This is a genomic window from Agromyces atrinae (assembly GCF_013407835.1).
Lineage (GTDB): Bacteria > Actinomycetota > Actinomycetes > Actinomycetales > Microbacteriaceae > Agromyces > Agromyces atrinae.
The window spans coordinates 1-115,343 of record NZ_JACCBI010000001.1 but is presented as its reverse complement, the minus strand read 5'-3'; the positions used below and the strand labels follow the sequence as shown (position 1 = coordinate 115,343).

Below are 115,343 nucleotides of genomic sequence, written 5' to 3'. Positions count from 1 at the left end.
CGACGAGCACGGCCGCTCCGAGCACGGGCCATGAGGCGCCGCTCGGCGAGAAGATGAAGAGCACGAGCCCGAGGAACATACCGAACCAGGCGCCCGTGAGCGCTCCGCCGCCCGCCGCGCGACCGTACGACATCGCCCCGGTCACACGCTCGACGCTCTTCAGGTCGCTCCCGACGATCGACACCTGCTTGACGGGGAAGTCGGCCTTCGCGAGCCGGTCGACCGCAGCCTGCGCCTCGGGGTAGGTGGAGTACTCGGCGACGGTGTCGCCCTGGGGCACGCCGTCGCTCGCGGCACCCGCCCTCGAACGGAACGGCTGGGGATTACTCACCTGACCATTCTCCCACGAAGGCGGAGATCGGCCGGTCGAGGGCTAGATTTGAGAGGTGAGTGCCACCAGAGTCTTCGTCGCCCGCCTCGCGGGGTGCACGGTCTTCGACCCCGCGGGCGACCGCGTCGGTCGAGTGCGAGATGTGCTCGTGGTCTATAGACGCTCCGATCCCCCGCACGTCGTCGGTCTGATCGTCGAGATCCCCGGAAAACGCCGGGTGTTCGTGTCGATCAACCGCGTGACGTCGATCTCGGCCGGCCAGATCATCACGACGGGCCTCATCAACGTGCGACGCTTCGAGCAGCGCGGCGGCGAGGTGCGCGTCATCGCCGAGATGCTCGGCCGCAAGGTCGCGTTCGCCGACGGCTCGGGCGACGCCACCGTCGAGGACGTCGCGATCGAGGAGTCCGCCCAGGGCGAGTGGGAGGTCTCCCAGCTCTTCGTGCGGAAGCCGAAGTCGGGAGCCTCGCCGTTCGCGAAGGGCACGACGGCGTTCGTCACCTGGAAAGAGGTGCGCGAGAAGACCGTCTCGGGCGAGGCCCAGTCGGCCGAGCGTCTCATCGCGACGTATTCGGAGCTGAAGCCCGCCGACCTCGCGACGACCCTCCTCGACCTGCCCGCGCAGCGCCGCCAGGAGGTCGCCGAGGAGCTTCCCGACGACCGTCTCGCCGACGTGCTCGAAGAGATGCCCGAGTCCGACCAGGTCGAGATCCTCTCGGGTCTCGCCGACGACCGCGCGGCCGACGTGCTCGACCACATGCAGCCCGACGACGCCGCCGACCTCATCGCGCAGATGCCCGAGGAGCGCGGTGAACACCTCCTCGACCTCATGGAGCCCGAAGAGGCGGAGGACGTCCGCTTCCTGCTCGCCTACGCGCCCGACACGGCGGGTGGTCTCATGACGCCCGAGCCCATCATCGTCTCCGCCGACGCGACGGTCGCCGAGGGCCTCGCGCTCATCCGCCGACACGACCTGCCGCCCGCACTCGGCGCGGCCGTCATGGTCACGCTTCCGCCGTACGAACCGCCGACGGGGCGCTTCCTCGGTGTCGTGCACTTCCAGCGGATGCTCCGCTACCCGCCGCACGAGCGGCTCGGAACCCTGCTCGACCAGGGCCTCGAGCCCGTTCGCGCCGAGACCTCGGCGGCCGAGGTGAGCCGCATCCTTGCGAGCTACGACCTCGTCTCCGTTCCCGTCGTCGACGACCACCACCGCCTCGTCGGCGTCGTCACGATCGACGACGTGCTCGACTACCTGCTGCCCGACGACTGGCGTAGTCATCCGGAGGACGACAACGAGGTGGCCCAGCGCGCAGCCGCGCGCGCCCAGCTCGAGACCCGCAGCATCCCGATCCAGACCGGGCGGAGGGCGACGGATGCCTCGCGCTAAGAACGACGCACGCCTCGACGTGCCCAAGGGCCTCGGGTCGAGCTCGGTCCGCAATCGCACGTCGAGCGACCGCTTCGGCCGATTCACCGAGTCGATCGCGCGCGGCATGGGCACGCCGTGGTTCCTGCTCGGTCTCTCGCTCTTCGTCATCCTCTGGATCGGCTGGAACACGTTCGCACCCGCCGGCTGGCAGTTCGACTCGATCGAACTGGGCTTCATCGCGCTCACCCTCGTGCTCTCGTTGCAGGCCTCGTACGCGGCGCCCATGATCCTCCTCGCGCAGAACCGTCAGGACGACCGCGACCGCGTTCAGATCGAGCAGGACCGGCAGCGCGCCGAGCGCAACCTCGCCGACACCGAGTACCTCGCGCGCGAGGTCGTCGCGCTCCGCCTCGCGATGAAGGATGCGGCGACCAAGGACTTCATCCGTTCCGAACTGCGTTCGCTGCTCGAGGAGCTCGACCGGCGCGACGCCGTCGAGAACGAGGAGACGCGCGCACCGTGACGGACCTCGAGGACAGGGTCCGACGCGCTCTCGCGGGCGTCATCGATCCCGAGATCCGGAAGCCCATCACCGAGCTCGACATGGTCGCCCACGTCGTCGAGACCGCGACGGGCGTCGAGGTCGGGGTGAAGCTCACGATCGTCGGCTGCCCCGCCGCCGACCGTATCGAGCGAGATGCGCGCGTCGCCGCGGAGAGCGTCGTCGGCGACGGCAACGCGGTCGTCGCGATCTCGGTCATGACGCCCGCCGAACGCGACGCCCTGACCGAACGTCTCCGCGGCGGTCGCGGCCCGCGCGGCATCCCCTTCGGCGCCGACTCGCTCACGCGCGTCTACGCCATCACGAGCGGCAAGGGCGGCGTCGGCAAGTCGACACTCACCGCGAACCTCGCGGTCGCCCTCGCCGCCCGCGGTCTCGCCGTCGGCCTCGTCGACGCCGACGTGCATGGCTTCTCGATCCCCGGTCTGCTCGGTCTCGTCGACGCCGACGGGCACGCCGCGAAGCCGACGCGCGTCGGCGAGATGATCCTGCCCCCGGTCGCGCACGGCGTGAAGGTCATCTCGATCGGCATGTTCCTCGACGACCCGCGCGCGGCCGTCGCGTGGCGCGGTCCGATGCTGCACCGCACTCTGCAGCAGTTCCTCGGCGATGTCTTCTTCGGCGACCTCGACGTGCTCGTGCTCGACCTCCCGCCGGGAACGGGCGACGTGGCGATCTCGGTCGGTCAGCTGCTGCCGACGGCCGAGGTCATCGTCGTCACCACCCCGCAGCCGGCCGCCGCCGACGTCGCCGAGCGCTCGGGCGTCGTCGCCCGTCAGACCGGTCAGCGCGTCATCGGCGTGATCGAGAACATGGCGGGTCTCGCGCAGCCCGATGGCAGCGTGCTCGACCTCTTCGGCTCGGGCGGCGGCGCCGAGGTCGCGCGGCGTCTGTCGGAGTCGGGCGACGACGTGCCCCTCCTCGCCCAGGTGCCCCTCTCGATCGCGTTGCGCGCGGGCGGCGATGCGGGCGCTCCGATCGTGGAGTCGACCCCCGACGATCCCGCCGCTCGGGCGATCGATGCGGTGGCGGCCCACCTGGCCTCCCGTCCGCGCGGACTCGCGGGCAAACCTCTCGGGATGTCGGTGCGATGAACCGCGCCGGGGTCGCGCTCGCCGCCGTGGCGGCGTTGCTCGCCCTCGCGGGTTGCTCGGCCCCGACCGAGTCCGCTCCGTCCTCCTCGGGCGAGGGTCTCGAGGCGCGCATCTTCCAGTACCGCCTCGACTATCTGCCCCGCGTGCTCGAGGTCGGCCTCGAGAACACGGGTGAGAACCCGCTCGACATCCGTTCGGTGCGGTTCGACTCGGAGCTCTTCGAGGCGCCAGCGTTCACCGAGCGAGGCACTCTTCTGAAGCCGGGCGCCGTCGTCGACCTGCGCGTCGATCTACCGGCCCCGCGATGCAGCGGTACAGCGGGCGCCGAGAGCGTCATCGTGACGCTCACTGACGGCACCGAGATCTCGCTCGTGCCGACCGACGACCAGGACACGCTCGCGCGCATCAACGACGAGGACTGCCTCGCCGAGGCGGTCGGCGCCGTCGCGACCCTGACGCTTCCGAGTTCGGTGCGGCGATCGGATGACGGTGCGGGCGCATCGGGATGGCTCGACATCGCCATCGCACCCGAAGCCGCGGGCGAGACCCCTCTCGTGATCGATCGTGTGCTCGGGACGACGCTGCTGTCTGCGGTCACGGGCGACGGCGCGTCGTGGCCCGTCGACCGCGTCATCCGCCCGGGCGACGAGCCGAGCGTGCTCTCCCTCGCGGTGCGGCCCACGCGGTGCGATCCGCACGCCGTGGCCGAGGACAAGATCGGTACGATCCTGCCTGTCGAGGTCCGGACCGGCGAGCGTGCCGGGCCGCTCGACCTCGCCGCCGACGACGCGCTCAAGTCCGATGTGTACGCGTTCGTCGCCGAGGTGTGCGGGTTCTGACGGAGCGACCCAGACAGCCGGGCTCAGCGGGGTTCAGCAGCACTCAGCGGGGTTCGACGACGCGCGCGATGAGCTCGACGAGCAGTCGCTCGACGACCGGCGCCGGGAGTTCCTCGACGAGGGCGAGCACGGGGGCCAGCCGGTCGGGCACCGCCGCCGCGTCGCCGAGCAGCCCGACCTGTGTCAGGGTCGCCGCCGCGAGGTCGGATTCGGCCGAGGGGCCGGTCTCGACCGATGCGGCGCCGAGCTCTCCGACCGACGCGAGCACGTCCGCCCCCGAGACGGCGGGGACGCCGCGCACGGCGTCGGCGGCAGCCACGAGCGCGGCCTGAATGTCGGAGAGCACCGCTTCCGTCACGGGCGTGATCGTGAGGTGCGTCGTGTGCGGCAGACGGGGGCCGTCGCTCTGCACGAGACCCGGCTGCAGTTGCAGGAGGAACCCGCGCGCGCGGACCTCATCGGCCCAGAGGTGAGGATCGACCCGGCTCTCGGCCGGCACGCCCTCATCGGCGCACACGGCGAAGAGGGGCCCGACGGGATCGCCCACGAGCCGGAGTCCGTCGATGTGCTCGACGGTCGACTGCAGCGCCGCCGTCGCCCGCTGGGTCTGAGCGGTGAGGCGTTCGAATCCCGGAACACCGAGTGCCGCGATGATGGCCCACGCCGCGGCGAGCGGTCCCGCCGGTTTCGAGCCGAGGAGCGTGGCGTTGACGACGGGGTAGCCGGGCCACCGACTCGTCGCGAAGTACTGCAATCGCTGCCGGTCGCGGCCGCGCTGCAGCAGCACCGAGACGCCCTTGGGCGCATAGCCGTACTTGTGCAGGTCGGCCGAGAGGCTCGTGACCCCGGGCACCCGGAAGTCCCAGAGCGGCTGCTCGCCCGGCCAGAACGCGAGCGCGAAGCCGCCGATGCACGCGTCGACGTGCACGTCGACACCCGCGGCGAGCGCGGCGGCCGCGACTGTCTCGACGTCGTCGAGGGTGGCGAACGGGTAGGACGGGGCGCTCACGACGACGAGGGCGACGTCGGGCCCGAGCCGGTCGACGAGGCCGATCGCACGGCCCTCGGCATCGACGGGGACGAGGTCGAGATCGAGGTCGAGGTAGTGCGCCGCCTTGTGGAACGCCGCGTGCACGGTCGACGGCGCGACGATGCGCGCCCGCCCGGTGCCGCCGCGTGCCCGCCAGGCCGCACGTGCGGTCGCGACGGCGAGGAGGCAGCTCTCGGTGCCTCCCGAGGTCACCGATCCGACGACATCCTCGCCGCCGTGCAGTGCACGTCGCGCGAATCCCACGACTTCGCCCTCGAGGACGGCGACCGAGGGGAACGTCGTGGGGTCGAGTGCGTTGAGCGGCTGCACGATCCGGGCAGCGGATGCCGCGAGCTCGTCGATCTGGGCGAGGCCGGAGTCGTACACGTACGAGAGCACGTGTCCGCCGTGAGTGGGCGCGTCGCCCTCGCGCAGCGCCGCGAGCCGCTCGAGCACGGTCTCGGGAGAGGTGTCGAACACGGAGGACGTCCTTTCGTCGGGGTGCGTGCTCATGCGTCATCCGCCCCGCCCACGCCGACGGGGGCGGCGTCCGCTCCCTCGATGTCGGCGCGACGCAACCGGTAGCGGTTCATGACGGCGATGCTCGTGACGACGAGGAGCGCGGGGATGAGGCTGAAGGCCAGTGCGATGCCCGTCACGGCCTCGCTCGACTGCACACTCACCTCTCCGGCCACGGACGCGGTGTAACCGGTGACGGCGAGCACGATGGTCAGGAGCGTCGCGCCGAGCGCCATGCCCGTCGTCTCCCCCGCCGTCCACACCCCGCCGAAGATGCCCGCCTGGCCGTCGCCGTTCTCGGCGGCGTCGACGGCGATGACGTCGGGCAGCATCGCCATCGGCAGCGACTGCATGCCCGCGTAGGCCACGCCCGCGAGAGCGACGGGTGCGTACACCCAGCCGCCCGGGCTCCACAGCAGACCGACGAGGAGGAGGCACGCGACGGCGAACAGGGCGCTCGCGATGACGAACGCCCGCTCCTTGCCGATCCGGCGGGCGATCACTCCCCAGACGGGTGCTCCGAGGATCGCGGGTCCGATGAGTGCGACGAACAGGAACGTCAGTGCGGCGTCATCCTTCAGCACCCACACGGCGACGTAGTTCGCGCCCGCGAGCATGAGACCGGTCGCGAGCCCCTGCAGCAGGAATGCGCCGAGCAGCGCCCGGAACGACTGACTGCGACGCAGCGCGGCGATTCCCGCTCGATAGGCGTCGCGCACCCTCGGCGTGTCGGCGTCGGGAGGGACGACGACGCCCCGCGGTGCCGTCGTCGACGCGACGAGCAGGCCCGCCGCGATGACGACGCCCGCGACGAGACCCATCGTGAGGTAGCCGCCGTACTCGTCGCCGCCGAGGTCGCGGAGCATCGGCCCGCCCGCGCCGAACGCGAGGATCGCGACGCTCAGCACGACGACGCGCCAGGTGAGGAGCCTCGTGCGGTCGTCGTAGCCGCGACCGATCTCGGCGGGAAGCGCGATGTACGGAACCTGGAACAGGCTGAAGGCCGTCGCCGTCGCGAGGAAGGCGACGAACACCCACAGAGCGGATGCCGCGGGCGGGAGCCCGGCCGGGACGGCGAAGGTCGCGACGAAGAAGACCGGGAGCGCGAGCGCCCCGATCACCATGAGTCCGCGCCGCGACCCGCGAGCGGCGAGTGCGCGGTCGCTCGCGCGACCGATGACCGGATCGATGAGGACGTCCCACACCTTCGCCGCGGTGATCACGGCGCCCGCCGCGAGGGCCCCGACGCCGAGTGTGTCGGTCAGGTAGAAGACGAGCACGAGGCCGGGGAGCGTCGCGAAGCCGCCCGTGCCGATCGAGCCGGTCGCGTAGCGCGCCACGGTGCCGCGGCTGAGGGAACGCATCGTCGCGGTCATGAGCCGAAGTGTATCGAGCGCGAGCCGCCTCACACGAGAATCTCGAAGAGAAGTGGGTCAACTGACCTAGACTGGCGCGATGGTCTCCCGAAGCGCGACCGGCACGGTCGACAGCCCCACCGTCTCCGCACGGCCCGCCATCTCCACCCGGCCCGACGACGCCGACGCGGCGCGGTTCGCGGCCCTCGATGCGAGCATCGTCGCGCGCGGCGGCGACACGCGCAGGGTCATCACGCCCCTCACGGGCGCGACGCTGCACGAGCTGCCGCAGAGCACCGATGCCGATGTCGCCGAGGCCTTCTCTCGCGCACGTCTCGCGCAGATCGGGTGGGCCCGATCGGGCTTCGCCCACCGCCGCGCGGTGCTGCTGCGCGCTCACGACCTCCTCCTCGATCGGCGGGAGGAACTGCTCGACATCCTGCAGTTCGAGACCGGTAAGACGCGCGGCCAGGCGTTCGAGGAGATCTATCAGGCTGCAGCGGTCACGCGCTACAACGCCCTCGCCGCGGCGTCTGCGCTGTCCGGTCACCGTCGTCGCGGAGGCGTGCCGACCGTCGTCACGACCCGCGTGCGCTACCGACCGAAGGGTGTCATCGGCGTCATCACGCCCTGGAACTATCCGCTCTCCCTCGCCGCGATGGACGTCGTCGCCGCGCTCGCCGCGGGCTGCGCCGTCGTGCAGAAGGCCGACGACCAGGGGGCGTTGAGCGTGCTCGCGCTGCGTGAAGCCTTCATCGAGGCCGGCGTTCCCGCCGACCTCTGGGCCGTCGTCGCCGGCGACGGCGCCGAGATCGGCGGCGCAGTGACCGACCGCGCCGACTACATCTGCTTCACGGGCTCGACCGCGACCGGCCGCACCGTGGCCGTGAAGGCCGCCTCCCGGCTCGTCGGCGTCTCGCTCGAGCTCGGCGGCAAGAACCCGCTCCTCGTCCTCGACGACGTCGACACCGAGAAGGCGGCGACGGATGCCGCGTACGCGTGTTTCTCGTCGCTCGGACAGCTCTGCGTCTCGATCGAGCGCATCTACGTCGACCAGGCGGTCGCGGGCGAGTTCGCCGCAGCCCTCGTGGAACGCCTCGAGGGCTCGACGCTCGGCCCCGACCTCGACTACTCCAACGACTTCGGCTCGCTCGCGGGCCCCGCGCAGCTCGCTCGCGTGCAGGCGCACCTCGACGACGCCGTCGCGAAGGGTGCCACGGTCCTCGTCGGCGGTCGCCACCGCCCCGACCTCGGACCGTTCTTCTTCGAGCCGACGGTTCTCACGGGTGTCACCCCCGACATGCTCTGCTACGCCGAGGAGACCTTCGGCGCGATCGTCTCCCTCACCGTCGTCGGCAACGAGACCGAGGCGATCATGGCCGCGAACGACAGCGAGTTCGGGCTGAACGCCGCCGTGCTCACGGGGTCGACGAGTCGCGGACTCCGCGTCGCCGACTCCCTCGAGGCGGGAAGCGTCAACATCAACGAGGGATACCGCGGCACGTTCTCAAGCGTCGACGCCCCGATGGGCGGCGTCAAGCAATCGGGCCTCGGCCGCCGGAACGGAATCGAAGGCCTCCGGCGCTTCGTCGACCCCGTCACCGTGTCGGCGACGACCGGACTCATCGGTCTGCCGCGCACGGCAAGCGAGTTCCCCCCGCTCGTTCCCGTCATGATCACGCTGCTGCGGAGCCTCAAGGCGATCCGCCGCCGCTGAATCGCGGGGCTCGCCCGATCAGGTCGCTTCGGAGTCGAAGGGCGCGCGCTCGTCGGCACTGAGACGGGCGATCGGGCCGACGGCGGCCCGACCGACCACCGGCTTCACGGGGGCGTCCACGAACGGATCGTCGGCGAGCGCTTCACGGATGATGCGACGCGGGTCGTACTGACGCGGATCGAGCTTCTGCCAGTCGACGTCGTCGAACTCGGGGCCCATCTCTTCGCGCATGCGGTCCTTGGCGCCGTTCGCCATGTCGCGGAGCGAGCGCACGAGCCGGCCGAGCTGAGCGGCGTAGTGCGGCAGACGGTCGGGTCCGAGCAAGAAGACAGCGATGACCCCGATGATGAGAAGCTTCTCGAAGGTCAGACCGAACACTCCTTCAGGATAGTCTGCGGCGAGGCGACGCTCCCCCGCGCCCAGCGAGCTCTAGGCTGAGGCGGAAGCCAACCGGGAGCCGCATCGTGTCAGAACATGACCTCAACTGGAAGTTCGTCGACGAGTCCGTCGTCGAGTCCGAACCCATCATCCGTGCACGGACCCAGTCGATCGAACTCGGTATCGAACCGGTCTCCCCGGCGACGGGTGCGCAGCTCGGCGTCCTGGCGCGCGCGAGCCGCGCGTCATCCATCATCGAGGTCGGCACGGGCGTCGGCGTCTCCGGTCTCTGGCTCCTCTCCGGGTCGCGCGACGCGCAGCTGACGTCGATCGACACCGAGTCCGAGTACCAGCAGCAGGCCCGGTCGAACTTCCACGACGCAGGCATCGCCTCGGCCCGTGTGCGTCTCATCGCCGGCCGCGCCGGCGATGTGCTGCCGCGCATGAACGAGTCGTCGTACGACATCGTCTTCATCGACGCCGATCCGCAGTCGGCCATCGAGTACGTCGAGCACGGTCTGCGTCTCGCGAAGCCCGACGGCATCGTGCTCGTCGCCCACGCCCTCTGGCGCGGACGGGTCGCCGACCCCGCGCGCCGCGAGCCCGTCGCGGCCGACTTCCGCTCGCTCTTCTCCGAGCTCGCCGCGTCGCACGCGGTCGTCACCGCGATCTCGCCCGTCGGCGACGGCCTGCTTCAGATCGTCAAGCGCGGCATCTGACCCGGCCGCACGGCGCCGGGTACGACGAAGGGGCCGCGGCGAACCGCGACCCCTCATCGAACGACAGATCTATGCAGGATTGACGACGCCGCCGAGGACGTCGTAGAGCTCCTTGGCCTCAGCGTCGTTCACCGAGACGACCAGCCGACCTCCACCTTCGAGCGGAACCCGCACGATGATGAGTCGACCTTCTTTCACAGCCTCCATTGGCCCGTCTCCGGTCCGTGGTTTCATGGCCGCCATTGAGCTCCCCTTTCGTGGCTTACACCCCTATTATCCTGCACGTCGGCGCCAGTGGGCTAATCCGACGGTCGCAATCGGTCGCGGAACGACGATCACGGCGGCGTCCAGTCGGCTCCGTCGATGCGCCAGCACAGCAGCAGCCATCCCCATTGCAGCACGATGCAGCCGGCGACCGCCGCCACCCGGTAGAGCAGCGCACGCGGCACGGCGAGGGCACCGAGCATCGGCGACATCGGCAGCAGGAGGCGGAAGACGCTCGACTGCGGGAAGAAGACGGCGAGGAGGTAGAGCGCGTAACTCAGCAACCAGAGCCTCAGGTCGATGCCGAGCCGTCGCACGGCGGGCGACAGCAGCGCGAGGCCGAAGAGCACGATGAGCGCGATCACGACGATCGTGCCGAGCGGTTGGCCGAGCCACCAGTCCGCCGACTGGAACCAGGCGGTGAACGGGATGAGCTCGACGCGGCCGATGTAGGGAGCTCGCCAGGCGAGCTCCGTATCGGTGTAGGCCGTGAGCGATCCGGTCGCGATCGCGGCGATCCCGAGCCACGCGACTCCCGCGAGTCCGGCGAAGAGCGTGACGGATGCCGCGGCGATGCGCTCCCGGACGGGGAACGGATCACGTTCACTCGTGAACCACCGGTAGATGACGTGGAGGCCGAGGGCGAGGGCGAGCGGCAGGGCTCCCGGCCGCGTGAACGACATGACCGCGATGACGGGGAAGAGCCAGCCGTAGCGCCGGTCGACGAGAAGCAGGAGCGCGAGGAGCAGGAAGAACAGGAACAGCGACTCGGCGTATCCGACCTGGAAGATCGGCGCGACGGGGGCGACGGAGAACAGCACCGTCGCGAACAGCGCCCGGTCGGCGTCGAGCACGCGCGACATGAGTCGGTAGAAGACGAGGGCCGCACCGAGGCCGGCGATGACCGAGACGACGACCGACGCGACATCCCACGGCAACCACGTGACGAGCATGACCGCGCGCACGAGGAAGGGGTAGACGGGCATGAACGCCCAGGCGTTCTCGGCGACGTGCCCCGTGTCATCCAGCGGGAGTTCGGACGGGTAGCCCGAGAAGGCGATGAAGCCGTACCAGCGGGCATCCCAGATGTTCGCGAACTCGGCGTAGCTCGGGCTCGCCGCCGTCCACGCGTTGGTCGGCTGTTCGGCCGCGAGCACGAGCAGGAAGACCGTCGTGACGGCACGGGCGAGCACGTAGACCACGAGTACACGGAGCCACCACGGCACGAGGCGGATGCGCGCGACGGCGCGCGCGGGTAACGGAGCGCGGTACCACGGCAGGCGGGAGGCCCGCCCGGGGGTCGTCACCGTCATGGACGTCAGGCCGCGCCGGTGAGCCAGGCGCGGAGGGACGCCTCGCAGTGCGTGATCTGGCGCACGTCGACGCGCTCGTCGTCGGCGTGGGCCTTGAGCGGGTCGCCCGGTCCGAAGTTCACGGCGGGGATGCCGAGGGCGCTGAAGCGGGCGACGTCCGTCCAGCCGTACTTCGGTCGCGGTTCGGCGCCGACCGCGGCGACGAACTGCTGCGCGAGCGGGTCGTCGAGGCCGGGGCGTGCGCCCTCGGCGCGGTCGACGACCGTGCACTCGTACTCGGGGAAGAGCTCGTTCAGGTGGTCGAGAGCATCGGCGACCGACTTGGACGGGGCGAAGCGGTAGTTCACGTGCACCATGGCCTCGTCGGGGATGACGTTGCCGGCGATCCCTCCCGAGATGCCGACGGCGGAGAGACTCTCGCGGTAGTCGAGTCCCTCGACCTCGACGGTCTGCGGCTCGTACGCGGCGAGGCGCTCGAGGATCGGCGCGACCTTGTGGATCGCGTTGTCGCCGACCCACGCCCGTGCGGAGTGCGCGCGAGTGCCGTAGGCGCGGAGCTCGACGCGCACGTTGCCGTTGCAGCCGCCCTCGACCTGACCGTTCGAGGGCTCGCCGAGGATCGCGAAGTCGCCCGCGAAGAGGTCGGGGCGATTCGCGGCGAGGCGGCCGAGGCCGTTGAGGTCGGCGGAGACCTCCTCGTGGTCGTACCACATCCAGGTGATGTCGACGACGGGGTCGGTGAGTTCGGCGGCGAGCTTCAGCTGGACGGCGAGGCCGCCCTTCATATCGACGGTTCCGCGGCCCCACAGGTAACGGACGCCGTCCTCGGTCTCGTACCGCGTCGGGAGGTTCGCGTTGATCGGGACGGTATCGATGTGACCGGCGATCACGACACGGCGCTCACGACCGAGATTCGTGCGGGCGACGACCGTGTCGCCGTCGCGGATGATCTCGAGGTGGTCGAGCCCGTCGAGGGCGGCGACGATCGCATCGGCGAGAGCGGCCTCGTCGCCGGAGACCGAGGGGAAGTCGCACACCGCGGCGGTCAACGCCACGGAGTCGAGGGAGAGATCGAGGGCGGGCGCGGTCGGCTCGGTCATCCGCCCAGTCTACGGATGACGCGGAGGCCGGCCACGTCGCCCGCTCCCGATACTCTGGACGCATGCCTTCGACCTCTCTCAGCCGCCCCGCGTGGGGCTCCGGACTGGCCACCGTCTCCGCCGGCGGAACCGTGCTCGACACGTGGTTCCCCTCCCCCGCACTCGGCAGCGCTCCCGCTGAGCCGTGGCTCGCGGCATCCTCCCTCGATGACGGAGCCGGCCCCGACGAGCGCCGTGCCGTCACGGTCGAGGTCGTCACCGTCGAGATCGATCTCGACGCCGCCCCCGCCGGCACGAGCGACGCGTACCTCCGCCTGCACCTGCTCTCGCACCTGCTCGTCGAGCCCAACTCGATCAACCTCGACGGCATCTTCGGGCACCTCCCGAACGTCGTGTGGACGAACGCGGGCGCCGTGCACCCCGACGACTTCGCGCGACTGCGCCCCGCGCTCCAGCGCTCGGGCATCCACGCGACGGGAATCGACAAGTTCCCGCGCCTCCTCGACTTCGTCGTGCCCGCCGAGCGCGTCCGTATCGCGGATGCCTCGCGCGTGCGACTCGGAGCGCACCTCGCGCCGGGCACGACCGTCATGCACGAGGGCTTCGTGAACTTCAACGCCGGCACTCTCGGCACCTCGATGGTCGAGGGACGTATCTCGCAGGGCGTCGTCGTCGGCGACGGCAGCGACATCGGCGGTGGCGCGTCGATCATGGGCACCCTCTCCGGCGGTGGAACCGAGAAGGTCGTCATCGGCGAGCGTGCGCTCCTCGGCGCGAACGCGGGCGTCGGCATCTCGATCGGCGACGACTCGGTCGTCGAAGCCGGCCTCTACGTCACAGCGGGCACCAAGGTCGTGCTCGTCGGCGACGGAGAATCGCGCGCCGTCAAGGCACGCGAGCTGTCGGGCGTGCCGAACCTGCTGTTCCGTCGCAACTCGATCTCGGGCGCCGTCGAGGCGCTCTCGCGCACGGGATCGGGCATCACGCTCAACGCCGACCTGCACGCCTGAGCGGTCACGTCGGCGTCGCGGGTTACAGTAGGCGCGACCCGCATCGGGCCCGCGCACCCGGCGGGCCTCACGACGATCACGAAGGAGTGAGATGGGCACCGACTCTCCGCGCACCCGGCGGCACAGCGCACTCAAGTTCCTCGTGGGGCTCCTCGTCACGGTGCTCGTCCTCGCGCTCGTCGCCGTCGGCATCGGCTGGTGGACGGTGCAGCGCTCGTTCCCCGAGACCTCGGGCCGCATCGAGGTTCCGGGTCTCGGTCGGGCCGTGACGGTCTACCGTGACGACGCCGGAATCCCGCAGCTCGTCGCCGAGACATCCGACGACCTCTTCTTCGCCCAGGGCTACGTGCACGCGCAGGATCGCTTCTGGGAGATGGACTTCCGCCGTTACGTGACGGCGGGGCGCCTGTCGGAGCTCTTCGGCGAGTCGCAGGTCGGCACTGACACCTTCATCCGCACCCTCGGCTGGCGTGCCGTCGCCGAGCTCGAGTGGGAGAAGATGAGCGACGAATCGCGCGAGTACTACGAGGCGTACGCAGCCGGGGTGAACGCGTACCTCGACTCGCGCTCGGGAGCCGACCTCTCTCTCGAATACGCCGTCTTGGGCCTCCAGAACGCGGGCTACGAGCCCGAACCCTGGACTCCGGTCGATTCGATCGCGTGGCTCAAGGCCATGGCGTGGGACCTCCGCTCGAACCTCGAGGACGAGATCGACCGCGCGCTCCTCGCGACCGAGCTGCCCGCGGAGGAGGTCGCCCAGCTCCACCCCGGCTACGACTTCGACGCTCAGCCGACGATCGTCGGCGGCTCGCTCATCCCGCCGGGCGGCGCGGCGGCCCAGACGGGCGAGACGGGCGAGACGGATGCCGACGCGCGGGGTTCTCTCGACGCGACGACGGATGACGGCGACGATGCACTCGCATCATCCGCTCCCGCGGCCCCCGCTGCCGCGTCATCCGCTCTCGAGTCGCTGCGCGCGAGCCTCGACGCCCTTCCCGAACTCCTCGGGCCGGCGGGCGGCGAGATCGGCTCGAACTCGTGGGTCGTGGGCGGCGAACTCACCGACACGGGCCTGCCCCTCCTCGCGAACGATCCGCACCTCGGCCCGGCGATGCCCTCGATCTGGTACCAGATGGGGCTCCGCTGCCAGACCGTGAGCGCCGAGTGCCCGTGGGAGGTCGCGGGATATTCCTTCTCGGGTATGCCGGGGATCGTCATCGGACACAACGCGACGGTGTCGTGGGGGTTCACGAACCTCGGGCCCGACGTCGCTGACCTCTACATCGAGAAGGTCGCCGGCACGGAGTACGAGCTCGACGGAGTGACGCGCCCCCTCGACATCCGCGAGGAGACGATCGCCGTCGCGGGCGGCGACCCCGTGCAGATCGAGATCCGCGCGACCGAGCGCGGCCCCCTCGTCACGGGACTCACCGACACGTTCGGCGAGGTCGCGTCCGGCTACCCCGCGGCGGCGGGACTGCCCGAGGGCGAGTACGAACTGTCGCTGCAGTGGACGGCGCTGAGTCCGGGTCGTACCCCCGAGGCGATCTTCGCGATGAACCGCTCCGCGAACTGGGATCAGTTCCGCGCGGCGGCCGAACTCTTCGAGGTACCGTCACAGAACCTCGTCTATGCCGACACGGCGGGCAACATCGGCTACCAGGCGCCCGGCACGGTGCCGGTGCGGAAGAGCGGGGACGGAACCGTTCCGCTGCCCGGCTGGACGAGCGCGAACGGCTGGTCGGGCACGGTGCCCTTCGATGCCATGCCGAGGCTGTTCAACCCGCCCGCCGGCTACATCGTGACGGCGAACAACGCCGTCGAGCAGGACCGCCGTCCGTTCCTGACCGCCGACTGGGACCTCGGCTACCGCGCTCAGCAGATCGACCTGCGCCTTCGTGAGCACATCGATGCGGGCGAGCCGATCACGAGCGAGATGATGTCGGCGATCCAGTCCGACACGTTCGATGCCAATGCCGCGCGCTTCAGCACCGTGTTCGCCGAGCTCGACGTCGACGGCGATGCGGCGAAGGGTCTCGCCCTCCTCGACGGTTGGGACCACCGGGCCGATGCCGACAGCGCGGAGGCGGCCTACTTCGCCATGTTCTGGCGCGCACTCCTCGACGGCATGTTCGCCGACCTCCCCGACGGCACCGCGCCCGTCGGCGGCGATCGCTGGTTCCGCGTCGTCGACGAGCTTCTCGACCAGCCCGATTCTCCGTACTGGACGAACGAGAAGCTCGGCGTCGCGGGCCGAGACGCGATGCTCGCGTCGGCGCTCGATGCTGCGTGGTCGGAGGGAGTCGACCTCATGGGCGGCGACTCCGACTCCTGGCGCTGGGGCCGGCTGCACACCCTCACCATCACGAACGGCTCCTTCGGCGAATCGGGCATCGCCCCCGTCGAGTGGCTCTTCAACCGCGGCCCGTGGGAGCTCGGCGGCGGCTCGGCGATCGTCAACGCGATCGGCTGGGACGCGAGCCAGGGCTACACCGTCGACTGGGTGCCGTCGATGCGCATGGTCGTCGACCTCGCCGACTTCGACGACTCGACGTGGATCAACCTGACCGGCGCCTCGGGGCACGCCTTCCACCCGAACTACACCGACCAGACCGATCGGTGGGCCGCCGGCGAGACGCGCGCCTGGCCCTACACGCTCGACGCGGTGCAGGAGGCCGCGGTCAACACGCTGCAGCTCCGGCCCGCGTCGTAGCGGCGGGGCGCCCGCGTCAGACGTGCGGGACGAACTCCTGCCATGCCCGGCGGCGCTCGGCGCGCGGATCGAGTTCGACGCGGTCCACGGCGTCGAAGACGAGTGTCGCGCGGGTGTCTTCGTCGTAGGCGGGCCAGCCCTCGTCGGGTGCGCCCCGTGCGGCGAACCCGATCCAGTGCGCGCGCATGCGGCGCCCCAGCTGTTCGAGCATCCGCCGACCGCCAAGGGCCGTCATCGCGAGGCCGCGGCGCGAACCGAGCAGACCGAAGAGCGGGAAGAGTTCGAGACCGTGGGTCGCATCGAGGCCGAGCATCGTGACGATCCGCGGCGCGGCATCGAAGCGGTACATGAAGACCGGCGCGTAGCGCGAGTGCCGTTCGGCGAGCTTGATGCTCGGGTACCAGAACGTGAAGTCGCCCGCGAAGTCCGCGGCAGGACGCCGCTCGGGCAGACCGGGGTACTGCGCCTTGATCGCACGCCGTGAGCGTTTGCGGGTCGCCGCGAAGACCGCGCGAATCCGTCGCTTGGTCGTCGGGAGGATGTCGATGCGCCCCTCGAAGAGCGCTCCCTCCCGGTCGTTCGTGCCGATGAGGAGCGGCACGCGCGCCGCCCGGCCGTCACGGTAGGCGTCGAGCGGCCGCTCGGGGAGCACCTCTCCATCAATGACCGGGGCGAGACAAGTCGCCCCCGGATAGGCATCCGGTGCGCGCAGCGTGAGGGCGAGCGTCGCTCGCGCGAGGAGCATCGCGTCGGAGTCGTGCAACAGATCGGCCGCCTCCCCCGTCGACTCGCTCTCGACATCCGCATCGGCGATCTCGCCGAGGAGGCCGACGAACTCGTGCGCCCACGCCGCCGTGACGTCGGGCGGATACACGGCGTTCGGCGGCGCGCTCTGCGCGATGGCCCCCGCGACGAGCCCCTGCGCCGACGGCATCGTGAGGAGCGCCGTGACGGCGGCGGCGCCCGCGGACTCGCCGATGAGAGTGACGCGGTCAGTGTCTCCGCCGAACGCGGCGATGTTCGCCCGCACCCAGCGGAGCGCCGCGACGAGGTCCTGCAGGCCGAGGTTCGCCTCGATGGGGCGTTCGGGCGTCGAGTAGGCGCGGAGGTCGAGCCAGCCGAGAGCGCCGAGCCGATAGCCGACACTCACGACCACGACGTCGCCGCTCGCGGCGAGCGCGCGGCCGACTCCCCCGTACTCGCGCGTCGACCCGACGCTGAACCCGCCGCCGTGCACCCACACGAGGACGGGCAGAGGGGATGACGTCGAGCGCGTTTCCGGCACCGTCACGTCGAGACGGAGGCAGTCCTCGCTCCGCGGCACGCGGCGGGGTGCGCCGTGGAACTGCCCGCGGTGCAGTTGCGGCGCGACGGGCCCGAACCGTCGGGCGTCGCGTACACCCGCCCAGGGCTCGGGCGGCCGAGGGGCCCGGAAGCGGTACGCGCCGGTCGGCGCCGCCGCGTAGGGGATGCCGCGCCAGTACCGGATGCCGCGCGAACGCCCACCGCGAACCCGCCCCGACTCGACGGAGACGACGAGTTCACCGGCATCCATGCCCGCACGCTACCCCGCCCTCCTGACCAGTTCGTGACCGGTTGGTGTCGGTATGGCGAGGCCAGAACGACACGTGGGGCGCACAAACGGTGGATTCTCGGCACCGTAGGCTGGAACCCATGCCCACAACGAGTACACGTAGCGCAGTCAATCGGTGGGTCTTCTGGCCGGCGGCATCGATCATCGTCGCCTTCGTCGCCTTCACCCTCATCGCCCCCGGTACGGCCGAGGCCGTGTTCGGTGCGATCCAGTCGAGCATCGTCAACGCCTTCAACTGGTACTACGTGCTCATCGCGGCGTTCTTCGTCATCTTCAGCCTGTGGCTCGGTTTCAGCCGCTTCGGCGACATCAAACTCGGACGCGACGACGACGAGCCCGAGTTCTCCCTCATGTCGTGGTTCTCGCTGCTGTTCGCCGCCGGCATGGGCATCGGCCTCGTGTTCTACGGCGTGAGCGAGCCGCTCTCGCACTTCGTCGACCCACGACCCGGCGTCGTGGGAACCGAGGCGCAGCTCGCCCAGCAGGCGCTCAGCCAGACATACCTGCACTGGGGTGTGCACGCGTGGTCGATCTACGTCGTCGTCGGTGTCGCGCTCGCCTACGCCATCCACCGCCGTCGCCGGCCGATCTCGATCCGCTGGACCCTCGAGCCCTTGCTTGGGTCGCGCGTGCGCGGCGGGTGGGGCAACGTCATCGACATCGTCGCTCTCGTCGGAACGCTCTTCGGTGTCGCGACATCGCTCGGGCTCGGCGTGCTGCAGATCAGCTCGGGCCTCTCGACGGCCGGCATCGCCGACCCCGACATCACGACCCAGATCGTGATCATCGTCGTCATCACGGGTTTCGTGCTCTTCTCGGTGCTCTCGGGCATCGGTCGCGGCATGAAGTGGCTCTCGAACATCAACCTCGTGCTCGCCGGCCTGCTCGTGATCTATCTGCTCTCGGTCGGCCCGACGCTCTTCCTCCTCCGCGAGTTCGTGCAGTCGCTCGGCAACTACATCCAGAACTTCATCGGGCTCTCGTTCACCGTGAACGCGTTCACGGGGGCCGAGGGCGAAGCGTGGCAGGCCTCGTGGACCTCGTTCTACTGGGGCTGGTGGATCTCGTGGGCGCCGTTCGTCGGCATCTTCATCGCCCGCATCTCGAAGGGTCGCACCGTGCGGCAGTTCGTCGCGGGCGTCATCCTCGTGCCGACCCTCATCGGCATCCTCTGGTTCGCGGTGCTCGGCGGCTCGGCGCTCGCGATGCAGCTCTCGGGCGACGTCGACCTGACGGGCCCCGACGGCACCGTCGATCTGCAGGCCGCGCTCTTCGAGATGCTCGCGAACGTGCCCGGCGGAACGTTAGTCTCGATCGGCGTCATCGTGCTCATCGGCATCTTCTTCATCACGTCGGCCGACTCCGGTGCGCTCGTGATGTCGATGATCGCGACGGGGGGCGACCCCGAGCCGAAGCGCTGGGCGCGCATCTTCTTCACCGTCATCACGTCGGCCCTCGCGATCGCGCTGCTCCTCGCGGGAGGGCTCGATGCGCTGCAGACCGCGGCCATCATCATCGCCCTGCCGTTCTCGATCGTCATGCTCCTCATGTGCTGGTCGACCGTCATCGCGTTCACGCGCGAACGGCGTGCCTACGATCGAGCGCGCCGCGACCAGTTCATCGACCGCATCGGTGAGATCTACGGGCTCGAGGTCGAGGAACCGATCGAGCGGGGCGCCCTCCGGCCGCCCGCGTGGTGGAAGCCGCGCGGGAGTGCCGCGAACCGGAGCGCGTCGCGTGGGTTCGGCCGACCGACCGCCGCCCGTGGGGATGACTCTCCCGACGCTGCCTCACCCGAAAGCGCTCCCGACACCGACGAATAGGCTGAGCGCGTGACCGTCGACCTTCGAGACCCCATTCGCCTGGCACTTGCACGAGTCGTCGAGGAGGGCAGGAAGCTCGAGGGCGGCGACGTCGCGTCGTACATCCCTGAACTCGCGCGCGCCGATCCTGATGCGCTCGGCGTCGCGATCGCGAGTGTGCGGGGCACGATCCACGAGACGGGCGATTCGGACACCGAGTTCACGATCCAGTCGGTGTCGAAGCCGTTCGTGCTCGCCCTCGCGCTCGAACAGGCCGGCCTCACCGAGGTCACGCGGCACGTCGGACTCGAACCGAGCGGCGAGCCGTTCAACGCCATCAGCCTCGATGAGGCGACGGGTCGGCCGTTCAACCCCATGATCAACGCAGGCGCGATCGTGACGAGTTCACTCATCGACGGGGATTCCGCGGCCGAGAAGTTCGCGGTGATCCGGCGTGGACTCGAGGCCTTCGCGGGCAGACAGCTCGACGTCGACGACGCGGTGTTCGAGTCCGAACTCGAATCGGGCGATCGGAACCGCGCTCTCGCCTACCTCGCCCGCTCGGCGGGCACGCTCGCCTCGTCGGTGGATGTCGCGACGGAGGCGTACTTCCGCCAGTGCGCGCTGCTCGTGAGCGCGCGTGACATCGCCGTGATGGCGGCGACACTCGCCGCCGGCGGCCGCAATCCGGTGACGGGTGAGCGCGTCGTGAGCGAGGCGGTCGCGCGCTGGACGACCGCGGTGATGTCGAGTTGTGGCATGTACGACGCCTCGGGCGCGTGGATGGTGCGCGTGGGACTCCCGGCGAAGAGCGGTGTCGGCGGCGGAGTAGCCGCCCTCCTGCCGGATCAGTTCGGCATCGGAACCTTCAGCCCGCCGCTCGACGCCCAGGGCAACAGCGCTCGAGGTGTCGCGATGCTCGAGGCGCTCTCGAACGAGTACGGACTGCACCTCCTGATGCACCGCGGCGAGCCGCTCTCCCCCATCTCGACGCTCGACACCGACCGTGATCCGATCGTGGCCCGCCTGCGCGGAGAACTCGTCTTCTCGGGAGCTGAAGAGGTACTCACCCGGCTCGACACGCTCGCGCGGGACGGCGTGGCGATCGAGATGGATCTGGAAGGAGTCACGCGACTCGGGCCCGCTGCGCGCCTGCTCTTCCGTGATGCGCTGAAGGAGGCGTCGGCATCAGGGCACGACCTCACGGTCAACGACCCTGACGGGCTGCTCGACGAGGCGAACTGACCGACCGAGGTCTAGACGCCTCCTCCGCCGCCTCCGCCGCCGCCTCCACCGGAGCTCACGCCGCCGGCCGAGCCACCGCTCGAACTCGAGTAGGTCGACGAGACGCTCGTCGTGATCGATCCGATGCTCGCGGCGAAGATCGCTCCGTTGAACGGATGCGTTCCCGTGTACCAGAGCGGCTGCACGCCCGACTCGGCGTAGGCGCGCCCGAGCTCCTCGGTCCACTCCTTCTCGCGCCCGAAGAGCACGGCCCACGGGAGCAGACGCTCCGTGAGACGGAGGACGGCCTCACGGTCATCCGTCGGGATGGGCGTGCGATCGGCGCCCTTCGGCGACTGCAGGTAAGCGAGGCGGTCGGCCTCGGCGAGACGGATGTACTCATCGAGGCCCTTCAGATAGTCGCGGAGTTCGACGCCTGGGGCTTCAAGCGGCACACGTGCGATCGCGATGACCGCGACGATGAGCGAGACGATTCCGACGATGAGCGTGACGACGGGCCATGCGCCGCCGTAGGCCTGCGCGAGAGACATGATGCTGAAGACGAAGGCGATTCCGGCGGCCACCACGGCGCCACCGATCACCGCGGCCACGGGCCCACCGGGATAGGGGCGACGGTAGCCGCGTTCGGTCGCCGCCGCCGTGACCTTCTTCTGCACTTCGGCCAGGCGCGTGGCGACCTTCGAGTCGGCCTTCGCGAGGGATCGTCGCTCACCCGGTGTCAGGGTCGACCCGAACAGCGCGTGCAGGAACTCGCGATCGTCGGGGGTCGCCGTGTCGGAACCCGCAGGGCGACGGCGCCGCTCGGTCGCGCCTCCCGGCTGATCCACGTCGACGTACTCGAGTTCGAAGCGCGGCTTCTTCGTGACAGCGGTCTCGCCGACCTCGACGATCCGCACGCGCCCGTCGACGGCGAGGGCGAGCACTTCGGCGGCGACTGTGTGCGTCGAGCGCCCCGAGACGACGCTCGAGAGCAGGATGCCGGTGTCCTTCGGCGGAACGTACTCGGGCACGATGACTCCTCGGCCGGGAGCATCGCCCAGTCGGCGTCGTCGCAGAATGAACGCACCGATCGCGGTGAGCACGGCGAGCACGGCTCCGCCGAGCCCGAGTGCGGGCCACGGAGCTGCGCCGAAGCTCCCGTCGCGGGGAGTGAACGTACCGGCCTCGAAGCCGATCGCGAACGAGAGGTTCTCGCCGGCGGTCAGGTCTGACTGGCTCACCTCGAAGCCCGTGTCGGTCTGCTCGATGTCGACGGGCTTCGACTCGCCCTCGAGACCGAATGCTGCGGCGGCTCGACCGGTGAGGGCGTCGCTCAGACCGTCGGCGAGCACGATCGTCGCCGAGACCTCACCGAAGGGTTGCTCCCACGCGGTTCCGTTGGTGTCCCAGTAGAACTCGTCGGCGTCGGTGTTCTCGAAGTACCGCGTCACGTTGCGCTGACTGTACGTGATGACGTATGTCTGCTCGCCGTGCACGTAGTCGTCGGCCGCGATCGTCAGGATCTCGATGCCGTCGTCGCTCTCGGTCTCGAACGCACGCGCCACGCCGTTCTCATCGGTCACGGATTCGACGACGAGATCGGTCGGGTGACCGTCGTACGTGTCGACGAGCTCGCGACGGATGCCGCGATTCTGATCGGTCTCGGGGAACTCGGCCACGAGCGTCTCGACGACGTCGAGGGTCGAGTGGCCGTCGTCGTCGCGCCCCAGCTCGTACTCGCCGTGGAAACTCACGAAGGAGAAGTCGTTGACGTCGGCCGACGCCGGAACCGTGGGAACGAATACCCCCAGAAGAACGATCGCACCAGCGGCCACAACGGACTTCAGCATTCGTCGACTCACGCTCACCAGCCTATGCGTGCAGAACGGCGGACGCGGATCTCGTCGACTCGGCGCTCGATGATCGTCTCGTTCGGGAAGCAGCGGGCGAGGTCGAGCAGCTCGCTGGCGAGAGCCGAGACATCGAATTGGCACGTGCAGCCTGTCTCTCGACGATCGAGGACCGCGTTCTGCAGGCACTGTACGAAGTGCGAACGGGTGAGTTCGAGTTCGCGCACGACAGCCGTCGTCGTGATCTCGTCGCTCGTCATGCCGACGAAGGTGATGCCGCACGGGCATGCGCCGTCAGGCTGCCGTCGACTCTCGCCGCACGGATCGATCATGAACACGAGTTCGCCCTCGATCGCCGTCATCACGTCGCTCTGACGGTCGCCCTGTGTCTCGCGGGTCGCGACCAACACCTTCATTGCCATCTCCATATCTCGGCACGAGGTGTGGGTGATGGGTCGAGGGTAGACGGCACCGCCGACAGGCCTCGGATCTCGCCACTGTTTCTCGTGCCGCAGTAGCCTGCACTGATGGACCAGGTGATCTTGATGTGTGGTCCGGCCGGGTCCGGAAAATCCACCTACGCGCGCATGCTCGAGCCTGCGGGCTATGTCGTGCTCTCCTTCGACGCCGAGGCCTGGGAGCTCGGGCATCGAGTCCACCCGCTACCCGCCGACGTCATGCAGACCGTCCACGACCGATTGCAGAACAGATTGACCGAGCTCGTCACCCGCGGGGACCGGGTCGTCGTGGACACCTCGTTCTGGTCGCGTATCTCGCGTGAACGCTACCGAGACATACTCGCTCCCCTCGGCGTAACACCGACCGTCTACTATCTCGACACCCCTCGCGATGTCCTCCTCGGACGACTCCGCGCGCGCAGCAACGCTGGACCCGACGATGTCCATGTTCCGGCGGAACAGGCCCTCGCGTACCTCGATGGCTTCCAGAAGCCCAGCCCTGACGAAGGCCCCTTGCGAATCATCCGGCACGAGCCAGACACGCTGCGACTGCCTGGATAGCCGACAGACTCCCCGATGTCGTTGTGGGGTGACGAAGGCCTCTTCCGCGCTCGTGACGTGCACATGCGCCCTGTGCCGACGGGAAGACCAACTGGGCGCTGGGCGCGGGCGCGCACGAGTCCTGTGGCATGTCGGTGCACGCGGTGGCGCGCCCCGCGTTACTCGTGTTGTCGGCGGAGTTGTGCGGTGCGTCGGGTGGGTGACTGGGTGGCGGGTCGCCAGACGGGGTCGCCGAGCCAGGGCGGGGGTTTGACGTGGGGTGCTCCGCCGATCATGCGGATCTCCCATCCGGAGGTGTCGATGGTGCGGTGGTGGAACCAACACAGGAGCACCCCGTTGTCGACGTGGGTGGGGCCGCCGGCCCACCAGGGGGTGACGTGGTGGGCTTCGGTTGCGGCGGCGGGGATGGGGCAGCCGGGGATGATGCATCCGCCGTCGCGTGCGGCGAGGGCGCGGCGTTGCGCACGGGTGAAGGTGCGTTGCTCGGTGCCGAGCCGGTGAATGCCGCCGGCCGGGGTGAGTTCCAGGGTGTGGGCGCCGTTGGCGCAGGCGTGTTGCCGGATCGCAGACATCGGGATCGGCACGTCCACACCGTCGATGTGTCCGACCCCGGTACCGGTGAGGAAGTCGTCGGTGAGGGTTGTGACGAGGATCGTCGCGGACGCCCCGCCCAGCGTGGGGAGTTCGTCGGCACGCCCGGCGATGTCGAACACGGTGGCGAGGGCGTCGTGTTGGCGTTGCGCCCGGGTACGCGGGTCACGGATACCGTCGGTATCGACGCTGACACCGAACCGTGCATCCATGTCTGCACCCGCACCCGCACTCGCCGAATCACCCGCACTCGCACCGGCACCGCCGCCCGCGTGAACACCACCGTCTGAGTTCGCGTCCGCGTCCGCCGAGCCACGTCCGGGCAGGGCTTCGGGGAGGTTTCCGGCTTGGCGGGGGTTGCAGAGCGCGTCGAACACGCGTTGTACCTGTCCGGCGACTTCGGGGGCGAGGAGCCCGGTGATCGGCACCCACCCGCCCCGCGCGGGCAGCAGGCGGACGTGGCGGGCTTCGAAGTCCCGCTCGGACGGTTCGGCCCCGTCAGGGTTCAACACCTCGACCCACGTCGCGGCCTGCAGTTTCGTCTCCGCATGCATCACCGGGGGCAACGCCGCCACATCCGGGGCGGGCGCCGTTCCGGTCGCCGCGCAGACGAGTTCGTGCTCGGCCGCCCGCAACCCGCCGAGCATGTCCGTCGGCGTGCCCCGACCCGCGACCGTCAACGCGGTCGTGATCGTCTGCGCCGCATCCCACCCCAACCGGCCCGACACCAGTCCCTCACGAACCGCGTCGAACGCGGCCGGCAACGGCGCCCCCGTGAACCCGGTGCAGCGGTGCACCCGGGCTCCGAGCCGCAACCGGGCCCGCGCCGTCACCGACGACACCCGCGTCACCCGCTCGACCAACTCCGCCGCACTCCCACACCCCCGGCGATGCGCGAGCGATTCCGTGCCCAGTTCAGGGCGTGCCCGGTCACCGACCTCGGCCGCCACCAACACCCGCAACGCATCGACCGCGCGCCCGAGAGTCTCGGCACGACCGAGCAACCCGAGCAGGGCGTCATCCGACACCATCGCCGCAGACGAATCGACCCCACGCAGCAGCCCGGTCACCGCATCGGCGATCGAGTCCGTCAGATCGAGTACATCATCCACAACACCCAACATAGAAGTGACCACCGACACTCACCCCGACACCACCGACGCGGACGAAAGCGACGTGGAAACGCCACGCGGTCGACCCCCTGGGGAGGAGAAGAAGCGTAGACAGCGGAGAAGGCCCCAGCCGCCCAGAGACCTCACACCATCTCGCGCGCTGGCCCCAGATCCGCGAGTCGGCCCTCCGGCACAGCGATCCAGCCTTCGCGTGACGCCCGGTCTTCGTGCTCGCGCGGAATCGGCGGCGTCAACCCTCGTTCATGCGCCCGCGCGGCGAGCGCCGCGATGAACGCGTCGAATGCGTCATCCGACGAGAGGAGCCGTTCGCGGTGCCCTGCGAGATCGAGCCACGGCGCGTCGACCTCGATCGATGCGAGGAGTGCGTCACGCACCCCGGCATCCTTCTTGTATCCGCGACGCTCGAATCCCCACACGCGCAGGGTCGCGCCCGGGTAGACCTCGACGACTCCCCCTCGGCCCGAGCGATCGACCGCTCCCCCGCGTTGCTCACCCAGCAGATCGAGGAGAACCACGCAGTGCATGGCCGTCAACCCGAGTCGGTCGGCCGCCACGCTCAACGGCAGCTTGCCGGTGCGCGCATGGATGTCACGATCGGTCTCGCGGTAGGCGAGGCGTCGGCGCCACGCAATGCCCTCATCGTGAGACTGGTCGACACGCTCACCTCGGGCATGCCGCCCGACGAATTCCACGAAGTCGTCGGGCCAGCCGAGCGCGCAGTCGATCCCGACCATCGCGCAGTCTGCGACCGCGGTGACGATCTCGCCGTCGCCCACGCCGACGTCGACGGATGACAGTCGCGCACCCCACTCGCCCCACTCGATGATCGCGAGAGCGGTGCCGGGCGCGGATGCGGCGAGGTCGATGCCCGCCGTTTTGACCGCTCGCACCGTCATCCCCTCATCGTGATCGCCCACACCCGCGAGCCTAAATGACCCGTGACGTCGGCAGGGCAGCAGAGTAGCGTCGACTCACCGCGCTCGAAGGGAGTCGATCATGACGCACGAATCCGAGGTCGTCGAAGCGATCACCGACAGCTACATCGAGGCCGTCGCAGCTCAGGATGTTGAGGCCCTGCTCGCCCTCTACGCGCCCGACGTTCGCGTCTTCGACCTGTGGACCGAGTGGTCGTTCGAGGGCGTCGATGCGTGGACACGGCAGATCACCGCCTGGTTCGACTCGATCGACGGCGGCGCCGTGCACGTCTCGTTCGAGGACCTGACGATTCGGGGAACCAGGGGTTCGGGCGTCGTCGTGGCCGACGGCTACGTCGCTTACGCGTCGACCGATGCCGACGGCACCCCACGGTCGATGCTGAACCGCCTGACGTGGGTCATCGAGAAGAGAGATGATGCGTGGCTCATCACGCACGAGCACACCTCAGCCCCTGTCGACGAATCGCACGTCGTCATCCTGTCCCGCTGACCCACCCGGCGGAGATTCCGACTACGACGTTGCCCAGACGCCGAGCTCGTTGCCGCTCGGGTCGAGGAAGTGGAATCGTCGTCCGCCGGGGAACTCGTACGGTCCGTTGACGACCTCGCCACCGGCATCCGTCACCGCGCGGACGGTCGCGTCGAGGTCGTCGCTGTAGAGCAAGACGAGCGGCCCGCCGCGCACCACGGAGTCGGCGAGCGCGAGCCCGCCGGCCTCGTCTCCGCCCGACTCTGCAGCCGTGCGAATGCCGGCATACGCGTCGCCGTACGCGGTGAACTGCCACCCGAACGCCGCGCCGTAGAAAGCCTGCGCGGCGGCCATGTCGGTGACGGAGATCTCGATGTAGTCGATGGTGAGGGGAATCGAAGGGGAAGCCATGCGCTCAGTGTGGCCGAGACGTGCGACATCCCGGCTCGAATCACGACAGCAGGCGAACGAGACCCGCTTCGTCGACGATCGGGATTCCGTAGTCGCGCGCCTTTCGAGCCTTTCCCGACAACGAGTCAGGGTCGGCGGCGACGACGAGGGTGACGGCCTTCGTGATCGCCGGGCGTGGGACGAATCCGCGGATCACCAGCTCGGCGTGCCAGTCGTCGCGAGGGCGCGACAACTCACCGGTGATCACGACGACGTCGCCGGGCGTCAGCGCGAACGCCGACGGCGCGGAGTCCGCGACGGTGACCGACGGCCGAGACACCAAGGCCGTCGTGACGACCTCAGCAGGCAGAGAGAGCAACTGCGCGACCGACGCGAGGTCCGCGATCTCGTTCGTGTCGAGCACTCCGTCCGACCACGCGACGGAGACGAGCAGGTCGAAGTACTCACGATGCAGTCTCTGACACGTCGAGCGGGACACCCCGAGAACGTCGGCTCGGCGCACCAGCTCGTTCGACTCGTGCACGGACAAGTGCCGGTCGAGCAGACACTGATCGAGGAGGGCCAGATACTCGCGGTGTTCGGTCGGACCGGAGAGATCCGGCATGCGCTCGACGATGCGGGTGAGAAAGTCCTCGGGAGCGGTCGCGTCCGACCCCCGCGCCCGCCACCGTGTCCCCACATCCGAAGAAGACGTAGCGGACAGCCATCGACCGCTCGCGGCGCGGTCGAGATAGGGATGCCAGAATCCGGCGTCGGTCGCCGCGATGTACTCCCCCAGCAGCCGGGCGGTGGCCTGCGCATCGACGAGTGCACGGTGGGCTCCATCGAGCTCGATGTCGAAGGCCGCGCAGCAATCCGCGAGCGACCGTCCCGATCCCGGGATGATGTCGGCCGCGAGCCGCATGGTGCACAGGCAAGGGAGCTCCTCCTCCACATCGAAGCCTGCGCGCGAGAACTCCGCGTAAAGGAACCGACTGTCGAATGCGGCGTTGTGGGCCACGAGCACACGACCCGACAGCAGATCGATCAGATCGCTCGCGATGTCGCTGAAGTCGGGCGCATCGAGGACGTCCCTCGCGCGAATGCCGTGGATGTGCTGCGCCCCGAGGTCGCGGTGGGGATTGAGCAGCGTCTCCCACGAGCCCGTCACCGCCCCGCCCGCGTCGACGTGGACGACCGCGATCTCGACGATGCGATCGTGCCTCTCCGCGACGAAACCGGTCGTCTCGACATCGATCACTGCATAGCCCGGACCTGCCATGTTGCTCCCCCGCTCATCTCTGAACCCCGCCGCCGAGAGTACGGGGAGGCCGCCGAATCGCGCCCGCCCGCATTCAGGGGACAGCCGCTCTGTCAACCCCATCGACACCGCACCGAGACTCTGTTCGACTGGAGAACCCGATCAGAAGGAGCTCCCATGCCCAGCATCACGATTTCCGATGGCGACCGCCCTGACGTCGAACTGCACTACACCGACGCGGGAACGGGCCGCCCCGTCGTCCTCATCCACGGCTGGCCGCTCAGCGGACGCGCCTGGGAAGGTCAGGTCCCCGACCTCGTCGACGCCGGATACCGCGTGATCACGTACGACCGTCGCGGATTCGGCGAATCGTCGCAGCCGTGGGAGGGCTATGACTATGACACGTTCGCAGCCGACCTCGATGCGCTCCTGACCGAGCTCGACGTCACCGACGCGACGCTCGTCGGTTTCTCGATGGGCGGCGGCGAGGTCGCGCGCTACGCCGGCACGTACGGCACCGCGCGTCTCGCCCAGGTCGTCTTCGCGAGCGCCGTTCCGCCCTATCTCTGGAAGAGCGACGACAACCCCGACGGTGCCGTCGACGACGACCTCGCCAACTGGTTCCACGACGGCCTCACGGGTGACCGGCCGAAGTTCCTCGCCGACTTCCTGCGCGGCTTCTTCACGCCCGAGGGCGGCGACGCGCCGCTCGTGAGCGACGCGCAGATCGACTACCACGCCTACCTCGCCGCGGGAGCGTCGCCGAAGGGCACACTCGACTGCACGGTCGCCTTCGCGACGACCGACTTCCGCGACGACCTCGCGAAGATCGATGTGCCGACCCTCGTCATCCACGGCGACGCCGACTCGATCGTGCCGCTCGAAGCGAGCGGCGCCCGCACGGCGCAGGCGATCGCGGGCAGCCGTCTCGTCGTGATCGAGGGCGCGCCGCACGGCGTCACCGTCTCGCACAAGGACGAGTGGAACAGTCACCTGCTCGCCTTCCTCGCGAGCTGACGCGGGCTCGGCGAGAGCCGATCAGTCCCGATCGACCTCGGCGGCGTACGCGGCCCGAGCTGCGGAGTCGCCGCCGAGGCCGATGCTGTCCGAGTCGAGGATGTCGTCGAGCCAGTCCTGCACCCGGATCGGTAGAGCAGTGAACACGGCGGCGCCGAGCTTGAGGCTCGCGGGCACGTAAGAGATGAGCGTGCCGCGCGTGATCGCCTTCAGGACGCGGGCGGCGACCTGCTCGGCGGTCACCGGCGAGAATCCGCGCTGAGCCGTGATGCCCGCTCCCATCGGCGTCGCCGCGAGGTACGGCAGGATGACGGACACGCCGACACCCGTGTGGCGGAGCTCACGGCGGAGGGCCGTCGAGAACGCGATCACCGCGGCCTTCGCTCCCGAGTAGACGGCGAGCCCGGCCATCGGCTTGGTGCCCGTCGCGCTCGCGATGTTCACGAGGCATCCGTGCCCCCGCTCGATCATTCCGGGAAGCACCGAGCGCGTGGCATCCACCACTCCGCGGAAGTCGACGTCGATGACGATGTCGGTGCGCTCACGCGGCGAGTCGAGGAAGCGCCCCGTCGGCATGACTCCCGCGTTGTTGACCCACACCTCGATCGGGCCGACCTCGCGCTCGACGTCGGCGACGAGCGCATCGAGCGAGTCGGCGTCGCTCACGTCGACGGCGAAGGCGGGAACATCGGTGCCGATCGACGCGGCGGCCGCGCGGCTCGCCTCGAGGTCGAGGTCGCAGACGACGGCGCGATAGCCGACGCGGCGGAGTTCGCGGACGATCGCGAGCCCGATGCCGCGAGCCGAGCCGGTGACGACGGCGACCCCTCCGCGACCGGATGACACGGCGGAGCTCATGACACCGCTCCGCCGCGTCGCACCCGATTGCCGAAGATAACGGCGGCATCGGCGATGGAGAAGTTGGCGAGTGGTCGGAGGCCCGCGAGACCTCCGAGCGGACCGTCAGGGGCGAACGTCCAGCGCGTCCGCGCGCCGCCGATCCGACCGAGGATGACGTTCGTCGCGATCACGGAGCGCCCGTCGAGACGTTGAGCGGTCGTGAGGGGGACGTTCAGTGCACGGGAACCGACGCGCCGCGGCTCTGCGTCGAGGGAGGCAACGGGCGAACCGTCGACGCTGAGCGATGTCGAGACGATGCCGTTCGGTCGCTCGCGGCGCGTGAAGTCGCCCAGGCCTTTCGGGATCGACCAGAGCGCCCGGCCGCCCGCTCGCGACTCGGGACTGTCGACCCAGATGCTCGGGATGCTCACATGAAGCCGCGCACCGCGTCTCACGACGGCCGCGACGAGCAGCTCCTCGTACGACAGCACGCCGCTCGTGCCGTAGTGCACGAAGGTCACGCCGACGAGCGCTCGCCCGCCGACCGTGACGAGTTCGTGCCGTGCCGGGATCGCGTCGCGGGTGCCGGCCGGCAGGCGGTCGGGCGGCACGAGGAACGCGCTGCCCGCGAAGTCACCGCCCAGATACCAGGGCTCGGGCGGATACTCCGGCCCGTCTTCCGAAGCCAGCCAGCCGTCACGTGCCTGCGTCATGCTCTCTCCTTCGCCCGAGTCGATTCTTGCAGCCGACGGATGTCCGCGATCGGGTTGACTCTCCGCGACCGCGGTGGAATGCTCTAATGCTCCGTATCGATCTCCACCTTCCGACGGACGCGCATGTCGGAGGATGCTCGTAGTCTGACGAGGTCGATCCCGTCCCCCGAGCGGCACCGCCGCCCCGCCCGCTGCGCGGGCGACCGTTCCGCCTCAGCCCTCCCCGCAACTCCTCTCGAAAGACCGCTCGTGCTCGGAAAACTCCTCGTCCGTTATCTGAAGCGATATCGCTGGCTCCTCGTCGGCGTCCTCGTCTTCCAGTTCCTCTCCGCGATGGCGTCGCTCTACCTTCCCCGCCTCAACGCGAACATCATCGACCAGGGCGTCGCCCGCGGCGACACCGAGTTCATCTGGTCGACGGGCAGCCTCATGCTCGCGATCTCGCTCGGTCAGATCACGTGCTCGATCATCGCGACGTTCTTCGCTGCGCGCGCCGCGATGCAGGCCGGCCGCGACATCCGCCTCGACGTCTACGAGAAGGTCAGCGCCTTCTCCGAGCGCGAGGTCTCGCAGTTCGGCCCCGGCTCGCTCATCACGCGCAACACGAACGACGTGCAGCAGGTGCAGATGCTCGCGATGATGGGCGCGACGATGCTCGTCACGGCGCCGCTCCTCGCGATCGGCGGTGTCATCATGGCGCTCCAGCAGGATGTCGGTCTGAGTTGGCTCATCGGTGTCTCGGTGCCGTCGCTCCTCGTCGTCGCCGGACTCATCATCAGCCGCATGGTGCCCCTCTTTCGCAGCTTCCAGAAGAAGCTCGACGCGGTCAACCGCATCATGCGCGAACAGCTCACGGGCATCCGCGTCGTCCGCGCGTTCGTGCGCGAGCCCATCGAGGCCGAGCGCTTCAGCGTCGCGAACCACGACATCATGGTCGTCGGCCGCAAGGTCGGTTCGCTGTTCGTCCTCCTCTTCCCGCTCGCGATGCTCGTGCTGAACGTCACGGTCGTGGGCGTCATCTGGTTCGGCGGAATCCAGGTGGACGCCGGCCAGGTCGAGATCGGAACGCTCTTCGCATTCATGCAGTACGTGGGCCAGATCCTCATGGGTGTGCTCATGGCGAGCTTCATGACGATCATGATCCCGCGCGCCGCCGTCTCGGCCGAGCGCATCGGCGAGGTGCTCGCGAGCGAGTCGACGCTTACCCGGGCCGCCGACGCGACGACCGAGTTCCCCGCTCCCGGTACCGTCGCGTTCCGCGACGCGACCTTCACCTACCCGGGTGCCGAGCACCCCGTGCTCGAAGGCATCACGTTCGACGCGGCTCGCGGTCAGACCGTCGCCATCGTCGGATCGACCGGCGCGGGCAAGACGACACTCGTCTCGCTCATCCCCCGCCTCTTCGACGTCACCGCCGGTTCCGTCGCGGTCGGCGGCGTCGATGTGCGCCAGGCCGACCTCGACCGACTGTGGACGACGATCGGCCTCGTGCCCCAGCGCCCCTTCCTCTTCACCGGTACCGTCGCGTCGAACCTGCGCTTCGGCCGCGAGGACGCGACCGACGCCGACCTGTGGCACGCTCTCGAGGTCGCCCAGGGCCGTGACTTCGTCGAGGCGATGGAGGGCGGGCTCGACGCGCGCATCTCCCAGGGCGGTACGAACGTCTCGGGCGGTCAGCGCCAGCGCCTCGCGATCGCCCGCGCGATCGTGCACCGTCCCGACGTCCTCGTCTTCGACGACTCGTTCTCGGCGCTCGACCTCACGACCGACGCCCGCCTCCGCCAGGCGCTCTGGCGCGAGCTCCCCGAGGTCACGAAGATCGTCGTCGCACAGCGCGTCTCCACGATCACCGACGCCGACCAGATCGTCGTGCTCGACGACGGCCGCATGGTCGGGCTCGGAACGCACGAGCAACTGCTCGAGACGAGCGAGACCTATAAACAGATCGTCGACTCGCAGTTGGGAGTGGAAGCATGACCACGAGTACCCCCACCCCTCTCAGCGAAGAAGAACAGCTCGAACTCAAGCTCGCCGAGCAGGCGCGCCTGAGTTCCGGCGACTGGGACAGCGTCGCTCCGGGCAAAGCCCAGAACTTCGGCAAGAGCTTCGGCCGCCTCATCGGACTGCTGAGGCCGCACGCCCTCGCGTTCACCTTCGTGTCGATCCTCGGCGCTCTCGGTGTCGTGCTCGCCGTCATCGCCCCGCGCGTTCTCGGTGAGGCGACGAACATCATCTTCGAGGGCGTCGTCTCGATGCAGCTCGCCTCGCAGTTCCCCGCCGATGCGACGCAGGAACAGGTCGTCGAGGCTCTGCGCGCCGGCGGCCAGACCGACATCGCCAACATGGTCTCGGCGATGCAGAACTTCGCGCTCGGCAGCGGAGTCGACTTCGTGCGCCTCAGCCAGGTCGTCATCTTCGTGCTCGCGCTGTACATCGCCGCGTCGATCCTCAGCTGGCTGCAGGGCTACGTCATCAACGTCATCATGGTGAAGACGATGTACCGCCTGCGCGAATCGGTCGAGGCGAAGATCAACCGCATGCCGCTCGCGTACTTCGACAAGGTGCAGCGCGGAGAGCTCATCTCGCGTGTCACGAACGACATCGACAACATCACGCAGACGATGCAGCAATCGCTCTCGACGGTCGTGACGAGCGTGCTGACCGTCGTCGGCGTGCTCATCATGATGTTCTCGATCTCGTGGCAGCTCGCTCTCGTCGCCCTCGTCTCGCTCCCGCTCATGGCCGTCATCTTCGGCATCATCGGGCCGAAGTCGCAGAAGGCGTTCGGAATCCAGTGGCGCAAGGTCGGCCGCCTCAACGCGCGCGTCGAGGAGTCGTTCTCGGGTCACGCCCTCGTCAAGGTCTTCGGCCGCGAGAAGGACTCGCTCGAGAAGTTCCAGGCCGAGAACGAAGAGCTGTACCAGGCGAGCTTCAAGGCGCAGTTCCTGTCGGGCATCATCATGCCGGGCATGATGTTCATCGGAAACCTGACCTACGTCGGCATCGCCGTGCTCGGCGGGCTCATGGTCGCGGGCGGCCAGCTCCGCCTCGGTGACGTGCAGGCGTTCATCCAGTACTCGCAGCAGTTCACGCAGCCGCTTTCCGAGCTCGGTGGCATGGCCGCGGTCGTGCAGTCGGGCACGGCGTCGGCCGAGCGCGTGTTCGAGCTGCTCGACGCCGACGAGCAGGAGCCCGACGCCGACGACGCGCCGGCGCTCGTCGACGGTGACGGCGTCATCGAGTTCCAGAACGTGCAGTTCGCCTACACGCCGGAGCGACCGCTCATCCGTGACCTCTCGTTCCGCGTCGAGCCCGGTCAGACGGTCGCGATCGTCGGTCCGACGGGCGCGGGCAAGACGACGCTCGTGAACCTCATCATGCGGTTCTACGAGCTCGACGGCGGTCGCATCCTGCTCGACGGACAGAACATCGCCGAACTCACCCGAGACGACGTGCGCTCGCGCACGGGAATGGTGCTCCAGGACCCGTGGCTGTTCGCGGGGTCGATCCGCGAGAACATCCGGTACGGGCGTCAGTCGGCGACCGACGACGAGGTCATCGAGGCAGCGAAGGCGACCTACGTCGACCGATTCGTGCATTCGCTGCCCGAGGGCTACGACACCGTCCTCGACGAAGACGCCTCGAACGTCTCCGCGGGCGAGAAGCAGCTCATCACGATCGCACGGGCGTTCGTCGCGAAGCCCTCGGTGCTCATCCTCGACGAGGCGACCTCGTCGGTCGACACCCGCACCGAGTTGCTCCTGCAGAACGCCATGGCAGCCCTCCGCAACGGACGCACGTCGTTCGTCATCGCCCACCGTCTCTCGACGATCCGCGACGCCGACCTCATCCTCGTGATGGAGCACGGCGACATCGTCGAGCAGGGCACGCACGAAGAACTCATCGCCCGCGAAGGCGCCTACTGGCGTCTGTACAACTCGCAGTTCGAGCAAGCGGCGACCGACGTCGACGACGAGTTCGGATCGAGTGCGGGCGAGACGATCACGGGCGACGCCGAGGCCGACGACTCCGTCGGTGCGAGCGATGCTTCGGGGGCCACCACGACGGCCTGAGCCCCAGTCCGACCGCAGCGGGTGGGCAGGCGCTTTCGGCGCCCGCCCACCCGCTGCGTCACTCCGCGAACAGCCCGCGAAGGTCGTCGGCGCTGAGCGCCGAGTCGAATCCTGCTCCCCCGTCGAGCACATCGGCGACGAGGTCGGCCTTCTTCTGCTTGAGCGCCATGACCTTCTCCTCGATCGTGTCGGCCGCGACGAGTCGGTACACCATGACGTTCTTCTGCTGCCCGATGCGATGTGTGCGGTCGATCGCCTGCTGCTCGCTCGCCGGGTTCCACCACGGGTCGAGGAGGAAGACGTAGTCGGCCTCGGTGAGGGTGAGCCCGAAGCCACCGGCCTTGAGGCTGATGAGGAAGACGGGAGCGTCGCCGCCGCGGAACTCGTCGATCACGGCCGCGCGGTTCGTCGTCGCTCCGTCGAGGTACACGTAGGGAACCCCGGCCGCGTCGAGCCTCTCGGCGACGCGCTGGAGGAACGACGTGAACTGACTGAAGACGAGCGAGCGATGACCCTCGGCGATGACCTCGTCGAGATGCTCGCCGAGCGTGTCGAGCTTCGCCGAGGCGATACCGGCGTACTGCGGGTCGATGAGCGAGGCGTCGAGCGACAAGAGCCGCAGCAACGTGAGCGAGCGGAACACTGCGATACGGTGCCGATCGACGTCGGCGAGGAGACCGAGGAGCTTCTGTCGTTCCCGCTGGAGGAACGTGTCGTAGAGCCTCCGGTGCTTCGGCGCGAGCTCGACGGTCAGCACCTGCTCCTGCTTCGGCGGCAGCTCGGGAGCGACGAGTTCCTTCGTGCGGCGGAGCAGGAAGGGCCGCAGACGCCGGCGCAGCACGGTCAGCCGGTCGGCTCCGAGCCCGTGCTCGATCGGTCGCCGGTACGTCTCGTCGAATCCGCGACGCGACGCGAAGAGCCCGGGGGCGACGATCGCGAGAAGCGCCCAGAGTTCGCCGAGGTTGTTCTCGATCGGCGTGCCCGTCACGGCGAAGCGCGCGTCGGCGTGGATGGTCTGCATCGCGCGGTGCACGTGCGACGCCGGGTTCTTCACGAACTGGGCCTCGTCGAGCACGAGCGCCGACCAGTGCACGTCGGCGAAGCGCGGCGCATCGATGCGGGCGACCGCGTAGGTCGTGATGACGATGTCGGCGTCTCGGGCGACGTCGGCGGGGGCGCGGCCCGATTTCGCGCTCGTCGCCCCGAGAGTCACCACACGGAGCCCCGGCGCGAACCGCGCGGCCTCGCTCGCCCACGTCGGCACCACCGAGGTCGGCGCGACGACGAGGAACGGCCCGCTCCCCGCCTGGACGGCGTGAGTCGCGAGCGCCAGGATCTGCGCCGTCTTGCCGAGACCCATGTCGTCGGCGAGGATTCCGCCGAGGCGGTGACGCCAGAGGAACGCGAGCCACCGGAAACCGTCGAGTTGATACGGCCGGAGCGTTCCCGCGAACGATGCCGGCGGGTCGATCGGCTCGATCTCGGCACCCTCCCGGAGGCCGTCGACGATCTCCCGCCACGCGACGGCCGCCTCGCTCTCGTCGGCGAGGTCTTCGAACTCGGCGTAGAGGCTCGCCTGGTAGCGACTGATCCGGAGCCCGGTCTCCCACTCGTCGAGCGATCCGGCCTCCTCGATGAGGTCGCGCAGCGGTTCGAAGACGGGCTGGGCGAGCGAGAGGTACGTCTTGTCGACGAGCAGCAGCTTCTTCGCCCCGCGCGCGAGCGCCGTGAAGAGCGGCCGGAACGGGATGGTGCGTCCCTCGACCGTGACCGTCACGCCGAGGTCGAACCAGTCGTTCTGCTCGCTTTCGACAGCGGTGACGCGCAGCACGGGCGTCTCGACGAGTTCGCGGTACTCGGGTCGCGTACCGACGACCTCGAGCTCGACGCGATCGATTGCCTCGAGAGCGGGGAGCACCTGAGCCGCGATGTCGGCCGCGTCGACTCCGCGCACGGCGACGGATGACGCGAGCTCGCGGTTCGCGAGCAGCAGCGTGCCGACCGGGTGATCGTCGATGACGTCGAGCACGGCATCCCGCACCTCGCGTCGACCCGCGGCATCGTCGCCCGGAGCGAAGTGGTCGTCGTCGGCATCCAGTTCGCTCGTCGCGCCCCCGGTGTGCCGCCACGACCAGTCGATGACGAGCCGGTCGCCCGATTCGAAGCTCGCGTGCAGCACGAGCACCGCGGGCGTGAGGAGTGGCGCCTCGAACGTGGCATCCGCGCTCGTGATCGTCGCTCGCCGCGCGAGCGCCGGGTAATAGGTCGAGCGGAAGTCGTCGAGCTCGGCCCGGGGCACGCTCACGGTCTCGGTGGTGCCGAGCGATCGGCGGGCCTCGGGGGTGAGCGCGCGAGTGAGGGGCGCGATGAGGATCCGGTCGCTCGTCGCGAGGTAGACGCCGTGGGACCCGATCGCGCGCACGGCGTCGGCGGGGTAGACCGAACCGTCGACGACGATCGCCGAGCTCAGCCGCAGCGCCTCGTCGTCGAGCGAGGCGTCGACGACGACATCCGCCGCTCCCCCGACCTCGATGCGCGTCCCCCGCGGGCCGACGACGGCGATACCGCGCTCGCGCGCGTCGTCGAGGAGCGGCCAGAGCAGGGGGCTCTCGAAGTCGTCGAGCGCGATGCCGTCGCCCGTCGGCGAGACGTAGCTGCGGGTTCCGCGCAGCGCGTGGAACTCGGCGAACCAGCGTGCCTGGCGCGGGTCGAAGCCGCCGCTCTCACCTTGGAAGCCGATGTTCTGCCAGGTCAGGTTCGCGGCGATCCAGTCGCCGCGAGCGCCGGTCGTCACGGGCCGAGCGAGCAGCCGCGAGCCCGAGGCGCGAACCGGTCGACGCGCGGCCGGCGCCCGATGCTCGAGACGCAGGGCGAGGGGCCGCGCATCGCGCCGCGCGGCGGGTGCGGCCGGCGCGAGGAGCGTCAGTCCCGACCGCCAGTCGGAGGCCGGGGGCGTGCTCACGGCCGGGGGCCGCGTTTCGCTCACGACACTCGCCGCGTGCGCGGCATTGGCCGAGAGGAGTGCAGCGACGGCATGCTTGCAGGCCGACCCCACGTAGCACTCGCACGTGCTCGACACGATCGAGGGTCGCGAGGTCTCGGCCCCCTCGAGGTCGACGACGACCGGATACGACGAGCCGTCCGAACCGCGCACCACGGCACGCAACCGACCGGCTCCGCGATCCCACGTCAGCTGACCCACGCGGTCGTCGCGGGCGTAGGCGCGACCCCGCGCGAAAGCGGCGGCGCCCACCCACCGCGAGATGTCGAGCGCGTCCACGAGAGGAAAGGGCGCGGTCACGTCTCCATCGTCGCACGCCGGGCGGACACGCCCGCCGGGCCGCACGAGCCCGGGTGGGTGCGGGCGGATGACACGACAGCGCGTGTCATCCGCCCGCCCCTCGTCGGTCTCAGATCACGCCGACGTCTCAGATCACGCCGAGCGCGAGCATCGCGTCGGCGACGCGCGTGAAGCCCGCGATGTTCGCACCGATGACGTAGTCGCCGGGCGCACCGTACTCGTCGGCCGTCTCGGCGCAGCGCGCGTGGATGCCGTCCATGATGTCGGAGAGGCGCTCCTCGGTGTGCTCGAAGCTCCACGAGTCGCGCGAGGCGTTCTGCTGCATCTCGAGCGCGCTCGTCGCCACGCCACCGGCGTTCGCCGCCTTGCCGGGGCCGAAGAGCACTCCGGCCTCGCGGAAGACGCGGACGGCCGCAGGGGTCGTCGGCATGTTCGCACCTTCGGCGACGGCACGCACGCCCGACGCGACGAGGAGGCGGGCGTCATCCTCGCCGAGCTCGTTCTGGGTCGCGCACGGCAGGGCGACGTCGATCGACGCTCCGTCGGCGACCTGCCAGACGTTCGCGCCTTCGCGGTACTCGACGTCCATGCCCTTCTCGCTCGCGTAGGCGCTGATGCGCTCGCGGCGCACCTCCTTCACATCGCGCAGGAGGTCGATGTCGATGCCGTTCGGGTCGTAGATCGCGCCGCCCGAATCGGAGGCTCCGACGACCGTGCCGCCGAGGGCGTGCACCTTCTCCATCGCGTAGAGCGCGACGTTGCCCGAGCCCGAGACGAGCACGCGGGCGCCGTCGAGCGAGCGGCCCGACTGCTCGAGCATGCGCTGGGTGAAGAAGACGAGTCCGTAGCCGGTCGCCTCGGTGCGCACGAGCGAGCCGCCCCACGTGATGCCCTTGCCGGTCAGCACGCCCGACTCGTAGCGGTTGACGATGCGCTTGTACTGGCCGAAGAGGTAGCCGATCTCGCGGCGTCCGACACCGATGTCGCCCGCGGGCACGTCGGTGTACTCGCCGAGGTGACGGTAGGCCTCGGTCATGAACGACTGGCAGAAGCGCATGATCTCGGCGTCGCTCTTGCCCTTGGGGTCGAAGTCGCTGCCGCCCTTGCCGCCGCCGATCGGCATGCCGGTGAGCGCGTTCTTGAAGATCTGCTCGAAACCGAGGAACTTCACGGTGCCGAGCAGGACGCTCGGGTGGAAGCGCAGGCCGCCCTTGTAGGGGCCGAGTGCCGAGTTGAACTGCACGCGGAAGCCGCGGTTGATCTGCACGCGGCCGGCGTCGTCGACCCACGGCACGCGGAAGATGATCTGGCGCTCGGGCTCGCAGATGCGCTCGAGCACCGATTCGCTCACGTAGTGCGGGTTCTTGGCGAGCACGCGGTCGAGCGAATCGAAGACCTCGTGGACGGCCTGGTGGAACTCGCCCTCGCCGGGATTGCGAGCGAGGACCTCGGCGTAGACGCGGTCGATGACGGTGGTGTCGTGGGCCACACGGACTCCTTCAGAAGGACAGGCGGGGGCTTCGTCGACACCGCAGAACATTGCGAGAGTGTCACGGGATTGTTTCCGGGATGTTTCGTAGCCGCCCCTCCTCGAGTCATCCTCCGTTCTCGATCACGCCCCTGGCCGTACGCAGGCGAGTCCACCGGTGGGTCACGGCGGCGAAGGGACCGAGCGCGAGCACGAGCACGACGGCTACACCCGCGAGCGCCACGGTCGGCCCGGCCCCGTCGGCGAGCGCGAAGACGAGCACCGGGCCCGCGGCCGCGCCGAGGTCTCCGGCCGTGCGGGTGACGCCGACGACTCCGCCGGCCCGTCGCCCGGGGAACGCCTCGGCCGTGACCACACCCGGCACGACGTTCGCGACGCTCGTCATGAGGCCGTAGGCCACCACGAGGAGCGCGAACGGCCACGCCGAGTCGGCGATGCCGAGCGCGACGAGGCAGAACGCCGAGGCGAGGGTCGACGGCAGGATGACGGTGAGCCGCGCACCCCGGTCGATGGCGCGCCCGACGAACGGCAGCGCGAGCATGCTGAGCATCGTCCCTCCGGCGAGCGCGAGCCCGAGGCCCACGGGGTCGAGCCCGCCCTGCTCGTACGCGAGCACGGGGACGAGCCCCTGCTCGGCGGCGAAGCGTGCGAAGAACAGCGCGAACGAGACGGCGATGAGCGAGATGAGCACTCCGCGCCGGGGCGAGTCGTCAGCCACGACGGGCGCGGGGTCATCGCCACCCGGGACCGGCCGCACGACGGCATCCCAGTACCCGCGCGCGGGCCGTACGAGCTCCCAGGCCGCAGCGAGCACGACGGGCACCGCCGCTGCGATGAAAGCGGCTGCCGAGCCCGCGATGCTCACGACGACGCCGCCGAGGAGCGCCCCGACCGCGGCGGCGCTCATCTGCACGACATTGGCGACGGCGACGACCCGGCCACGGCGGGCGGCGGGCGCCCCGGCCAGCACGACCGCGAACGCGATCGTGACGGCGGCGCCGCCGAGGACGCCCGCGGCGAGGCGCAGCGCGAAGATGACGCCGAGATCGTCGACGAGGCCGGTGACCGCGGTGATCGCCGCGAGGAGGCCGAGGCAGACGTGCAGCATGAGGCGCGGATTCCATCGACGCATGAGGAGCCCCGCAGGGATGTTGCCGATCACGCGCCCGATGGCGAAGGCCGCGATGAGCGGACCGAGGAGGATGACGGGGGCGTGCAGTGCGCTCATGTGCAGGGGCAGCACGGGCACCACGACGCCCCACGTCATCTGCGCCGTGCCGATGAGGGTGCAGAGCAGGATCGTCTGCTCCCAACCGGCCGGCGCCGAACGCCTCACGCGCTGAGGTTCTCGCGCAGCGTCCGACCCGGTCGAGCCGGGGCGAGCGCGCCACGGCCACGCAGCTCGGGCACGAGCAACTCGGCGATGTCGTCGAGACCCGACGGCGTCGCGAGGGGCGTCGAGAACATGTACCCGCCCCGCGAGCCCGTCGCGGCGAAGTTCTCTTCGAGGGCGTCGGCGATCTCGGCGGGCGAGCCGATGACCGTGTGGTCGAGCCCGGTCGCGCTCCGCCAGCCATGTTCGAAGAACTCGGTGCGCGTCATCTCGTGATCGAGCCCGAACTCGTCGACGAGGGTGCCGACGAGGCCGCCGGGCGTCGCGTGCAGAGCGGTGATCTGTTCGACGAGCTCGCCGATGGCGAACCGCTCGGGAACCCGGGAGAAGTCGAACCCGGCGTTGTGCGAGAGGTAGGCGCCGACCGCTTCCTCACTCCAGAACTCGAGCACCTCGTCCCGCCGGGCCTCGGCCTCGGCTCGGGTGCGTCCGACGATCACCTGGGTCGCCCAGAGGATTCCGACGGAGTTCGGATCGCGCCCCTCCGCGACGAGGGCGGCGTCGAGCGCGGCGCGATGACGCTGCTGCCCCGCGACCGATCCTCCGAAGCCGAACACGACGTCGGCGAACTTCGCCGACGCGGCGACGCCGCGGGGCGAGTTGCCCGCCTGCACGAGCACGGGTCGCCCTTGCGGGCTCGGCATGCTCGACAGCGGACCCTTGACGTCGAAGAAGCGTCCGCGGTGCTCGATCGCCTCGATGAGAGCGGGGTCGGCGAATCGACCGGTCTCGCGGTCCATGATGATCGCTTCGGGCGGCACCGAATCCCAGAGCTTCTGGCAGACGTCGACGAACTCCTCCATGCGCTCGTACCGCAGCCCGTGCTCGAGCAACTCGTCGTAGCCGTAGTTGGCGGCGTCCGCGCTCCGCGAGGAGGCGACGACGTTGAAGGCGATGCGCCCTCCGGTGACGTGGTCGAGCGAGTTGAGCAGTCGCGCGACGTAGAAGGGGTGCATGAACGTCGACGAGTACGTGAGGCCGAAGCCGATGTCGCTCGTCACGGCGGCCATCGCCGCGATGAAGGGGCTCATGTCCTGTCTCGGCCACTGCACGCCCCACTCGACCGCGGGGGCGATCGACCCGCGCCACGTGTCGGGGATGCCGCTGCCGTCGCCGAAGAAGAGCATCTCGACGCCCGCGCGTTCGGCCGAGATCGCGATCTCCTGGAACATGCGCACGTCGGGGAAGGTGCGGCCGACCCACGAGCCCGCCCGCGCCCAGCGGCCCTCGGTGTGGGTGAACGAGAGGTCGAAGGCGATGTGCATCCCGCTCACGAGGTCTCCTCCCCGCCCCAGAGAGCGACGAGTTCGTCGGCATCACCGATGACCGCCACGTTCAGGGCGAGCAGCCCGAGCGCGTTCTCGTGCAGGTGCGGAGCGTATGCGGCCGTCGCATCGCGCGGCACGAACACGGGCCAGTCGAGCTGCACGGCATCGGTCGCCGTCGCGAGGATGCAGCACTCGGTCGTGAGACCGATGACCGAGACCCAGCGGATGCCGTCGGCGCGGAGCCGCTCGGCGAGCCCGGTGCCGAGGAACCCGCTGTAACCCGTCTTCCGGAAGCGCGGTTCGTCGTCTCGGGGTTCGAGCACGTACCACTCGGCCCCCTCCGTGCCGACGACGCACGGCTCTCCGTCGTCGATCGGGTGGTCGGGGTCACCCGTCCGGAGCCACTGGCTCGCGCGCCACGGCGTCTCGGTCGCGAGCTCGATCCAGTAGACCGGGACTCCGTCGGCGCGCGCGTCGGCGACGAGTTCGGCCGATCGCGACACCGCTGCCGCGACATCCGCCGCCGCCTGCTCGCTCAGACTGAAGTCGGCGAGCATCTCGGGGTCTCCGAACGATCGCTGCACGTCGACGACGAGCAGAGCACCACCTCCCCCGCCGAGCGCGGCGAGCTGACGATCGCGAAGGCTCACGAGGCACCGCCGTCGTGCGCGCGGAGGGCGGGGAGCACCGACTCGCCGAAGACCGGGAGGTCCTCGATGTAGTCGGGGAAGATGAGCATGAGGCCGTCGAGTTCCGCGGTCTCGAGCACCGAGAGGATGCGTTCGGTGATCGTCTCGGCAGACCCCGTGACGTAGGGCGTCTGGAACGCCTCCTCCCCCTTCGCGCCCTGCGCCCACGAGAGGGCGCGCTCGGCGTCCCATCCCCACGAGCGGCGCATGTTGCCGAGCGCCACCCGGTCGACGCCCTCGCCGTAGTGCGTCGCGCGGGCCTCGGCAGCGGCATCCGTCTCACCCTGCACGATCGTGAGCATCGAATACGTGCGAACGGTGCGGCCGCGCGCCGCGGCCTGCTCGTGGACGTCGCGCGAGAGGTCGCGCATCTCCTCGATGCTCTCCGAGCCGAGGAACGCGCCGTCGGCGAACTCGGCCTGGAAGGCGCGCCCCCGATCGGAGCGACCCGCACTGATGATGGTGGGGCGGGTCTCGGGGTGCGGCCGCGATTCGCAGTCGGTGAGGGTGAAGAACTCGCCGTGAGCGGTGACGGAGTCCTCGCTCCAGAGACGGAGGACGGCGCGCGTCCACTCCTCCGTCATCCGGTAGCGGGCGTCGGGCGTGAGACTCGGGTCCCACACCCCCATCTGCTCGAACTCGTCGGCGTACGAGCCGTTGACGATGTTCATGCCGGCCCGGCCCCCGCTGACCTGCTGCAGGGTCGTGAAGACCTTCGCCGCGAAGGCGGGGTTCTGCATGTTCGCGTGCACCGTCGCCCAGATCTTGACGTTCTCGGTCGCTTCGGCGAGCCCCGCCATCATCGTGATCGACTCGAGGGTCTCACCCCAGTGATCGGTCGCGCCGCCGAATCCCTTCCACTTCGCCATCGCCATGATGAAGTCGAGCCCGATGCCGTCGGCGAGGCGCGCGACCTGCTTGTTGTAGTCGTAGCTCGCGGGCGGGTACGGCGCCGTCGAGGAGATCATCCAGCCGCCGGCAGCGTTGGGGAGGAAGACCCCGTATTCCTTGGTGCTCATGGGTGTCACGTCTTTCATGGGAGTGCGGGTGAGGAGGGATCGGTGGGTCAGGGTGCAGGCCAGACGAGCGTTCCGTCGGCGTAGACGGCCGTGACGAATGCCGGCTCGAAGTAGGCCAGCGCGTCATCGGCCGAGACGGGCGTCTCGAGCAGGGAGTACTCGTCGAGCATCGCGGCGATGGCCTCGACGTTGGCCGTGTCGATCGCTCCGAGGTCTCCGGTCTGGCTCTCGCGCACGATGCCCGCCTCGGTCTCCCAGATCTTCAGGTTGTGCTCGGCGTCGTAGCCCTCGCCCGAGAGCGCCGAGGCGTACCCGACGCACTCCTCGCCGTTCTCCTCGCAGTACTCGAACGCGTGGAACGAGGCCCGCAGGAAGTCCTCGACGACGGTGGGGTGTTCGCTCGCGAAGCCCGGGTTGACGGCGAGCGCGCCGAGCGACGACGGCACGTCCTCGTCGTACGGGCGCCACACCGTGACGTCCTCGCCCATCGCCTCGAGCAGGTTCGGCTCGTTCGAGATGAAGCCCGTGAGCGACGTGACCTGGCCGCGCGTGAGGACCGACGGGTCGTAGCCGACGACGACCTGCTGGATGCTTCCGACATCGACGCCCGCGTTGTCGAGCATCGCGCCGACCGTGGGCGGGAGCTCGCCCTTCTGGCCGAGAATGGTGCCCTCGAGCTGCGTGAGGTCGGTGATCTCCGGACCCGTGATGAGCACTTCGAGGCCGACGTTCGAGTAGGACGAGATGCCGAGGATGTCGATGCCGGAGTCCTGCGCCTGGATGATGTTCTGCTGGCTGACGGCGGTGAACTGCACCTGCTCGCTCGCGAGCAGCTGGGTGTTCTGTCCCGTGTCGCCCGTTCCGGGCTGGATGTCGAGGTCGATGCAGAGAGCGTCGAAGTAGCCGAGCTCCTTCGCCGCGATGACCTCGAGGATCGATGCCGAGGCCTGGTACTGGTAGCCCGTGAGGTAGGTCACGGTGCCGGCGGCCTCGTTCTCGGCGCAGCGTTCGGCCGAGATGGCCGATCCCGCCGTCGATCCGGGGGCCGCGCTGTCGGCCTCGTCGGTCGAGCACGCGGCGAGCGTCGCGGTGAGAGCGGCGACGCCGACGAGCGCGAGGGCGGTGCGAAGGCGAGCGGTGGGGGTTCGGGGTGCCATGGAGGACTCCTGTCAGGGGTGGGATGACGCGAGGGGTGGGATGACGCAGGGTGGGATGACGCGAGGGGTGGGTGAAGGGAACCGGGGCTCAGACGGCAGAGCGGTGCCGTGACGAGGTGCGGATGACGACCTCGAGGCGGAGGGAACGGGTCAGGCGGAGGCCGGGACAGTCGCTCGGTATCAGTCGTCGCTCGCCGAGTGCGAGTCGTGCCAGTGCAGCACGCGGCGCTCGACGGCCGTGACGATGGCGAGGAGCGTCGCGCCCATCACGGCGAGGATGAAGATCGACGCGTAGATGACCGAGAGCTTGTTGTTCGAGCTTGCGAGGCTGATGGCCGTGCCCAGACCCTCTGCCGCGCCCGGGGCGAACATCTCGGCGACGACGGCTCCGACGATCGAGAGCGGCAGCACGATCTTGAGTGCCGCGAAGAGGTAGGGCAGCGCGTTCGGTACCCGCACGTGCCACAGCATCTCGGCGCGGGAGGCCGCGACGGTCGTGTAGAACTGCACGACCGACGTCGGCACCGATCGGAGTCCGACCGACACGTTGATGAGGATCGGGAAGAAGCAGATGATCGCCGTGACGATGAGCTTCGGCTCGGGCCCGAAACCGAACGCGACGACGAGGGCCGGCGCGATCGCGACGAGAGGGGTGACGTTCAGCACGACGGCGATCGGCATGATGGCCCGACGGAGGACCGCGACCTCGCTGATCGCGATCGCGAGGATCGACGACGCGATGAAGGCGAAGACGAGACCGAGGAGGGCCTCCTGCAGGGTCACCCAGGCGTTCGTGAGGTAGTAGCCGGGGTTGCCGACGAGGGTCTCGCCGATCGCGCTGAGCGGCGGCAGCAGGTAGGGCATCGTGACCGAACCGATCTGCCAGAGCACGGCGAGCAGCACGATCATGATGGTCAGCGGGAGCCAGCGGCTCGGGCGGAGGAACTTCGGCATCGTGCGCTGACGGTGCGGCACGGTATCCGTCGTCTCGCGGGTCACGGCAGGAGCGGGGCTGTCGGCAAGGGCGGTCATGGCGGTGCTCCTCAGGCTGCTGTCGGGAGTTCGGGCGAGCGCCATGCGGCCTGCAGGCGGTCACGGATGAGGTCTTCGTAGTGGTGGAAGTCGCCCGTCTTGATCATCTCCGCGCTGCGCGGGCGAGGCAGGTCGATGTCGATGACGTCGACGATCCGCCCCGGCTTCGGCGCCATGACGACGACCGTGTCGGAGAGCCGCACGGCCTCGGTGACCGAGTGGGTGACGAAGACGACGGTCGTCTTGATCTCGTCCCACAGGTCGAGGAGCTGTTCCTGCAGGGCCTCCCGGGTGAACTCGTCGAGGGCCGAGAACGGCTCGTCCATGAGGAGCACTTCGGGCTGCAGGCCGAGCGCCCGGACAATCGCCGTGCGCTGTTGCATTCCTCCGGAGAGCTCCGACGGGAGCTTGTGCAGGGCCTCACCGAGTCCGACGTCGTGGAGGAGCTTCGTGAGGTCGGTGGCCGGCCGGTTCGAGACGGCCGCAGCCGCCGTGGGGCGCCGCTTCTCCGCTCCCCGGTTGATCTTGTGCGGGAGGCTGACGTTCTGCAGCACGTTGAGCCACGGCAGGAGCGCGGGCGACTGCGGCACGAAGCCGACCAGTTTCGCCGCGCACGCGGCCTGCGGCGAGACCCCGAAGATCTCGACGTCGCCGTCGTCGGGCTCTTCGAGGCTCGCGATGAGTCGGAGGAGCGTCGACTTGCCGCAACCGGACGGCCCGATGATGCTCACGAAGGTGCCCGGGCGGATGTCGAGGTCGACGCCGTCGAGCGCGGTCAGGGTGGTGGCGCCCGACCCGTAGATCTTGCGGGCGGCGGCGATGCGGATGGCGGGAGAGGAGTCCATCGATCAGACCAGCTTTCTGAATACGCGGTTGTGGTACACGAGGGGTTCGCGATCGGAGTACACGACGTCGTCGACCGCGATGAGGAGCATGAGGTGGTCGCCGACGGTGTACCGCTCGTCGACCCGGCCGATGATTGAGGCCATCGCGCCGTCGACCACGGGCACGGGGGCGTCGGAGTCGGCGAGGGCGAGATCCGCGAACTTGTCGATGCCGCGCGTGGCGAAGGCACGGGCCAGGTGGCCCTGATCGTCGGCGAGGACGTTCACGGCGACGTGCTCCGTGCGCTCGAAGACCCCGTAGCACTCGGCCGTGTCGGCGAGGAAGACGGTGACGAGGGGCGGGCTCGACGAGACGGCCGCGAAGCTGTTCGCTGTGAACCCGTGGTTCTGGCCGTTGTGGGTCGTTGTGACGAGCGTCACTGATGTGGCCATATGCCCGAGTGCCCGACGCAGCGGGTTCGGGGCGACGAGAGAAGACATGGTTCCTCCTAAGACTCGATCCGGTGATGACTGGAGAGTGGAGAGCGTGCGGAGCGAATCACTGACGTGCTGCGGCCCCGCGGAGGTCCATCTACCGACAACGATACGAAGGCCGTATTTCAGGATTCGGCCGACGATGTTTCGGAGCCGTAAATTGTGCCCGGCTGCGGCAGGACGACCGCGACGCGTCCGCCGTGCTCGTCGTCGTCGAAGCGGAAGACCTCGATTCCGAGGTCGCGAGCGGCGAGGCTCGCCCACCCGGTCGCGGTGAAGGCGGGGGCGACGCTATCGGTGACGCACAGGATGGCCCGCGAGTCCGGGAGGACGCTCGTCGTGAGCCAGGCGAGCTTGAACATGTTCGCGGCGACCCGATTGCGGACGGGCGATTTGAGGGCCCCGACGTTGGCGACGAGCTGGACGAGGATGCCGCCGGCGGGGTCGGCCCCCTCCACCTCGAGACGTGTCACGCCGTCGACGGTCAGGGTGAGCGGGGTGAGCTCGGCACCGAGGCTCGCGCCGAGTGCGATGAGCATCCGCGATTCGAGGGACGTCTCGGCCGGTGCGCGATGCGCGGCGCTCGCCCGCTCGACGGTGCGATCGGCGCGCGGCTCGTGGGTCATGGGGCGAGGTTAGGCACTGCGTGTTACTGCTCGGTTTCCGAGGGATGTCGGCGGCCGCCGTTACCGTTGAGGCATGCGCATCCTGCACACCTCCGACTGGCACATCGGTCGCACCTTCCACGGTCACTCGACGCTGCCGGCCCTCCGCGAGGTGCTCGAGGCGTTGACCGCGACGGTCGCCGAGAAGCGCATCGACGTCGTCGCGATCGCGGGCGACGTCTTCGACTCGGCCACGCCGTCGGGCGAGAGCTTCGACGTGCTCACCGCGACGCTCGGCGGACTCCGCGACGCGGGCGCCCGCGTCGTCATGACGAGCGGCAACCACGACTCGGCGAGCCGACTCGGCTTCCAGGCGGCGTTCGCCGCCGCTGCAGGAATCCACGTGCTGACGCGCGTCGAGCAGCACGATGTGCCCGTCGAGATCGACGGCGTCGACTTCTACGGCATCCCGTACCTCGAGCCGAGCCTCATCCGTCACCGCTACCCCGGCGAGACCCTCCGCACCCAGGCCGACGCCGTGTCGTTCGCAATGCGCGGCATCCGCGATGCGCTCCGCGGGCCGAGCGTCGTGCTGTCGCACTGCTTCGCGGCGGGTGTCGAGGCGAGCGACGTCGAGCGCGAGATCCGGGCGGGCGGCCTCGACGTCGTGCCGATGTCGGCCTTCGACGGTCCCGACTACGTCGCCCTCGGCCACATCCACGGGCGCTCGACGCTGTCGCCGCGCGTGCGGTACTCGGGCGCGCCGCTGCACTACTCGTTCGCCGAAGCGGCCAAGCCCCGCGGCGGCTGGCTCGTCGACGTCGATGCGGGCGCCGAGGCGACCGAGTGGATCGATCTGCCCGTGCCGCGCGCACTCTCGGTCATCACGGGCACGCTCGACGAACTCCTCACCGACGATCGCTTCGACGCGCAGCGCGACGACTGGGTCTCGGCGATCCTCACCGACACGAGCCGTCCGATCGATGCCATGCGGAAGCTCCAGACCCGCTTCCCCTGGTGCGCGACTCTCGACCACCGACCGGCCGAGACGAGCGGCGACGGCGCGTCGAATTATGCCGAACGTGTCAAGGCGAAGAGCGACCCCGAGATCATCGCGGGATTCCTCGAGCACGTGCGCGGCGGCGACGGGCCGACACCCGAGGAAGAGCGGCTCATCGCCGACGTCATCGGCGAGCGCGCGGGCGACGAGGCCGCCGCGTGAGGATCAACCGCGTCGAGATCACAGGCTTCGGTCCGTACAAGTCCACCCAGACCGTCGACTTCGACGCCTTCGCCGACGACGGGCTGTTCCTCATCGGTGGTCGCACCGGCGCGGGCAAGTCGAGCATCCTCGACGCCATCTGCTTCGCGCTCTTCGACGGCGTTCCCCGGTACGACAAGACCGAGGCACGGCTCCGCAGCGACCACTGCGGGCCCGACGACCCGACCCTCGTCGTGCTCGAGTTCACCGTGGGCGACGACCGCTACCGGGTCGAGCGCTCCCCCGCGTACGACCGGCCGAAGAAGCGCGGCGACGGAACGACGAAGACGCCGGCATCCGCCCGGCTCGCCGTCCTCCGCCGAGGCGCCGAAGGCGACGTGTGGGAGGGCCTCTTCGCGCGGCCCGCCGACGTCGGCAACGAACTCGAACGCGTGCTCGGACTCTCGAAGGAGCAGTTCCTCCAGGTCGTGCTGCTCGCGCAGAACCGTTTCCAGCAATTTCTCCTCGCCAAGAACGACGAGCGACAGGCGCTACTGCGCACCCTGTTCGGCACGCGTCGCTTCCGCGACTACGAAGACGCCCTCGCCGAGCGCACGCGCGTGCTCGCCGAAGGCCTGTCGGTCACTCGGGCGCGCATCGACCAGCTCGTCGCGCAAGCGAGCCGTCGGCTCGACGTCGAACTCATGAACCTCGAGTCCGCCGACGACGCGGCTGCGGCGCTTCACCGGCAGGCCGAGGAGGCTGCACGTGTCGCCGCGATCGCGGACGAGGCGCACCGCGTCGCCGCGACCGCCCACGAGGGTCTCACCGCAACGGCCGAGCGCCAGCGGCGACGTGCGGCGGCCGAGCAGCGGCTGACCGAACTGGATGCCTCGGCCGAGACGATCGCTCGGGCACGCGAGCGGCTGGCGCTCCATCGATCGGCCGAGACCGTCCGGCCCGCGGTACTCGCGGCGCGCGCGGCACGCTCCGAGGCCGCACTCGCGGCGACCGCGCTCTCGACGGCACGTGCAGGGGTGTCGCACGACGACGACCGGGCGCTCCTCGAACTCGAGCGGGCCGACCTCGAGACGCACATCGAGCGCCTGCTCCGTGACGAGGGGGAACTCGAGGCGATCACCGCCGACGAACGTGCGCTCCCCGGTCAACGCGACGCCCTGACCGCCGCCGAGGCGCGGCTCACCACGGCGACGACGACGCTCACCGACGCCCTCACGCGCTCGGAGGAGCTTCCGGCCCGGCTGGAAGGCGTTCTCGAGCGCATCACCGCGTCGAGCGTCGCGGCCGGGCGCGCCGAGAGCGCTGCGGCCGAACGGGAGCGGTGCCAGGCGGCGGCCCGCGCGGCCGAGATGCTCGACGAGCTCGTCCTCGCCCTGCCCGCGGCCGAGGCGCTCGAACTCGACCAGGGTCGCAAGCGCACCGCGGCATCGATCGCGCTCGATCGGTTGCACGAGCGGCGCCTCGGCGGCCACGCGGCCGAACTCGCCGCGGCCCTCGTCGACGGCGAGGCGTGTTCCGTGTGCGGGTCGCTCGAGCATCCCGCTCCCGCCGAGGCGGGCGACGACGCCGTCACCGAATCGATGGTCGCCGCCGCGGTCGCCGATCTCGAGGCCGCGACGCGCGGCGCCGACGAGGCCCGCACCGCGGCCGATGCGCTGCGTGCCCGCATCGGCGAGCAGCGCGTGCGCACCGACGGCGTCGATCGAGCGACGCTCGACGAACGCGTCACCGCGGCCTCGCGTGCGGTCGCTCTTGCTGCCGAGGCGGCCGAGACGCTCGTCGCGCAGACGGCCGAACGCGACGCCCTCCGCCGCGAGCTCGATGAGGCCGAGGCTCGGCTGGCCGCGCTCCGCGAGAAGCGTGATGCCGCCGACGTGGAGGCGTCCGTGGCGCGCGCTGCACTCGCGACGGCGACCGATCGCGTCGAGCAGCATCGCGGCGAGTTCACGACGGTCGCCGAGCGCCTGCGCGACACGACACGGCGACTCCGTGCCCTCCGCTCGGTGGCCGAGGCCGAACGCCGCGAGGAGTCGGCTCTGTCGGCGCTCGCGACCGCCGACGAGGCCCTCGCCGCGCAGCTCACCGAGTCGGGGTTCGCCGACGCCGAGTCGGTCGAGCAGGCTCTCCTCTCACCGACCGATCAGGGTGAGGTCGAGGCCTCCGTGCGAGCGCACGACGAGGGCCGCGCGATCGCGAAGGCGACGCTCGCCGACCCCGAGCTCGATGGGCTGCCGAGCGAGCCCGTCGACGTCGATGCGTCGGCCGCGGCGCTCCTCGTCTCGGAGCACGCGCGCGACGAGGCCCGCAGCGCGCGTGACGCCCTCATCGAACGGGACACGTCCGTCGCCGAGCTGCTGAGCGCCGCACGTGCCGCGGCGTCCGCGAGCGCCGAGGCGCACGCCGAGTACGAGACGGTCGCGACGCTCGCCGCGAGCCTTCGCGGCGACACCCCCAACACCAAGAAGATGAAACTCGAGTCGTACGTGCTCGCCGCCGAACTCGAAGAGATCGTCGCCGCCGCGAACGGGCGGCTCCGGCAGATGTCGGGTGGTCGCTACCGGCTCGAGCACTCCGATGCGCTCGCGTACCGCAAGGCGTCGTCCGGCCTCGGGCTCCAGGTGCTCGACCTGCACACCGGTCGTCCCCGGTCGACGCACTCGCTCTCGGGCGGAGAGTCGTTCCTCGCGTCGCTCGCGCTCGCGCTCGGCCTCGCCGAGGTCGTCACCGGGCGTGCGGGCGGCGTCACCCTCGACACCCTCTTCATCGACGAGGGCTTCGGCTCACTCGACGGCGACACGCTCGAGATCGCGATGGGAACGCTCGACAGCCTGCGGGCGGGCGGCCGCACGATCGGCCTCATCAGTCACGTCGAGGCGATGAAGGAGCAGATCCCGGCGAAGCTCGCCATCGACGTCGCCGACGGCGGATGGAGCGTCATCGACCAGCGCTGACGCTCCCCCATCGCCGCGCCCCAGTGGTTCGCCGCACCGTCGGCGTTCTGCCGGAGCTTCGGCGCGGTCAGAAGCACGCGCGGGCAGCTCAGCGCTGCGGGAACTGACGCTCGCCGGCGCCCGTGTACAGCTGCTGCGGGCGGCCGATCTTCGTCGCGGGGTCGGCGTTCATCTCGCGCCAGTGCGCGATCCAGCCGGGCAGGCGGCCGATCGCGAAGAGCACGGTGAACATGCGCGTCGGGAAGCCCATCGCCTTGTAGATGACGCCCGTGTAGAAGTCGACGTTCGGGTAGAGGCGACGCTCCTTGAAGTAGTCGTCCTCGAGGGCGATCTGCTCGAGCTCCTTCGCGAGGTCGAGCAGGGGGTCGTTGACGCCGAGCCCGGCGAGCACGGCGTCCGCCGACTCCTTCACGAGCTTCGCGCGCGGGTCGTAGTTCTTGTAGACGCGGTGCCCGAAGCCCATGAGCTTCACGCCGTCTTCCTTGTTCTTGACGCGCTCGACGAACTTCGCGACGCTCTCGCCCGAGTCCTGGATGCGGGCGAGCATCTGCAGCACGGCCTCGTTGGCGCCGCCGTGGAGCGGGCCGTAGAGGGCGTTGATGCCCGCCGAGATCGAGGCGTAGAGGTTCGCACCCGTTGAGCCCACGAGTCGCACGGTCGAGGTCGACGCGTTCTGCTCGTGGTCCTCGTGGAGGATGAGGAGGCGGTCGAGCGCCTTCGACAGGGTCGGGTCGATCTCGTACGGCTCGGCGAGGTTGCCGAAGTTCAGGCGCAGGAAGTTGTCGACGAACGACAGCGAGTTGTCGGGGTACAGGAATGCCTGGCCGACGCTCTTCTTGTGCGCGTACGCGGCGATGACGGGCAGCTTCGCGAGAAGTCGCATCGTCGTCATCTCGACGTGGTCGGGGTTCTCGGGGTCGGACGTGTCTTCGTAGTACGTCGACAGAGCCGACACGGCGCTCGAGAGCACCGACATCGGGTGAGCGGTGTGCGGCAGGGCCGAGAAGAACCGCTTGAGGTCTTCGTGCAGGAGCGTGTGGCGGCGGATGCGCTCGTCGAAGGCGCCGAGCTCGTCGGCCGTCGGCAGCTCGCCGTAGATGAGGAGCCACGCGACCTCGAGATAGGTCGAGTTCTGTGCGAGCTGCTCGATCGGGTAGCCGCGGTAGCGCAGGATGCCTTCGTTGCCGTCGATGTAGGTGATCGCCGACCGCGTCGACGCGGTGTTCACGAAGCCGTAGTCGAGGGCGGTGAGGCCCGACTGCTTGGTGAGCGACGAGACGTCGATCGATGAGGCTCCCGCCGCGGACGGCAGGATCGGGAATTCGGCCCGACCTCCCGGGAAGCTGAGAGTCGCCTTCTGCTGTTCGGCAGTTGTACCCTGCGATTCGACGTCGCCCACGGCGCCTCCAGTGCTCTCTGAAACGGTGAGAGTCCCCCCGCTCGTGGCGCGGTTTCCCTCGTACAGCCTAGACGCCACCGGCGGCTATTGTGTTCAGAGACAACGATTCGTGACGCTCGTTGCCGTTCCTGACAAGGTCGCGCGCGGCGCGAGAACGCCGGGATGACACGGATCAGGCGCGCGATGCCTCGCGAAGACGCCGGGCGGCTTCGGCGATGCGCTCATCGGTCGCGGTGAGTGAAAGTCGCACGTGGCGCGGGAAGTGCTCGCCGTAGAAGACGCCCGGTCCGCCGACGATTCCGAGCTCGGCGAGGCGACTGATCGATTCCCACGCGTCGTGACCCTCGGTGGCCCACAGGTAGAGGCCCGCTTCGCTGCGGTCGATGTGGAATCCGGCCGCCTCGAGGGCCGGGCGGAGCACAGCTCGACGTGCGGCGTAGATCTCACGCTGTGCGGCGACGTGCGCGTCATCCCCGAGGGCGGCGACCATGGCCTCCTGGAGGGGAGCCGGAAGCATGAGGCCCGCGTGCTTCCGCACGTTGGCGAGTCGCGCGATGCGCGAGCCGCATCCGGCGACGAACGCGGCGCGGTACCCGGCCATGTTCGACTGCTTGCTGAGCGAGTAGATGACGAGCGTGTTGGTGCGGCTGCCGCCGGTGACGCGCGGGTCGAGGAGGCTCGGCACCTCGTCGACGTCCCATCCGAGTTCGGCGTAGCACTCGTCGGAGACGATCGTCGCGTCGAGCGCGAGCGCGCGGTCTCGCGCGGCCTTCAGCTCGTCGACCGAGAGCACACGCCCGTCGGGGTTGCCCGGCGAGTTCAGCCACACGAGCTTCGTCGACTCGGGCCAGTCGGCGGGGTCGTCGGCGGCGAAGGCCTGCGCTCCGCAGAGCTCGGCACCGATCGCGTAGGTGGGGTACGCGGCGCGCGGGTGCACGATCGTGTCGCCCTCGCCCACACCGAGCATGAACGGCAGGAACGCGACGAGCTCCTTCGATCCGATCGTCGGCAGCACGTGGTCGACCGTCAGATAGTCGACGCCGCGGCGACGGGCGAACCAGTCGACGATGGCCTCACGGAGCGCAGGCGTTCCCACGGTCTGCGGGTACGCGTGCGCGTCGGTCGCGGCGGCGAGAGCCGCACGCACGACCTCGGGGGTCGCATCGACGGGCGAGCCGATCGAGAGGTCGACCACGCCGCCCGGGTGCGCGCCCGCGACGGCGCGGTAGGGCTTCATGAGGTCCCACGGGTAGTCGGGGAGTTCTCCGAGCGCCATCGTCAGTGCGCCTGCGGGGGCAGCGCCATGATGAGCGGGTGATCCTTCTCGATCACGCCGACCTTCGCGGCTCCGCCGGGCGAACCCACCTCGTCGAAGAACTCGACGTTGGCCTTGTAGTAGTCGGCCCACTGGTCGGGGAGGTCGTCCTCGTAGTAGATCGCCTCGACGGGGCACACCGGTTCGCACGCACCGCAGTCGACGCACTCGTCGGGGTGGATGTAGAGCGAGCGCTCACCCTCATAGATGCAGTCCACCGGGCACTCGTCGATGCACGCGCGGTCTTTGACGTCCACACACGGAAGGGCGATGACATAGGTCACGGTAAGCGGGTTCCCTTCAGCATGAGTCAGCCTCCAGTCTACGCGCGCGAGCGCGAACGGTTCGGCAGCGTCGGCCACGCGACGATGAGCACGGCGATGAGCGTAGGGCCGACGGCCCACACGGTGCCGAGCACGGAGTCGGTGACGAGCACCGAGCCGCCGATGCCCGGCAGCGAGAGCACGAAGACGACCGCGAGCAGACCGCCCGCCGTCCAGAACGACGCCCAGCGGTCGCGCGTGATGAGACGGATGCCGAGAACGAGCGCCGCGACGCCGAGGAGCGCGAGCACGATGCCCCACGGGATCGACACGCCGGCCACGACGGTCTGAGCCTGATGACCGAAGGTCGCGAAGAAGCCGAAGACGGCTCCGGCGAGCGCGGAGACCGCGTAGACGGCGATGCGCGAACCGAGACTGGCCTTCTCCATCGATCTCCTCCTGAGTGACTGGGTACGACGTGAACTGGACACGACCAGGGTGCAGGAGTACAGTCACCACGTTAGGTCACCCTAAGTAGCTTCCCCCCGCCCCTCATCCTCGAAAAGTCGCGTGCTCGCAAACTACCTCATCGGCCTGCGTGAAGGCCTCGAAGCCGGACTCGTCGTCGGCGTCCTCATCGCCTACGTCGGCAAGATCGGGCGACGCGACGTGCTGCCGCGACTCTGGTTCGGCATCGGCCTCGCCGTCGCGCTCTCGCTCGCCGTCGGCGCCATCCTGACGTGGGGACCGTACGGTCTGAGCTTCCAGGCGCAGGAGATCCTCGGCGGCGTCCTCTCGATCCTCGCCGTCGCCCTCGTCACGTGGATGATCTTCTGGATGTCGGCGCACGCCGCAGGCATCTCTCGTGAACTCCGCTCGAAGGTCGACGCCGCCCTCGCCGGATCGACGACGGGCATCGTCGCGATCGGAGTCGTGAGCGTCGGTCGCGAAGGCATCGAGACGGCCCTGTTCGTCTGGGCGAACGTGTCGTCCTCGGGCGATGCGCTGCTCGGCACGATCGGCGCCGTCCTCGGCATCCTCACGGCGATTGTGATCGCGTACCTGATCTACCGCGGCCTCGTTCGCATCAACCTCACGCGCTTCTTTAAGTGGACGGGCCTCTTCCTCATCCTCGTCGCGGCCGGCGTCCTCGCGTACGCCGTCGGCGAGCTGCAGGAGGCCGGTGTGCTGCCGGGTTGGGGCACAGCGGCGTTCAGCCTCGCAGCGGTCGCCTCGCTGAGCACCTGGTACGGCGCCCTCCTCGGCGGCCTCTTCGGCTACACCCCCGAACCGACCTGGCTCCAGTTCGGCGCCTGGCTCGGCTACCTCGCCATCGTCACTCCCCTGTTCCTCCTGCATCTCCGGTCTCGCCGCAGCGTCGCCCCGCGGCCGGTCTCGTCGACGGAATCGCCTCCCGCGTCATCCGTCGACGCCACCGACCCCGCACGCCCCGCTTCGACCACCGTTCCCAGGAGTCAGTAATGAAGAGAACCCTCCCCGGCCTCGCCGCACTCGGCGTCGCCACCCTCGCCTTGACCGGCTGCGTCTCGAACACGCCGACGGGCGATGCGATCGCCGTCGCGATCACGGATGACGCGTGCGATGTCTCGGTCGCGACGACCGAAGCCGGCGCGATCACCTTCACCGCCTCGAACACGGGCACGGATGTCAACGAGTTCGAGATCCTCGCCGACGACAAGCTGCGCATCGTGGGCGAGAAGGAGAACATCACGCCCGGCCAGACCGTCTCGTACGTCGCCCAGCTCGGCCCCGGCACGTACTACACGGCGTGCAAGTTCCAGCAGGTGGGTGCCCCCATCGGGCTCGCCGAGTTCACGGTGACCGGTGAGGCGAGCGCCGTCTCGGCCGACGAGCAGGAGCTCACCGACGAGGCCGTCACGAACTACATCGCCTACGTGCGTTCGCAGGCCGCCGAGCTGATCCCCGCCGTCGACGCGCTCACGGCCGCCTACGCCGCGGGCGACGACGACACCGCCCGTTCGCTCTTCGCGTCGACGCGCGTCTTCTACGAGCGCATCGAGCCGACCGCCGAGGCATTCGGCGACCTCGATCCGAAGATCGACTACCGCGAGGTCGACGCCGTCGCCGAGGGTCTCGAGTGGACCGGCTTCCACCGCATCGAGAAGGACCTCTGGGCGCCCGAGGTCGGCGACGTGAACTCCGACGGCCAGGATGCCCTCATCGATTGGGCTCCCTCGACGCCCGAGCAGCGCGCCGAGTTCGCCGATCAGCTCGTCGCCGACGTCGCGGAGCTCCACGAGCTCGTCTCCGACCCGTCGTTCTCGGTCTCGCTCGGCGACATCTCGAACGGCGCCATCGGCCTCCTCGACGAGGTCGCCGCGGGCAAGATCACGGGCGAGGAGGACTGGTGGTCGGGAACCGACCTCACCGACTTCGCCGCCAACGTCCAGGGCGCATCGGTCGCGTTCGGCAACGTGCGTGCGATCGCCGAGTCGAAGGGCGAGGCGGGCACGACGCTCGCCGCCGACATCGACGACGAGTTCGCCGCCCTCGAGGGCCTGCTCGGCGAGTACGGTTCGATCGACGCGGGATTCATCAACTACGCCGAGCTCGACGACGCCGACAAGAAGGCGCTCTCCGACCAGGTCAACGCCCTGTCCGAGCCGCTCTCACAGCTCACCCACACCGTGCTCGGCGTCGCCGAGCCCGCGGAGTAGTCCGATCGCCATGAGCGACGAGACCGGCGTCCCCTCAGCAGACGCCGAATCCGAACAGCCCGCCGGCGTCTCACGCCGCGGGCTGTTCGGCCTGCTCGGTGCGGGGGCCGCCGGTCTCGCACTCGGCGCCGCGGGAGGCGCGGGGGTCACCGCGGCCGTCGCGGCGCAGGCGACGACACCCGCGTCGCGCGTGTATCCGTTCTTCGGCGCACACCAGGCCGGGATCACGACTCCCGCACAGGACCGGCTGCACTTCGCGGCCTTCGACGTCGGCGAACGCACGACGCGCGAGGAACTGCGCGAACTGCTCGTCGAGTGGAGCGCCGCCGCGGCGCAGCTCACCCAGGGTCTCGAGATCGGTGAGACGGGCGCCGTCGGCGGTTCCGATCTCGCGCCGCCCGAAGACACGGGCGAGGCGCTCGGACTTCCCGCGAGCGGCCTCACGATCACGTTCGGCTTCGGCCCCTCGCTCTTCGAGACGGCTGACGGCGTCGACCGATTCGGTATCGCCGACCGCCGGCCCGAGTCGCTCGTGCGGTTGCCGCGCTTCCAGGGCGATGCGCTGAAGCCCGAGTACACCGATGGCGACCTCTGCATCCAGGCCTGCGCCGACGACCCGCAGGTCGCCGTGCACGCCATCCGCAACCTCAGTCGCATCGCCTTCGGGCGTGCGTCGCTGCGCTGGTCGCAGCTCGGCTTCGGCCGCACCTCGTCGACCTCCACGAGCCAGGCCACCCCGCGCAACCTCTTCGGGTTCAAGGACGGCACGGCCAACGTGAAGTCGGAGGAGGCCGCGGCCGTCGACGAGCACGTCTGGGTCGGTGCGGGCGAGGACGCCGCGTGGATGACGGGCGGCAGCTATCTCGTCGCCCGGCGCATCCGCATGCTCATCGAGAACTGGGATCGCACGCAGCTCCAGGAGCAGGAGCTCGTGATCGGCCGCGACAAGGCCCAGGGCGCACCGCTCTCGGGCGGCACCGAGTTCACGGAGCCCGACTTCGACGCGAGCGGAGCCGCGGGCCAACCGCTCATCGACCCGACGGCTCACGTGCGTCTCGCACACCCCGCCCAGAACTCGGGCGTGCGGCTGCTCCGTCGCGGGTACAACTACGTCGACGGCAACGACGAGCTCGGCCGCCTCGACGCCGGCCTGTTCTTCCTGTCGTACCAGCGTTCGCCCGAGCAGTTCATCACGGTGCAGCGTACGCTCGCGACGGATGGACTCAACGAGTACATCCGCCACGTGGGTTCCGCGATCTTCGCCGTGCCCCCGGGCGCGACGGCGGGCGGCTTCGTGGGAGAGACGCTGTTCGCCTGACCTGCGAGAACGCCCGCCGCGGGCGCGCCCACGGCGGGCGTGCGGACTACGGCGCGGTCGCGGGAGTGACCGTGTAGAGCAGTCCGTCGGGGCTGCCGACGACGACGACCTCGTACGTGCCGTTCGTGAACGCGATGATGCCGCCCTCTGCACCCGCGAAGTTCGAGTCGGCGGTGAAGCCCGCACCCTCGAGCGATGCCTTCGCCTCGGCGAGCGGGTCTGCTGCCGTGCTCGTGATGAGCACGGCCCATCCGCTGTCGGTGCCCGACGTCCCGCCGCCGGGACCGATCTCGCCCTCGACGACGGGGACCTCGGCCGGCCACCCGTCGGGCAGCTTGCCGCCGAGGCTGACGTCCTGACCGGTCGCACCCTCGACGGCCTGCTCGACACCGTTGTTCACGATGTTCTCGATCGGGTTGCCGAAGCATCCGGTCAGTGCGGGGGCGGCTGCGGCGGCGATGACGATCGCGAGCGGGATGCTGTAGCGGCGGCTGAGACGGGGCATGACGGTCCTCCGGTAGTGGGGCGCGAGCGCGCCGGTGTCGACATCTCAGAGTAGCGATTCGAGCGCCCTCGCACCCGGGGGGACTCCCCCGTAGTCTGAATCATGACGGCCCGATCGTCGGGCCGGAGAACGGTGGGTCATGAACGAGAAGCCGACGGTCACCCTCGACATCGACGGGCGCATCGCGACCGTCACGATCGATCGCCCCGATGCGCTCAACGCGTTGTCGGGCGAGGTCCTCGCGGGGCTCCGAGAGGTCTTCCTCCGGCTCCGCCGCGAGGTGGCCCTCGATCGCGAGAACGGTGTGCGCGGCGTCATCCTCACCGGGGCGGGTGGCCGCGCGTTCGTCGCGGGCGCCGACATCCGCGCCATGTCGACGCTGAGCCCCGACGAGGGCGAGACGATCGGACGACTCGGCCACGACGTCGCCGCCCTCATCGAAGGCCTGCCGGTTCCGGTCATCGCGTGCGTCGACGGCTTCGCCCTCGGCGGCGGGTGCGAGCTCGCCCTCGCATGCGACCTCATCCTCGCGACGACCGCGTCGCGCTTCGGCCAGCCCGAGGTGAAGCTCGGTCTCATCCCCGGCTTCGGCGGAACCGTGCGCCTCCCCCGCGCCGTGGGGCTCGCGCGCGCGAAGGAGCTCATCTACACGGGCCGCACGATCGATGCGGCCGAAGCCCAGCGTCTCGGCCTCGTGCTCGACGTGGTCGATTCGCGCGACGACCTCTTCGATGCGGCCCGCACGCTCATCGAGGCGATCGCCGCCAACGCGGCATCCGCGGTCGGCATCGCGAAGGCGGTGCTCGTCGATTCGGCGGGGCGGCCGACCGATGACGCGGTCGAACGCGAACTCGCGGGCTTCCGCGAGGCCTTCACGACCGATGAGATGCGCGAGGGCGTCGCGGCGTTCCTCGAGAAGCGCGCGCCGCGGTTCTAGCCCGCGTAGCTCTGCAGCCAGGCGAGTCCGTCGAAACGCACGCCGTCCTCGTAGAACATCTCGAGGTGCAGGTGCGGCCCCGTCGACTGACCGGTCGAGCCGACGAGCCCGATGAGCTGCCCCGCGGTGACGATGTCTCCGCGCGAGACGGCGAGTGAGCCGTACTGCATGTGGCCGTAGCTCGACGTGACGAGGCGACCGCCGATGTTGTGCTGCACCTCGACGTTGACGCCGAGTCCCCCGCCGTTCTCGGTCGCGAGCACGACGACGCCGTCGGCGATCGAGACGATGGGCGACCCGTTGCCGGGGTTGAAGTCGATGCCGTCGTGCATCGTCGAGCAGCCGTCGCACGGTGCCGCGCGCGGCCCGAAGCCCGACGAGACGCGCGAGTTCGACGGAATGGGCCAGACGACGAGCTCGGTCTCGATGAGTTCGACCGATCCCATGCTCGCGACCTCCGAGATGATGGGCGGCGGCGCGGCCTCGGCCGAGTACGACTCACGCGTCACGTTGAGCTCCGCCGTCGCGTCGGAGGCGAACGACTGCGGTGCGAGACGGATGTCGGAGGAGGGAGCGACCGTCTCGTAGATCGATGCTGCGCCCGCGACATCCATCGCGGGGAGGACGGTCGAGGGAAGCCCCGTCGCGAGGGCGATGGCGACGGTGAACGACATCGCGAGCATCGAGAGCACGCTGCGGCGGCGGGTGCCGGGTCGACGCTGCGCGGGCGCGCTTGCGGCGGGCTTCACTGTCGCTCGTCGGGGCGCGGCCGACCGGGTGTTGGTGCGGCGGCGCGAGCGCAGGGGCGTGCGGGGTGCGGCGCGGCGGCCGCGGGGGGAGGGTGAAGTCATTCGTTACGTATGCATCTCGTCGAAGTCAGGAGCTCTGCCCGAAGGCAACTCCGCTACGGTACCGGCGGTTTCTGAGAGCATCCTCCACTGTCCGCACGACGACGAAACCGCCGACCCCCGGCGTCCCGCAGGGTGCGGGAGCCCGGAATCGGCGGCTCGTGGATCGCTCGGAGCGCTCAGCCCTGCTTCTTGAGGCGGCTCGTGTTGCGAGCGCGCGCGGTGGCGTCGAGCTCGACCTTGCGGATGCGCACCTTCTCGGGGGTGACCTCGACGCACTCGTCCTCGCGGGCGAATTCGAGGCATTCCTCGAGCGAGAGCTGGCGCGGGGGCGTCATCGACTCGAAGGTGTCGGAGGTCGACTGACGCATGTTCGTCAGCTTCTTCTCCTTGGTGATGTTGACGTCCATGTCGTCGGAGCGCGAGTTCTCGCCGATGACCATGCCCTCGTAGACCTCTTCGGTCGGGTTCACGAAGAACGACATGCGCTCCTGCAGGGCGATCATCGCGAACGGCGTGACGACACCGGTGCGGTCGGCGACGATCGATCCGTTCGAACGCGTGACGATCGAACCGGCCCACGGCTCGTAGCCGTGCGAGATCGCGTTGGCGATACCCGTACCGCGCGTGATCGTGAGGAACTCGGTGCGGAAGCCGATGAGGCCGCGCGACGGGACGATGAACTCCATACGCACCCAGCCGGTGCCGTGGTTCGACATGCCGTCCATGCGGCCCTTGCGAGCGGCGAGGAGCTGCGTGATGGCGCCGAGGTACTCTTCGGGCGCATCGATCGTAAGGTGCTCGAAGGGCTCGTGCGTCTTGCCGTCGATCTGCTTGGTGACCACCTGCGGCTTGCCGACGGTGAGCTCGAAGCCCTCACGACGCATCTGCTCGACGAGGATGGCGAGGGCGAGCTCGCCGCGGCCCTGGACCTCCCACGAGTCGGGGCGTCCGATGTCGACGACCTTGAGCGAGACGTTACCGACGAGCTCGCGGTCGAGGCGGTCCTTGACCATACGCGCCGTGAGCTTGTGGCCGCGCACCTTGCCGACGAGCGGCGACGTGTTGGTGCCGATGGTCATCGAGATGGCGGGGTCGTCGACCGTGATGTGCGGCAGCGGGCGCACGTCATCGGCGTCGGCGAGGGTGTCACCGATGGTGATCTCCTCGATGCCGGCGACGGCGATGATGTCGCCGGGGGCGGCGCTCTCGGCGGGGAAGCGCTCGAGGGCCTTCGTCTTCAGGAGCTCGGTGATGCGCACGTTCTGCGTCGAGCCGTCGGCGCGGACCCACGCGACGGTCTGGCCCTTGTTGATCGTGCCGTTGAAGACGCGGAGCAGGGCGATACGACCGAGGAACGGCGACGCGTCGAGGTTCGTGACCCACGCCTGCAGGGGGGCCTCGTCGTCGTACGTCGGAGCCGGGATGTGCTCGAGGATCGCGGCGAACAGCGGCTCGAGGTCTTCGGCGTCGGGCAGCTCGCCGTTGGCGGGCTTGTTCGACGAGGCGCGGCCGGCCTTGCCCGAGGCGTAGACGACGGGGACGTCGAGGATCGCGTCGAGGTCGAGGTCGGGCACGTCGTCGGCGAGGTCGGAGGCGAGGCCGAGCAGGAGGTCCTGGCTCTCGGCGACGACCTCGTCGATGCGCGCGTCGGGACGGTCGGTCTTGTTGACGAGCAGGATGACGGGCAGACGGCCCTCGAGGGCCTTGCGCAGCACGAAGCGCGTCTGCGGGAGCGGCCCCTCACTGGCATCCACGAGGAGGACGACGCCGTCGACCATGGAGAGGCCGCGCTCGACCTCACCGCCGAAGTCGGCGTGGCCCGGGGTGTCGATCACGTTGATCGTGATGGGCACGCCGTTCGAGTGCTCGCCGTTGTACTCGACCGCCGTGTTCTTGGCGAGGATCGTGATGCCCTTTTCGCGCTCGAGCTCGTTGGAGTCCATGGCGCGGTCGTCGACCTGCTGGTGGTCGCGGAACGAGTGGGTCTGCTTGAGCATGGCATCGACGAGGGTCGTCTTGCCGTGGTCGACGTGGGCAACGATAGCGACGTTGCGCACGTCGGAGCGGGTGGCAGTCGCCATCAGGGAAGTCCTTCGGTTGGGGTGCGGCGCAGCCGGGCGGAGCCGATCGTACTGCGTGAGAAATCGCGACGGATCGAACCGTCGAACAATAGAGCTTACCGCCCCCGGATGACAGTAAGGTGTAGGCCGCTCAGGCGACGTCGTCGGTGGCCTTCAACACGGTGCGCCGAAGCTCCCGACGTTCGCGCTGCTGCTCGGGGTCGGGAACCGGGATGGCGGCGATGAGTCGCTGCGTGTACGGGTCCTTCGGCGAACGCAGGATCTGGTCGCGGGAGCCGGTCTCGACGATCTTTCCGTGGTGCATCACGGCGATGCGGTCGGCCATGATGTCGACGACGGCGAGGTCGTGGCTGATGAAGAGGCAGGCGAAGTTGAGCTCGCGCTGCAGTCCCTTCAGGAGCTCGAGCACCGTCGCCTGCACCGAGACGTCGAGAGCGGAGGTCGGTTCGTCGGCGACGAGCAGCTCGGGGCTCAGCGAGAGGGCGCGGGCGATGCCGACGCGCTGCTTCTGGCCGCCCGACAGCTCGTGCGGGAACCGGTTGCGGTAGCTCTTCGGCAGTCGCACGCTGTCGAGCAGTTCCTCGACGCGACGGTCGAGCACCTTGCCCTTGGCCTCGCCCGCGAGGAAGAGGGGCTCGCCGATCGACTCGCCGATGGGCAGGCGGGGGTTGAGCGACGACGACGGGTCCTGGAAGACGATGCCGACCTTGCGGCGGAGCGTCTTCACGATCTTCCGCGAGTGCTTCGAGAGGTCGGTGCCGGCGACGACGAGCGAACCGCCCGCGATCGGCTGCAGACCGATCGCGGCACGACCGATCGTCGACTTGCCCGAGCCCGACTCGCCCACGAGACCGAGGATCTCGCCGCGGCCGATCTCGAGCGAGACCTCGTCGACGGCGCGGAACGTTCCGACCTTGCCGCGCGCGCCGTACTCGATGATGACGTCGTTCAACGCGAGGACGGGCTCGGTGACGTGCACCGCGGCCTCACGCTCGGCGGAGGCGAACTCGGCGATGCTCTCGGAGGCGACCTCGCTGAGGGTCTCCGTCACGTCGACCTCCTCGCCGTCGCTCTGCCCGAGGTGGGGAACGGCGGCCAGGAGCGCCTGCGTGTACGGGTCCTGAGGGGACGCGAAGATCTGCGCGGCAGGACCCTGCTCGACGATGACACCCTGCTGCATGACGACGACCCAGTCGGCGAGGTCGGCGACGACGCCCATGTCGTGGGTGATGAGGAGCACGGCGCTCTTCAGGCGGTCCTTGAGGTCGCGGAGGAGCTCGAGGATCTCGGCCTGGACCGTCACGTCGAGGGCCGTCGTCGGCTCGTCGGCGATGAGGAGCGACGGGTCGAGCACGAGCGCCTGAGCGATCATCGCGCGCTGACGCTGACCACCCGAGAGCTGGTGCGGGTAGGAGTCGAAGGCCTTCTTCGGGTCGGGCATCTCGACGAGCGTGAGCATCTCGATCGCCTTCTTCGCCGCCTCCGACGGCGGCATCGGGCGGTGGGTGCGGATCGTCTCGACGATCTGGAAGCCGACCGTGTAGACCGGGTTGAGGGCCGTCATCGGCTCCTGGAAGATCGCGGCGACCTCTTCACCGCGGAGCTCGCGGAGGGCGCGGGGGCTCATCGACGTGACCGAACGGCCGTTGACGTCGATCGTGCCGCGCACGCGCGAGTTCTTCGGCAGCAGATCGAGGATCGCCATCGACGACGCGCTCTTGCCCGAACCCGATTCGCCGACGACCGCGACGACCTCGCCCGGCCCGATCGTGTAGGAGAGGTTCTTGGCCGCGGGGACCCAGGCGTTGTCGACGCCGAAGTCGACGCACAGGTTGTCGACCGTCAGTACGGGGGTCGTGCCCGCCGGGTAGGTGTGCTGGATGTCGCTCACGGGGTGGTGTTCCTTTCACCGTGTCCGTCGCCCGCGTCTGCGGACGGACGGAAGATGGTCGAGTCGCTGGAGACTGGGAGAATGGGCTGATGCCCCTCACTCAGTCCGACGCCCCGGTCACTCTCGTCTCTCGGTTCAACCGCGTGCTCGCGGTGCTGTTCTGGATCGTGTGCGGAGCGGCCGCCATCGGCCTCGTCGTGACGAGCGGCACCCGCTCGTACCTCGACGTCGTGCCCCTCGTGGTCTACATCGGTGTGAGCGCCTACTTCGTGCTGTGGCGCCCGTCGCTCACCGTCGACGCCGACGGCGTGCACATCGAGAACGTCACGCGCCGCATCGACGTGCCGTGGAACGCCCTCGTGCACATCGACACGAAGTACGCGCTGACGGTCCATGTGCCGGGCCGCGCCTTCGCCGTGTGGTGCGCTCCCGCACCGGGCGCGACGGGTGCCCTGCGCGCGTCGCGCGATCACCGAGCTCAGGCGCGGGGAACCGTCGAAGCCGACATCGTGCGCCCCGGAGACCTGCCCGCGACCGAGTCGGGTCGCGCGGCCGGCATCATCCGCGAACGCTGGCACGCGCTGCGCGACTCGGGCGCGCTCGACGCGGGGAGCGCCCACGAGACTCCGACGACGACCACGTGGAACATCCCGGCGCTCGCCGTTCTCAGTGTCGGCGCGATCCTGGCGATCCTGTCGATCGCACTGTTCTAGCCGGAACATCATTCGGGCGTCGACGTCTGCGGGGCCGAGGTCTTGGGCCGAGGCGCACCCGCGTCGATGAACTCCTTCATCTTGCGACGCTTGAAGCGCTTCTGACGCGGGTCGAACGCGTCGCGCAGACCGTCGCCGACGAAGTTCACGAGCAGCGCGAGCGAGACGATGAACACCGCGGGCCACCAGTACAGCCAGGGGCGCGTTGTGAACGCCGACTGGTTGTCGCTGATGAGGAGGCCGAGCGACGACTCTGGGGCGCGGATTCCGTAGCCGAGGTAGCTGAGGCCCGTCTCGAGGAGGATCGCGCTCGCGGCGAGGAGGGTCGCGCTCACGATCACGACGCCCACGGCGTTCGGCAGGATGTGCTTGAAGATGATGCGCGCATCGCTCGCACCGGCGACGCGGGCCGCCTCGACGAACTCGCGCTCGCGGAGCGAGAGGAACTCGGCCCGCACGAGCCTCGCGATGCTCATCCACGACACGAGGGCGAGGAGGATCGAGAGCACCCAGACGCCGAGTCCGCTCTCACCGGCGGTCTGGCCGACGACGGCGCCGATCACGATCGCGGGGATGACGATGAAGACGTCCGTGATGCGCATCAGGACGGCATCCACCCAGCCGCGGTAGTAGCCGGCGATCGCGCCGACGACGGTGCCCACGATCGTGCCGAGGCCGCCGATGACGACCATGACGATGACCGAGTTCTGGATGCCGCGCATGACGAGCGCGAAGTAGTCGACACCGATGCGGTTCTGACCGAACGGGTGATCGCCGAAGCTGAACGGCCAGAGCGAGAGCGTCGGGCCGCCGGCCTGCGGGTTCAGCGTCTTGAAGTCGTACTTCCACCACCCCGGGATCGGACCGAAGCCCGTCGCCGAGAAGGTGAAGACGATAATGCCGACCAGCAGGATGAGCGAGACGACGGAGATGCGGTTCTGCAGGAACCGCTCGAAGATCAGTCGCCCCTGACTCTTGCCGGCGACGGCGTCGGCGGCCTGAGTGGGAGGCGGTGACTGGGGATCGGATTCGATCATGGACTGGCTCATCGGAGCACCTCGCTCGCGTAGGTCATGCCGGCTGTCGTCTCGGTCATCGCACTCTCACTCTCGGGTCGAGCGCGGCGTACGCGAGGTCGGCGAGGAAGTTGAACGTGATGGCGACGATCGCGATGACGATGAAGTAGCCCATCACCGGGTTGAGGTCGGTGCGGCCGAGCGACGTCGCGAAGAGGTTGCCCATTCCGCTGATCGCGAAGACGCGTTCCGTGATGACCGCGCCACCGAGCAGCGCACCGACGTCGGTCGCGACGATCGTCGCGATCGGGATGAGCATGTTGCGGAAGGCGTGGCGCATGATGACGGTGCGCTCCGGCAGACCCTTGGCTCGGGCCGTACGGATGTAGTCCTGGTTCAGCACCTCGAGGAGGCCCGCACGCGCGTACCGGGTGTACTGCGCGAACGAGATGAGGAGGAGCGCGATCGTCGGCAGCAGCAGGTGCGTGAACGAGTCGATACCGGTCATCCACACGTCGCCCGAGAAGCCGGGCGTCTGCGAGCCGACAGTCGCGATCGGGCGCCCGTTGATGCGCGAGCTGTTGACGTAGTCGGGCCACGCCTGCATGAACCGGTCGAGGAAGACGAGCAGCATGCTGATGCCCGTCGTGATCGCTCCGGCTCGGATCGCCTGGCCGCGGTCGTTGCCGCCGAGGAAGAAGCCGATCACTCCGCCGAGCACGACGGCCGCGACGAAGATGAAGATGAGCGTCCAGATGCTCGAGATGTTGAAGAGGTTCTGCAGCACGAAGTACGAGACGTACACGAGCACGGCGCCGATGCCGGCCGTGAGGAGCGCCTTCTTGTTCGCGAGCCCCGACACGAGGATCGTCGTGACGACCGCGACACCCGCGATGAGCACGAGGAGACCGATCGGGCCGAGACCCGGGTAGAGGAACCACTCGGTGGCGGAGACGTAGAACAGCACGGCCGCCGTGGCCAGCGTCGACGCTCCGAACACGATCAGTCGACGCCTCAGTGCGCCGCCGATGAGCACCTGCCAGATGAGACCGGCGATGAGCGCGATGACGATGATCGCCGCCGGTGGGATGACCGGGCCCGCTTGGAGGAAGTCGTTGAACCCGAGGGCGATGAACTCCTTGAGGAGCACCGCGACGAGGAACGACGGGAGCGAGAAGAGGAAGAAGCTAAGGAACGTCGTCGCGAGGTCGAATCCGCTGTACTGGCGGAGCGCCGTGACGATGCCGACGACGACTCCGAGCAGGATCGCGGCGACGGTGGCGACGGTCACGAGCTGGAGCGTGGAGACCATCGCCGTCGGCAGGATCGTCGCGACGGGCGCGTTGCTGAGCGTGAGGCCCAGGTCGCACGAGTCGGCGAACGGGATGAGGCACTGCGCCGCGCCACCGAGCCAGAGGAACCACCGCAACGGTGCGGGGACATCGAGGTCGAGCGCTTGGACGCGCGCGGCGATGAGCTGAGCCTCGTTCGCGGCGTTGCCGCCGCGAAGGTCTTTCAGCGGGTCGCCGGAGTTCGCAGCGAGGACGTACATGATGAACGACGCCGCGAGAAGAATGAGGATGGAGACGCCGATGCGCCTCAGGATGTATGTCGCCATGGGCGTTGCACCTCGTGGCGCACGGCCTTGTGGGCCCTGAGCCGGGGTCGAAGAAGAGCTAACGAAAGCACTGCCAGTCCAGCGGAGACGCCGGGCCGAAACGGCCCGGCGCCTCCCCGTCGAATTGGACGGTGCCGAATTACATTACTCCGCGATCGTCCACTTCTGGGCGTTCCAGACCACACCGGTCTGGTTACCGAAGAACTCGAGGCCGTCAACAGAGCCGTTCGAGGCGAAGAGACCAGGCGACTGGAACAGCGGCAGACCGTAGAAGTCCTGCGCCGTGAACGCGTCGATCTCGATCTTCAGCTGGCTCAGGGCGTCGGTGTCGAGCTCGGTCTGCGCCTGGTCGACGAGGGCGTCGACCTGGGCGTTGGTGTACTTGTTGTAGTTTCCACCACCACCGGTCTTGAAGATCTGCGCGAGAGCGGCGTTACCGGCGCCCGGCGAGATCCAACCGAAGATCGCGGCGTCGTAGTCGCCACCGGGGAGCAGCGAGCCCCAGTCGGGCGATCCGGCGTCGACGACCGTGATGCCGGCCTCAGCTGCCGAGGCCTGGATGGCCTGGAACGAGTCGACACGGTTCGGGTTCTCGGTGTTGTAGAGGATGCGGACCGTCGGGGTCGCACCGGCGAGGAGGGCCTTGGCGCCCTCGATGTCGGGCTCGGCGAAGGCGTCGTAGCCGCTCGCAGCGACAGAGTCCGTGTACTCGGGGTTGGCCGGCACGAAGATCTGCGAGTTCAGGACCTCAGCGCTCGGGTTGACCGGGGTGACGATCGACTCGAGGATCTGCTGACGCGGGATGGTCTTGAGGAACGCCTCGCGGACGACCGGGTCCTGGAAGACGGGCGAGCCGAAGTTCAGGTCGAGGTGGTCGTACGAGAGCTGGTCGCCCTCGAGGACCTCGAGGTTCGCGTTCTCGAGCGCGGTGAGCGTGTCGGCGGAGGCCTGCGGGTAGATCACGTTGACCTCACCGTTCTGGAGGGCCGTGACCTGAGCGTTCGAGTCGCCGATGAAGCGCAGCACGAGCTCCTCGTAGGCAGGCTCGTCAGCACCCTTGTACTCGGGGTTCTTCGAGAACGTGAGCGACTGGTTGGGCGTGTACGCCGAGACGACGAACGGGCCGCTGGCGACGAGGAGCGACTCGTCTTCGGGGAACGACGTGAAGTCGTAGCCGGTGTTCCAGAAGTCGGCCGCCGCCTTGATGACGGGGTTGGCCTCGACCGGAGCGGCCGGGTCACCCTGGGGGGTGTCCTTCAGGGTCTGGACGAACTCCTCGAGCGAGACGCCGGCCTTGTCGGCAAGCACGTGAGCCGGCTTGTCGAGCATGTTGCCGAGCTCCCAGTCGACGAACGGAGCGCCGTAGGTGATGGTCATCGAGAGACCGTCGTCACCGAACTCGGGGAACGCGGTGGTGTCGAGACCGTCGGTGCTGCCGGCGAGCGTGAAGTACTGCGTTCCGCTCGAGACCTCGCCGGTCGCGGCGTCGAGCGTCGCGTCGTCGTAGTAGCCGGAGCCGATGGCCCACGCGACGAGCATGTCGTCAGCGGTGATGGGCTCGCCGTCGGACCACTTGAGGCCCTCGTTGAGCTTGTATTCGACCGTCAGGGGGTCGTCGGAGATCTTCTCGAACGAGCCGATGCTGTCGTTGTGGACGATCTGGAACTCGCTGTCGAGCGTGTAGAAGCCGCCGAGGCTCGCGCCGCCGGAGGTACCCGTCGTACCCGTGAGGTACTGGATCATTCCGTTGGTGTCGAGGTTGCCCTGCGGCGTGGAGCTGTTGAACGAGGTGGCCTCGTTCGTAACGGCGACCGTGATCGTGTCACCGGCCTCACCGCCACCAGAAGTATTGGGGTCGGTCGTGCACGCGGCGAGCGCGAGCACGGAGACGCCGGCGACGGCGAGCGCAACGCCCACCCGTCGCGATCCCTGACTCTTGAATCTCACTTGTTCCTCCTGAATGAAATGCTGGCGGGCAGGATAGTGCCCACCGATAGCAATACGTAGACCCTAAGCGGGTGCCGAGCGCGGGCCAAACGACGTCGGATTTCGTTACCGAGTAGTAACGCTCATCGCAGGATCTTGTCGTTGAGATCACGATTGTGCGAATTTGTGCGGCGAAATGCACGATTATTGCGACTTCATAGTCGGGGATCTCTCATCTCTCGCACCGCCCCACCGGCTCGAAACGCAACGGATGCGCAGGTTCGAGCGGCGGTGGTGCAAAAATGTTCGGATGTCGATGACGAACGCAACAGTCGTGCGCGAACCCGCCGAGCGCCGACGCCTCTGGGTCGAGATCGCGATCGTGCTCGGCCTCTCGCTCGGCGCGTCCGCCGTGTACTCGATCGTGTCGATCGTGTCGCGGCTCACCGACGAGACGCCTCTCGCCGACCAATCGGCGTCGATCAACCAGTCGCGCGACAGCCGCGAATGGCTCGACTTCACGTATCAGTTCCTCTCCATCTTCTTCGCCCTCTTCGCCGTCGCCCTCGTGCTGTACCTGCTCTGGCGGCCCGGTCAGAGCGCGTTCCGCCGCATCGGATTCGACCTCACCCGGCCGGGGCGCGACATCGGATCGGGCGTGCTCCTCGTCGCCGTCATCGGGATCCCCGGCATCGCGCTGTACACCGTGGGTCGCCTCGCGGGCATCACGGTCGCCGTCGTGCCCGCTCCCCTCGACGCCTTCTGGTGGACGGTGCCGATCCTCGTGCTCTCCGCGCTGCGGGCGGCCCTCACGGAGGAGATCATCGTCGTCGGATATCTCTTCACGAGGCTCTCGGAGCTCGGCTTCTCGAAGTGGACGATCATCCTCTCGAGCGCCGTCCTCCGCGGCAGCTACCACCTCTACCAGGGCATCGGACCGTTCTTCGGCAACGTCGCGATGGGCGTCGTGTTCGGCTGGTGCTACGCCCGCTGGGGTCGCACGATGCCGCTCGTCGTCGCGCACTGGATCCTCGACATGCTCTCGTTCATCGGCTACCCCCTCGCGCTGGCCTGGTGGCCGGGCATTTTCGGCGCGACGGGCTGACGGCCGACACCTCCGAAAACGGGCGTAATGTGTCATCCATGGCCGCGTCGCCCGCGATCGGATCGATCGCCCCTGATTTCACTTTGCCCGGAACCGTCCTGAAGGACGGCCGCCCGGTGCGTGGGGAGTACACGCTCTCCGCCCACCGAGGTCATCCGCTCCTGCTCGTCTTCTACCCCGGCGACGAGACGCCCGGATGCACCGCCCAGCTCTGCGAGTACAGCTCGGGGCTCGGTTCGCTCAGCGCACTCGGCGCCGAGGTCTGGGCGGTCAGCCGCCAGGACGTCGTGAGCCACGAGCACTTCGCGCGGAAGGAAGGCCTCGAGCTGCCGCTCCTCGCCGACGAGACCGGCTCGGTCGTCTCCGCCTACGGCGTGAGCCTCGCGGGAGTCGGCACGCGCCGCTCGGAGTTCCTCATCGACGCCGACGGAGTGGTGCGCTGGAAGCGCGTCGGCATCCTCGGCGTGCACTGGTCGAGCGTCGACGCGCTCCACGACCAGCTCGCCCTCGTCTCCCCCTGACCCTGGCCGACTCTCGGCACCCCCGAAGCAGTCTCGGCGTCACGAATGTGCTGCTCGCGAGCCGCGAACAGCACATTCGTGACGCCGAGACTGTGGTTCGGGTGGGGCGCAAGGCCCGTGGGGATGCCGGTTAGGCGAACGCCTCGATCGGCGGGCAGGCGCACATGAGGTTGCGGTCGCCGTAGGCCTGGTCGATGCGTCGCACGGGCACCCAGTACTTGCCGCGCACGAGCGAGCGCACCGGGTAGACGGCCTGCTCCCGGGTGTAGGCGTGGTCCCACTCCCCCGCGATGACCGACTCCGCGGTGTGCGGCGCGTTCCGCAGCGGGTTGTCGTCGGCGGGCCATTGGCCCCGGCCCACGGCATCCGCTTCGGCCTTGATCGCGATCATCGCTTCGATGAAGCGCTCGATCTCGGCGAGGTCTTCCGACTCGGTCGGCTCGACCATGAGCGTGCCCGCGACGGGGAACGACATCGTCGGCGCGTGGAAGCCGTAGTCGATGAGTCGCTTCGCGACGTCGTCGACCGTGACACCGGTCGCCGCCGTGAGCGGGCGGACGTCGAGGATGCACTCGTGAGCGACGAGGCCGTTCTCGCCCGTGTAGAGCACGGGGTAGTGCTCGCGCAGGCGCACGGCGATGTAGTTCGCCGCGAGCACCGCGGCGCCCGTGGCCTCGCGCAGACCCTCCGCCCCCATCATGCGCACGTAGGCCCACGAGATCGGGAGGATCGACGGGCTGCCGTAGGGAGCTGCCGAGACGGGTCCGCCGCCGTGCACGAATCCGCCGGCGTGATCGGTGCGCTGCGCGAGCGGGTGACCGGGAAGGTACGGCGCGAGGTGCGCCTTGGCCGCGACCGGGCCGACGCCGGGTCCGCCGCCGCCGTGCGGGATGCAGAACGTCTTGTGCAGGTTGAGGTGCGACACGTCGCCGCCGAAGTCGCCGAATCGCGCGAATCCGAGGAGCGCGTTGAGGTTCGCGCCGTCGACGTACACCTGACCGCCGGCGTCGTGCACGGCCTGCGTGATGTCCTTCACGTCGTGCTCGTAGACGCCGTGCGTCGACGGGTAGGTGATCATGAGCGCCGCGAGCGTCGCGGCGTGCGTCTCGACCTTCGCGCGCAGATCGTCGAGGTCGACGTTGCCGAGCTCGTCGCACGCGACGACGACGACGCTCATGCCCGCGAGCACAGCGGAGGCCGCATTGGTGCCGTGCGCGCTCGACGGGATGAGGCACACGGTGCGCTCGGTGTCGCCGTTCGCGTGGTGGTAGCCGCGGATCGCGAGGAGGCCCGCGAGCTCGCCCTGGCTTCCCGCGTTCGGCTGCAGCGAGACGGTGTCGTACCCGGTGACCTCGGCGAGCCACGTCTCGAGCTGCTCGATGAGCGCGAGCGAGCCGCGCACGTCGGCCTCGGGAGCGAACGGGTGCAGCGAGGCGAACTCGGGCCACGTGACCGATTCCATCTCGGTCGCGGCATTGAGCTTCATCGTGCACGACCCGAGCGGGATCATGCCGCGGTCGAGGGCGTAGTCGCGGTCGGCGAGCGACTTGAGGTAACGCATCATCGCCGTCTCGGAGTGATGCGCGGCGAAGACGGGGTGTGTGAGGTACGTCGAGGTGCGTCGCAGCTCGTCGGGCAGGCCGTTCGTGACCTGGAACCAGCTGTAGCTCGCCGTCTCGGGCCCTCCGAAGGCACGCACGACGGCGTGGATGTCGTCGACCGTCGTCGCCTCGTCGACCGAGATGCGGACCGTCGCCTCGTCGTGCTCCCACAAGAGCACACCGAGGTCACGGGCGCGCTCGACGACCGTCGACGCGAGACCCGGCACGTGCACGCTGAGGGTGTCGAAGTAGGCGTCGTGCTCGAGGTGCAGGTCGTACTCGCGCAGCGCGTCGGCGAGCATGCGCGCCTTCGCCGCCGTCGCCGAGGCGATCGCACGGATGCCGGCGGGGCCGTGGTACACGGCGTACATCGACGCCATGACGGCGAGCAGCACCTGGGCGGTGCAGATGTTCGAGGTCGCCTTCTCGCGGCGGATGTGCTGCTCGCGGGCCTGGAGGCTGAGACGGTAGGCCGGGTGACCGGCCGCATCCTGCGAGACGCCGACGAGGCGCCCGGGCAGCTGCCGCTCGAGGCCCTTCCGCACCGCCATGTAGCCGGCGTGCGGCCCGCCGAAGCCCATGGGCACGCCGAAGCGCTGACTCGTGCCGACCGCGACATCCGCCCCGAGCTCGCCCGGGGAGGTGATGAGGGCGAGGGCGAGCAGGTCGGCCGCGACGACGGCGAGCGCTCCCTGCTCCTTCGAGGCGGCGATGACGGATGACGGATTCCAGACCCGACCCGAGGCGCCGGGGTACTGCACGAAGACGCCGAAGTGCGCGCCGAGCTCGGTGAGGTCGTCCGCACCGGCCAGATCGCGCACGACGAGTTCGATGCCGACGGCCTCGGCGCGCGAGGCGAGGAGAGCGAGCGTCTGGGGCAGAGCGTCGGCGTCGGCGATGAAGCGGTTCGAGGTCGACTTCGAGGCGCGGCGCGCGAGCAGCATGCCCTCGACGACCGCGGTGCCCTCGTCGAGCATCGACGCGTTCGCGGTGTCGAGCCCCGTGAGGTCGGTCACCATCGTCTGGAAGTTGATGAGGGCTTCGAGGCGACCCTGCGAGATCTCGGGCTGATAAGGCGTGTACGCCGTGTACCACGACGGATTCTCGAGGACGTTCCGGGTGATGACGGCGGGCGTGAGCGTGCCGTAGTACCCGAGACCGATCATCGACGTGCGCACGCGGTTCTGGTCGGCGAGGGCTCGCAGCTCGGCGAGCGCCTCACGCTCGGTCGCAGGCGCGGGGATCGCCGATTCGGGCGCCTCGCGCACGTGGATCGCGGCGGGCACCGCGGCGTCAACGAGGTCGTCGAGCGAGTCGTAGCCGACGGTCGTCAGCATCTGCTGCTGCTCGAATCCGTTGGTGCCGATGTGGCGGCGGGCGAAGGCGTAGTAGTCGAAGTCGGTCATCGTGTGGCGTTCACTCCCCCGTGATGGCGGTGTACTGCTCGCGCGTGAGCAGCTCGGGCAGCTCGGCGACGGCGATCTTCAGCAGCCAGCCCTCTCCGAACGGGTCGGAGTTCACGAGCTCGGGGCTGTCGATGACGGCCTGGTTCGCCTCGACGATCGTGCCGTCGACCGGAGCGAACAGCTCGCCGACCGACTTCGTCGACTCGATCTCGCCGATGACGCTGCCCGCGGTGACGGCCGTGCCGACGGCGGGGAGGTCGACGAACACGACGTCACCGAGCTTGTCGGCGGCGTAGTCGGTGATGCCCACGACGACGCTGCCCGCATCGACGGCGACCGCGGGGTCTTCGTCGACGAGGATCCACTCGTGTTCGTCGGTGTACTTCAGGGCGTTCGTGTCGGTCATGAGGACTCCTTGGCTCGCGTGTAGAAGGGAAGGGCGACGACGGATGCCGGGATGAGCGTTCCGCGAACGTCGAGGTACAGGGTGGTGCCGGGGCTCGCGACGCGCTCGTCGACGAACGCCATGGCGATCGGATGGCCGAGGGTCGGCGACAGGGCACCGCTCGTGATCTCTCCGACGACGGCCCCGCTGCCGTCATCCGTCTCGACCACCGCGTAGCCCGCGCGCCCCGCGCGACGCCCCTCGGCGGCGAGCCCCACGAGCACGCGCGCGCCGTCGGCCGGACCGGCCTCGATGCCCGAACGACCGACGAAGTCGCCCTCCTTCGAGAGCGCGACGACGCGGCCGAGGCCGGCCTGCACGGGGAGCGTCTCGATCGAGAGCTCGTGACCGTAGAGCGGCATGCCCGCCTCGAGGCGGAGCGTGTCGCGCGCGGCGAGGCCGGCCGGGACGAGGCCGACGGGCTCGCCCGCTTCGACGAGCGCGTTCCAGAGGTAGGAGGCGGCCTCGACGTGGATGTACAGCTCGAAGCCGTCTTCACCCGTGTAGCCGGTGCGGGCGACGAGGAGGGGTCGACCGCTGAAGAACGCCTCGGTGATCGCGTAGTAGGGCAGATCGGCGAGCGGCGTGCCGAGCTCGGTGATCTCCGCGATCGACTCGAGGATGCCGCGCGAGGCAGGACCCTGCACGGCGACGAGCGCGAGCTGGTCGCTCTGGTCGGCGATGCGCACGTCGAAGCCGGGAGCACGCTGCTCGAGCGCTTCGGCGACGGGTTCGCGATTGCCCGCGTTCGCGACGACGAGGAAACGCTCGTCGGCGAGGCGGTAGACGACGAGGTCGTCGATGATGCCGCCCGTCTCGGCGAGGAGCAGGCTGTACTTCGCCTTGCCGACCGCGATGGCGGAGAGCTTGCCCGCGAGGGCGTAGTCGAGGAACGCGCCGGCCCCGGGGCCGCCGACGAGGAACTCGGCCATGTGCGAGATGTCGAAGAGTCCTGCGGCGGAGCGGACGGCGTGGTGCTCGGCGAGATCGCTCGAGTACCGCACGGGCATCTGCCATCCCCCGAAGTCGGTGAATGCGGCGCCGGCGGCACGATGGATGTCGTGGAGCGGGCTGAATCTATCGGTCACGAGTTCTCCAGGGTGCAGGAATGCACGGCACGATCGCCGTTCGAGAACTCCCCCTCTGTCATGAGCCTGAGAGTTTCACGCGCGAGCGCTTTCACCATGGGCGGGATGCCGGAGCATCCACTTTTCAGAGTGGCCTGGTCGTCGCGGTGAAGTGACCTGAGAGATTGGCGGGGAGGCTTGCTCCTTCGGTGTCGGTTGATCCGACTCTCCCGCGACGCGTCATGGGCCCGATATGAGGTTGTCCGGCGAGCCTACCAGTCGCCCTCGCACACCCCTCGCCCTGTGCGCAATTCAGGCCCGCATTCGTGTCGCGAGGCCTCCTGCGCACTCAGTCACCTCGACGCGCCGCTCCACTCCTGAATTGCGAACACGGCGGGATTGGACTTCGGGTACGAGTGACCCTAAGATGAATCCGAACTTAGTGTCACTCTGACTTTTAGTTGTTCGAGGGGAGGTTCCGATGAGCGATGCACGTGCCTCACGTCTGGCCGTCTCGACCGTCATCTTCGCGCTGCGCACCGATGACGACGGCCTCGCGACACTCTGGACCCCGCTCGTCCGCCGCACCCGCGACCCGCACCTCGGCCAGTGGGCGCTGCCCGGCGGTTGGCTCCCCTCCGACGAAGAACTCGAGGCGGCCGCGGCCCGCACCCTGCGCTCGACCACCGGACTCGCTCCGAAATACCTCGAACAGCTCTATACCTTCGGCGGCGTCGACCGCTCGCCCGGCGACCGCGTCATCTCGGTCGTCTACTGGGCCCTCGTGCAGTCCGACGAGGCCGAGCGCGCCGCCGTCGGCGAGAACGTGCAGTGGTTCGCCGCCGACGATCTCCCCGCACTCGCCTTCGACCACAACGCGATCATCGGCTACGCCCTCTGGCGGCTCCGCACGAAGATGGAGTACGCGCGCATCGCGCACGCCTTCCTCGGCGAGACGTTCACGCTCGCCCAGCTCCGCGAGGTCTACGAGGCCGTGCTCCAGAAGCCCCTCGACCCCGCGAACTTCCGCCGGACGATCGAATCGACGGGAACCGTCGCCGCCACGGGCGAACGCCTCGCGGGCACGCCGCACCGGCCTCCCATGCTCTACCGCTACGACGTCGCGACGAACCTCACCGACGGCACCTTCACAACCCGGATTCCCCCGGGCAAACCCGACCCCATCAAGCCCCACCCGAGGATGCGGACATGACTCTCACCGAACCCACGACGCGTGCCGCGGCATCCGTCGACCTCACGCTGCAGCTCATCTCGACGGGGGCGGCCGACGGCGCAGCCTGCTCCCCCGAGCTCGTCAAGGGTCCGTGGGAGTTCGACTCGGGCCCCGTCGCCTACGGACCGGGATCGTCGATGGGCGACGTCATCCCCACCGGCTCGCCCCGTCAGGGGCAGCTGCCGACCGCCTACCGCGAGGCGGCGAACGACGAGCTCCACGAGCGCATCCGCGCGGCGAAGGCGACCCTCGGCGACCGCGTCGTCGTGCTCGGCCACTTCTACCAGCGTGACGAGGTCGTGCAGCACGCCGACTTCGTGGGCGACTCGTTCCAGCTCGCGAACGCCGCGAAGGGCAAGCCCGACGCCGAGGCGATCGTCTTCTGCGGCGTGCACTTCATGGCCGAGACGGCCGACATGCTGTCGGGACCGGATCAGGCCGTCATCCTGCCGAACCTCGCGGCCGGCTGCTCGATGGCCGACATGGCGAACCTCGACGACGTGACCGAGTGCTGGGAGCAGCTCGAAGAGCTCTACGGCACCGAGCCCGACGCCGACGGCCGCGTTCCCGTCATCCCCGTCACCTACATGAACTGCTCCGCAGCACTCAAGGGCTTCGTCGGCGAGCACGGCGGCATCGTCTGCACGTCCTCGAACGCCGCGACCGTGCTCGAGTGGGCGTTCGAACGCGGTCAGCGCGTGCTCTTCTTCCCCGACCAGCACCTCGGTCGCAACACGGCCAAGGCCATGGGGGTGCCGCTCGAGCAGATGCCGATGTGGAACCCGCGGAAGCCCCTCGGCGGGAGCACCGAGACCGAGCTGCTCGATGCCCGCGTGCTGCTGTGGCACGGCTTCTGCTCGGTGCACAAGCGCTTCACGGTCGACCAGATCGACGAGGCCCGCCGCACCCACCCGGGAGTGCACGTCATCGTGCACCCCGAGTGCCCCATGCCAGTCGTCGACGCCGCCGACTCGGCCGGCTCGACCGACTTCATCGTGAAGGCGATCCAGGCGGCCCCCGCCGGCTCCACGTTCGCGATCGGCACCGAGGTCAACCTCGTGCAGCGCCTCGCCGCCGAGTACCCGCAGCACACGATCTTCTGCCTCGACCCCGTCGTGTGCCCGTGCTCGACGATGTACCGCATCCACCCCGGCTACCTCGCGTGGGTGCTCGAAGAGCTCGTCGCGGGGCGCGTCGTCAACCGCATCGAGGTCGACGACTCGGTCGCCGCGCCCGCCCGCGTCGCGCTCGAGCGCATGCTCGCGGCGAAGCCCCCGGCGGCCTGACATGGCTCGCGTGCTCGTCGTCGGCAGCGGGCTGGCCGGTCTGCTCACCGCCATCACGGCGACGGATGCCGGGCACGACGTCACCGTCGCGACGAAGACCGAGCTCGTCGAATCGAACACGCGCTACGCCCAGGGCGGCATCGCGGCGGCGCTCTTCCCCGGCGATTCCGTCGAGACCCACATCGACGACACGATGCGGGCGGGCGCGGGCCTCTCCGACCCCGTCGCCGTGCGCGTCCTGTGCGAGGAGGGGCCGGCTCGCGTGCGCGAGCTCATCCGCTTCGGTGCGCGATTCGACACCGACGACTCGGGGCTCGCCCGCGGCCTCGAGGCGGCGCACTCGCGCGCCCGCATCCTGCACGCCGGCGGCGACGCGACGGGCGCCGAGATCGAGCGCGCACTCGTCGCGACCGTGCGCTCGCGCGCCGTGCGGCTGCACGAGCACACGACCCTCGTCGACCTCATCGTCGCCGACGGGCATGTGACGGGAGCGCTCGTGCAGGGCGCCGCCGAGCAGAACTTCTCGATCGACGCCGACATCGTCGTGCTCGCGACCGGGGGCGCCGGTCAGCTCTTCTCGCACACGACGAACCCCGACGTCGCGACCGGCGACGGCGTCGCTGCGGCCTGGCGGGCGGGCGCCGCGGTGCGCGATCTCGAGTTCGTGCAGTTCCATCCGACGGCGCTCGCCGCGCCGGGCACTCCCCTCCTCTCCGAGGCGGTGCGCGGCGAGGGTGCCGTGCTGCGCGACGAGAACGGCGTGCGATTCCTCGCGGGCACACCCGGCGGCGAACTCGCTCCGCGCGACGTCGTCGCCCGGGCCATCGCCGAACGGATGACGCTGCAGGGCGGGCGCCCGGTCTTCCTCGACGCGACTGCCCTCGGCGCCGCGTTCCTCTCCCGTCGCTTCCCCGGACTCGACGCCGCGACGCGACGTGCCGGCTTCGACTGGTCGACCGAGCCCGTTCCCGTCACACCGGCGGCGCACTACGCGATGGGCGGCGTCGCGACCGACATCGACGCCCGCACCTCCCTTCCGGGGCTCTTCGCCGTCGGCGAGGTCGCGTGCACGGGTGTGCACGGGGCGAATCGCCTCGCCTCCAACTCGCTCCTCGAGGCCGCGGTGTTCGCCCACCGCGCCGTGCACGCGTTCGGCCTGCCGATGCCGGCGGTGTTCCCGCCGGCCCCTCTCGTTGCGGCGGCCGCTGCGCCGACGTCGGTCGCGGCACGTCCCGTCGATCGCGGCGCCCTGCAGCAGCTCATGTGGCAGCACGTCGGACTGCACCGCGACGAGAACGGCCTGTCCGCGGCATCCACGGCGCTCGACGGCTGGAGTGCGCCGGAACCCCTCGACCGCCGCAGCATCGAAGACCGCAATCTGCTCGATCTCGCGCGCCTCACGGTGGCGAGCGCACGAGCCCGCACCGAATCCCGCGGCGCGCACGCACGCCTCGACTTCCCCGCCCACGACGAAGAGGCCGCCTGATGCTCAGCCGTTCACAGATCGATCGCACCGTCCAGGCCGCCCTCGACGAAGACGCTCCGTGGGGTGACATCACGAGCGAGACGCTCATCCCCGAGCTCGCCACGGCGAGCGCCGAGCTGGTCGCACGTGAGGCCGGCGTCATGAGCGGAGGCGCGGTCTTCGACGCCGCGTTCCGACTCACCGACCCCGCGGTCGTCGTCGAGGTGCTCGTCGCCGACGGCTCGGCCTTCGCCCGGGGCGACGTGCTCGCCCGCGTCACGGGGCGCGCCCGAGCGGTGCTCCAGGCCGAGCGCATCGGCTTGAACTTCGTGCAGCGCATGGCGGGAATCGCGACGCTCACGGCGAGCTACGTCGCCGAGGTCGCCGACACCCGGGCGCGCATCGTCGACACGCGGAAGACGACCCCCGGCCTGCGAGCGTTCGAACGGCAGGCCGTGCGCGACGGCGGGGGCCGGAACCACCGGCACTCGCTCTCCGACGCCGTCATGGCGAAGGACAACCACCTCGCCGTCCTCACCGCCGACGGCACCGACCTGACCGTCGCATTGCGCTCGGCGCGCGAACGGATGCCGCACACGACGCACCTCGAGGTCGAGGTCGATCGTCTCGATCAGCTCGACGCCGTGCTCGCCGCGGGCGTCGACACGATCATGCTCGACAACTTCGACCTCGACGATCTGCGCACCGGCGTCGAACGCATCGACGGCCGTGCCGTCGTCGAGGCGAGCGGCGGGGTGAACCTCGAGACCGTGCGCGCGATCGCCCAGACCGGAGTCGACGTCATCTCGGTCGGCGCGCTCACGCACAGCGTGCGCTCTCTCGACCTGGGGCTCGACGTCGTCATCGATTCCGCGTGATCTACCTCGACAACGCGGCGACGACGCCCGTGCGCCGCGAGGCTCTCGAGGCGATGTGGCCGTACCTCACGAACGACTTCGGTAATCCGTCGAGCGCGCACGACATGGGCGCGTCCGCCGCTCGCGGGCTCGACGCCGCACGCCGCGCGGTCGCGGCCGTGGCGGGGTGCCGCGCGAGCGACATCATCTTCACGAGCGGCGGAACCGAGGCCGACAACCTCGCGATCAAGGGCATCGCGCTCGCCTCGACGCGCGGGCGCCACCTCGTGACGACGCGGATCGAGCACGACGCCGTGCTCGAGTCGGTCGACTACCTCGTGCGCGTGCACGGTTTCGAGGCGTCGTTCGTACCGACCGATGCGACGGGACTCGTCGACCCCGCCGAACTGGCCGCCGCCGTGCGGCCCGACACGGCGCTCGTGACGATCCAGTACGCGAACAACGAGATCGGCACGGTGCAGCCGATCAGCGAGCTCGCTGCCGTCGCGCACGCCGCCGGTGCTCCCTTCCACACGGATGCCGTGCAGGCCGCCGGCTGGCTCCCGCTCGCAGGCCTCGGCGTCGACGCGCTGTCGCTCTCGGGCCACAAGGTCGGCGCTCCGAAGGGCAGCGGTGTCGCGATCGTGCGCGGGCGCACCCCGCTCGAACCCCTCGTGCACGGCGGCGGTCAGGAACGCGGTCGCCGCAGCGGCACGGAGAACGTCGCCGGCGCGGTCGCGCTCGCGACGGCCCTCACCCTCGCCGAGGCCGAGCGAGAGGATGCCGCGGCGCGAGTCTCCACTCTTCGCGACGTCATCATCGAACGTGTGCTCGCGGCCCTTCCCGACGCACGGCTCACGGGGCATCCGTCGCTCCGTCTGCCGGGAACGGCGTCGTTCGTCTTCGCGAGTACGAGCGGCGAAGCCGTGCTGCTCGAACTCGAACGGGTCGGCATCGTCTGCTCGAGCGGATCGGCGTGCGCGGCGGGAAGCGACGAGCCGTCGCACGTGCTCACGGCCCTCGGCCTCTCGCGCGAACTCGCCCAGACGGCCGTGCGGCTCACCCTCGGCACAGGCGCCTCGGCCGAGGAGATCGACCGGACCGCGGCGTCCCTCATCGCGGCGGTCGAGACGGTGACGGGCATCGGACGGAACTGACTTTCGGACGATTGGCCGTTGGCGGGAATGCCGTGTCGGACGCCATCGTTACGCTATGAGACGTCGCACCGTCTGCGACAGACCCCCCCCCGACACCCTGCCGAGAGGATTCGCGCATGAGCGACGCCCGTGTGAGCGAATCACCCGCATCGACCGGTTCGATCGAGACCGTCGATCACAGCGCACGCAACAACCGCGTCATCTGGCTGCTCCTCGCCGCCGCCTTCGTCGTCATCCTCAACGAGACGATCATGGGCGTCGCGATCCCGCACCTCAAGGTCGACCTCGGCATCGACTCGATCGCCGCCCAGTGGCTGACGACGGCGTTCATGCTCACGATGGCCGTCGTCATCCCGATCACGGGCTTCATGCTGCAGCGCTTCTCGACGCGATCGATGTTCATCGCCGCGATGTCGCTGTTCTCGCTCGGAACGCTCGTCGCCGCGCTTGCGCCCGGCTTCGAGGTGCTGCTCGGCGCGCGCGTCATCCAGGCGTCGGGAACGGCGATCATGATGCCGCTCCTCATGACGACGATCATGACCCTCGTGCCGCCGGCCAATCGCGGCCGTCTCATGGGCCGTGTCTCGATCGTGATGTCCGTGGCGCCGGCCATCGGCCCGACGATCTCGGGCCTCATCCTCAACTACCTCACGTGGCGGTGGATGTTCTGGATCGTGCTGCCGATCGCCCTCGTCATGCTCGTCATCGGCTACCGCCGCGTCGAGAACGTCACCGAGCCGCGACGGGTTCCGATCGACGTCTTCTCCGTCATCCTCTCGGCCTTCGGCTTCGGCGGGCTCGTCTACGGGCTGAGCCAGATCGGCGGAGGCCACGGCGGTGACGCCGCTGCCGCGTCGGCGAACACGACGACGATGATCGTCGCGCTCTCGGTCGGCGTCGTCGGCCTCGCGGCGTTCATCATCCGCCAGCTGCTCCTGCAGCGTCGCGACCGCGCACTCCTCGACCTCCGCACCTTCCGCTCGGGCAACTTCTCGGTCGCGATGGGCGTCATGACGATCGTCACGATCGCGCTCTTCGGAACGCTCATCGTGCTGCCGATCTACATGCAGGAGGTCATCCAGCTCGACCCGCTGCAGACCGGCCTCCTCCTGCTTCCCGGCAGCCTGCTCATGGGTCTCATGGGCCCGATCGTCGGTCGTCTCTTCGACCGGCACGGCCCGCGCGTGCTCCTCGTTCCCGGCTCGATCATCGTGAGCTCCGCCCTGTGGTTCCTCACGACGGTCACCGAGACGACGTCGCCCTTCGTCATCCTTGCCGCGCACGTCACCCTGAGCCTCGGACTCTCTCTCATGTTCACGCCGCTCTTCACGTCGGCGCTCGGATCGGTCGAGCCGCGGTTCTACTCGCACGGCAGCGCGATCGTCTCGACGATCCAGCAGGTCGCCGGTGCCGCAGGTACGGCGCTCTTCATCACGATCATGGCGTCGCAGACGATCGTGTTCGCGACCGCGGGTGCGGGCGCCGACGCGGCGGCGGCGGGCGGAGTGCGCGCGGCCTTCACGATCGGCGCGGTGCTCTCGCTCCTCACGATCGTCGGTGCGTTCTTCGTCAAGAAGCCCGCCGACATGGTCGCTCCGGTCGGCGCCGGTCACTGATCGGGCGGCGGTATCGTGGGGTCATGACTGACTCCACGCCCACGCCCGAGACCCCCGACGCCGACCCCGCCGCCGAACTCGCCGAGGCTCGCCTGCTTGAGAGCGAGATCGTCGACGAAGACGCCGCACTGAAGGGCTGGCTGCCCGAGGGTGTTCCGACCGACGGTCCCGCTCCCGCGCCGTAGGGCGTCGCCGGGTTGACCGCACGGTTTCGTCGGAGTATGCCAGAGGGCAACTCCGACGAAGGGTCACCCGATGACGATCATCAGACCGACGAACGACCATGAGCTCGACGATCGCGTCGCCGAGATCTACGCCTCGGACATCGACGACCAGGGTTTCGTCGCCGCACACACACGCATCATGACGATCAATATCGACGCCTACGATGCGTGGGAGAACCTCATCGGCGCGATCGCGGCATCGATGGGTAAGCGCCGTTACGAACTCGTCACCCTAGCCGCAGCGCTCGGTGCCCGATCGACGCATTGCCGACTCGCGCATGGAAAGAAGACTCTGTCGATCGTCGACGAAGGCGACCTCGTCGCGATTGCACGCGACTACCGATCGGCTCCCTCTCTCAGCGCCGCGGAGATCACCATGATGGAGTTCGCGGAGAAGGTGTCGTCCGATGCGTCATCGATGACGGATGACGACAGCTCACGCCTCCGAGGCGCGGGGTTCACCGACCGCGAGATCGTCGATATCGCCCTCGCGGCCGCCGCGCGCAACTACTACAGCCGTGCGATCCAGGCCCTCGCGGTTCCCGTCGACGAGATCGACCTGAGCGACGAGCTGCAGGCGGCGCTGCTCGCCCCGCTCAATCGCTGAGACGACCGATCGCGACCACCGTGTCGAGGTCGGGGTCGTCAGCGCTCTCGAACCGCACGGCGAAGCCCCGTTCGGTGAACGCGTCGCTCAGGGCGTCCGCTTGTCCTTCATCGATCTCGATGAGCAAGGCTCCCCCGGGCGCGAGCCAGCGCGGAGCCTCGGCGACGACCCGGCGGGCGATGACGAGACCATCGGGGCCGCCGTTACGGGTCGCTTCGGGTTCGTGCTCGCGCGCCTCGTACGGCATGAACTCGAGCTGATCCTCGGGCACGTGCGGAACGTTCGCGACGATGGTGTCGAAAGCTGTGCGCAGCGCGAGGGGCACCGCGTCGAACAGGTCGCCGGTGAACACGCGTGCCAGAGAGCGCGACGCGCACCGTGTCGCGACCGCGTCGGAGTCGGAGGCGTAGACCTCGAGACCGGCCCCGCGCGTCGCGAGCACGATGCCGATCGCACCCGACCCGCAGCAGAGGTCGAGCACACGGCCTCCCGCCGGCGTCACGTCGAGTGCCGCGAGCGCGAGCTGAGCGGTTCGGGAGCGCGGCACGAAGACACCCGGGTCGACGGGGATGCGCAAGCCGCAGAACTCGGCCCACCCAAGCAGGTGTTCGAGCGGTTCTCCCGCGACACGGCGCGCGACGAGACGCTCACGGTCGGCGCCCGGTGCGGTCGCGTCGACGATGAGTCGCGCCTCATCGTCGGCGAACACGCATCCGGCGGCGCGCAGCCGCCGCGCCACGTCATCCGCCGCGCCCGTCACTTGAGCAACCGCGAGAGGACGCGGTCGGCGAGCACCTTTCCGCCGGTCTGACAGGTCGGGCAGTACTGCAGCGACGAATCGGCGAAGCGCACCTCGCGCACCGTGTCACCGCACACGGGGCAGGCCTCGCCCGTGCGCCCGTGCACCGCGAGACGCGCGCGCTTCGCGTCCTTCAGCTCGGCGGGCGGGCGACCGCTCGCCTCGGCGATGGCGCGCTCGAGGGTCGATCTCAGCGCGGCGAAGAGCTCGTCGACGGTGGCCTCGGGCAGGGTGGCGGCGATCGCGAACGGTGAGAGATGCGCCGCGTGCAGGATCTCGTCGGAGTAGGCATTTCCGATGCCCGCGAACACGCTCTGGTCGCGCAGCAGCCCCTTGATCTGGGTGCGCCGCCCGGCGAGCGCCCTGCCGAAGTCGGCGCGGGTGAACGCCGGATCGAGCGGGTTGGGGCCGAGCCGCGCGACACCGGGGAGGTCGCGGGGGGCTCGCACCACCGAGATCGACAGCGACTTCTTCGACCCCGCCTCGGTGAGGTCGAAGCCGCTGCCGTCGGAGAGGACGACGCGCAGCGCGATCGGTGATCGGCCGGGCTTGATGACGGCCGACGAGACGGCATCGCTCCACCGCAGCCACCCGGCCCGCGCGAGGTGGACGACCAGGTGCGCGTCGCCGATCGCGATGTCGATGAACTTGCCGTGCCGACTCACGCCGCGGACGGGCTCGCCGACGAGCGAGTCGAGAGACGGGTCGACGGTCTTGAGAGCCGCATACGACGCGAGTTGCACGCGCGCGACCGTGAGACCACGCATTCGCCCGTCGAGGTATCCGACGAGCGCCTCGACCTCGGGCAACTCCGGCATGCCCCCATGCTCGCACCGACCGCCGACGCCGTCGAGGGCGAGCGTGTGTCGCAGGTATCCCCCGCACTCGGGCATGTTCTCGAGAGCGCGGTGGTTCACACTAGAGATGCCCGCTTCGACGGAAGGACTCTCATGCAGATCGACCTCGGCGGTAAGACGGCGCTCGTCAGCGGCTCGAGTCAGGGAATCGGTGCGGCGATCGCCGAGGGTCTCGCGCGAGCGGGTGCGACCGTCATCCTCAACGGCCGGAACTCCCGCAGTGTGACACGGGCGGCGGAAACCCTCACCCGCGCCGTGCCCGACGCCGACATCAAGAAGTTCGTGGCCGACATCGCGACCGAGAAAGGTGCGCTCACGGCGGCCGAGCGCTACCCCGACGTCGACATCCTCATCAACAACCTCGGCATCTTCGGCGCGACGACGGCTCTCGAGATCAGCGACGAGGAGTGGCGCCGCTACTTCGAGGTCAACGTGCTCGCCGCCGTGCGACTCACACGCCTCTACCTTCCCGGAATGATGGCGCGCGGCTGGGGCCGCATCCAATACATCGGCAGCGATTCGGCGGTCGTGACCCCGGCCGAGATGATCCACTACGGCGTCTCGAAAACGGCCCTGCTCGGAGTCTCGCGCGGATTCGCGAAGGCCGCCGCGGGAAGCGGAGTGACGGTCAACTCGGTGCTCGCCGGCCCGACGCACACGGGCGGCGTCGAGGACTTCGTCTACGAGCTCGTCGACCCGGCGCTGCCGTGGGACGAGGCGCAGCGCGAGTTCATGCGCGTGCACCGCCCGCAGTCGCTGCTGCAACGCCTCATCGAACCCGCCGAGATCGCGAACATGGTCGTGTACCTGAGCTCACCGCTCGCCTCGGCGACGACCGGGGCGGCCGTGCGTGTCGACGGCGGCTACATCGACTCGATCCTGCCGTAGGGCGGCCCAGTCGACCGGCGGATGACGGCGACCGGCGGATGACGGCGACGGGCCTCAGACCGGAGTGATGACGAGCGCGGTCGAGCGCAGGTCGGGGCGACTCGCCTCACGCGCCGAGCGCACCTCGCGGTAGCGGTCGCCGTACTTCGCGACGAGAGCGTCGTCGAGCACCGATCGCACCTCGTCCGAGTCATCCGCTCGCGCTTCCGCGACGATGACGGGAGCGCCCTCCGTGACGACGCCGACGCGATCCGACGCGACGAGTTCGATGCGCGACGTGTGACCGATGCGCTTGACCTTGCCGGAGTTCGCGACGGTCGTCACGAGCAGACGGTCGCCGTCGCGCACGATCCACACGGGGGTCGGCACGGGCTCGCCGGTGCGGCGGAACGTCGTCAGGAGGACGAAGGGCTCATCGCCCAGGGCACGGAAGTCGTCAGAGCTCACCCGCCGATCGTAGTGCGGATTCGTGCCGGCCCGGCTCAGCCGAGACGCACGCCCCGCTGGAGCATGAACGGCTGCGGATCGATGCGGAGGCCCGAGGAGAACACCTCGAAGTGGAGGTGGCATCCGGTCGATGCGCCCGTCGTGCCCGACCAACCGATCTGCTGACCCGTCGAGACGACGTCACCGACCTTCACGAGGTATCCCCCGTTCACGAGGTGCGCGTAGCCCGTATCGATCGAGGAGCCGTGCGAGATCTTGATGTAGTTGCCGTACGTGCCGAGCCACGACGCGTGGGTGACGCGGCCACCGGCGGCGGCGTAGATCGGCGACCAGCAGCCCGTGCCGATGTCGGTGCCGTAGTGGAAGCTGTTCGAGCAGCCTCCCGGCGTGCAGATCGGGGTGCGCGGGCCGTAGACGTCGGTGATGCGTCCGTTCGCGGGCTTCGTCCACGCGGCGGCGCACGCCGTGTTGGTCTCGACCGAAGAGTTGACCGCTCCTTCGCCTCCGAGGATGACGCGGGCGGGCGGGTTGATCGCGTTGAGCGCGGTGTGCACGGGGTGCGGGATGCAGCCGACGCGCGTGATGTAGAGCGGCATCTTCATTCCGCCCGCGAGGGCCGCACCGGCCAACGCGTCGGGGAACTCGAGCCCGGTCGCGAAGAACACGGTGCGGATGTTCGAACCGAAGACCGCCGTGTTGATGGCCGATGCCGTGAGGTACCGGTCTTCGCCCTGATACCGCTCGATCGAGAAACCGAACGATCGGAGAGCGGACTCGATGCCGGCGCTCACCGCTCCGGTGCCGCCCGCGAGGCGCACGGAGGTCACCCCGAGCGAGCGCAAGGCCCGCACGGTGCTCTCGCGCACTGTGTCGGCGAGGCCGTCGACGAGCAGCACGGGCGCGGAGCGCGCACCGGCGGCGGCCGAAGCGGCGAGGGCGTCGGGGAAGTCGCGGCCCGTCGCGATGAATGCCTCGGCGGAGGAGTTGAACGCCTCGAGCGCGAGGATCTCGCCGGTCTGGTAGCGGTCGCTTCCGCCGAGGCGGCTGATGCGCGGAGCGAGATTCGACAGTTCGTTGAAGACCGCACCGCCGATGATCGCCTCGCCGCCGACGACGATGATGCGCTCGGGCGACAGTCGCTGGATCTCGGCCTTGACCGCCGGCGGCAGCACATCGGCATAGGTCAGAAGAAGGGGTCCGCCGCCCTTCGCCGCGGCTGCGGCGGCGGTGAGCGCGTCGGGGAAGTCGGTCGCCGTCGACATGTAGAGCACGGGGATGCTCGGTGCGAATCGCTTCGAGACGGCGATCGCGGTCTCGAAGCGGTCGACGCCCGCGAGGCGGTTGACGCCGTTGGGGAACGGCGCGATGACGGTCTGGGACGCGGCGCGCACATCGGGCTTCGTCGTCGACTGCGGCGCGAGCGGGGTGGGCGCAGGCGTCGGGATGACGGGCTCGGGCGTCGCGGTCTCGACGGGTGCCTGCGGTGCCGGCGTCTCGGCCGGTGCCGGGTCGACCGGCGCAGGCTCGGTGGGCGCCGACGTCGCCACCGGAGCCTCGGTCTCCACTGGAATGTGCTGAAGCGATTCATCCCCGCCCGGCGCATCGCTCGGCGCCGGCGTACTCGGTGCCGGCGTATTCGGTGCGGGCGTACTCGTCGCCGACGTGATCGGCGCCGGCTCCTCCGCCGCGTGCACGGGTGCGAGCGCACCTCCGCTGACGATCGCGATCGCCGCGATCGCCGCCGCAATGGCATGAGTTCGGAACATCCGGGCTCCCCTCCCGTCGGCGCTGACTACCCAGCAGCCCCGTGGTAGATCTCACGCCCGATCCGCACGTTGCATCATGAAGTGTACGGTGCGCGGGGCACGCGCGGCGAGGGGCGTTCTCGCCGTCATCCGTCGGCGGGTCCGGCGCGGATGCCGGGGGCCTATGCCGCGCGCACCTCGACGACGCCGGCACCCTCGAACTGGATCGTGCGGTTGGCGACCTTGTCGGTGAAGAACCGGTCGTGGCTGACGACGACGACAGCGCCCGGGAAGTGGACGAGGGCGCGCTCCATGACCTGCGTGCTCGAGAGGTCGAGGTGGTTGGTCGGCTCGTCGAGCAGCAGCACGGATGCACCCGAGAGCAGGCACTGCGCCATGGCCACACGGGCCCGCTGACCGCCCGAGAGCATGCCGAGCTTCTTCTGCATGTCGGCCTCGCTGAACTGGAACATCGCGAGGAAGCGCCCCACCGACTTCCGCGTCGCCGTGAATGCGAGGCTGCCGGGCAGCGCGTTGACGGCGTGCGCGACGGTGTCGGAATCGTCGAGTTCGTCGAGCATCTGGTTGTACGACACGACGCGCACTCCCCCGGCCCACGCGACCTCTCCGACATCGGGTCGCTCATCGCCCGTGAGCACGCGGAGGAGCGTCGACTTCCCGCTTCCGTTCGCACCGACGACGGCGTACCGGTTGCCGCGGCGGATCTCGAAGCTGACGTCGTCGAAGAGCGTCTTCTCGCCGTAGGCCTTGCCGATGCCCGAGACGCGGCACAGCACGTCCTTCACATGCAGCGAGCCGTAGATCTCGGTGATGATCTGGTCGACGGGCCGAGGCGCGCGTGACTTCTTGATGTGCGCGAGCTGCGAATCGAGCTTCCTGCTCGCCGCCTTCTGCGCCTCGCGGCGGTCGGCGATGCCCTCGGCCTCGAAGGCGAGGAGCTCGGATTCGTGCAGGAACTGCTGCTCGAGCGTCTTCAGGCGGAACTGCTTCTGCACGATGTACTCGCCGAAGTTGCCCGGGTACTCGTGCAGGTGGAAGTTCTCGACCTCGACGATGCGCGTGACGACGGCGTCGAGGAACGAGCGGTCGTGCGACACGATGATCGCCGCGCCCCGGAACGAGCGGAACCACGTCTCGAGCCACTCGACGCCCGCGACATCGAGGTAGTTCGTGGGCTCGTCGAGCAGCAGCACGTCGGCACCCTCGAGCAGGATCTTCGCGAGGGCGGCGCGGTTCCGCCACCCGCCCGAGAGCTCGTCGATCGGGAGCGACCGGTGCATGTCGTCGAACCCGAGCCGCGTGAGCGCCGTGTCGATGTGACGGCGGTACTCCCACCCGTCGAGCCGTTCCATCTCCTCGAAGAGCTCGGACTGCCGCAGGATGAGCGCGTCGAGGTCGCCCATCGGATCGGCGGCGATCGCGGCGTCGATCGACGCGAGCTCGTCTTCGATCGCGCGGATGTCGGTGAAGAGGCCATCGAGCACCTCGAGGATGCTCGCCGAACCGTCGAGCTCGGAGAACTGCGAGAAGTAGCCGATGCGGACGCCGGGATCGAGGCTCACCGTGCCCGAGGACGGCGCGACCTGCTCGAGGATGAGCTTCAGGATCGTCGACTTGCCCGAGCCGTTCCGACCGATGAGTCCGACGCGATCTCCGGGCTCCAGGCGGAGGAAGGCCTCACGCAGCACGAGCGACTTCTCGAAGCGCACCTCGACATCATTCAGACGGACGAGGCTCATGCAGGCTTCCTTCGGTTCGGTGGGAGTCGCGGGCACGCGTCATCCGCCCCACCAGCCTACTTTCGCGCTCTCCCCCCGCGAGCCGCCCGGACCGCTCAGACCTTCGCGGTGGGCGCGGAGGCCGCCGACGACGCGACGCTGCCGGCGAGGCCGCGGCGGCGTGAGACGCGCGGTTCGACCGGGCGGCGGGGCGTCTCGTTACGAGGTGCCTTCGCGCGGGCGTACGTGACGTAGAGCGGGATGGCGGTGAAGACGAGTCCGCCGACGAGGTTGCCGAGGACGGTGGGGATCTCGTTCCAGACGAGGTAGTCCATGATCGTGAACTGCGCGCCGAGGAGGAGGCCCGACGGGAAGAGGAACATGTTGACGATCGAGTGCTCGAAGCCCATGAAGAAGAACAGCATGATGGGCATCCACATGGCGATCGCCTTGCCCGGCACATCCTTGGCGATCATCGCCATGACGACGCCCGTCGAGACCATCCAGTTGCAGAGCACTCCGCGAATGAAGAGCGTGAGCATGCCCGCCGCCCCGTGATCGGCGTAGCCGACGGTGCGGCCCTCACCGATGTGCCCGATCGCGACGCCGACCTCGTTGGGTGCCTCCGAGAAGCCGTACGTCACAACGATCGCCATGAGCACGGCGACCGTGAACGCTCCGATGAAGTTGCCGACGAAGACGAGGCCCCAGTTGCGGAGGACTCCGCCGATCGTGACGCCGGGTCGCTTGTCCATCCACGCGAGGGGGCCGAGCACGAAGACGCCCGTGAGCAGGTCATATCCGAGCAGGTACAGCATGATGAAGCCGACGGGGAAGAGGACGGCGCCGAGCAGCGGCACCCCGGTCGTGACGCTCACCGTGACCGCGAACGCGGCAGCGATCGTGAGGAGCGCACCGCCCATCGTCGAACGGATGATGGTGTCGCGGGTGGACAGGAAGATCTTCGTCTCACCGGCGTCGATCAGAGTCGTGACGAGTTCGGCGGGCTTCACATAGGACAAGGGGATGCTCCGAGCGCTTCAGAAGTGGACGGCCGCACATGACGACCTGCCTCGACGCTAGGCAGCGGCCGTTTCGCCGAGACGTCTCGGGGTGACCTCTCGTGTAAAGGTCTGCGCTCATCCGCGCTGCAGCGTTTGTGAGATGCGGGGTGGGGCCACGCGCTCGGTCAGGCGGCGATACCCGAGAACATGCCGCTCAGAGAAAGGCCGATGAGCACGAGGATGCCGGCCGACACGATTCGCCACACAGCGCCCGGAGCCCGCGAGATGATCACGGCGATCGCGCTCGCCACGAGCGCCGCGGCTCCGCTCAGCAGAGCAGAGACCGCACTCCACTGCACGAGCGCCGGAGAACTCTCGGCGGAGAGGAGAACGCTGAGGTACGTGCCGACGAGACCGATCGCCATGATCAGCACGCTCGCGAGGCCGAAGAGAACAGCAGCGACGAGCGCGAAGCCGGCAGCGCGCTCGGCGGCCGGCGCGCCGGGAGCGGGGCGCAGACGGGCCCTCAGACGACGGTGCTCCACGGGAAGTGCGCTGATGAGCTCACCGAGATCGATCGGCTCGGATGCTTCGGCCGGAATGCGGAGGAAGCTCCGGACCCGTCGATCCGACACTCCCGTCGCGGCGAGCAACGATGCGAGCCGATCGCGCTCCCGCTCGGTCGTCCACCCGTCGATCGCGATGCCCCACCGACCCGCCTGATCGGGGCAGCCCATGTCGCGGTAGATCTCCGCGAGCGCGAGCCTCGCCTCGTACGGCGTACTGTCGGCCTCGGCTGCGGGACGGAGCAGATCGATCGCCGCACGGTGATTGCCCCGGGTGTACAGCTCCCGAGCTCGCGCGATGGCGTCCATCCCGTCATCCTGTCGCATTCGCGACCCCGGTCGCGTTCGATGACGCCCGCCGCGCTCAGCCGAGGTCGCGGATGAGGCTCCAGTGCTCGCCGTCGTGGCGCACGTCGATGAGTCTGACGTCGGAGTGATCGGGCGTGCGCACCGTGAACCTCCAGCCGATGCGTCGCATGGGCGGGTGGGTGATGAGGTCGGGCACATCGATCGCCTCACCGTGCAACGGCGTCGGGATATCGATGACGTTCCACCGCCGCCCGCGCCAGAAGATGCGCTCGGGTACGCCTCGGGTCGTCGTCCAGACGGTCAACGTGTCGGTCATCGTGGTCATAGTCGTCTCCGGGGCAGGCACTCATCGAACGCATGTTCGAGAGTTAACGAGCATACGCCGCTGCCGCCGGGAGTCAAGATGCGCGCGCGTCAGACCTCCTGCGAGGCATCCCTCGACTCATGCACGATGCCTCGGCGCGACTCCCGCGGGTCGACGCGGCTTCCGGACGATGCGTCCGCCCCTGAGCGTGAATCTGTTCACCCAGCCGGTGCGCACGGCGAGAAGGCCGGCGATCACGACAGCGAGGAGCCAGGGCGCCCAGAATGCCACGTTCGTGCCGAACTCGCCGTGAACGATGTTGTTGTCAGCATCGTTCGACACCCCCTCCGGTTGATAGCTGGCCCGCGCCAGGCCCCGCGAATCGACGTTTCCGTCGAGCCTCACGCTGAGCAGTTCGATGGCGCCGTCGTCGCTCGTCCACCGGCCGATGCTCGAGCATCCGCCTCGGGGTCGATCGACGCAGTACTCGTGTCGGAACGTGCCCCAGACGACCGGCTGGTTCACGTCGAGGATCTGGACGACGCCGAGGATCACCGCGACGACGAGGACGCACGCCACGACGGCCGTTGCGACGAGGTTCACCACCTCGGCGATTCTGTTGAGGAATCGATTCCCTCTCCCGCGACTGCTCACGTGCGCCACGGCCCGACACGCCTGAATCCGTTTCCGATCAGTCGATCGGGCAGCCCGCGGCGAATCCCGTTCGACGCGACAGCGACGATCATGGTCACGATCGCCGACGCCCGTTCCGGGACGCTTCCCTCGGTGGCCGGCATATCGACGACGATGAAACTTCTCACGTGAAGTTCGAACGACTCGTCGTGATTCACGTACAGCGTCACCACGGCGCCGTCTCGATTCTGCGGCGTGAAGATCGCGGTTGCGAAATGACGCTCGGAACCCGCCGGCACGTACTCGACAGCGACTGAGGGGTATCGGTCGGCGATCGCGTCGACGACGAGTGCGGCGAGGAGCGCGCCGCTGCCATTGGGTTCACCGAGGGGCAGGCGATCCGCATCGAGGTGCCAGAAATGCGCCGCGACGAACGCGCGCACCTCGCTCTGCGGCACCCACTCGATGTCCCACTCGCGGAACTGTCGACGCGAGGCGTCGTCACCGCGCCACGCTGACGCCTCGTAGTCGCCCGGCGCGGCGGCATCGATGTCGTGGAAGTCCCACATGCCGTCGAAGGGCACGAACGGGATGAGCACGCACGCCCGGCCCTGCAACTCGCCGGCGCGCCCGACACCGGCGCGTGTCACCACGCGATCGAAGGGGAACAGTCGGGGCGTCGCCACGTTCACCTCTCCCCTCCCGAGACATGCATCCCGTCATCTTCTCGCATCCGCCGTGCGCGACCGATACGGAGATCCCGCGCACGATGCGGCGCGGCGGATGCCGCCGAGCGGCGTGTCGCGCCCGATCTCCTTCTCCACTGAGGGGATGCCCCGTGCCCTTACCCGTCGATGACCGTCGCGACGCCGCGAAGCTCAGCCGCGAGGGCACGCACGAGGCGCGGCCGCCCGGCCTCCCAAGCCGAACGATCCGACTCTCGACGCCAGCCGCGAATGGGGTCTCGGCAGGTCTGCCACATGTCGTTCCAGCGGATCAGTCGCTCGGCCAGTTGCGGCGACAGCCCGAGAGCTTCGGCGCTCGTGTCATCGCCTTCGTCATCCCAGAGTGGCCAATCGGTGACGACCTCAGGGAACAGTCGAATCTCTCGCACGAGGCTCAGTCGTCGACGGCGACCATGACGTCGGAGGCCTTGACGACGGCATAGGCCTCGCCGCCCGCGACGAGCCCGAGCTCGTCGACCGCGTCATTCGTGATGGAGGCCGTGACGAGGGAGCCGCCCACGTCGATGCGAACGTGGGCGGTCGTCGCGCCCTTCGTCACCTCGACGATGGTGCCCTTCAGACGGTTGCGTGCACTGATGCGCATGGGTGCTCCCTCGTATGGGTCGGTTGCGCTCGATCCTAGGCCCGCCGTTCAGACGGCGCGTGCGTGCGGGCCGTCAGAAATCGCAGCCCGCGACGCACAGAATGGAACCATGTCGAAGCGCAAGGCGGACAAGGACAGGAAGCCCGACCTGAGGCGTTTCGTCGAGATCGCCGAGCGCCCGAGCCTCGGAGTCGAGGTCTCGACAGGGCGCGCCTGGGTCGGTGTCGACCAGCAGGTCGGTCACGGATCGGGCGACGCCCTCTTCGCTCTCACCGACGAGCAGTACGCCACAGGCCTCGCCAACGGCTGGGAGCTCCGCGAGTTCATGAGTGCGTGCTGGAACGGTCAGCGGAATGACGTGCTGATGTTCCACCCGGGCGGCGGATCATGGCGACCCGAGAGCTGGCATCCGCTCCGCAGCCGGCCGCTCACTCCGACCATCACGGGCGAGATCTGGCGGCACATCGACGCGCTCGGCGAAGCGAGTGACAGCGACGCGGTCGAGCTCTCGCAGGCCCTCGCCGCGGGCACCGCCCCGCCCACGATCGACTCTGACGGCGCGCAGCGTATGACGTTCTCCCTGGTCGGCGAGGGCGCCTATCCCCGGCCGGCCGCCCTCATCGCCGGCCTCGACGCCCGCAGCGATCGCGATCGGGCACGTGAGGTTCTGGGCGCGGCGCTCGACCCGTCATCCGATCTCTTCGCGCTCGAAGCCGACCGCGTTCGTCTGGTCTTCACCGAAGATCGGCTCTCCGAGATCGTGCTCGAACGGCCCGCTCCTGTACCTCCGCCCGCCGGCCAGCTCCGCGCATTCCTCGACGTGCTCGGAACGCCGGAGTTCGGCGAGGAGTACGCGGCCGTCGCGCGCCTGGCCGGTGCCGCGATCGAGCGATGGGCCGTGTCGTCCGGTTTTCCGCGTCGTCTCGTCGTGTTCGACGGCGGCGTCGACATGCAGGTCGAGGGCGGGCGGGTTCTGAGCGCGCGCATTCGACTGCGCGAGGATGCCGATGGCGGCTCGTATCGGCACACCGAGACGCTCCTGTCGGGGGTCGCGTGGCCGCCGACTCGCGACGACATGCACGGAGTGCTCGGCGCTCCGGCGGCATCGAGCGGCGCGACCGATCTGCACCGGTACGGCACGCGCGATCTCCTCGTCGAGTACGAACTCGGTTCGGCCGGAGAGACGCCGCTCTCGATCACGGCGGTTCCCGTCGGTGTGAGCATCTCGCACGGTATCCACCGCTGGCGCTCGGGCGAGTTCACGCTCTTCCTCGACGCGCTCGGCCGCCCCGAAGACGATCCGCTCGTGGCTCACGTGCGCGGGCTTCCCGGCGTGCGTCTCGGCTCACGGCGCGGACGCATCGCGAGCGTCGAGATCGGCGGGCGCGGCTACCAGTCCGAGCGATTCCCGGCATTCGTGAAAGGGATGACGGCAGATCCGACCCGCTCAGACATCCCGTTCGGCAAACCGCACGATTCCGGCGACCACGACGATCTGCGCTACTTCGATCAGGGGTGCATCCACGTGCTCTCGGCCGACGGCACCGCCATCACGACGATCACCGTCAGCAGCGAGCCGCCCGAGAACGTCGACATCCACCGCTTCACGCCCTTCGGCGGCCGCTGACCCGGCCGCCGTCATCCGCCCGTGCGCGGATGCTGCGAAGCCGGCGTCGTCTCGGCAGGTCGGATGCCTCCGGCGGCGTGTCACCGAAATCTGCAGCATCCGTGACCGGGCAAACCCGGCCCGACGGGGGTTGACGGAGTGCACCACCCCGAATACAACGGGGAGCATGACGCACTACATCATCTACTTCAACCAGCAGTGGGTGGGCGACCACGGCGATGAGTGGTTCCGCGAGCGCGGCCCACTCGCCTCGGCGGTCGTCGACGAGATGAAGGACGCGGGCGTCTACATCTACGCGGGCGGCCTCGAAGACATCAGCACGGCCGTGAGCGTCGACGCGACGAACGGGTCGCTCGAGGTCTCCGACGGCCCCGTGGCACCCTTCGAGCACCACCTCGGCGGGCTCACGATCGTGGATGTCGCCGACGACGGTACGGCGAGGATGTGGGCGGGCAGACTCGCCGAGGCGTGCGGATGGCCGCAGGAGGTGCGGCGGATCTTCTGAGGAATCTGCTGCGCGCATGCGTGCAGCGCGCGGCAGGGAACGCACCCTCCCGCCTGCCACACTGGACCCCATGACAGCAGAGATCGACCGATGGGAAGAGTCCGTCGCGGAACTGTGGGAGAGATTCGACTCTCTGAGCCGCGACGACGGCGTTGCGGCGATGCGCGCGCTCGCCGACGCGTGCCCGGCGAGCGACGGAAGGGCGGCCTTCGAGCTCGCGGGCATGTACGACTCGATGGGCTACGAGGCCGAGGCCGGCATCGAGTACGAGCGTGCGCTCGAGCTCGGCCTCGACGATGCTCGGCATGCTCAGCTCGCGGTGCAATACGGGTCGACCCTGCGGAACCTCGGTCGACTCGACGAAGCCATCGCTGTGCTGAGCGCCGCGCCGACCCACGAGTCGACCGGCTCGGCACCGCGTGTCGTGCTGGCTCTCGCGCTGCACAGTGCAGGCCGGAAGGACGAGGCGCTCCGCGTCGCCATCGAGGCGCAGATCGATACCCTTCCCCGCTACCAACGCTCGATGCGGGGCTACGCCGCGGCGCTCACCGAGTCGCCGAGCGCGGACGGCCCGTCTACACGTTGAAGCGGAACTCCACCACGTCGCCGTCCTGCATGACGTAGTCCTTGCCCTCCATGCGGGCCTTGCCCTTCGCGCGGGCCTCAGCGACCGAACCGGTCTCGACGAGGTCGGCGAACGAGATGACCTCGGCCTTGATGAAGCCGCGCTCGAAGTCGGTGTGGATGACGCCGGCCGCAGCAGGGGCCTTCCAGCCCTTGTGGATCGTCCACGCGCGCGACTCCTTGGGACCGGCCGTGAGGTAGGTCTGCAAGCCGAGCGTGTCGAAGCCGATGCGGGCGAGCTGGTCGAGACCCGACTCGGTCTGACCGGTCGACGCGAGGAGCTCGGCCGCGTCTTCGGGGTCGAGGTCGATGAGCTCCGACTCGATCTTCGCGTCGAGGAAGACGGCTTCGGCGGGAGCGACGAGGGCCGCGAGTTCGGCCTTCTTCGCGTCATCCGTCAACACGGCCTCATCGACGTTGAACACGTAGATGAAGGGCTTGGCGGTCAGCAGACCGAGCTCCGCGATGGGCTCGAGGTCGACCGACGCGGCCGAGAGCGGCGTGCCCTTCTGTAGCTCATCGCGCGCCTCGATGGCAGCGGCGAGAACCGAGGGGTCGAGCTTCTTGCCCTTGATCTCCTTCTCGAAGCGCGGGATGGCGCGCTCGAGGGTCTCGAGGTCGGCGAGGATCAGCTCGGTGTTGATCGTCTCCATGTCGGACTTCGGGTCGACCTTGCCGTCGACGTGCACGACGTCGGAGTCGTCGAAGCCGCGCACGACCTGAGCGATCGCGTCGGCCTCACGGATGTTCGCGAGGAACTTGTTACCGAGCCCCTCACCCTCGCTCGCACCGCGCACGATGCCGGCGATGTCGACGAACGACACCGCGGCGGGCAGGATGCGCTCGGAGCCGAAGATGCCGGCGAGCGTCGCGAGACGCGGGTCGGGAAGGTTCACGACTCCGACGTTCGGCTCGATCGTCGCGAACGGGTAGTTCGCTGCGAGCACCTGATTCTTGGTCAGAGCGTTGAAAAGGGTGGACTTGCCGACGTTGGGCAGACCGACGATACCGATAGTGAGAGCCACGGGGGGTCAGTCTACCGGCGGCGGCCGACAGTGCCGAGCGGCGGATGACGGACGCGCGCGCCACACGCCCGCCGAACGCCGCGCACGCGGGCCGGAAACCCCCTCTGGCGCAGAGGCTCGTCACAGGAATATGCTGCGCTCGACACCAACGCGAGCATTGCTCGCCTTTCTGTCGGCAGGCCATCCACTGGCGGAGGTCGAGATGCGCGTTCCGCGGAGCACGTCATGGTGACGAACCGCGTCGATGTGCGGTTCGACGGTCCCGCCCGAACGGATGCGGCGTCGCTGCCCGAGGCCTCGACGGATGCCGCCGGCCTCCCGCCCGGCGTGCGAGCGACCGTGCTCGAGACCTTCGCCTTCGCCTCGAGCGACGGTGGTGAGTACGCCGAGGTTCCGGTGCGGCTCACCATCACCGTTCACGACGCGGACGCCGCGCGACTCGTCGTACTCGTGCGGGAGCCCGGGGCAGCCCGCGCCGTGCGGTTCTCGGCCGGCACGGATGACACCGCGAGCGCCGCACTCACGGCCGAGCGCTTCCCGATCGACGGTTTCGTGCTCGAGTTCGAGAGCGTCTCCGACGCCGAGAACTGCGTCACGTGGTTCTCGCTCACCCCCGAGGGCGAGCATCTTCCGCCGCCCGGGGACGAGACCGGATTCGGCGATGCGGGTGACGAGAAGACGCTCGACGAGCCGCTCGGCGAAGCCTTCCCCCGCATCGACGATGTCGCCGTGCCGCGCGCCGATGTCGGCCCCATCCTCGCGACGCCCAGTCCCCGCCGTCTCGACGATTCACTCGGCTCCGCACCCGTCGACGCCCACGTGCTCGCCGAGATGCCGGCGTCGTCACGCGTCGACGACGTCGTGACCGTGACCGTCTCGCTCAGCCGCACCGAACTCGAGGCCACCTGCGACGCGGCATCGGGCACGGCTCGTCCGAGCGTCATCCCCGACGACGACGTCATCGTGACGCTCTCGCCGCGCGGCTACCGGCTCGCTCCAGAGCAGCCGGCCGAGCAGAGGCTGCACCTGCCCCGCGGCGAGCGCGACGTCGACTCGTGCACGTTCGATCTCGTCGCCGTCGACGTCGGCCGCGCCGAAGTGACCGTCGTTCTCCGACAGTCGACGCCGCTGCCGATCGCGACGATCCTCGTCTCGACAGACATCCGTCCCGCCGAGACACGGCTTCGAGGGCGCATCGCCCGGAGTCGAGCCGTCGCGACCGAGCCCGACCCCGCGATCGTGGCGCTGCCGACGATCAGTGTCGACGAGTCGCTCGCGGAGGGCGTCTCGACCCTCACCTTCTCACTCGTGATCGGTGACGAGTCGGCCTCGTGCGTCAAGGTCATCCCCGACAAGCGCATGTACATCCGTCGCGTGCTCGAGGGCTTGGCGACGGTGCGCTCGCGGGTCGCTGCCGCGCACCGCCCGGCCGACAGACGTGCGGCGGCGGACTCCGGACTCGAAGACATCGGCACCCGACTCTTCGTCTCGCTCTTCGATGAGCCCGCGCGGCTCCTGCTCTGGAACAACCGTGCGTCCCTCGACGGCCTCATCATCCAGACGACGGGCGAGTTCGACATCCCCTGGGAGATCGTGCACCTCGTCTCCCCCGACGGTGACATCGACCCGGCTCATCGGTTCCTCGGCGACCACGGGCTGACGCGATGGGTCTACGGGCCCGCGCTCCCTCAGCACTTCGACGTCGCCCGCACGCGCACTCGGCACATCTGCCCCGACTACCGCGCCCCGGCCTATCGGCTGCCCTTCGTCGAGGCCGAGCGCCAGTTCGTCACGAGGAGACTGCATTCGCGCGCTGTCGACCCGGATGACGCGGGCGGAGTCACCGGTCTCCTGAGCGGTCCGTTCGACCTGCTGCACTTCGCGGGTCACGGCGAGTGGACGACGGGCGACCCGCCTCACCCCCGCCTGCTCCTCGCGGGGTTCGACCCCACCGACGCGGTGGAGGGCGCGGCGTACAGCGCCGACGACCTGCGGCGTGATCTCGCCGCTCGTGACGCTGACGGCGCTCGGCCGATCGTCTTCCTCAACGCGTGCGACGTCGGTCGACTCGCCTCGAGTTCGGCCGGGGCCGGCGGTTTTCCCGAGGTCTTCCTCCGCGGCGGGATCGGTGCCCTCATCGGATGCTCGTGGGCCGTCGACGACCAGTCGGCCGGCATCTTCGTGCGCGAGTTCTATACGCGACTGCTCGGGCGCCCGCCGTCATCCGTCGCCCATGCGCTGGCGGCCGCGCGCGAACGAGCCCGGAGCCGCGGCGATCTCAACTGGCTCGCCTACGTCGCCTACGCCGACCCCCGCGCCACCGTCACGTTCTCCTGAATCCGAAAGGCCCCTCTCATGTCGCTCTCCCCCGCGCAGCTGAAGGCTCTCAAGCCGCACGTCATCACCCTCGACGACGGTCGACTCGACCGGTCCTCCGAGGAGAACCTCGATCCGCAGAGCATCGCCGAGTTCACCACGGTCACCGCCGACATCCGGGCGATCGTCGAGACGCACCTGCCCGCCTTCATCGACGCCCACGACCCGGCAGACGTGCCGATCGTGATCTTTGCGCACGGCGGCCTCGTCGACCTCGAATCGGGCTTCGAGATCGCCGAACGGCAGGTCGCGTGGTGGAAGGCGAACGGGGTCTACCCGATCCACTTCGTGTGGCGGACCGGCCTCGTCGGCGCCCTCTCCGATGCGATCGTGCGGTGGTTGACCGGCGGCACCCGCGGCTGGTTCGACGAGACGAAGGACCTCCTCGTCGAGAAGGGTGCGCGCCTCCTCGGCGGCGGCGCCATCTGGAACGACATGAAACTCGATGCGGCCGCGTCGAGCGACCCGCACGGCGGCGCGCGCGTGTTCGCGACGCAGCTCGGAGCGTGGATGGGCGCCGACCCTCGTGCGAGCCGCGTGAGCGTGCACGCGATCGGCCACAGCGCGGGCTCGATCTTCCACTCGCACTTCATTCCGATGGCGCTCGACGAGAACGTTCCCGAGTTCCGGACGGTCACCTTCCTTGCTCCGGCCGTCCGCATGGACACGTTCGAGAAGATGCTCCTCCCCCGCGCCGACTCGATCGGTTCACTCGCTGTCTTCACGATGCACGACGCGGCCGAACACGAGGACACGTGCCTCGACGTCTACGGCAAGTCGCTGCTCTACCTCGTCTCTCGGGCGTTCGAGCCCGTCGTCGGCACGCCGATCCTCGGTCTCGCCGCCTCGATCGAGCAGAACGAACGCGTCAGCCGGTTCCTCGACGGCGACGGCGGCGACCTCGTCCTCGGCCCGAACGAGCGCACCGACCGCAGCGGCACGGCGGCGGAGCACCACGGCGATTTCGACAACGACCCTCCCACGATGAACAGCGTCGCCCGGCGGATTCTCGAGCGTGACGACATCGTGCCGTTCACCGCCGACAGCCGCTCGGTGGAACCGCGCGACTCCGTGCCGCCAGTGCCCGCCGACTCGTCGCGATCGCTCGGCGGCGCGAAGCGAGCTCTCTGCATCGGCATCGACGAGTACCCGCAGACCGCGGATCGCCTGAGCGGTGCCGTGGCGGACGCCCGCGCCTGGCGCGACATGTTCTCGGCGGCAGCGTTCGAGACGACACTCCTCACGAACGCCGAGGCCACGCGCGAGCAGATCGTCGGTTCGATCTTCCAGCTCATCACCGAGGCCCAGCCCGGCGACGTCCTGGCTGTGCAGTATTCGGGGCACGGCACGCGCACGCCCGACCTGAACGCCGACGAGGGCGAGGGCGAACCCGACAGTGCGCTCTGCCCGGTCGACTTCCGCGGCACGGGCCGCGTCATCATCGACGACGACCTCGGGGCCCTGTGGGATCTGGCCGCCGACGGCGTGAGCCTCAGCATCTTCTTCGACTCCTGCCATTCCGGTGGAGCGAATCGTGCGCCGGGCGGGATGCGCGGCGACTCGCGCCCGAGAGCGGTCGAGCTGACGGATGCCGATGAGCGGGCGTACCGGGTCGCGCGCGGCGTCGCCGGGCCGCGTGGCCGAACACGCGCGGCAGAGGCCTCCGATGCCGCCGAGAACGGTTCGCGCGCGGTACCGCAGGCGTCGGGAGTGCGTCGCGAGGTGCTGTTCGCCGCGTGCGACGACGACGAGCTCGCGTGGGAGACGAGCGGACACGGCGACTTCACGTCGCACGTCGCGCCGCTCGTGCGCGAGCACATCGGCAGAGTGACGAATCGTGCGTTCTACGACGCGTTGCTCATCGACTTTCCCTCGACACGTCAGACGCCGCGCATCGACGGCTCGTCGGCGGTCGAGGGCTCACCCTTCCTCGCCGTCGAACTCGGCAGCCCGGCATCCATCGTCGACGGGGGCGCTGACGGCGCGCCCGCTTCGGCCCGCACCGCCTCGCCCCGCGACGCGGCGATCGCGGCGATCCTCCGGGGTGTGGCCGACCTGATCGTCTCCGACTGAACCGCGTGCCGGGCGGGGCCTGTCGGAGGAGCGTGTGAGTATGGTGTCGTGCCCATCGACTTCACCGCCATCGACTTCGAGACCGCGAACTCCTCGAGCGCCTCCGCGTGCTCGGTCGGGCTCGTCAAGGTGCGCGACGGCCGCGTCGTCGACACCGCGCACTGGTACATCCGGCCGCCCGTCGGGCACGACGCGTTCCTCGAGTGGAACATCAAGATCCACGGCATCACGCCCGACATGGTCGCGGGCGCCGCAGGCTGGGGCGAGCTGCAGAACGATCTCCTCGGCTTCGCGGGCGACGACTGGCTCGTCGCCCACAACGCCGGCTTCGACATGGGCGTCATCAAGGCATCGGCGACGACGGCGGGCTTGTCGGTGCCCGACTACCGCTACCTCTGCAGCCTCCAGGTCGCGCGCCGCACGTACCACCTCGATTCCTACCGGCTCCCCGTCGCCGCGATGGCCGCGGGCTTCGAGGGCTTCCGTCACCACGACGCCCTCGCCGATGCCGAAGCGTGCGCCGCGATCATGGTGCACGCCGCCGAGCGTCACGAGGTCGACGACCTCGAGCGCCTCGCGCACATCACCCGCGTGAAGATCGGGGCGATCGGTCCCGTCGCCGTCGCTCAGCACGCGTCGGTGCACGGCCCGATGGCCCTGCAGTAGACGATCCCGCCGCGCTGCCGACGGTCCGCGCGCCCCGGCGCCCGTGTCGGAGGCTGCTGCGACACTGTCGACATGGACATCCTGTTCCTCCTCCTCGGTCTCGTCGTCGGCGCCGCGCTCGGCGCCCTCATCACCGCGTTCTTCGCCCGCTCGGGCTCCCGCGGTGAGAACCCGGCGCTCGTCCAGGCGCGTCACGACGCGCAGCTGAGCGAGCTCCGCGTGCGCGAGGGCGAGGTGCGCGCGAACCTGCAGTCCGAGCTCTCCGCCGCGCTCTCGACCGCCGAAGCGCTCGAACGACAGGTCGAGGCGCAGCGGCTGCAGTACCGCGAACTCGTCGAGCAGAACCGCAGCGACCAGGTCGAGCGCGCCGAGCGCGACAAGCGCGAGAGTGCGGTGCTGCAGGCGCTCAGCCCCGTGCGCGAGACGCTGCAGTCGATGCAGACGAAGGTCTCCGAACTCGAACGCCAGCGCAGCGAACAGTACGGTTCGCTCGCCGAGCAGCTGAAGCGCGCGCAGCAGTCCGACGAAGAACTCCGCGCGACGACCGAGTCTCTCGCGAGTGCATTGCGCTCGAACAGCACGCGCGGGGTCTGGGGCGAGACGCAGCTCCGCCGCGTCGTCGAGGCCGCGGGCCTCACCCAGTACGTCGACTTCTACACGCAGGCCTCCCTCACGACGGATGCCGGTGCCGGGCGCCCCGACATGGTCGTGCGTCTGCCCGGCAACAAGTGGATTCCGCTCGACGCGAAGGTTCCTCTCGAGCACTACCTCGAAGCGAGTCAGATCGCCGTCACGGCGACGGGCGACGAGGGCGCGCGTCGCGCAGAGCTCGTCGGCCGTCACGTCAAGGCGATGCGCGCGCACATCGACGCACTCGCGAAGAAGACCTACTGGGAGGGCCTCGAGGCGAGCCCCGAGTTCGTGATCGCCTTCATCCCGAGCGAGTCGCTCCTCGCTGCGGCGCTCGAGGCCGACCCGGCCCTGCTCGACTACGCCTTCGGCAAGCGGGTCGCGCTCGCCTCGCCGGTGAACCTCTGGGCCGTGCTCAAGACGGTGGCCTTCACGTGGCAGCAGCAGTCCGTCTCCGACGAGGCGAAGAAGCTCTTCGATCTCGGCAACACGCTCTATCAGCGCATCGGCACGCTCGCCGGCCACACCGATGCGCTGCGCAAGGCGATCGAACGCACGGTGAGCAGCTACAACCAGTTCGCGAACTCGCTCGAGTCCCGTGTGCTCGTGACCGCGCGACAGTTCCCCGGCATCGACGAGACGAAGATCGAACTGCTCACGGCACCCGCCGCCGTGCACGACCAGCCCCGCCGACTCACCGCGGCCGAGTTCGACGAACCCCTGGCCGATCTCCCCGACGAGCTCCGCTCACTCTGAGCCGGTTTCGCTGAGCAGTCAGACCGACCGCTCCTCGCTCTCCTCGCTCGCCGGCGCCTCCTCGGGCTCATCCCGGAGCGGGTGCGCGAGTTCGTCGCTGCCGAGTCGCGCGATGACGAGCGTCACGATCGCGAGCAGCACGGGAACCGTACCGGCGACGAGGAACGTCGGTGCGATGCCGAACCACTCGCCGACCGGACCGGCAATCGCCATCGAGATCGGCATGAGGGCGAGCGACACGAAGAAGTCGAGGCTCGACACCCGGCCGAGCATCGCGGGCGGCACCCGGCGTTGGAGCAGCGTGCCCCAGACGACCTGCGCACCTGAGAAGAGCAGCCCGCAGACGAAGAGCGCGACGACCATCACCCAGAGCTGGTCGGTGAATCCGATGATCGCGAGCGGCAGGCATCCCACTCCCCACGCGAGGATCATGAGCGTCAGGTACCGGCGTGGCAGGCGGAACGAGGCGACGGCGATCGAGCCGACGGCGCCGCCGACTCCGAAGGCCGCGAGCGCGAACGCGAACGCGCCGGCTCCCCCGCCCGTCTGATCCTTCACGGCGAAGGGAAGCAGCACCTCGATCGGTCCCATCAGCACGAGGACGAGCACGATGGAGAAGAGCAGCGTCGCGAGCAGCCAGCGCGTCGAGACCATGTATCGGAACCCGCCGCTCAGGTCGCGGAACGTCGCCGACACCAGGCCGCGCTTCTCCTCCTCGAACTCGCGGCGTACGGGCGTGGTCCGCATCGCGATGAGGGCCGCCGCAGCGCCGACCTGTACGAGCGCGACGACAACGAACGCGAGCCCCGGCGAGCCGATCGCGATGAGGGCGGCCGCCGCCGCGGGGCCGGCGGCGTTCTGCATCGTCGGTCGCAGCACGCCCTCGATGCCGTTCGCGGCGAGCAGCTGATCGGCGGGGAGGATCGCCGGCAGCCAGGCCGAGTAGGCGGGGTAGAAGAAGCCGTCGGCGACGCCGATGACGAACGACAGCACGGCGAGGTGCCAGACCTCGATCACTCCGGTGAGCGCGAGGAACGCGGCGACGCCGAAGGCGAGACCCCGCACGACCTCGACGGTGAGCAGGATAAACCGCTGCGGCACCCGGTCGGCGAGCACCCCGCCGAAGAGCACGGCGAGCACGAGGCCGACGCTGCCGCCCACGGCGACGAGCGAGAGATCGACGGGTGTTCCGCCGAGCTGCACGACCTGCCAGACGGCGGCGACGATCCAGCATCCTGCGCTGAAGAGCGAGAAGAGGAGGGCGCTCGTCAGCAGGCGGTACTGTCCGACGGCGAGGGGTCGGATCGCCCGCGGCCATCGGGTCGACGGTGACATGTAGTCGAGGTTTCCACCGACCACCGACAAAGTCGAGGATTACCCGGGAAATCCGGCCGCCGACGGCCGTGCGCCGGCGAGCGGCTACTCGAACCCGCTCGGCAACGACGGCCGCGGTTCGGCGACCGAGCCGCGCGCCGGGATGAAGAGAGCGAGCACGGCGCTCACGAGCGCGGCCGCCGCCCCGAGCGCGAACGCGATGCGGAATCCCTCGTCGGTCGGAACGACCGCCGAGCCGAAGGGCATCGACCAGGTCGCGAGCACCGCGCCGATGAGGGCCGCGGCGACGCTCGTGCCGAGAGACCGCATGAGCGAGTTGAGTCCGTTGGCGGCGGCCGTCTCGCGCGCGGGCACGGCGTGCATGATGAGGAGCGGCATCGCGGCGTAGCCGAGACCGATCCCCACGCCGATGATGATGTTCGCGAGCAGGATCTGCCACACCTCGGTGTGGAACTCGAACGAGAAGACGTATGCCGCGACGATGACGAGCGCACCCGAGATGAGCAGCACACGCGCGCCGAAGATGCGATTGAGTCGCGCCGACAGCGGCGACATGAGCATCATGACGAGTCCGAGCGGGATGAGCACGAGGCTCGCCTGGATGAGCGAGAGCCCGAGACCCGAGCCGGACTCGGCGGGCAGCTCGAGGATCTGCGGGTACGCGATGTTCGACGCGAAGAACGCGAAGCCCATCGCGATCGACGACAGGTTCGTGAGGAGCACGGGCCTCCGCGCGGCGACGCGCAGGTCGACGAGGGCGTCCGGTGTACGGAGCTGCAGCCAGCCCCAGCCGAGCAGCACGGCGACACCGCCGATTCCCGAGATGAGGGTTCCCGGCGACATCCACCCCCACTCGTTGCCGCGAGAGATGGCGAGGAGCACTCCGCTCAGGCCGAGCGCGAGCCCCACCGCGCCGACGTAGTCGAAGCGGCCCGGGGTGCGCAGGGTGCTGACGGGCACGACGAGGATGACGAGGACGGCGTTCACGGCGCCGAGCGCTGCGGCGAGCCAGAAGAGCGCGTGCCAGTCGCCGTTCTCGGCGATGAGCGCGCTGACCGGCAGGCCGAGCGCGCCGCCGACTCCGAGCGTCGCGCTCATGAGGGCGATGGCTCCCGCGAGACGGTGCTCGTGCAAGACGTCGCGCATGATCGAGATGCCGAGCGGGATCATGCCGATCGCCGCGCCCTGCAGCGCGCGACCCACGATGAGTCCGCCGAGCGAGTCGGAGAGCGCGGCGATGACCGATCCGACGACGAGCACGACGAGCAGCGCGAGCACGACCCGGCGCTTGCCGACCATGTCGCCGAGGCGACCGGCGATCGGTGTGATCACCGAAGCACTCAGGAGCGTGACCGTGATGACCCAGGCCGTGTCTTCGCGACTCGCGTCGAGGAGCTCGGGCAATTCCGACTGGATCGGCAGCACGAGCGTCTGCATGAATGCAGCGCTCATGCCCGCGAAGGCGAGAACAGCGACGATCAGCCAGTGCGGTGCGGCTCGGGGGCCACCTCGCCCCGCTCTCGACTCACGCATCGTGTGTCAGCCTACGCCGCGCGCGGCCCCGCTCCGTGCGGGCGCCCGAGCGGCGGTTCAGCGGTCGGCTTCGTCGAGCCACTTCTCGACGAGGTGGTCCGCCTGCACGCGGCGAATGGTGCCCGAGCGCGAGCGCAGCACGATGCTGTCGGTGCGGATGATCGGACCCTTCCGACGCACGCCCTGCACGAGCCCGCCGTCGGTGACGCCCGTCGCGACGAAGAACGTGTTGTCGCCGCTCACGAGGTCGTCGACTCCGTAGACCTTGTCGAGATCGAGGCCCGCGGCCTCACCGCGTGCACGTTCGGCGTCATCGCGCGGGGCGAGCACACCCTGCATGAACCCGCCGAGCGCCTTGATGGCGCACGCCGTCGTGATGCCCTCGGGGCTGCCGCCGATGCCGACGCACATATCGATGCGCGATTCGTACCGGGCGGCGTTGATGCCGCCGGCGACGTCGCCGTCGAGCATGAGGCGCGTTCCGGCGCCGGCCTCGCGGATGTCGGCGATGAGCTGTTCGTGGCGCGGCCGGTCGAGCACGGCGACGCGGAGGTCGCCGACGTCCTTGTTCTTGGCGGCGGCGAGTGCGCGGAGGTTCTCGGCGATGGGGCGACGGATGTCGATGACTCCGATGCCCTCGGGACCGGTGACGATCTTGTCCATGTAGAACACGGATGACGCGTCCAGCATCGTGCCGCGTTCGGAGACGGCGATGACAGAAAGCGCATTCTGACGACCCGCGGCAGTGAGCGACGTTCCGTCGATGGGGTCGACCGCGATGTCGCACGCCGGGCCACGGCCGTTTCCGACGGCTTCGCCGTTGAAGAGCATGGGGGCGGCGTCCTTCTCGCCCTCGCCGATCACGACGAGACCGTCGAAGTTGACCGTGCCGAGGAACGCGCGCATCGCGTCGACCGCAGCACCGTCGGCCCCGAGCTTATCTCCGCGGCCGATCCAGGGAACGGCGCGGATCGCGGCGGCCTCCGTGGCACGCACGAGTTCCATCGCGAGGTTGCGATCGGGGTGTTCGAGGAGGATCTCGGAATCGGGGCTCATCATGGCGTCCTCCCGGACGGGCGTTGGGTCGCCCGGGGCGGGGCGACGTCTGGTGTCGTCATGTCGAGCCTAGCCAGGGGGCAGTGCCGGCCAGGGGTTCATTTCGCGGATGACGAGTGAAAGATCATCGATTCTTAACAAAACGTTCAGCAGGTTCGGCGACCGAGCTCCACACGTCGACCGCGTCATCCGTCGCCGGGGCGAGCGTGAGTCCCCCGCCGAGATCGACCCCCGTGACGGAGGCGACGACGACGAGCGGTTCGCCGGCGCACACGGCGTCGGTGTCGACGGCGACCCCGGTCGAGAGCCCCGCCTGCTCGACGCGGCGCGCCTCGAGCCTCGACTGCGGCGCGAATCGGAGGCTCACCGAACCTCCGAGCGTCCGCGCGAGCGCCGCCGTGAGCACGCCCTCGGGAGCGCCCCCGACGCCGATGAGCAGATCGAGATCGCCGTTCAGCACCTGGAGCGACCGCTCGATGTCGCCGTGTTCGAAGCCGACGAGCTGTGCGCCCGCGTCGGTGACGGCGCGAGCATGCTCGGAGTTCCGAGGCCTCGTCTGCACGGCGACGCGCACCTCGGAGATCGGAACCTGGCGCGCCGCGGCGACGAGCGCGAGAGACTCGGCGATCGGCACTCCCACCCGGGGACCGTCGACGGCACTCACGACCTTCTCGGCGTAGTGCGCCGGCCCGATGTCGAGGAACGCGTCTCGCGGGGCGAGGGCGACGATGCAGAACGCACCGCTCCGCCCCGCCGCCGCGAGCCGCGTGCCGTCGACCGGATCGACGACGAGGTCGACGGCGGGCCCGTTGCCCGTGCCGAACCTCTCGCCGGGGTAGAGCATCGGAGCGTCATCCTTCTCGCCCTCGCCCGCGACCACGCGTCCGTCGACCTTCAGTGTCCGGAGCCCGTGCCGCAGAGCATCGACCGCGGCCGCATCGACCGCGTCGCCGTCGCCCTGCCCGACGAGGGGGCGGGCGGCGAGGGCCGCTCCGCGGGCGGCACGGATGACGGCGTCGACGGTCTCGGAAGGCAAGAAGCTCATGGTCACATCATCCCGCGATCGGCCGGCCTCAGAGCCCGGCGGTGGAGCGAGTGCTGCCCCACCGGTTTCTTATTCAGGTCGACACACGTGTCGCGAACCGAACTCGGGCGGAGCCGAGGCGACACGCCGCGCACGTTCCTGAATCGCGGACGCGTCCACGTGGCGGGAGAGCCGGCGGCACCCGGGCATGCGGCGGCGACGCGTGGGGCGCATTCAGTAGACTCGGTGCCACATCCACACCCCTGCCGTAAGGAGTCCCATGCCCATCGCAACCCCCGAGCAGTACGCCGAGATGCTCGACAAGGCCAAGGCGAAGGGATTCGCCTACCCGGCGTTCAACGTCTCCTCGTCGCAGACTCTCAACGCCGTGCTGCAGGGCCTCACCGAGGCGGGCTCCGACGGCATCATCCAGGTCACGACCGGTGGCGCCGACTACTTCGCCGGCCACACGGTCAAGGCCCGTGCCACGGGTGCACTCGCCTTCGCCCGCTTCGCCCACGAGGTCGCGAAGAACTACCCCGTCACGGTCGCGCTCCACACCGACCACTGCCCGAAGAACGCGCTCGACGACTTCGTGCTGCCGCTCATCGCCGCCTCCGAAGAAGAGGTCAAGGCGGGCCGCAACCCGATCTTCCAGTCGCACATGTGGGACGGCTCGGCCGTTCCCCTGACCGAGAACCTCGAGATCGCGAAGGAGATCCTCCCCCGCATCAAGGCGATCAACGCCATCCTCGAGGTCGAGATCGGCGTCGTCGGCGGCGAGGAAGACGGCGTCAGCCACGACATCAACGACAGCCTCTACACGACGCTCGACGACGCGATCCAGACCGTCGAGGCGCTCGGCTGGGGCGAGAACGGTCGCTACATGGCGGCCCTCACGTTCGGCAACGTGCACGGCGTCTACGCGCCGGGCAACGTCAAGCTCAAGCCCGAGCTGCTGAAGGAGATCCAGGACGGACTCTCCGAGAAGTACGGCCTCGGCGCCAAGCCCCTCGACCTCGTCTTCCACGGCGGCTCGGGCTCGACCGACGCCGAGATCGCGGAGGCCGTCGCGAACGGTGTCATCAAGATGAACATCGACACCGACACCCAGTACGCGTACACCCGTGCCGTCGCCGGCTACATGCTCAGCAACTACGAGGGCGTCCTCAAGGTCGACGGCTCGGTCGGCAACAAGAAGCTCTACGACCCCCGCGCCTGGGGCAAGGTCGCCGAGACGGCCATGGCCGCTCGCGTCGCCGAGTCGACGCGCCAGCTCGGTTCGGCCGGTCACTCGGGTCACTGACCCGCGCGTCGGCACCGACACCACGAAGGGCGGTCGGCTTCTCTCAGGAGAGGCCGACCGCCCTTCGGCGTATCGAGGGGGCGGATCAGCCGCCCATGAGCGCGCCGCCGCTCGTGATGTAGTCCATCACCGCCGGGTCGCTGAAGAGGGCGATACCGATGAGGACCGACGAGATGAGGTTGGCGACCACTCCGCCGACGAGCGGAATCCACCACGAGATCTTTCCGCGCGCGATGAGCCGGAACGAGAGCCACGCCGTGATGACCCAGACGGCGGCCATGACGGCGACCGAGATCTGGAGCATGAGCGTTCCCTGCTCGATGTTCGTGAAGGTGCCCTCGATGCCGGCGATCTCCATCCACTGAGCGGAGAACGCCCGGAAATCGGTCGCGGTGAACACCGATGACAGCACCGTGTAGAGGCCGATGGCGAGGAGTGCGAGCGTCACGAACCGGTCGGCGCGCTTCTTCGGAGCGACGACCGCTGCGCCCGCCACCGGATGGGCTGCGGGAGCCGGAGCCTTCGCCGGGTCATCCCCCGCCTCCGGGCCGCCGGGCGCCGGGGGCGCGACCGGCTCGAGCATCCACGTCGGCGGTTCCTGGATTCGGGCGCGCTGCTCCTCGGGAGTCGCGTATTCGCCGTACTGCGGGCGGGGACGAGCCCCGGGTGAATCGGTCATGCGCGTTGCCTTCCGCCGAGCGCTCGCGCGTCGGTCTTTCCCTGCAGATCGGTTCGGAGTTCCTTCGGGAGCGAGAACATGAGGTCCTCCTCCGCTGTCTTGACTTCCTCGACGGCGCCGAAGCCGGCGTCGGCGAGGTCCTGCAGAAGTTCGGTCACGAGTTCCTCGGGCACCGAGGCGCCGCTCGTCACACCGACGGTCGAGACGCCGTCGAGCCAGTGCTGCTGCACCTCGCTCGCGTAGTCGACGCGGTACGCCGCACGCGCGCCGTACTCGAGCGCGACCTCGACGAGGCGCACGCTGTTCGACGAGTTCGCCGAGCCGACGACGATGACGAGCTCGGCGTCTCCGGCGACCTTCTTGATGGCGACCTGGCGGTTCTGGGTGGCGTAGCAGATGTCATCCGACGGCGGGTTCTGGAGGTTCGGGAACCGCTCACGCAAGCGCCGGACGGTCTCCATCGTCTCGTCGACCGAGAGCGTCGTCTGCGACAGCCACACGACCTTGTCGGGGTTCTGCACCTCGATACGGTCGGCCTCGTCGGGGCTCGTGACGAGCGTCACGTGATCGGGCGCCTCGCCCGCCGTGCCCTCGACCTCTTCGTGGCCCTCGTGACCGATGAGCAGGATCTCGAAGTCGTCGCGCGCGAATCGCACGGCCTCGCGGTGCACCTTCGTCACGAGCGGGCATGTCGCATCGATCGCGTGCAGGCCGCGGTCGGCGGCGGCGTTCACGACGGCGGGCGAGACCCCGTGGGCGCTGAAGACGATGTGGGCGCCCTCGGGCACCTCATCGACCTCGTCGACGAAGATCGCCCCCTTCGACTCGAGTTCGCTCACGACGTGCACGTTGTGCACGATCTGCTTCCGCACGTAGACGGGAGCGCCGTAGTGCTCGAGCGCCTTCTCGACGGCGATGACGGCGCGATCCACGCCGGCGCAGTAGCCGCGGGGCGCCGCGAGCAGCACCTTCTTCGGCTGGGGCGCGGGGGTATTCTTGAGTCGGCCGCGCGCGCCGGGAACACGAGGCATCCCGAGTCCGATGCGCGGAGAATCCGTCGTGCTGGTCACCCCGTCAGTCTAGGGCGGCACGATGGACGACTACTGGGAGGCGAGAGATGACCGACGCCCCGTCGACCCGCGAGAATCCGTGGCCCGTCGCCGGCCTCTCCCAGAAGCTGCGCGACTACATCGATCGGCTCGGCTCCGTGTGGGTCGAGGGCGAGGTCACCCAGTGGGGCGTCTCGAACGGCAACGTGTACGGCAAGCTCAAAGACCTGAGCGTCGACGCCACGGTGAGCTTCACCGTGTGGTCGTCGGTGCGCTCGCGCTTCGACTCCGACTTCCGCCAGGGCGACCGCGTCATCGCGCTCATCAAGCCGAGCTGGTGGGTCAAGGGCGGTTCGCTCTCGATGCAGGTCTTCGAGATGCGCCACGTCGGCCTCGGCGATCTCCTCGAACGCCTCGAGAAGCTCCGCAAGCAGCTCGCCGGCGAAGGCCTCTTCGACGTCTCGCGGAAGCGGCGTCTGCCCTTCCTGCCCGGGCGCATCGGTCTCGTCACCGGCAAGGACTCGGATGCCGAGAAGGACGTCATCCGCAATGCCCAGCTGCGCTGGCCCGCCGTCGAGTTCCGCGTCGAGCACGCGGCCGTGCAGGGCGACCGCACCGTCGCCGAGGTCGTCGCGGCGATCGAGCGCCTCGACGCCGACCCCGA

102 protein-coding genes and 2 riboswitches (1 of these 104 running past the window's edge) are annotated in these 115,343 nt (G+C 69.4%); of the genes, 42 read left to right on the top strand and 60 right to left on the bottom strand.

Annotated elements, in window-relative coordinates; translation table 11 throughout:
- A protein-coding gene (locus BJ972_RS00510) for a general stress protein (RefSeq protein ID WP_218850975.1) crosses the window boundary here: on the bottom strand, window positions 1–331 show its 5' portion. The gene continues 188 nt to the left of window position 1, outside the view; only the first 331 of its 519 coding nucleotides appear in the window; it begins with the start codon at window positions 329–331; the stop codon falls past the left edge of the window.
- Window positions 332–386: 55 nt separating this feature from the next.
- On the opposite strand from BJ972_RS00510, the gene BJ972_RS00505 reads away from it, so the two are divergent.
- From BJ972_RS00505 to BJ972_RS00490, 4 genes are read left to right on the top strand one after another with little or no spacing between them, the layout of a single operon-like run.
- Window positions 387–1,721, top strand: a complete 1,335-nt coding sequence (locus BJ972_RS00505) for a magnesium transporter MgtE N-terminal domain-containing protein (protein ID WP_129177204.1) — start codon at window positions 387–389, stop codon at window positions 1,719–1,721.
- Window positions 1,708–2,226 (top strand): DUF1003 domain-containing protein, encoded by a 519-nt coding sequence (locus BJ972_RS17025; RefSeq protein ID WP_129177206.1) that lies wholly within the window; start codon window positions 1,708–1,710, stop codon window positions 2,224–2,226. The genes BJ972_RS00505 and BJ972_RS17025 overlap by 14 nt, the downstream gene beginning before the upstream one ends.
- Entirely contained in the window at window positions 2,223–3,359 is a 1,137-nt protein-coding gene (locus BJ972_RS00495) for an Mrp/NBP35 family ATP-binding protein (protein WP_129177208.1), read from the top strand. Before BJ972_RS17025 ends, BJ972_RS00495 begins: the two co-directional genes overlap by 4 nt.
- Window positions 3,356–4,198, top strand: coding sequence for a hypothetical protein (locus BJ972_RS00490; protein ID WP_129177210.1), 843 nt, complete (start codon window positions 3,356–3,358; stop codon window positions 4,196–4,198). Before BJ972_RS00495 ends, BJ972_RS00490 begins: the two co-directional genes overlap by 4 nt.
- A 43-nt stretch (window positions 4,199–4,241) precedes the next feature.
- Here BJ972_RS00490 and BJ972_RS00485 read toward each other — a convergent pair whose 3' ends face one another.
- Complete coding sequence (locus tag BJ972_RS00485; protein ID WP_241830909.1) at window positions 4,242–5,708, bottom strand: pyridoxal phosphate-dependent decarboxylase family protein; 1,467 nt, start codon at window positions 5,706–5,708, stop codon at window positions 4,242–4,244.
- Window positions 5,709–5,737: 29 nt separating this feature from the next.
- A complete protein-coding gene (locus BJ972_RS00480; RefSeq protein WP_129177214.1) occupies window positions 5,738–7,123 on the bottom strand; it encodes an MFS transporter in 1,386 nt (461 codons plus the stop codon).
- 79 nt (window positions 7,124–7,202) lie between these two features.
- Between BJ972_RS00480 and BJ972_RS00475 the strand changes: the two genes are divergently transcribed.
- Window positions 7,203–8,819 (top strand): succinic semialdehyde dehydrogenase, encoded by a 1,617-nt coding sequence (locus BJ972_RS00475; protein WP_129177216.1) that lies wholly within the window; start codon window positions 7,203–7,205, stop codon window positions 8,817–8,819.
- An 18-nt stretch (window positions 8,820–8,837) separates the two neighbouring features.
- Here the strand turns inward: BJ972_RS00475 and BJ972_RS00470 are convergent, their stop codons facing one another.
- Window positions 8,838–9,197 carry a sec-independent translocase gene (locus BJ972_RS00470; protein WP_129177218.1) on the bottom strand — a complete coding sequence of 120 codons (360 nt, stop codon included), beginning with the start codon at window positions 9,195–9,197 and terminating at the stop codon, window positions 8,838–8,840.
- Window positions 9,198–9,283: 86 nt separating this feature from the next.
- Between BJ972_RS00470 and BJ972_RS00465 the strand changes: the two genes are divergently transcribed.
- Window positions 9,284–9,916: an O-methyltransferase gene (locus BJ972_RS00465; RefSeq protein WP_129177219.1), complete on the top strand. Its 633-nt coding sequence runs from the start codon at window positions 9,284–9,286 to the stop codon at window positions 9,914–9,916.
- 69 nt (window positions 9,917–9,985) lie between these two features.
- On the opposite strand, the gene BJ972_RS00460 is transcribed toward BJ972_RS00465, so the two are convergent.
- The 3 genes from BJ972_RS00460 to dapE all read right to left on the bottom strand — a co-directional run bounded on the left by BJ972_RS00460 (window position 9,986) and on the right by dapE (window position 12,593).
- The gene (locus BJ972_RS00460; RefSeq protein ID WP_067875042.1) at window positions 9,986–10,159 is read right to left on the bottom strand and encodes a DUF3117 domain-containing protein; all 174 of its coding nucleotides are present in this window, start codon (window positions 10,157–10,159) and stop codon (window positions 9,986–9,988) included.
- Between the two features lie 92 nt (window positions 10,160–10,251).
- Window positions 10,252–11,493: a hypothetical protein gene (locus tag BJ972_RS00455; RefSeq protein ID WP_241830910.1), complete on the bottom strand. Its 1,242-nt coding sequence runs from the start codon at window positions 11,491–11,493 to the stop codon at window positions 10,252–10,254.
- A 5-nt stretch (window positions 11,494–11,498) separates the two neighbouring features.
- Window positions 11,499–12,593: a succinyl-diaminopimelate desuccinylase gene (gene dapE, locus BJ972_RS00450; protein ID WP_129177221.1), complete on the bottom strand. Its 1,095-nt coding sequence runs from the start codon at window positions 12,591–12,593 to the stop codon at window positions 11,499–11,501.
- Window positions 12,594–12,655: 62 nt separating this feature from the next.
- On the opposite strand from dapE, the gene dapD reads away from it, so the two are divergent.
- Entirely contained in the window at window positions 12,656–13,603 is a 948-nt protein-coding gene (gene dapD, locus BJ972_RS00445) for a 2,3,4,5-tetrahydropyridine-2,6-dicarboxylate N-succinyltransferase (RefSeq protein ID WP_129177223.1), read from the top strand.
- Between the two features lie 91 nt (window positions 13,604–13,694).
- Window positions 13,695–16,316 (top strand): penicillin acylase family protein, encoded by a 2,622-nt coding sequence (locus BJ972_RS00440; protein ID WP_129177225.1) that lies wholly within the window; start codon window positions 13,695–13,697, stop codon window positions 16,314–16,316.
- Between the two features lie 16 nt (window positions 16,317–16,332).
- Here the strand turns inward: BJ972_RS00440 and BJ972_RS00435 are convergent, their stop codons facing one another.
- Window positions 16,333–17,871, bottom strand: coding sequence for a carboxylesterase/lipase family protein (locus BJ972_RS00435; RefSeq protein ID WP_129177227.1), 1,539 nt, complete (start codon window positions 17,869–17,871; stop codon window positions 16,333–16,335).
- Window positions 17,872–17,990: 119 nt separating this feature from the next.
- On the opposite strand from BJ972_RS00435, the gene BJ972_RS00430 reads away from it, so the two are divergent.
- On the top strand, window positions 17,991–19,733 hold the full coding sequence (locus BJ972_RS00430) for a BCCT family transporter (protein WP_129177229.1): 1,743 nt from the start codon (window positions 17,991–17,993) through the stop codon (window positions 19,731–19,733).
- A 9-nt stretch (window positions 19,734–19,742) separates the two neighbouring features.
- A complete protein-coding gene (gene glsA / locus BJ972_RS00425; protein WP_129177231.1) occupies window positions 19,743–20,957 on the top strand; it encodes a glutaminase A in 1,215 nt (404 codons plus the stop codon).
- Between the two features lie 11 nt (window positions 20,958–20,968).
- Here glsA and BJ972_RS00420 read toward each other — a convergent pair whose 3' ends face one another.
- Window positions 20,969–22,786 carry a DUF2207 domain-containing protein gene (locus BJ972_RS00420; protein ID WP_164990000.1) on the bottom strand — a complete coding sequence of 606 codons (1,818 nt, stop codon included), beginning with the start codon at window positions 22,784–22,786 and terminating at the stop codon, window positions 20,969–20,971.
- 14 nt (window positions 22,787–22,800) lie between these two features.
- Entirely contained in the window at window positions 22,801–23,202 is a 402-nt protein-coding gene (locus tag BJ972_RS00415; RefSeq protein ID WP_164990001.1) for a DUF7715 family protein, read from the bottom strand.
- 111 nt (window positions 23,203–23,313) lie between these two features.
- On the opposite strand from BJ972_RS00415, the gene BJ972_RS00410 reads away from it, so the two are divergent.
- Window positions 23,314–23,805 (top strand): P-loop nucleotide/nucleoside kinase family protein, encoded by a 492-nt coding sequence (locus BJ972_RS00410; protein ID WP_206736555.1) that lies wholly within the window; start codon window positions 23,314–23,316, stop codon window positions 23,803–23,805.
- Between the two features lie 158 nt (window positions 23,806–23,963).
- Here BJ972_RS00410 and BJ972_RS00405 read toward each other — a convergent pair whose 3' ends face one another.
- Both BJ972_RS00405 and BJ972_RS00400 read right to left on the bottom strand, forming a co-directional pair.
- Window positions 23,964–25,538 (bottom strand): HNH endonuclease signature motif containing protein, encoded by a 1,575-nt coding sequence (locus BJ972_RS00405; protein ID WP_179419901.1) that lies wholly within the window; start codon window positions 25,536–25,538, stop codon window positions 23,964–23,966.
- A 113-nt stretch (window positions 25,539–25,651) separates the two neighbouring features.
- On the bottom strand, window positions 25,652–26,419 hold the full coding sequence (locus BJ972_RS00400; protein WP_241830844.1) for a DUF429 domain-containing protein: 768 nt from the start codon (window positions 26,417–26,419) through the stop codon (window positions 25,652–25,654).
- Window positions 26,420–26,525: 106 nt separating this feature from the next.
- Here BJ972_RS00400 and BJ972_RS00395 point away from each other — a divergent pair, with 106 nt between their 5' ends.
- On the top strand, window positions 26,526–26,954 hold the full coding sequence (locus BJ972_RS00395) for a YybH family protein (RefSeq protein ID WP_129175862.1): 429 nt from the start codon (window positions 26,526–26,528) through the stop codon (window positions 26,952–26,954).
- Between the two features lie 21 nt (window positions 26,955–26,975).
- On the opposite strand, the gene BJ972_RS00390 is transcribed toward BJ972_RS00395, so the two are convergent.
- A complete protein-coding gene (locus BJ972_RS00390; RefSeq protein ID WP_129175864.1) occupies window positions 26,976–27,344 on the bottom strand; it encodes a VOC family protein in 369 nt (122 codons plus the stop codon).
- Between the two features lie 40 nt (window positions 27,345–27,384).
- On the bottom strand, window positions 27,385–28,605 hold the full coding sequence (locus tag BJ972_RS00385) for an exonuclease domain-containing protein (RefSeq protein WP_129175867.1): 1,221 nt from the start codon (window positions 28,603–28,605) through the stop codon (window positions 27,385–27,387).
- 156 nt (window positions 28,606–28,761) lie between these two features.
- Here BJ972_RS00385 and BJ972_RS00380 point away from each other — a divergent pair, with 156 nt between their 5' ends.
- Window positions 28,762–29,601, top strand: a complete 840-nt coding sequence (locus BJ972_RS00380; protein WP_129175868.1) for an alpha/beta fold hydrolase — start codon at window positions 28,762–28,764, stop codon at window positions 29,599–29,601.
- A 21-nt stretch (window positions 29,602–29,622) separates the two neighbouring features.
- On the opposite strand, the gene BJ972_RS00375 is transcribed toward BJ972_RS00380, so the two are convergent.
- Together BJ972_RS00375 and BJ972_RS00370 are read right to left on the bottom strand one after the other, a co-directional pair.
- Window positions 29,623–30,459, bottom strand: a complete 837-nt coding sequence (locus tag BJ972_RS00375; protein ID WP_129175870.1) for an SDR family NAD(P)-dependent oxidoreductase — start codon at window positions 30,457–30,459, stop codon at window positions 29,623–29,625.
- Window positions 30,456–31,154 carry an acetoacetate decarboxylase family protein gene (locus BJ972_RS00370; protein WP_129175872.1) on the bottom strand — a complete coding sequence of 233 codons (699 nt, stop codon included), beginning with the start codon at window positions 31,152–31,154 and terminating at the stop codon, window positions 30,456–30,458. Before BJ972_RS00370 ends, BJ972_RS00375 begins: the two co-directional genes overlap by 4 nt.
- A 249-nt stretch (window positions 31,155–31,403) precedes the next feature.
- Here BJ972_RS00370 and BJ972_RS00365 point away from each other — a divergent pair, with 249 nt between their 5' ends.
- Together BJ972_RS00365 and BJ972_RS00360 are read left to right on the top strand one after the other, a co-directional pair.
- Window positions 31,404–33,131 carry an ABC transporter ATP-binding protein gene (locus tag BJ972_RS00365; RefSeq protein WP_129175874.1) on the top strand — a complete coding sequence of 576 codons (1,728 nt, stop codon included), beginning with the start codon at window positions 31,404–31,406 and terminating at the stop codon, window positions 33,129–33,131.
- The gene (locus BJ972_RS00360) at window positions 33,128–35,227 is read left to right on the top strand and encodes an ABC transporter ATP-binding protein (RefSeq protein ID WP_129175876.1); all 2,100 of its coding nucleotides are present in this window, start codon (window positions 33,128–33,130) and stop codon (window positions 35,225–35,227) included. The genes BJ972_RS00365 and BJ972_RS00360 overlap by 4 nt, the downstream gene beginning before the upstream one ends.
- A gap of 58 nt (window positions 35,228–35,285) precedes the next feature.
- Here the strand turns inward: BJ972_RS00360 and BJ972_RS00355 are convergent, their stop codons facing one another.
- The 11 genes from BJ972_RS00355 to BJ972_RS00305 form a co-directional block, all read right to left on the bottom strand.
- A complete protein-coding gene (locus tag BJ972_RS00355) occupies window positions 35,286–38,528 on the bottom strand; it encodes a DEAD/DEAH box helicase (RefSeq protein WP_241830845.1) in 3,243 nt (1,080 codons plus the stop codon).
- A 127-nt stretch (window positions 38,529–38,655) separates the two neighbouring features.
- Window positions 38,656–40,017: an NADP-specific glutamate dehydrogenase gene (gene gdhA, locus BJ972_RS00350; RefSeq protein WP_241830846.1), complete on the bottom strand. Its 1,362-nt coding sequence runs from the start codon at window positions 40,015–40,017 to the stop codon at window positions 38,656–38,658.
- Window positions 40,018–40,123: 106 nt separating this feature from the next.
- Entirely contained in the window at window positions 40,124–41,353 is a 1,230-nt protein-coding gene (locus BJ972_RS00345; protein WP_129175880.1) for an MFS transporter, read from the bottom strand.
- Entirely contained in the window at window positions 41,350–42,675 is a 1,326-nt protein-coding gene (locus BJ972_RS00340; protein ID WP_218851037.1) for an NtaA/DmoA family FMN-dependent monooxygenase, read from the bottom strand. The genes BJ972_RS00345 and BJ972_RS00340 overlap by 4 nt, the downstream gene beginning before the upstream one ends.
- A 5-nt stretch (window positions 42,676–42,680) precedes the next feature.
- A complete protein-coding gene (locus BJ972_RS00335) occupies window positions 42,681–43,328 on the bottom strand; it encodes a cysteine hydrolase family protein (RefSeq protein WP_129175884.1) in 648 nt (215 codons plus the stop codon).
- Complete coding sequence (locus BJ972_RS00330) at window positions 43,325–44,386, bottom strand: LLM class flavin-dependent oxidoreductase (protein WP_129175886.1); 1,062 nt, start codon at window positions 44,384–44,386, stop codon at window positions 43,325–43,327. The genes BJ972_RS00335 and BJ972_RS00330 overlap by 4 nt, the downstream gene beginning before the upstream one ends.
- A gap of 47 nt (window positions 44,387–44,433) precedes the next feature.
- The gene (locus BJ972_RS00325) at window positions 44,434–45,543 is read right to left on the bottom strand and encodes an ABC transporter substrate-binding protein (RefSeq protein WP_129175888.1); all 1,110 of its coding nucleotides are present in this window, start codon (window positions 45,541–45,543) and stop codon (window positions 44,434–44,436) included.
- A gap of 180 nt (window positions 45,544–45,723) precedes the next feature.
- Entirely contained in the window at window positions 45,724–46,575 is an 852-nt protein-coding gene (locus BJ972_RS00320) for an ABC transporter permease (RefSeq protein WP_206736530.1), read from the bottom strand.
- Between the two features lie 11 nt (window positions 46,576–46,586).
- Window positions 46,587–47,420 (bottom strand): ABC transporter ATP-binding protein, encoded by an 834-nt coding sequence (locus BJ972_RS00315; RefSeq protein WP_129175890.1) that lies wholly within the window; start codon window positions 47,418–47,420, stop codon window positions 46,587–46,589.
- A 3-nt stretch (window positions 47,421–47,423) separates the two neighbouring features.
- Window positions 47,424–47,900 (bottom strand): flavin reductase family protein, encoded by a 477-nt coding sequence (locus BJ972_RS00310; RefSeq protein ID WP_129175892.1) that lies wholly within the window; start codon window positions 47,898–47,900, stop codon window positions 47,424–47,426.
- A gap of 119 nt (window positions 47,901–48,019) precedes the next feature.
- Window positions 48,020–48,520 (bottom strand): hypothetical protein, encoded by a 501-nt coding sequence (locus BJ972_RS00305; RefSeq protein ID WP_179419900.1) that lies wholly within the window; start codon window positions 48,518–48,520, stop codon window positions 48,020–48,022.
- Window positions 48,521–48,593: 73 nt separating this feature from the next.
- Between BJ972_RS00305 and BJ972_RS00300 the strand changes: the two genes are divergently transcribed.
- Window positions 48,594–49,721, top strand: coding sequence for an exonuclease SbcCD subunit D (locus BJ972_RS00300; RefSeq protein ID WP_129175894.1), 1,128 nt, complete (start codon window positions 48,594–48,596; stop codon window positions 49,719–49,721).
- Entirely contained in the window at window positions 49,718–52,672 is a 2,955-nt protein-coding gene (locus tag BJ972_RS17495) for an AAA family ATPase (protein ID WP_164989960.1), read from the top strand. The genes BJ972_RS00300 and BJ972_RS17495 overlap by 4 nt, the downstream gene beginning before the upstream one ends.
- A gap of 88 nt (window positions 52,673–52,760) precedes the next feature.
- Here the strand turns inward: BJ972_RS17495 and BJ972_RS00290 are convergent, their stop codons facing one another.
- From BJ972_RS00290 to BJ972_RS00275, 4 genes are all read right to left on the bottom strand, one after another.
- Window positions 52,761–54,071 carry a citrate synthase gene (locus BJ972_RS00290; protein WP_129175898.1) on the bottom strand — a complete coding sequence of 437 codons (1,311 nt, stop codon included), beginning with the start codon at window positions 54,069–54,071 and terminating at the stop codon, window positions 52,761–52,763.
- Between the two features lie 172 nt (window positions 54,072–54,243).
- Window positions 54,244–55,347, bottom strand: coding sequence for a succinyldiaminopimelate transaminase (dapC, locus tag BJ972_RS00285; protein ID WP_129175900.1), 1,104 nt, complete (start codon window positions 55,345–55,347; stop codon window positions 54,244–54,246).
- Window positions 55,348–55,349: 2 nt separating this feature from the next.
- Entirely contained in the window at window positions 55,350–55,670 is a 321-nt protein-coding gene (fdxA, locus tag BJ972_RS00280) for a ferredoxin (protein ID WP_129175902.1), read from the bottom strand.
- Window positions 55,671–55,708: 38 nt separating this feature from the next.
- Window positions 55,709–56,098, bottom strand: a complete 390-nt coding sequence (locus BJ972_RS00275) for a DUF6113 family protein (RefSeq protein ID WP_129175904.1) — start codon at window positions 56,096–56,098, stop codon at window positions 55,709–55,711.
- Between the two features lie 121 nt (window positions 56,099–56,219).
- On the opposite strand from BJ972_RS00275, the gene efeU reads away from it, so the two are divergent.
- The 3 genes from efeU to efeB are packed head-to-tail and all read left to right on the top strand — an operon-like array spanning window position 56,220 to window position 59,666.
- Window positions 56,220–57,131, top strand: a complete 912-nt coding sequence (gene efeU / locus BJ972_RS00270; protein WP_129175906.1) for an iron uptake transporter permease EfeU — start codon at window positions 56,220–56,222, stop codon at window positions 57,129–57,131.
- Window positions 57,131–58,348 (top strand): iron uptake system protein EfeO, encoded by a 1,218-nt coding sequence (gene efeO, locus BJ972_RS00265; protein WP_129175908.1) that lies wholly within the window; start codon window positions 57,131–57,133, stop codon window positions 58,346–58,348. The genes efeU and efeO overlap by 1 nt, the downstream gene beginning before the upstream one ends.
- A 10-nt stretch (window positions 58,349–58,358) precedes the next feature.
- Entirely contained in the window at window positions 58,359–59,666 is a 1,308-nt protein-coding gene (efeB, locus tag BJ972_RS00260) for an iron uptake transporter deferrochelatase/peroxidase subunit (protein WP_129175910.1), read from the top strand.
- Between the two features lie 46 nt (window positions 59,667–59,712).
- Here the strand turns inward: efeB and BJ972_RS00255 are convergent, their stop codons facing one another.
- Window positions 59,713–60,171 (bottom strand): hypothetical protein, encoded by a 459-nt coding sequence (locus tag BJ972_RS00255; RefSeq protein ID WP_129175912.1) that lies wholly within the window; start codon window positions 60,169–60,171, stop codon window positions 59,713–59,715.
- 139 nt (window positions 60,172–60,310) lie between these two features.
- Here BJ972_RS00255 and BJ972_RS00250 point away from each other — a divergent pair, with 139 nt between their 5' ends.
- Window positions 60,311–61,108, top strand: a complete 798-nt coding sequence (locus BJ972_RS00250; protein ID WP_129175914.1) for an enoyl-CoA hydratase/isomerase family protein — start codon at window positions 60,311–60,313, stop codon at window positions 61,106–61,108.
- Here the strand turns inward: BJ972_RS00250 and BJ972_RS00245 are convergent.
- The 3 genes from BJ972_RS00245 to BJ972_RS00235 form a co-directional block, all read right to left on the bottom strand.
- A complete protein-coding gene (locus BJ972_RS00245; protein WP_129175916.1) occupies window positions 61,105–61,959 on the bottom strand; it encodes a M23 family metallopeptidase in 855 nt (284 codons plus the stop codon). The two genes, BJ972_RS00250 and BJ972_RS00245, sit on opposite strands and share 4 nt — an antisense overlap.
- Before the next feature lie 176 nt (window positions 61,960–62,135).
- Window positions 62,136–64,040, bottom strand: coding sequence for a translational GTPase TypA (gene typA, locus BJ972_RS00240; protein WP_129175918.1), 1,905 nt, complete (start codon window positions 64,038–64,040; stop codon window positions 62,136–62,138).
- Between the two features lie 130 nt (window positions 64,041–64,170).
- On the bottom strand, window positions 64,171–65,922 hold the full coding sequence (locus BJ972_RS00235) for an ABC transporter ATP-binding protein (protein WP_373366832.1): 1,752 nt from the start codon (window positions 65,920–65,922) through the stop codon (window positions 64,171–64,173).
- Between the two features lie 98 nt (window positions 65,923–66,020).
- Between BJ972_RS00235 and BJ972_RS00230 the strand changes: the two genes are divergently transcribed.
- Window positions 66,021–66,644 carry a PH domain-containing protein gene (locus BJ972_RS00230; protein ID WP_129175922.1) on the top strand — a complete coding sequence of 208 codons (624 nt, stop codon included), beginning with the start codon at window positions 66,021–66,023 and terminating at the stop codon, window positions 66,642–66,644.
- An 8-nt stretch (window positions 66,645–66,652) separates the two neighbouring features.
- Here the strand turns inward: BJ972_RS00230 and BJ972_RS00225 are convergent, their stop codons facing one another.
- The 3 genes from BJ972_RS00225 to BJ972_RS00215 all read right to left on the bottom strand — a co-directional run bounded on the left by BJ972_RS00225 (window position 66,653) and on the right by BJ972_RS00215 (window position 71,225).
- A complete protein-coding gene (locus BJ972_RS00225) occupies window positions 66,653–67,681 on the bottom strand; it encodes an ABC transporter permease (RefSeq protein ID WP_241830847.1) in 1,029 nt (342 codons plus the stop codon).
- 55 nt (window positions 67,682–67,736) lie between these two features.
- The gene (locus tag BJ972_RS00220; protein ID WP_129175926.1) at window positions 67,737–69,278 is read right to left on the bottom strand and encodes an ABC transporter permease; all 1,542 of its coding nucleotides are present in this window, start codon (window positions 69,276–69,278) and stop codon (window positions 67,737–67,739) included.
- 144 nt (window positions 69,279–69,422) lie between these two features.
- A complete protein-coding gene (locus tag BJ972_RS00215) occupies window positions 69,423–71,225 on the bottom strand; it encodes an ABC transporter family substrate-binding protein (RefSeq protein ID WP_129175928.1) in 1,803 nt (600 codons plus the stop codon).
- Between the two features lie 295 nt (window positions 71,226–71,520).
- On the opposite strand from BJ972_RS00215, the gene BJ972_RS00210 reads away from it, so the two are divergent.
- Both BJ972_RS00210 and BJ972_RS00205 read left to right on the top strand, forming a co-directional pair.
- Entirely contained in the window at window positions 71,521–72,309 is a 789-nt protein-coding gene (locus tag BJ972_RS00210) for a CPBP family intramembrane glutamic endopeptidase (protein ID WP_129175929.1), read from the top strand.
- Window positions 72,310–72,347: 38 nt separating this feature from the next.
- Complete coding sequence (locus tag BJ972_RS00205; RefSeq protein WP_129175931.1) at window positions 72,348–72,830, top strand: peroxiredoxin; 483 nt, start codon at window positions 72,348–72,350, stop codon at window positions 72,828–72,830.
- Between the two features lie 130 nt (window positions 72,831–72,960).
- Here the strand turns inward: BJ972_RS00205 and gcvP are convergent, their stop codons facing one another.
- The 3 genes from gcvP to gcvT are packed head-to-tail and all read right to left on the bottom strand — an operon-like array spanning window position 72,961 to window position 77,370.
- Window positions 72,961–75,837 (bottom strand): aminomethyl-transferring glycine dehydrogenase, encoded by a 2,877-nt coding sequence (gcvP, locus tag BJ972_RS00200; protein ID WP_129175933.1) that lies wholly within the window; start codon window positions 75,835–75,837, stop codon window positions 72,961–72,963.
- A gap of 10 nt (window positions 75,838–75,847) precedes the next feature.
- The gene (gcvH, locus tag BJ972_RS00195) at window positions 75,848–76,243 is read right to left on the bottom strand and encodes a glycine cleavage system protein GcvH (RefSeq protein ID WP_129175935.1); all 396 of its coding nucleotides are present in this window, start codon (window positions 76,241–76,243) and stop codon (window positions 75,848–75,850) included.
- The gene (gcvT, locus tag BJ972_RS00190) at window positions 76,240–77,370 is read right to left on the bottom strand and encodes a glycine cleavage system aminomethyltransferase GcvT (RefSeq protein ID WP_241830848.1); all 1,131 of its coding nucleotides are present in this window, start codon (window positions 77,368–77,370) and stop codon (window positions 76,240–76,242) included. Before gcvT ends, gcvH begins: the two co-directional genes overlap by 4 nt.
- Before the next feature lie 45 nt (window positions 77,371–77,415).
- A riboswitch (glycine riboswitch) is annotated at window positions 77,416–77,504 on the bottom strand.
- Window positions 77,505–77,592: riboswitch (glycine riboswitch) on the bottom strand.
- A 238-nt stretch (window positions 77,593–77,830) separates the two neighbouring features.
- Between gcvT and BJ972_RS00185 the strand changes: the two genes are divergently transcribed.
- From BJ972_RS00185 to BJ972_RS00150, 8 genes are all read left to right on the top strand, one after another.
- Window positions 77,831–78,562, top strand: coding sequence for an NUDIX hydrolase (locus BJ972_RS00185; RefSeq protein WP_129175939.1), 732 nt, complete (start codon window positions 77,831–77,833; stop codon window positions 78,560–78,562).
- Window positions 78,559–79,869 (top strand): quinolinate synthase NadA, encoded by a 1,311-nt coding sequence (gene nadA, locus BJ972_RS00180; RefSeq protein ID WP_129175941.1) that lies wholly within the window; start codon window positions 78,559–78,561, stop codon window positions 79,867–79,869. The genes BJ972_RS00185 and nadA overlap by 4 nt, the downstream gene beginning before the upstream one ends.
- A gap of 1 nt (window position 79,870) precedes the next feature.
- Window positions 79,871–81,355, top strand: coding sequence for an L-aspartate oxidase (gene nadB / locus BJ972_RS00175; protein WP_129175943.1), 1,485 nt, complete (start codon window positions 79,871–79,873; stop codon window positions 81,353–81,355).
- Window positions 81,355–82,212: a carboxylating nicotinate-nucleotide diphosphorylase gene (nadC, locus tag BJ972_RS00170; RefSeq protein ID WP_129175945.1), complete on the top strand. Its 858-nt coding sequence runs from the start codon at window positions 81,355–81,357 to the stop codon at window positions 82,210–82,212. The genes nadB and nadC overlap by 1 nt, the downstream gene beginning before the upstream one ends.
- Window positions 82,209–83,348 carry a cysteine desulfurase family protein gene (locus BJ972_RS00165; RefSeq protein WP_129175947.1) on the top strand — a complete coding sequence of 380 codons (1,140 nt, stop codon included), beginning with the start codon at window positions 82,209–82,211 and terminating at the stop codon, window positions 83,346–83,348. Before nadC ends, BJ972_RS00165 begins: the two co-directional genes overlap by 4 nt.
- A 116-nt stretch (window positions 83,349–83,464) precedes the next feature.
- Window positions 83,465–84,964 carry a DHA2 family efflux MFS transporter permease subunit gene (locus tag BJ972_RS00160; RefSeq protein WP_129175949.1) on the top strand — a complete coding sequence of 500 codons (1,500 nt, stop codon included), beginning with the start codon at window positions 83,465–83,467 and terminating at the stop codon, window positions 84,962–84,964.
- Between the two features lie 23 nt (window positions 84,965–84,987).
- Complete coding sequence (locus BJ972_RS00155) at window positions 84,988–85,149, top strand: hypothetical protein (protein ID WP_164989962.1); 162 nt, start codon at window positions 84,988–84,990, stop codon at window positions 85,147–85,149.
- A gap of 70 nt (window positions 85,150–85,219) precedes the next feature.
- A complete protein-coding gene (locus tag BJ972_RS00150; protein ID WP_129175951.1) occupies window positions 85,220–85,795 on the top strand; it encodes a carboxymuconolactone decarboxylase family protein in 576 nt (191 codons plus the stop codon).
- On the opposite strand, the gene BJ972_RS00145 is transcribed toward BJ972_RS00150, so the two are convergent.
- Both BJ972_RS00145 and BJ972_RS00140 read right to left on the bottom strand, forming a co-directional pair.
- Window positions 85,785–86,555 carry a putative protein N(5)-glutamine methyltransferase gene (locus BJ972_RS00145; RefSeq protein WP_129175953.1) on the bottom strand — a complete coding sequence of 257 codons (771 nt, stop codon included), beginning with the start codon at window positions 86,553–86,555 and terminating at the stop codon, window positions 85,785–85,787. The genes BJ972_RS00150 and BJ972_RS00145 overlap by 11 nt on opposite strands.
- Window positions 86,552–87,412, bottom strand: a complete 861-nt coding sequence (locus tag BJ972_RS00140) for an Fpg/Nei family DNA glycosylase (protein ID WP_129175955.1) — start codon at window positions 87,410–87,412, stop codon at window positions 86,552–86,554. The genes BJ972_RS00145 and BJ972_RS00140 overlap by 4 nt, the downstream gene beginning before the upstream one ends.
- Before the next feature lie 132 nt (window positions 87,413–87,544).
- Between BJ972_RS00140 and BJ972_RS00135 the strand changes: the two genes are divergently transcribed.
- Window positions 87,545–88,339 carry an SDR family NAD(P)-dependent oxidoreductase gene (locus BJ972_RS00135; RefSeq protein ID WP_129175957.1) on the top strand — a complete coding sequence of 265 codons (795 nt, stop codon included), beginning with the start codon at window positions 87,545–87,547 and terminating at the stop codon, window positions 88,337–88,339.
- 54 nt (window positions 88,340–88,393) lie between these two features.
- On the opposite strand, the gene BJ972_RS00130 is transcribed toward BJ972_RS00135, so the two are convergent.
- The 10 genes from BJ972_RS00130 to BJ972_RS00085 form a co-directional block, all read right to left on the bottom strand.
- The gene (locus BJ972_RS00130) at window positions 88,394–88,786 is read right to left on the bottom strand and encodes a PPOX class F420-dependent oxidoreductase (protein WP_241830849.1); all 393 of its coding nucleotides are present in this window, start codon (window positions 88,784–88,786) and stop codon (window positions 88,394–88,396) included.
- 35 nt (window positions 88,787–88,821) lie between these two features.
- Window positions 88,822–90,552: a cell wall-binding repeat-containing protein gene (locus BJ972_RS00125; RefSeq protein WP_129175961.1), complete on the bottom strand. Its 1,731-nt coding sequence runs from the start codon at window positions 90,550–90,552 to the stop codon at window positions 88,822–88,824.
- Window positions 90,553–90,713: 161 nt separating this feature from the next.
- Window positions 90,714–92,291 carry an ABC-F family ATP-binding cassette domain-containing protein gene (locus BJ972_RS00120; RefSeq protein WP_129175963.1) on the bottom strand — a complete coding sequence of 526 codons (1,578 nt, stop codon included), beginning with the start codon at window positions 92,289–92,291 and terminating at the stop codon, window positions 90,714–90,716.
- 95 nt (window positions 92,292–92,386) lie between these two features.
- Window positions 92,387–93,292, bottom strand: coding sequence for a formate/nitrite transporter family protein (locus tag BJ972_RS00115; protein WP_129175965.1), 906 nt, complete (start codon window positions 93,290–93,292; stop codon window positions 92,387–92,389).
- 167 nt (window positions 93,293–93,459) lie between these two features.
- Entirely contained in the window at window positions 93,460–94,149 is a 690-nt protein-coding gene (locus tag BJ972_RS00110) for a hypothetical protein (protein ID WP_129175967.1), read from the bottom strand.
- Window positions 94,150–94,204: 55 nt separating this feature from the next.
- Window positions 94,205–94,465: a hypothetical protein gene (locus BJ972_RS00105; RefSeq protein WP_129175969.1), complete on the bottom strand. Its 261-nt coding sequence runs from the start codon at window positions 94,463–94,465 to the stop codon at window positions 94,205–94,207.
- Between the two features lie 126 nt (window positions 94,466–94,591).
- Complete coding sequence (locus BJ972_RS00100) at window positions 94,592–95,059, bottom strand: hypothetical protein (RefSeq protein ID WP_129175972.1); 468 nt, start codon at window positions 95,057–95,059, stop codon at window positions 94,592–94,594.
- Between the two features lie 44 nt (window positions 95,060–95,103).
- Window positions 95,104–95,772 carry a hypothetical protein gene (locus tag BJ972_RS00095; RefSeq protein ID WP_129175974.1) on the bottom strand — a complete coding sequence of 223 codons (669 nt, stop codon included), beginning with the start codon at window positions 95,770–95,772 and terminating at the stop codon, window positions 95,104–95,106.
- A 158-nt stretch (window positions 95,773–95,930) separates the two neighbouring features.
- A complete protein-coding gene (locus BJ972_RS00090) occupies window positions 95,931–96,200 on the bottom strand; it encodes an immunity protein CdiI family protein (protein ID WP_129175976.1) in 270 nt (89 codons plus the stop codon).
- Between the two features lie 5 nt (window positions 96,201–96,205).
- A complete protein-coding gene (locus tag BJ972_RS00085; protein WP_129175978.1) occupies window positions 96,206–96,415 on the bottom strand; it encodes a TOBE domain-containing protein in 210 nt (69 codons plus the stop codon).
- A gap of 109 nt (window positions 96,416–96,524) precedes the next feature.
- On the opposite strand from BJ972_RS00085, the gene BJ972_RS00080 reads away from it, so the two are divergent.
- The 3 genes from BJ972_RS00080 to BJ972_RS00070 all read left to right on the top strand — a co-directional run bounded on the left by BJ972_RS00080 (window position 96,525) and on the right by BJ972_RS00070 (window position 99,133).
- Window positions 96,525–98,042 (top strand): hypothetical protein, encoded by a 1,518-nt coding sequence (locus BJ972_RS00080; RefSeq protein WP_129175980.1) that lies wholly within the window; start codon window positions 96,525–96,527, stop codon window positions 98,040–98,042.
- 166 nt (window positions 98,043–98,208) lie between these two features.
- Window positions 98,209–98,547, top strand: a complete 339-nt coding sequence (locus BJ972_RS00075) for a YciI family protein (RefSeq protein ID WP_129175982.1) — start codon at window positions 98,209–98,211, stop codon at window positions 98,545–98,547.
- 70 nt (window positions 98,548–98,617) lie between these two features.
- A complete protein-coding gene (locus tag BJ972_RS00070; RefSeq protein ID WP_129175984.1) occupies window positions 98,618–99,133 on the top strand; it encodes a tetratricopeptide repeat protein in 516 nt (171 codons plus the stop codon).
- Here the strand turns inward: BJ972_RS00070 and ychF are convergent.
- Window positions 99,123–100,196: a redox-regulated ATPase YchF gene (gene ychF, locus BJ972_RS00065; protein WP_129175986.1), complete on the bottom strand. Its 1,074-nt coding sequence runs from the start codon at window positions 100,194–100,196 to the stop codon at window positions 99,123–99,125. The genes BJ972_RS00070 and ychF overlap by 11 nt on opposite strands.
- Window positions 100,197–100,421: 225 nt before the next feature.
- On the opposite strand from ychF, the gene BJ972_RS00060 reads away from it, so the two are divergent.
- The 4 genes from BJ972_RS00060 (at window position 100,422) to BJ972_RS00045 (ending at window position 106,697) form a co-directional block, all read left to right on the top strand.
- Window positions 100,422–102,533: a DUF7363 domain-containing protein gene (locus tag BJ972_RS00060; RefSeq protein ID WP_129175989.1), complete on the top strand. Its 2,112-nt coding sequence runs from the start codon at window positions 100,422–100,424 to the stop codon at window positions 102,531–102,533.
- Window positions 102,534–102,551: 18 nt separating this feature from the next.
- Window positions 102,552–104,645: a caspase family protein gene (locus BJ972_RS00055; RefSeq protein ID WP_129175991.1), complete on the top strand. Its 2,094-nt coding sequence runs from the start codon at window positions 102,552–102,554 to the stop codon at window positions 104,643–104,645.
- 48 nt (window positions 104,646–104,693) lie between these two features.
- A complete protein-coding gene (locus BJ972_RS00050; RefSeq protein ID WP_129175993.1) occupies window positions 104,694–105,311 on the top strand; it encodes an exonuclease domain-containing protein in 618 nt (205 codons plus the stop codon).
- A 72-nt stretch (window positions 105,312–105,383) separates the two neighbouring features.
- The gene (locus BJ972_RS00045; RefSeq protein WP_129175995.1) at window positions 105,384–106,697 is read left to right on the top strand and encodes a DNA recombination protein RmuC; all 1,314 of its coding nucleotides are present in this window, start codon (window positions 105,384–105,386) and stop codon (window positions 106,695–106,697) included.
- An 18-nt stretch (window positions 106,698–106,715) separates the two neighbouring features.
- On the opposite strand, the gene BJ972_RS00040 is transcribed toward BJ972_RS00045, so the two are convergent.
- The 4 genes from BJ972_RS00040 to BJ972_RS00025 form a co-directional block, all read right to left on the bottom strand.
- On the bottom strand, window positions 106,716–108,032 hold the full coding sequence (locus tag BJ972_RS00040; RefSeq protein ID WP_129175997.1) for an MFS transporter: 1,317 nt from the start codon (window positions 108,030–108,032) through the stop codon (window positions 106,716–106,718).
- An 84-nt stretch (window positions 108,033–108,116) separates the two neighbouring features.
- A complete protein-coding gene (locus BJ972_RS00035) occupies window positions 108,117–109,565 on the bottom strand; it encodes an MFS transporter (protein ID WP_129175999.1) in 1,449 nt (482 codons plus the stop codon).
- Between the two features lie 57 nt (window positions 109,566–109,622).
- Window positions 109,623–110,624: a class II fructose-bisphosphatase gene (gene glpX / locus BJ972_RS00030; RefSeq protein WP_129176001.1), complete on the bottom strand. Its 1,002-nt coding sequence runs from the start codon at window positions 110,622–110,624 to the stop codon at window positions 109,623–109,625.
- Between the two features lie 121 nt (window positions 110,625–110,745).
- Window positions 110,746–111,666 (bottom strand): fructose-bisphosphatase class II, encoded by a 921-nt coding sequence (locus BJ972_RS00025; protein ID WP_129176003.1) that lies wholly within the window; start codon window positions 111,664–111,666, stop codon window positions 110,746–110,748.
- 259 nt (window positions 111,667–111,925) lie between these two features.
- Between BJ972_RS00025 and fbaA the strand changes: the two genes are divergently transcribed.
- The gene (gene fbaA / locus BJ972_RS00020) at window positions 111,926–112,951 is read left to right on the top strand and encodes a class II fructose-bisphosphate aldolase (protein ID WP_129176005.1); all 1,026 of its coding nucleotides are present in this window, start codon (window positions 111,926–111,928) and stop codon (window positions 112,949–112,951) included.
- Between the two features lie 85 nt (window positions 112,952–113,036).
- On the opposite strand, the gene BJ972_RS00015 is transcribed toward fbaA, so the two are convergent.
- Complete coding sequence (locus tag BJ972_RS00015) at window positions 113,037–113,630, bottom strand: DUF6264 family protein (protein ID WP_129176007.1); 594 nt, start codon at window positions 113,628–113,630, stop codon at window positions 113,037–113,039.
- Window positions 113,627–114,661 carry a 4-hydroxy-3-methylbut-2-enyl diphosphate reductase gene (locus tag BJ972_RS00010; protein ID WP_129176181.1) on the bottom strand — a complete coding sequence of 345 codons (1,035 nt, stop codon included), beginning with the start codon at window positions 114,659–114,661 and terminating at the stop codon, window positions 113,627–113,629. The genes BJ972_RS00015 and BJ972_RS00010 overlap by 4 nt, the downstream gene beginning before the upstream one ends.
- An 86-nt stretch (window positions 114,662–114,747) precedes the next feature.
- Here BJ972_RS00010 and BJ972_RS00005 point away from each other — a divergent pair.
- Window positions 114,748–115,343: exodeoxyribonuclease VII large subunit (locus BJ972_RS00005; protein ID WP_179419899.1), on the top strand; the 596-nt coding region annotated here is incomplete at its 3' end.

Coding starts and splice junctions, on each gene's coding strand:
- BJ972_RS17025 (WP_129177206.1), top strand. CDS start 1,708: ATGCCTCGCGCTAAGAACGACGCACGCCTCGACGTGCCCAAGGGCCTC.
- BJ972_RS00490 (WP_129177210.1), top strand. CDS start 3,356: ATGAACCGCGCCGGGGTCGCGCTCGCCGCCGTGGCGGCGTTGCTCGCC.
- BJ972_RS00480 (WP_129177214.1), bottom strand. CDS start 7,123: ATGACCGCGACGATGCGTTCCCTCAGCCGCGGCACCGTGGCGCGCTAC.
- BJ972_RS00475 (WP_129177216.1), top strand. CDS start 7,203: ATGGTCTCCCGAAGCGCGACCGGCACGGTCGACAGCCCCACCGTCTCC.
- BJ972_RS00460 (WP_067875042.1), bottom strand. CDS start 10,159: ATGGCGGCCATGAAACCACGGACCGGAGACGGGCCAATGGAGGCTGTG.
- BJ972_RS00455 (WP_241830910.1), bottom strand. CDS start 11,493: ATGACGGTGACGACCCCCGGGCGGGCCTCCCGCCTGCCGTGGTACCGC.
- dapE (WP_129177221.1), bottom strand. CDS start 12,593: ATGACCGAGCCGACCGCGCCCGCCCTCGATCTCTCCCTCGACTCCGTG.
- dapD (WP_129177223.1), top strand. CDS start 12,656: ATGCCTTCGACCTCTCTCAGCCGCCCCGCGTGGGGCTCCGGACTGGCC.
- BJ972_RS00440 (WP_129177225.1), top strand. CDS start 13,695: ATGGGCACCGACTCTCCGCGCACCCGGCGGCACAGCGCACTCAAGTTC.
- BJ972_RS00435 (WP_129177227.1), bottom strand. CDS start 17,871: ATGGATGCCGGTGAACTCGTCGTCTCCGTCGAGTCGGGGCGGGTTCGC.
- BJ972_RS00430 (WP_129177229.1), top strand. CDS start 17,991: ATGCCCACAACGAGTACACGTAGCGCAGTCAATCGGTGGGTCTTCTGG.
- BJ972_RS00420 (WP_164990000.1), bottom strand. CDS start 22,786: ATGCTGAAGTCCGTTGTGGCCGCTGGTGCGATCGTTCTTCTGGGGGTA.
- BJ972_RS00415 (WP_164990001.1), bottom strand. CDS start 23,202: ATGAAGGTGTTGGTCGCGACCCGCGAGACACAGGGCGACCGTCAGAGC.
- BJ972_RS00410 (WP_206736555.1), top strand. CDS start 23,314: ATGGACCAGGTGATCTTGATGTGTGGTCCGGCCGGGTCCGGAAAATCC.
- BJ972_RS00395 (WP_129175862.1), top strand. CDS start 26,526: ATGACGCACGAATCCGAGGTCGTCGAAGCGATCACCGACAGCTACATC.
- BJ972_RS00390 (WP_129175864.1), bottom strand. CDS start 27,344: ATGGCTTCCCCTTCGATTCCCCTCACCATCGACTACATCGAGATCTCC.
- BJ972_RS00385 (WP_129175867.1), bottom strand. CDS start 28,605: ATGGCAGGTCCGGGCTATGCAGTGATCGATGTCGAGACGACCGGTTTC.
- BJ972_RS00380 (WP_129175868.1), top strand. CDS start 28,762: ATGCCCAGCATCACGATTTCCGATGGCGACCGCCCTGACGTCGAACTG.
- BJ972_RS00375 (WP_129175870.1), bottom strand. CDS start 30,459: ATGAGCTCCGCCGTGTCATCCGGTCGCGGAGGGGTCGCCGTCGTCACC.
- BJ972_RS00370 (WP_129175872.1), bottom strand. CDS start 31,154: ATGACGCAGGCACGTGACGGCTGGCTGGCTTCGGAAGACGGGCCGGAG.
- BJ972_RS00360 (WP_129175876.1), top strand. CDS start 33,128: ATGACCACGAGTACCCCCACCCCTCTCAGCGAAGAAGAACAGCTCGAA.
- BJ972_RS00340 (WP_218851037.1), bottom strand. CDS start 42,675: ATGCACATCGCCTTCGACCTCTCGTTCACCCACACCGAGGGCCGCTGG.
- BJ972_RS00330 (WP_129175886.1), bottom strand. CDS start 44,386: ATGAGCACCAAGGAATACGGGGTCTTCCTCCCCAACGCTGCCGGCGGC.
- BJ972_RS00325 (WP_129175888.1), bottom strand. CDS start 45,543: ATGGCACCCCGAACCCCCACCGCTCGCCTTCGCACCGCCCTCGCGCTC.
- BJ972_RS00320 (WP_206736530.1), bottom strand. CDS start 46,575: ATGACCGCCCTTGCCGACAGCCCCGCTCCTGCCGTGACCCGCGAGACG.
- BJ972_RS00315 (WP_129175890.1), bottom strand. CDS start 47,420: ATGGACTCCTCTCCCGCCATCCGCATCGCCGCCGCCCGCAAGATCTAC.
- BJ972_RS00310 (WP_129175892.1), bottom strand. CDS start 47,900: ATGTCTTCTCTCGTCGCCCCGAACCCGCTGCGTCGGGCACTCGGGCAT.
- BJ972_RS00305 (WP_179419900.1), bottom strand. CDS start 48,520: ATGACCCACGAGCCGCGCGCCGATCGCACCGTCGAGCGGGCGAGCGCC.
- BJ972_RS00300 (WP_129175894.1), top strand. CDS start 48,594: ATGCGCATCCTGCACACCTCCGACTGGCACATCGGTCGCACCTTCCAC.
- dapC (WP_129175900.1), bottom strand. CDS start 55,347: ATGGCGCTCGGAGAACTCCCCGACTACCCGTGGGACCTCATGAAGCCC.
- BJ972_RS00275 (WP_129175904.1), bottom strand. CDS start 56,098: ATGGAGAAGGCCAGTCTCGGTTCGCGCATCGCCGTCTACGCGGTCTCC.
- efeO (WP_129175908.1), top strand. CDS start 57,131: ATGAAGAGAACCCTCCCCGGCCTCGCCGCACTCGGCGTCGCCACCCTC.
- efeB (WP_129175910.1), top strand. CDS start 58,359: ATGAGCGACGAGACCGGCGTCCCCTCAGCAGACGCCGAATCCGAACAG.
- BJ972_RS00255 (WP_129175912.1), bottom strand. CDS start 60,171: ATGCCCCGTCTCAGCCGCCGCTACAGCATCCCGCTCGCGATCGTCATC.
- BJ972_RS00250 (WP_129175914.1), top strand. CDS start 60,311: ATGAACGAGAAGCCGACGGTCACCCTCGACATCGACGGGCGCATCGCG.
- BJ972_RS00245 (WP_129175916.1), bottom strand. CDS start 61,959: ATGACTTCACCCTCCCCCCGCGGCCGCCGCGCCGCACCCCGCACGCCC.
- typA (WP_129175918.1), bottom strand. CDS start 64,040: ATGGCGACTGCCACCCGCTCCGACGTGCGCAACGTCGCTATCGTTGCC.
- BJ972_RS00230 (WP_129175922.1), top strand. CDS start 66,021: ATGCCCCTCACTCAGTCCGACGCCCCGGTCACTCTCGTCTCTCGGTTC.
- BJ972_RS00225 (WP_241830847.1), bottom strand. CDS start 67,681: ATGATCGAATCCGATCCCCAGTCACCGCCTCCCACTCAGGCCGCCGAC.
- BJ972_RS00220 (WP_129175926.1), bottom strand. CDS start 69,278: ATGGCGACATACATCCTGAGGCGCATCGGCGTCTCCATCCTCATTCTT.
- BJ972_RS00210 (WP_129175929.1), top strand. CDS start 71,521: ATGACGAACGCAACAGTCGTGCGCGAACCCGCCGAGCGCCGACGCCTC.
- BJ972_RS00205 (WP_129175931.1), top strand. CDS start 72,348: ATGGCCGCGTCGCCCGCGATCGGATCGATCGCCCCTGATTTCACTTTG.
- gcvP (WP_129175933.1), bottom strand. CDS start 75,837: ATGACCGACTTCGACTACTACGCCTTCGCCCGCCGCCACATCGGCACC.
- gcvH (WP_129175935.1), bottom strand. CDS start 76,243: ATGACCGACACGAACGCCCTGAAGTACACCGACGAACACGAGTGGATC.
- BJ972_RS00185 (WP_129175939.1), top strand. CDS start 77,831: ATGAGCGATGCACGTGCCTCACGTCTGGCCGTCTCGACCGTCATCTTC.
- nadA (WP_129175941.1), top strand. CDS start 78,559: ATGACTCTCACCGAACCCACGACGCGTGCCGCGGCATCCGTCGACCTC.
- nadB (WP_129175943.1), top strand. CDS start 79,871: ATGGCTCGCGTGCTCGTCGTCGGCAGCGGGCTGGCCGGTCTGCTCACC.
- nadC (WP_129175945.1), top strand. CDS start 81,355: ATGCTCAGCCGTTCACAGATCGATCGCACCGTCCAGGCCGCCCTCGAC.
- BJ972_RS00160 (WP_129175949.1), top strand. CDS start 83,465: ATGAGCGACGCCCGTGTGAGCGAATCACCCGCATCGACCGGTTCGATC.
- BJ972_RS00155 (WP_164989962.1), top strand. CDS start 84,988: ATGACTGACTCCACGCCCACGCCCGAGACCCCCGACGCCGACCCCGCC.
- BJ972_RS00150 (WP_129175951.1), top strand. CDS start 85,220: ATGACGATCATCAGACCGACGAACGACCATGAGCTCGACGATCGCGTC.
- BJ972_RS00140 (WP_129175955.1), bottom strand. CDS start 87,412: ATGCCGGAGTTGCCCGAGGTCGAGGCGCTCGTCGGATACCTCGACGGG.
- BJ972_RS00135 (WP_129175957.1), top strand. CDS start 87,545: ATGCAGATCGACCTCGGCGGTAAGACGGCGCTCGTCAGCGGCTCGAGT.
- BJ972_RS00125 (WP_129175961.1), bottom strand. CDS start 90,552: ATGTTCCGAACTCATGCCATTGCGGCGGCGATCGCGGCGATCGCGATC.
- BJ972_RS00120 (WP_129175963.1), bottom strand. CDS start 92,291: ATGAGCCTCGTCCGTCTGAATGATGTCGAGGTGCGCTTCGAGAAGTCG.
- BJ972_RS00110 (WP_129175967.1), bottom strand. CDS start 94,149: ATGGACGCCATCGCGCGAGCTCGGGAGCTGTACACCCGGGGCAATCAC.
- BJ972_RS00105 (WP_129175969.1), bottom strand. CDS start 94,465: ATGACCGACACGTTGACCGTCTGGACGACGACCCGAGGCGTACCCGAG.
- BJ972_RS00085 (WP_129175978.1), bottom strand. CDS start 96,415: ATGCGCATCAGTGCACGCAACCGTCTGAAGGGCACCATCGTCGAGGTG.
- BJ972_RS00080 (WP_129175980.1), top strand. CDS start 96,525: ATGTCGAAGCGCAAGGCGGACAAGGACAGGAAGCCCGACCTGAGGCGT.
- BJ972_RS00075 (WP_129175982.1), top strand. CDS start 98,209: ATGACGCACTACATCATCTACTTCAACCAGCAGTGGGTGGGCGACCAC.
- BJ972_RS00070 (WP_129175984.1), top strand. CDS start 98,618: ATGACAGCAGAGATCGACCGATGGGAAGAGTCCGTCGCGGAACTGTGG.
- BJ972_RS00060 (WP_129175989.1), top strand. CDS start 100,422: ATGGTGACGAACCGCGTCGATGTGCGGTTCGACGGTCCCGCCCGAACG.
- BJ972_RS00055 (WP_129175991.1), top strand. CDS start 102,552: ATGTCGCTCTCCCCCGCGCAGCTGAAGGCTCTCAAGCCGCACGTCATC.
- BJ972_RS00045 (WP_129175995.1), top strand. CDS start 105,384: ATGGACATCCTGTTCCTCCTCCTCGGTCTCGTCGTCGGCGCCGCGCTC.
- BJ972_RS00040 (WP_129175997.1), bottom strand. CDS start 108,032: ATGTCACCGTCGACCCGATGGCCGCGGGCGATCCGACCCCTCGCCGTC.
- BJ972_RS00035 (WP_129175999.1), bottom strand. CDS start 109,565: ATGCGTGAGTCGAGAGCGGGGCGAGGTGGCCCCCGAGCCGCACCGCAC.
- glpX (WP_129176001.1), bottom strand. CDS start 110,624: ATGATGAGCCCCGATTCCGAGATCCTCCTCGAACACCCCGATCGCAAC.
- BJ972_RS00025 (WP_129176003.1), bottom strand. CDS start 111,666: ATGAGCTTCTTGCCTTCCGAGACCGTCGACGCCGTCATCCGTGCCGCC.
- fbaA (WP_129176005.1), top strand. CDS start 111,926: ATGCCCATCGCAACCCCCGAGCAGTACGCCGAGATGCTCGACAAGGCC.
- BJ972_RS00015 (WP_129176007.1), bottom strand. CDS start 113,630: ATGACCGATTCACCCGGGGCTCGTCCCCGCCCGCAGTACGGCGAATAC.
- BJ972_RS00010 (WP_129176181.1), bottom strand. CDS start 114,661: ATGCCTCGTGTTCCCGGCGCGCGCGGCCGACTCAAGAATACCCCCGCG.